The 114,030-nt window shown below is 71.2% G+C and carries 103 protein-coding genes, 1 pseudogene and 2 riboswitches (1 of these 106 cut by a window edge); of the genes and pseudogenes, 46 read left to right on the top strand and 58 right to left on the bottom strand.

What is annotated here, in order from left to right; translation table 11 throughout:
• From metF to AQJ67_RS13745, 5 genes are all read right to left on the bottom strand, one after another.
• On the bottom strand, positions 1–633 hold the 5' portion of the coding sequence (gene metF / locus AQJ67_RS13765; protein ID WP_062718990.1) for a methylenetetrahydrofolate reductase [NAD(P)H]. 291 nt of this gene lie to the left of the window's left edge; only the first 633 of its 924 coding nucleotides appear in the window; it begins with the start codon at positions 631–633; the stop codon falls past the left edge of the window.
• A gap of 244 nt (positions 634–877) precedes the next feature.
• Entirely contained in the window at positions 878–1,537 is a 660-nt protein-coding gene (thiE, locus tag AQJ67_RS13760; RefSeq protein WP_062718989.1) for a thiamine phosphate synthase, read from the bottom strand.
• A gap of 469 nt (positions 1,538–2,006) precedes the next feature.
• Positions 2,007–2,378, bottom strand: a complete 372-nt coding sequence (locus AQJ67_RS13755) for an Rv2175c family DNA-binding protein (RefSeq protein ID WP_062718988.1) — start codon at positions 2,376–2,378, stop codon at positions 2,007–2,009.
• 68 nt (positions 2,379–2,446) lie between these two features.
• Entirely contained in the window at positions 2,447–3,676 is a 1,230-nt protein-coding gene (locus AQJ67_RS13750) for an NAD(P)/FAD-dependent oxidoreductase (RefSeq protein WP_079055951.1), read from the bottom strand.
• Between the two features lie 32 nt (positions 3,677–3,708).
• Positions 3,709–4,059 carry an avidin-fold protein gene (locus tag AQJ67_RS13745; protein WP_062718986.1) on the bottom strand — a complete coding sequence of 117 codons (351 nt, stop codon included), beginning with the start codon at positions 4,057–4,059 and terminating at the stop codon, positions 3,709–3,711.
• A 52-nt stretch (positions 4,060–4,111) separates the two neighbouring features.
• Positions 4,112–4,223, top strand: a riboswitch (TPP riboswitch).
• Between AQJ67_RS13745 and thiO the strand changes: the two genes are divergently transcribed.
• The 6 genes from thiO (at position 4,221) to AQJ67_RS13715 (ending at position 10,004) form a co-directional block, all read left to right on the top strand.
• On the top strand, positions 4,221–5,387 hold the full coding sequence (gene thiO, locus AQJ67_RS13740; RefSeq protein ID WP_062719347.1) for a glycine oxidase ThiO: 1,167 nt from the start codon (positions 4,221–4,223) through the stop codon (positions 5,385–5,387). Its footprint overlaps the riboswitch before it by 3 nt.
• On the top strand, positions 5,384–5,650 hold the full coding sequence (gene thiS / locus AQJ67_RS13735) for a sulfur carrier protein ThiS (RefSeq protein ID WP_244190452.1): 267 nt from the start codon (positions 5,384–5,386) through the stop codon (positions 5,648–5,650). The genes thiO and thiS overlap by 4 nt, the downstream gene beginning before the upstream one ends.
• A gap of 3 nt (positions 5,651–5,653) precedes the next feature.
• Positions 5,654–6,448: a thiazole synthase gene (locus AQJ67_RS13730; protein ID WP_062718985.1), complete on the top strand. Its 795-nt coding sequence runs from the start codon at positions 5,654–5,656 to the stop codon at positions 6,446–6,448.
• A 119-nt stretch (positions 6,449–6,567) separates the two neighbouring features.
• Positions 6,568–8,505, top strand: coding sequence for a Stk1 family PASTA domain-containing Ser/Thr kinase (pknB, locus tag AQJ67_RS13725; RefSeq protein ID WP_062719345.1), 1,938 nt, complete (start codon positions 6,568–6,570; stop codon positions 8,503–8,505).
• Positions 8,506–8,539: 34 nt separating this feature from the next.
• Entirely contained in the window at positions 8,540–9,439 is a 900-nt protein-coding gene (locus AQJ67_RS13720) for a deoxyribonuclease IV (RefSeq protein ID WP_062718984.1), read from the top strand.
• Between the two features lie 76 nt (positions 9,440–9,515).
• Positions 9,516–10,004 (top strand): DUF4396 domain-containing protein, encoded by a 489-nt coding sequence (locus tag AQJ67_RS13715; protein ID WP_062718983.1) that lies wholly within the window; start codon positions 9,516–9,518, stop codon positions 10,002–10,004.
• Positions 10,005–10,017: 13 nt separating this feature from the next.
• On the opposite strand, the gene AQJ67_RS13710 is transcribed toward AQJ67_RS13715, so the two are convergent.
• The gene (locus tag AQJ67_RS13710) at positions 10,018–10,650 is read right to left on the bottom strand and encodes a sulfite oxidase-like oxidoreductase (protein WP_062718982.1); all 633 of its coding nucleotides are present in this window, start codon (positions 10,648–10,650) and stop codon (positions 10,018–10,020) included.
• A 176-nt stretch (positions 10,651–10,826) separates the two neighbouring features.
• Between AQJ67_RS13710 and bfr the strand changes: the two genes are divergently transcribed.
• On the top strand, positions 10,827–11,303 hold the full coding sequence (gene bfr / locus AQJ67_RS13705; protein WP_062702861.1) for a bacterioferritin: 477 nt from the start codon (positions 10,827–10,829) through the stop codon (positions 11,301–11,303).
• A gap of 22 nt (positions 11,304–11,325) precedes the next feature.
• Here the strand turns inward: bfr and AQJ67_RS13700 are convergent, their stop codons facing one another.
• On the bottom strand, positions 11,326–11,586 hold the full coding sequence (locus AQJ67_RS13700; protein ID WP_062718981.1) for a (2Fe-2S)-binding protein: 261 nt from the start codon (positions 11,584–11,586) through the stop codon (positions 11,326–11,328).
• 119 nt (positions 11,587–11,705) lie between these two features.
• Positions 11,706–13,058 carry a class II 3-deoxy-7-phosphoheptulonate synthase gene (locus AQJ67_RS13695; protein WP_062718980.1) on the bottom strand — a complete coding sequence of 451 codons (1,353 nt, stop codon included), beginning with the start codon at positions 13,056–13,058 and terminating at the stop codon, positions 11,706–11,708.
• Positions 13,059–13,170: 112 nt separating this feature from the next.
• Here AQJ67_RS13695 and AQJ67_RS50665 point away from each other — a divergent pair, with 112 nt between their 5' ends.
• On the top strand, positions 13,171–13,227 hold the full coding sequence (locus tag AQJ67_RS50665) for a trp operon leader peptide (protein ID WP_071528813.1): 57 nt from the start codon (positions 13,171–13,173) through the stop codon (positions 13,225–13,227).
• Positions 13,228–13,343: 116 nt separating this feature from the next.
• Complete coding sequence (locus AQJ67_RS13690) at positions 13,344–15,200, top strand: anthranilate synthase family protein (protein WP_062718979.1); 1,857 nt, start codon at positions 13,344–13,346, stop codon at positions 15,198–15,200.
• A 49-nt stretch (positions 15,201–15,249) separates the two neighbouring features.
• Here AQJ67_RS13690 and AQJ67_RS13685 read toward each other — a convergent pair whose 3' ends face one another.
• The 4 genes from AQJ67_RS13685 to AQJ67_RS13670 all read right to left on the bottom strand — a co-directional run bounded on the left by AQJ67_RS13685 (position 15,250) and on the right by AQJ67_RS13670 (position 19,159).
• Positions 15,250–16,278, bottom strand: a complete 1,029-nt coding sequence (locus AQJ67_RS13685) for a 6-phosphofructokinase (RefSeq protein ID WP_062718978.1) — start codon at positions 16,276–16,278, stop codon at positions 15,250–15,252.
• A gap of 151 nt (positions 16,279–16,429) precedes the next feature.
• A complete protein-coding gene (locus tag AQJ67_RS13680; protein WP_062718977.1) occupies positions 16,430–17,131 on the bottom strand; it encodes a response regulator in 702 nt (233 codons plus the stop codon).
• Positions 17,128–18,357, bottom strand: coding sequence for a MacS family sensor histidine kinase (macS, locus tag AQJ67_RS13675; RefSeq protein ID WP_062718976.1), 1,230 nt, complete (start codon positions 18,355–18,357; stop codon positions 17,128–17,130). Before macS ends, AQJ67_RS13680 begins: the two co-directional genes overlap by 4 nt.
• A gap of 67 nt (positions 18,358–18,424) precedes the next feature.
• Positions 18,425–19,159 (bottom strand): lysophospholipid acyltransferase family protein, encoded by a 735-nt coding sequence (locus AQJ67_RS13670; protein ID WP_079055974.1) that lies wholly within the window; start codon positions 19,157–19,159, stop codon positions 18,425–18,427.
• Between the two features lie 177 nt (positions 19,160–19,336).
• On the opposite strand from AQJ67_RS13670, the gene AQJ67_RS13665 reads away from it, so the two are divergent.
• Together AQJ67_RS13665 and AQJ67_RS13660 are read left to right on the top strand one after the other, a co-directional pair.
• A complete protein-coding gene (locus AQJ67_RS13665) occupies positions 19,337–20,116 on the top strand; it encodes an alpha/beta hydrolase (RefSeq protein ID WP_062718974.1) in 780 nt (259 codons plus the stop codon).
• Positions 20,109–20,810 carry a hypothetical protein gene (locus tag AQJ67_RS13660; protein WP_062718973.1) on the top strand — a complete coding sequence of 234 codons (702 nt, stop codon included), beginning with the start codon at positions 20,109–20,111 and terminating at the stop codon, positions 20,808–20,810. Before AQJ67_RS13665 ends, AQJ67_RS13660 begins: the two co-directional genes overlap by 8 nt.
• Positions 20,811–20,826: 16 nt before the next feature.
• Here AQJ67_RS13660 and AQJ67_RS13655 read toward each other — a convergent pair whose 3' ends face one another.
• The 6 genes from AQJ67_RS13655 to AQJ67_RS13630 all read right to left on the bottom strand — a co-directional run bounded on the left by AQJ67_RS13655 (position 20,827) and on the right by AQJ67_RS13630 (position 26,018).
• Complete coding sequence (locus tag AQJ67_RS13655; protein WP_062718972.1) at positions 20,827–21,573, bottom strand: endonuclease/exonuclease/phosphatase family protein; 747 nt, start codon at positions 21,571–21,573, stop codon at positions 20,827–20,829.
• A gap of 112 nt (positions 21,574–21,685) precedes the next feature.
• Positions 21,686–22,639 carry an ROK family glucokinase gene (locus AQJ67_RS13650; RefSeq protein ID WP_062718971.1) on the bottom strand — a complete coding sequence of 318 codons (954 nt, stop codon included), beginning with the start codon at positions 22,637–22,639 and terminating at the stop codon, positions 21,686–21,688.
• A gap of 117 nt (positions 22,640–22,756) precedes the next feature.
• The gene (locus tag AQJ67_RS13645; protein ID WP_062718970.1) at positions 22,757–23,260 is read right to left on the bottom strand and encodes a DUF5304 domain-containing protein; all 504 of its coding nucleotides are present in this window, start codon (positions 23,258–23,260) and stop codon (positions 22,757–22,759) included.
• A 57-nt stretch (positions 23,261–23,317) separates the two neighbouring features.
• Positions 23,318–24,496 carry an ArsA family ATPase gene (locus AQJ67_RS13640; protein WP_062718969.1) on the bottom strand — a complete coding sequence of 393 codons (1,179 nt, stop codon included), beginning with the start codon at positions 24,494–24,496 and terminating at the stop codon, positions 23,318–23,320.
• Between the two features lie 182 nt (positions 24,497–24,678).
• Positions 24,679–25,119, bottom strand: a complete 441-nt coding sequence (locus tag AQJ67_RS13635) for an SRPBCC family protein (protein ID WP_030047664.1) — start codon at positions 25,117–25,119, stop codon at positions 24,679–24,681.
• Between the two features lie 101 nt (positions 25,120–25,220).
• Entirely contained in the window at positions 25,221–26,018 is a 798-nt protein-coding gene (locus tag AQJ67_RS13630; RefSeq protein WP_079055947.1) for a metallophosphoesterase family protein, read from the bottom strand.
• 296 nt (positions 26,019–26,314) lie between these two features.
• On the opposite strand from AQJ67_RS13630, the gene AQJ67_RS13625 reads away from it, so the two are divergent.
• On the top strand, positions 26,315–28,150 hold the full coding sequence (locus tag AQJ67_RS13625; RefSeq protein ID WP_062718967.1) for an AMP-dependent synthetase/ligase: 1,836 nt from the start codon (positions 26,315–26,317) through the stop codon (positions 28,148–28,150).
• Between the two features lie 40 nt (positions 28,151–28,190).
• Here the strand turns inward: AQJ67_RS13625 and AQJ67_RS13620 are convergent, their stop codons facing one another.
• Together AQJ67_RS13620 and AQJ67_RS13615 are read right to left on the bottom strand one after the other, a co-directional pair.
• Complete coding sequence (locus AQJ67_RS13620) at positions 28,191–29,813, bottom strand: GMC family oxidoreductase (protein ID WP_079055946.1); 1,623 nt, start codon at positions 29,811–29,813, stop codon at positions 28,191–28,193.
• A 141-nt stretch (positions 29,814–29,954) separates the two neighbouring features.
• Complete coding sequence (locus tag AQJ67_RS13615) at positions 29,955–31,097, bottom strand: glycosyltransferase family 4 protein (RefSeq protein ID WP_062718965.1); 1,143 nt, start codon at positions 31,095–31,097, stop codon at positions 29,955–29,957.
• Between the two features lie 120 nt (positions 31,098–31,217).
• On the opposite strand from AQJ67_RS13615, the gene AQJ67_RS13610 reads away from it, so the two are divergent.
• Positions 31,218–32,453 carry a glycosyltransferase family 87 protein gene (locus AQJ67_RS13610; RefSeq protein WP_062718964.1) on the top strand — a complete coding sequence of 412 codons (1,236 nt, stop codon included), beginning with the start codon at positions 31,218–31,220 and terminating at the stop codon, positions 32,451–32,453.
• A 243-nt stretch (positions 32,454–32,696) separates the two neighbouring features.
• On the opposite strand, the gene AQJ67_RS13605 is transcribed toward AQJ67_RS13610, so the two are convergent.
• The 5 genes from AQJ67_RS13605 to AQJ67_RS13585 form a co-directional block, all read right to left on the bottom strand.
• A complete protein-coding gene (locus AQJ67_RS13605) occupies positions 32,697–33,890 on the bottom strand; it encodes a hypothetical protein (RefSeq protein WP_062718963.1) in 1,194 nt (397 codons plus the stop codon).
• A gap of 54 nt (positions 33,891–33,944) precedes the next feature.
• Complete coding sequence (locus AQJ67_RS13600) at positions 33,945–34,958, bottom strand: C40 family peptidase (RefSeq protein WP_062718962.1); 1,014 nt, start codon at positions 34,956–34,958, stop codon at positions 33,945–33,947.
• A 227-nt stretch (positions 34,959–35,185) separates the two neighbouring features.
• Complete coding sequence (locus tag AQJ67_RS13595) at positions 35,186–36,217, bottom strand: C40 family peptidase (RefSeq protein WP_062719344.1); 1,032 nt, start codon at positions 36,215–36,217, stop codon at positions 35,186–35,188.
• A 211-nt stretch (positions 36,218–36,428) separates the two neighbouring features.
• The gene (locus AQJ67_RS13590; protein ID WP_062718961.1) at positions 36,429–37,772 is read right to left on the bottom strand and encodes an NYN domain-containing protein; all 1,344 of its coding nucleotides are present in this window, start codon (positions 37,770–37,772) and stop codon (positions 36,429–36,431) included.
• 36 nt (positions 37,773–37,808) lie between these two features.
• The gene (locus AQJ67_RS13585) at positions 37,809–38,048 is read right to left on the bottom strand and encodes a hypothetical protein (protein ID WP_062718960.1); all 240 of its coding nucleotides are present in this window, start codon (positions 38,046–38,048) and stop codon (positions 37,809–37,811) included.
• 175 nt (positions 38,049–38,223) lie between these two features.
• On the opposite strand from AQJ67_RS13585, the pseudogene AQJ67_RS13580 reads away from it, so the two are divergent.
• From AQJ67_RS13580 to AQJ67_RS13550, 7 genes and pseudogenes are all read left to right on the top strand, one after another.
• A pseudogene (locus AQJ67_RS13580) lies at positions 38,224–39,025 on the top strand (rhomboid family intramembrane serine protease).
• Positions 39,022–39,303 carry an Lrp/AsnC family transcriptional regulator gene (locus AQJ67_RS13575; protein ID WP_062718959.1) on the top strand — a complete coding sequence of 94 codons (282 nt, stop codon included), beginning with the start codon at positions 39,022–39,024 and terminating at the stop codon, positions 39,301–39,303. Before AQJ67_RS13580 ends, AQJ67_RS13575 begins: the two are co-directional and overlap by 4 nt.
• A 77-nt stretch (positions 39,304–39,380) precedes the next feature.
• Positions 39,381–39,677, top strand: a complete 297-nt coding sequence (locus tag AQJ67_RS13570; protein ID WP_062718958.1) for a hypothetical protein — start codon at positions 39,381–39,383, stop codon at positions 39,675–39,677.
• A 113-nt stretch (positions 39,678–39,790) separates the two neighbouring features.
• Positions 39,791–41,155: a sensor histidine kinase gene (locus AQJ67_RS13565; protein WP_062719343.1), complete on the top strand. Its 1,365-nt coding sequence runs from the start codon at positions 39,791–39,793 to the stop codon at positions 41,153–41,155.
• A complete protein-coding gene (locus tag AQJ67_RS13560) occupies positions 41,152–41,814 on the top strand; it encodes a response regulator transcription factor (RefSeq protein WP_062718957.1) in 663 nt (220 codons plus the stop codon). Before AQJ67_RS13565 ends, AQJ67_RS13560 begins: the two co-directional genes overlap by 4 nt.
• Positions 41,815–41,889: 75 nt before the next feature.
• Complete coding sequence (locus tag AQJ67_RS13555) at positions 41,890–43,305, top strand: SLC13 family permease (RefSeq protein ID WP_062718956.1); 1,416 nt, start codon at positions 41,890–41,892, stop codon at positions 43,303–43,305.
• A 143-nt stretch (positions 43,306–43,448) separates the two neighbouring features.
• Entirely contained in the window at positions 43,449–44,636 is a 1,188-nt protein-coding gene (locus tag AQJ67_RS13550; RefSeq protein WP_062718955.1) for a glycerate kinase, read from the top strand.
• Here the strand turns inward: AQJ67_RS13550 and AQJ67_RS13545 are convergent.
• The 6 genes from AQJ67_RS13545 to ctaE all read right to left on the bottom strand — a co-directional run bounded on the left by AQJ67_RS13545 (position 44,591) and on the right by ctaE (position 51,805).
• Complete coding sequence (locus AQJ67_RS13545; protein WP_062718954.1) at positions 44,591–45,958, bottom strand: aminotransferase class V-fold PLP-dependent enzyme; 1,368 nt, start codon at positions 45,956–45,958, stop codon at positions 44,591–44,593. The genes AQJ67_RS13550 and AQJ67_RS13545 overlap by 46 nt on opposite strands.
• A 145-nt stretch (positions 45,959–46,103) precedes the next feature.
• Positions 46,104–46,220, bottom strand: a riboswitch (SAM riboswitch).
• 72 nt (positions 46,221–46,292) lie between these two features.
• Positions 46,293–47,357, bottom strand: a complete 1,065-nt coding sequence (gene trpD, locus AQJ67_RS13540) for an anthranilate phosphoribosyltransferase (RefSeq protein ID WP_062718953.1) — start codon at positions 47,355–47,357, stop codon at positions 46,293–46,295.
• Positions 47,358–47,611: 254 nt separating this feature from the next.
• Positions 47,612–49,249: a cytochrome bc1 complex cytochrome b subunit gene (gene qcrB / locus AQJ67_RS13535; protein ID WP_062718952.1), complete on the bottom strand. Its 1,638-nt coding sequence runs from the start codon at positions 49,247–49,249 to the stop codon at positions 47,612–47,614.
• Positions 49,246–50,295 (bottom strand): cytochrome bc1 complex Rieske iron-sulfur subunit, encoded by a 1,050-nt coding sequence (gene qcrA / locus AQJ67_RS13530; RefSeq protein ID WP_062718951.1) that lies wholly within the window; start codon positions 50,293–50,295, stop codon positions 49,246–49,248. Before qcrA ends, qcrB begins: the two co-directional genes overlap by 4 nt.
• The gene (gene qcrC, locus AQJ67_RS13525) at positions 50,292–51,104 is read right to left on the bottom strand and encodes a cytochrome bc1 complex diheme cytochrome c subunit (RefSeq protein WP_062718949.1); all 813 of its coding nucleotides are present in this window, start codon (positions 51,102–51,104) and stop codon (positions 50,292–50,294) included. Before qcrC ends, qcrA begins: the two co-directional genes overlap by 4 nt.
• Positions 51,105–51,184: 80 nt before the next feature.
• Entirely contained in the window at positions 51,185–51,805 is a 621-nt protein-coding gene (ctaE, locus tag AQJ67_RS13520; RefSeq protein ID WP_062718947.1) for an aa3-type cytochrome oxidase subunit III, read from the bottom strand.
• 145 nt (positions 51,806–51,950) lie between these two features.
• On the opposite strand from ctaE, the gene AQJ67_RS13515 reads away from it, so the two are divergent.
• Positions 51,951–52,352 (top strand): response regulator, encoded by a 402-nt coding sequence (locus AQJ67_RS13515; protein ID WP_062718945.1) that lies wholly within the window; start codon positions 51,951–51,953, stop codon positions 52,350–52,352.
• A gap of 98 nt (positions 52,353–52,450) precedes the next feature.
• On the opposite strand, the gene AQJ67_RS13510 is transcribed toward AQJ67_RS13515, so the two are convergent.
• The 4 genes from AQJ67_RS13510 to ctaC all read right to left on the bottom strand — a co-directional run bounded on the left by AQJ67_RS13510 (position 52,451) and on the right by ctaC (position 56,937).
• Positions 52,451–53,713 carry a L,D-transpeptidase gene (locus AQJ67_RS13510; RefSeq protein ID WP_062718943.1) on the bottom strand — a complete coding sequence of 421 codons (1,263 nt, stop codon included), beginning with the start codon at positions 53,711–53,713 and terminating at the stop codon, positions 52,451–52,453.
• A 130-nt stretch (positions 53,714–53,843) separates the two neighbouring features.
• Positions 53,844–54,242, bottom strand: a complete 399-nt coding sequence (locus tag AQJ67_RS13505) for a cytochrome c oxidase subunit 4 (protein WP_062718941.1) — start codon at positions 54,240–54,242, stop codon at positions 53,844–53,846.
• The gene (gene ctaD, locus AQJ67_RS13500) at positions 54,239–55,975 is read right to left on the bottom strand and encodes an aa3-type cytochrome oxidase subunit I (protein WP_062718939.1); all 1,737 of its coding nucleotides are present in this window, start codon (positions 55,973–55,975) and stop codon (positions 54,239–54,241) included. Before ctaD ends, AQJ67_RS13505 begins: the two co-directional genes overlap by 4 nt.
• Positions 55,972–56,937: an aa3-type cytochrome oxidase subunit II gene (gene ctaC, locus AQJ67_RS13495; protein ID WP_062718937.1), complete on the bottom strand. Its 966-nt coding sequence runs from the start codon at positions 56,935–56,937 to the stop codon at positions 55,972–55,974. The genes ctaD and ctaC overlap by 4 nt, the downstream gene beginning before the upstream one ends.
• 265 nt (positions 56,938–57,202) lie before the next feature.
• Here ctaC and AQJ67_RS13490 point away from each other — a divergent pair, with 265 nt between their 5' ends.
• On the top strand, positions 57,203–58,579 hold the full coding sequence (locus AQJ67_RS13490) for a cysteine desulfurase/sulfurtransferase TusA family protein (RefSeq protein WP_079055943.1): 1,377 nt from the start codon (positions 57,203–57,205) through the stop codon (positions 58,577–58,579).
• 132 nt (positions 58,580–58,711) lie between these two features.
• Here the strand turns inward: AQJ67_RS13490 and AQJ67_RS13485 are convergent, their stop codons facing one another.
• Positions 58,712–59,686: a carbohydrate kinase family protein gene (locus tag AQJ67_RS13485; protein ID WP_062718933.1), complete on the bottom strand. Its 975-nt coding sequence runs from the start codon at positions 59,684–59,686 to the stop codon at positions 58,712–58,714.
• 131 nt (positions 59,687–59,817) lie between these two features.
• Between AQJ67_RS13485 and AQJ67_RS13480 the strand changes: the two genes are divergently transcribed.
• Together AQJ67_RS13480 and AQJ67_RS13475 are read left to right on the top strand one after the other, a co-directional pair.
• A complete protein-coding gene (locus AQJ67_RS13480) occupies positions 59,818–60,027 on the top strand; it encodes a hypothetical protein (RefSeq protein WP_062718930.1) in 210 nt (69 codons plus the stop codon).
• Positions 60,028–60,181: 154 nt separating this feature from the next.
• The gene (locus tag AQJ67_RS13475; protein ID WP_062718928.1) at positions 60,182–61,984 is read left to right on the top strand and encodes a hypothetical protein; all 1,803 of its coding nucleotides are present in this window, start codon (positions 60,182–60,184) and stop codon (positions 61,982–61,984) included.
• Positions 61,985–62,078: 94 nt separating this feature from the next.
• Here the strand turns inward: AQJ67_RS13475 and AQJ67_RS13470 are convergent, their stop codons facing one another.
• Entirely contained in the window at positions 62,079–62,435 is a 357-nt protein-coding gene (locus AQJ67_RS13470; protein WP_010357248.1) for an iron-sulfur cluster assembly accessory protein, read from the bottom strand.
• 329 nt (positions 62,436–62,764) lie between these two features.
• Between AQJ67_RS13470 and nadA the strand changes: the two genes are divergently transcribed.
• Positions 62,765–63,949 (top strand): quinolinate synthase NadA, encoded by a 1,185-nt coding sequence (gene nadA, locus AQJ67_RS13465; RefSeq protein WP_062719342.1) that lies wholly within the window; start codon positions 62,765–62,767, stop codon positions 63,947–63,949.
• A 103-nt stretch (positions 63,950–64,052) separates the two neighbouring features.
• On the opposite strand, the gene AQJ67_RS13460 is transcribed toward nadA, so the two are convergent.
• The gene (locus AQJ67_RS13460; RefSeq protein ID WP_062718927.1) at positions 64,053–64,793 is read right to left on the bottom strand and encodes a class I SAM-dependent methyltransferase; all 741 of its coding nucleotides are present in this window, start codon (positions 64,791–64,793) and stop codon (positions 64,053–64,055) included.
• A 279-nt stretch (positions 64,794–65,072) separates the two neighbouring features.
• Between AQJ67_RS13460 and AQJ67_RS13455 the strand changes: the two genes are divergently transcribed.
• Together AQJ67_RS13455 and AQJ67_RS13450 are read left to right on the top strand one after the other, a co-directional pair.
• Positions 65,073–65,495, top strand: a complete 423-nt coding sequence (locus tag AQJ67_RS13455) for a YciI family protein (RefSeq protein ID WP_062718925.1) — start codon at positions 65,073–65,075, stop codon at positions 65,493–65,495.
• A complete protein-coding gene (locus tag AQJ67_RS13450) occupies positions 65,488–66,639 on the top strand; it encodes an RNA polymerase sigma factor (protein WP_062718923.1) in 1,152 nt (383 codons plus the stop codon). Before AQJ67_RS13455 ends, AQJ67_RS13450 begins: the two co-directional genes overlap by 8 nt.
• Before the next feature lie 544 nt (positions 66,640–67,183).
• On the opposite strand, the gene AQJ67_RS13445 is transcribed toward AQJ67_RS13450, so the two are convergent.
• The 5 genes from AQJ67_RS13445 to AQJ67_RS13425 all read right to left on the bottom strand — a co-directional run bounded on the left by AQJ67_RS13445 (position 67,184) and on the right by AQJ67_RS13425 (position 73,878).
• The gene (locus AQJ67_RS13445) at positions 67,184–70,366 is read right to left on the bottom strand and encodes an efflux RND transporter permease subunit (protein ID WP_062718921.1); all 3,183 of its coding nucleotides are present in this window, start codon (positions 70,364–70,366) and stop codon (positions 67,184–67,186) included.
• A gap of 167 nt (positions 70,367–70,533) precedes the next feature.
• Positions 70,534–71,211, bottom strand: a complete 678-nt coding sequence (locus AQJ67_RS13440; RefSeq protein WP_062718919.1) for a response regulator — start codon at positions 71,209–71,211, stop codon at positions 70,534–70,536.
• An 86-nt stretch (positions 71,212–71,297) separates the two neighbouring features.
• Positions 71,298–72,530 (bottom strand): sensor histidine kinase, encoded by a 1,233-nt coding sequence (locus tag AQJ67_RS13435; RefSeq protein ID WP_425264149.1) that lies wholly within the window; start codon positions 72,528–72,530, stop codon positions 71,298–71,300.
• 233 nt (positions 72,531–72,763) lie between these two features.
• On the bottom strand, positions 72,764–73,042 hold the full coding sequence (gene pspAA, locus AQJ67_RS13430; protein ID WP_062719341.1) for a PspA-associated protein PspAA: 279 nt from the start codon (positions 73,040–73,042) through the stop codon (positions 72,764–72,766).
• Between the two features lie 41 nt (positions 73,043–73,083).
• Positions 73,084–73,878, bottom strand: coding sequence for a PspA/IM30 family protein (locus AQJ67_RS13425; protein WP_079055941.1), 795 nt, complete (start codon positions 73,876–73,878; stop codon positions 73,084–73,086).
• A 260-nt stretch (positions 73,879–74,138) separates the two neighbouring features.
• On the opposite strand from AQJ67_RS13425, the gene AQJ67_RS13420 reads away from it, so the two are divergent.
• The 3 genes from AQJ67_RS13420 (at position 74,139) to AQJ67_RS13410 (ending at position 76,727) form a co-directional block, all read left to right on the top strand.
• Entirely contained in the window at positions 74,139–74,777 is a 639-nt protein-coding gene (locus AQJ67_RS13420; protein ID WP_079055940.1) for a DUF3043 domain-containing protein, read from the top strand.
• Positions 74,778–74,860: 83 nt separating this feature from the next.
• Complete coding sequence (locus AQJ67_RS13415; RefSeq protein ID WP_062718911.1) at positions 74,861–75,562, top strand: class I SAM-dependent methyltransferase; 702 nt, start codon at positions 74,861–74,863, stop codon at positions 75,560–75,562.
• Between the two features lie 85 nt (positions 75,563–75,647).
• Entirely contained in the window at positions 75,648–76,727 is a 1,080-nt protein-coding gene (locus tag AQJ67_RS13410; RefSeq protein ID WP_062718902.1) for a S1C family serine protease, read from the top strand.
• A 37-nt stretch (positions 76,728–76,764) separates the two neighbouring features.
• Here the strand turns inward: AQJ67_RS13410 and AQJ67_RS13405 are convergent, their stop codons facing one another.
• Positions 76,765–76,974, bottom strand: a complete 210-nt coding sequence (locus AQJ67_RS13405) for a hypothetical protein (protein WP_062718900.1) — start codon at positions 76,972–76,974, stop codon at positions 76,765–76,767.
• Between the two features lie 112 nt (positions 76,975–77,086).
• Here AQJ67_RS13405 and AQJ67_RS13400 point away from each other — a divergent pair, with 112 nt between their 5' ends.
• Positions 77,087–78,289: a bifunctional adenosylcobinamide kinase/adenosylcobinamide-phosphate guanylyltransferase gene (locus AQJ67_RS13400; protein WP_062718898.1), complete on the top strand. Its 1,203-nt coding sequence runs from the start codon at positions 77,087–77,089 to the stop codon at positions 78,287–78,289.
• Between the two features lie 119 nt (positions 78,290–78,408).
• Here the strand turns inward: AQJ67_RS13400 and AQJ67_RS13395 are convergent, their stop codons facing one another.
• Complete coding sequence (locus AQJ67_RS13395; protein ID WP_062718896.1) at positions 78,409–79,230, bottom strand: class I SAM-dependent methyltransferase; 822 nt, start codon at positions 79,228–79,230, stop codon at positions 78,409–78,411.
• 227 nt (positions 79,231–79,457) lie between these two features.
• On the opposite strand from AQJ67_RS13395, the gene cobT reads away from it, so the two are divergent.
• Together cobT and AQJ67_RS48575 are read left to right on the top strand one after the other, a co-directional pair.
• Positions 79,458–80,600, top strand: a complete 1,143-nt coding sequence (gene cobT, locus AQJ67_RS13390) for a nicotinate-nucleotide--dimethylbenzimidazole phosphoribosyltransferase (protein ID WP_062718894.1) — start codon at positions 79,458–79,460, stop codon at positions 80,598–80,600.
• 23 nt (positions 80,601–80,623) lie between these two features.
• On the top strand, positions 80,624–81,331 hold the full coding sequence (locus AQJ67_RS48575; protein WP_062718892.1) for a hypothetical protein: 708 nt from the start codon (positions 80,624–80,626) through the stop codon (positions 81,329–81,331).
• Here AQJ67_RS48575 and AQJ67_RS13380 read toward each other — a convergent pair.
• Positions 81,271–82,035 (bottom strand): hypothetical protein, encoded by a 765-nt coding sequence (locus AQJ67_RS13380; protein WP_062718890.1) that lies wholly within the window; start codon positions 82,033–82,035, stop codon positions 81,271–81,273. The genes AQJ67_RS48575 and AQJ67_RS13380 overlap by 61 nt on opposite strands.
• Positions 82,036–82,108: 73 nt before the next feature.
• On the opposite strand from AQJ67_RS13380, the gene AQJ67_RS13375 reads away from it, so the two are divergent.
• Positions 82,109–82,888: an adenosylcobinamide-GDP ribazoletransferase gene (locus tag AQJ67_RS13375; RefSeq protein ID WP_062718888.1), complete on the top strand. Its 780-nt coding sequence runs from the start codon at positions 82,109–82,111 to the stop codon at positions 82,886–82,888.
• Positions 82,889–82,907: 19 nt separating this feature from the next.
• On the opposite strand, the gene AQJ67_RS13370 is transcribed toward AQJ67_RS13375, so the two are convergent.
• The 5 genes from AQJ67_RS13370 to AQJ67_RS13350 all read right to left on the bottom strand — a co-directional run bounded on the left by AQJ67_RS13370 (position 82,908) and on the right by AQJ67_RS13350 (position 89,488).
• On the bottom strand, positions 82,908–83,693 hold the full coding sequence (locus AQJ67_RS13370) for an endo alpha-1,4 polygalactosaminidase (protein WP_062718886.1): 786 nt from the start codon (positions 83,691–83,693) through the stop codon (positions 82,908–82,910).
• Complete coding sequence (locus tag AQJ67_RS13365; RefSeq protein ID WP_062718884.1) at positions 83,690–84,340, bottom strand: spherulation-specific family 4 protein; 651 nt, start codon at positions 84,338–84,340, stop codon at positions 83,690–83,692. Before AQJ67_RS13365 ends, AQJ67_RS13370 begins: the two co-directional genes overlap by 4 nt.
• Complete coding sequence (locus AQJ67_RS13360; protein WP_062718882.1) at positions 84,337–85,791, bottom strand: hypothetical protein; 1,455 nt, start codon at positions 85,789–85,791, stop codon at positions 84,337–84,339. Before AQJ67_RS13360 ends, AQJ67_RS13365 begins: the two co-directional genes overlap by 4 nt.
• Positions 85,788–87,308, bottom strand: a complete 1,521-nt coding sequence (gene pelF, locus AQJ67_RS13355) for a GT4 family glycosyltransferase PelF (protein WP_062718880.1) — start codon at positions 87,306–87,308, stop codon at positions 85,788–85,790. Before pelF ends, AQJ67_RS13360 begins: the two co-directional genes overlap by 4 nt.
• Before the next feature lie 146 nt (positions 87,309–87,454).
• Positions 87,455–89,488 (bottom strand): hypothetical protein, encoded by a 2,034-nt coding sequence (locus AQJ67_RS13350; RefSeq protein ID WP_062718878.1) that lies wholly within the window; start codon positions 89,486–89,488, stop codon positions 87,455–87,457.
• Positions 89,489–89,858: 370 nt separating this feature from the next.
• On the opposite strand from AQJ67_RS13350, the gene AQJ67_RS13345 reads away from it, so the two are divergent.
• The 5 genes from AQJ67_RS13345 to aceE all read left to right on the top strand — a co-directional run bounded on the left by AQJ67_RS13345 (position 89,859) and on the right by aceE (position 98,905).
• Positions 89,859–91,400 carry a leucyl aminopeptidase gene (locus AQJ67_RS13345; protein ID WP_062718876.1) on the top strand — a complete coding sequence of 514 codons (1,542 nt, stop codon included), beginning with the start codon at positions 89,859–89,861 and terminating at the stop codon, positions 91,398–91,400.
• Between the two features lie 334 nt (positions 91,401–91,734).
• Positions 91,735–93,123, top strand: coding sequence for a dihydrolipoyl dehydrogenase (gene lpdA / locus AQJ67_RS13340; protein ID WP_062718874.1), 1,389 nt, complete (start codon positions 91,735–91,737; stop codon positions 93,121–93,123).
• 61 nt (positions 93,124–93,184) lie between these two features.
• On the top strand, positions 93,185–94,909 hold the full coding sequence (gene sucB / locus AQJ67_RS13335) for a 2-oxoglutarate dehydrogenase, E2 component, dihydrolipoamide succinyltransferase (protein ID WP_062718873.1): 1,725 nt from the start codon (positions 93,185–93,187) through the stop codon (positions 94,907–94,909).
• A gap of 369 nt (positions 94,910–95,278) precedes the next feature.
• Positions 95,279–95,902 (top strand): GntR family transcriptional regulator, encoded by a 624-nt coding sequence (locus tag AQJ67_RS13330; protein WP_062718871.1) that lies wholly within the window; start codon positions 95,279–95,281, stop codon positions 95,900–95,902.
• A 300-nt stretch (positions 95,903–96,202) separates the two neighbouring features.
• The gene (gene aceE / locus AQJ67_RS13325; RefSeq protein ID WP_062718869.1) at positions 96,203–98,905 is read left to right on the top strand and encodes a pyruvate dehydrogenase (acetyl-transferring), homodimeric type; all 2,703 of its coding nucleotides are present in this window, start codon (positions 96,203–96,205) and stop codon (positions 98,903–98,905) included.
• A 56-nt stretch (positions 98,906–98,961) separates the two neighbouring features.
• Here aceE and AQJ67_RS13320 read toward each other — a convergent pair whose 3' ends face one another.
• The 3 genes from AQJ67_RS13320 to AQJ67_RS13310 form a co-directional block, all read right to left on the bottom strand.
• Positions 98,962–99,336: a hypothetical protein gene (locus AQJ67_RS13320; RefSeq protein WP_062718867.1), complete on the bottom strand. Its 375-nt coding sequence runs from the start codon at positions 99,334–99,336 to the stop codon at positions 98,962–98,964.
• 92 nt (positions 99,337–99,428) lie between these two features.
• A complete protein-coding gene (locus AQJ67_RS13315) occupies positions 99,429–100,076 on the bottom strand; it encodes a response regulator (protein ID WP_062718865.1) in 648 nt (215 codons plus the stop codon).
• A 10-nt stretch (positions 100,077–100,086) separates the two neighbouring features.
• Complete coding sequence (locus AQJ67_RS13310; protein WP_159058764.1) at positions 100,087–102,183, bottom strand: sensor histidine kinase; 2,097 nt, start codon at positions 102,181–102,183, stop codon at positions 100,087–100,089.
• Positions 102,184–102,348: 165 nt separating this feature from the next.
• Between AQJ67_RS13310 and AQJ67_RS13305 the strand changes: the two genes are divergently transcribed.
• Together AQJ67_RS13305 and AQJ67_RS13300 are read left to right on the top strand one after the other, a co-directional pair.
• Positions 102,349–103,341 carry a helix-turn-helix transcriptional regulator gene (locus AQJ67_RS13305; protein ID WP_062719340.1) on the top strand — a complete coding sequence of 331 codons (993 nt, stop codon included), beginning with the start codon at positions 102,349–102,351 and terminating at the stop codon, positions 103,339–103,341.
• Between the two features lie 71 nt (positions 103,342–103,412).
• Positions 103,413–103,931 carry a DUF4240 domain-containing protein gene (locus AQJ67_RS13300; protein WP_048587211.1) on the top strand — a complete coding sequence of 173 codons (519 nt, stop codon included), beginning with the start codon at positions 103,413–103,415 and terminating at the stop codon, positions 103,929–103,931.
• 16 nt (positions 103,932–103,947) lie between these two features.
• Here the strand turns inward: AQJ67_RS13300 and AQJ67_RS13295 are convergent, their stop codons facing one another.
• Complete coding sequence (locus tag AQJ67_RS13295) at positions 103,948–104,154, bottom strand: hypothetical protein (protein ID WP_062718861.1); 207 nt, start codon at positions 104,152–104,154, stop codon at positions 103,948–103,950.
• 224 nt (positions 104,155–104,378) lie between these two features.
• Between AQJ67_RS13295 and AQJ67_RS13290 the strand changes: the two genes are divergently transcribed.
• The gene (locus AQJ67_RS13290) at positions 104,379–105,506 is read left to right on the top strand and encodes a lipid II:glycine glycyltransferase FemX (protein WP_062718859.1); all 1,128 of its coding nucleotides are present in this window, start codon (positions 104,379–104,381) and stop codon (positions 105,504–105,506) included.
• Between the two features lie 133 nt (positions 105,507–105,639).
• Here AQJ67_RS13290 and AQJ67_RS13285 read toward each other — a convergent pair whose 3' ends face one another.
• Positions 105,640–106,383 (bottom strand): peptidoglycan recognition protein family protein, encoded by a 744-nt coding sequence (locus tag AQJ67_RS13285; RefSeq protein WP_062719339.1) that lies wholly within the window; start codon positions 106,381–106,383, stop codon positions 105,640–105,642.
• A gap of 712 nt (positions 106,384–107,095) precedes the next feature.
• On the opposite strand from AQJ67_RS13285, the gene AQJ67_RS13280 reads away from it, so the two are divergent.
• The gene (locus AQJ67_RS13280) at positions 107,096–108,280 is read left to right on the top strand and encodes a MarP family serine protease (protein WP_062718856.1); all 1,185 of its coding nucleotides are present in this window, start codon (positions 107,096–107,098) and stop codon (positions 108,278–108,280) included.
• Positions 108,281–108,324: 44 nt separating this feature from the next.
• Here the strand turns inward: AQJ67_RS13280 and AQJ67_RS13275 are convergent, their stop codons facing one another.
• Positions 108,325–108,822, bottom strand: a complete 498-nt coding sequence (locus AQJ67_RS13275; RefSeq protein ID WP_062718854.1) for a GNAT family N-acetyltransferase — start codon at positions 108,820–108,822, stop codon at positions 108,325–108,327.
• 70 nt (positions 108,823–108,892) lie between these two features.
• Between AQJ67_RS13275 and AQJ67_RS13270 the strand changes: the two genes are divergently transcribed.
• Entirely contained in the window at positions 108,893–109,822 is a 930-nt protein-coding gene (locus AQJ67_RS13270; RefSeq protein WP_079055938.1) for a TIGR01777 family oxidoreductase, read from the top strand.
• Between the two features lie 170 nt (positions 109,823–109,992).
• Positions 109,993–111,375, top strand: coding sequence for an NAD(P)/FAD-dependent oxidoreductase (locus tag AQJ67_RS13265; RefSeq protein ID WP_062718850.1), 1,383 nt, complete (start codon positions 109,993–109,995; stop codon positions 111,373–111,375).
• Positions 111,376–111,495: 120 nt separating this feature from the next.
• Here the strand turns inward: AQJ67_RS13265 and AQJ67_RS13260 are convergent, their stop codons facing one another.
• A complete protein-coding gene (locus tag AQJ67_RS13260; RefSeq protein ID WP_062718848.1) occupies positions 111,496–112,935 on the bottom strand; it encodes an NsdA family TPR-like regulatory protein in 1,440 nt (479 codons plus the stop codon).
• Positions 112,936–113,215: 280 nt separating this feature from the next.
• Between AQJ67_RS13260 and lipB the strand changes: the two genes are divergently transcribed.
• Positions 113,216–114,016 (top strand): lipoyl(octanoyl) transferase LipB, encoded by an 801-nt coding sequence (lipB, locus tag AQJ67_RS13255; RefSeq protein ID WP_062718846.1) that lies wholly within the window; start codon positions 113,216–113,218, stop codon positions 114,014–114,016.
• Positions 114,017–114,030 lie beyond the last annotated feature (14 nt).

Here is a 114,030-nt window from a genome sequence, read left to right as displayed (position 1 = left end):
CCCGGCGGCCGAGACACGGTCGCGCAACCGCAGGTAGTCCTCGGGTTCGAAGAACATTTGCGTGATCGCGTAGTCCGCGCCGGCGCGGCACTTGTCGACGAAGTGACCGACGTCCGTCTCCCAGTCGGCGGAGCGCGGGTGCATCGCCGGGAAGGCCGCGACGCCGACGCAGAAATCTCCGGACGCCTTGATCAGTTCGACGAGCTCGGCGGCGTAGGTCAGCCCCTGCGGGTGCCGCACCCAGTCGCCGAGCGGGTCGCCGGGCGGGTCGCCGCGCAGGGCCAGCATGTTGCGGATCCCGGCGTCGGCGTACTGCCCGATGATGTTGCGCAGGTCGGCCACGGAGTGGTCGACGGCGGTGAGGTGGGCGATCGGGGTGAGCGTGGTGTCCGAGGCGATGGCCTCGGTCGCCTTGACCGTGCCCGCACGGGTGGAGCCGCCCGCGCCGTATGTCACGGAGACGAAGTCGGGTCCGACCGCCTCTACCCGGCGCAGCGCGTTCCACAGGTTCCGCTCGCCCTTCGGGGTCTTGGGGGCGTAGAACTCGAAGGAATACGTCGTCTTGCCGGTCGCGAGCATCTCGCGCACGGTACGAGCGTGGTCCGACCTGATGGATGCGGTGCCGAGGGCCATACTCGCAGGTTAGCCAGGGGTCCCCGGTCCCCCAACCGGGCGCCGGACATTTGCCGGAATTGTCGGGTTGTTGTCCACGCCTTGGACAGCAAGAGGTCACAGAGCAACATCACCGGGGCCGGACGGGGCCCCGGGGACCGCGAATCCCGCGAATCCCTCGTGTGCTGACCACTGGCTGAGACGGTCCAGGGCAAGAGTGAGACGCGGCTCAGTGAGACGCGGCTCCTCGATGAAGCCGCCGCGGCTACGCCTGCCGCAGCCGCTTCGCGAACTCCGCCGCCGCCTCCGCCGGGTCGGCCGCCTCGGTGATCGCCCGTACGACCACGACACGGCGGGCACCCGCGTCCAGCACCTCGTCGAGGTTGGCCAGGTCGATGCCGCCGATGGCGAACCAGGGGCGGTCCGTGCCGAGCGCGGCGGTGTGCCGGACCAGGTCGAGGCCGGGGGCGTGGCGGCCGGGCTTGGTGGGGGTCGGCCAGCAGGGGCCGGTGCAGAAGTAGTCCACGCCGTCCTGGACCGCGGCCGCGGAGGCCTCGGACTCGGCGTGCGTCGAGCGGCCGACGAGCACGTCGTCGCCGAGGATCGCGCGGGCGGCGGGTACCGGGAGGTCGCCCTGGCCGAGGTGCAGTACATCGGCACCCGCGGCGTGGGCCACGTCGGCACGGTCGTTGACCGCGAGCAGCTTGCCGTGCCGGGCGCAGGCGTCGGCGAAGACCTTCAGATGCTCCAGCTCCTCGGCCGCCTCCATGCCCTTGTCCCGCAACTGCACGATGTCGACACCGCCGGCCAGCACGGCGTCGAGGAACTCCGCGAGATCGCCCTGCCGCTTACGGGCGTCGGTGCAGAGGTAGAGCCGGGCATCGGCGAGCTGAGCGCGGGCGGTGCCTGCGGCGGTGTCGGACATACGGGAGCCCCCTGTGATCGGGTTGCCGGGCGGGTGACGTCGGGCTGGTGCCGGACGGTGGCACGGTATCCGGAGCGGCACGGTACCTGGGGGACGGCGCGGGGGGCCGTGGGCGGGCTTGCCGGCTGGCGAGCAGGGGCTGGCCTGCGGCTGGCGGCGAGGGCTGCCCTGCGTCTGGCGAGCAGGGGCTGGCCTGCGGCTGCGGCTGCGGCTGCGGCTGCGGCTGCGGCTGCGGCTGCGGCTGCGGCTGCGGCTGCGGCTGCGGCTGCGGCTGCGGCTGCGGCTGCGGCTGCGGCTGCGGCTGCGGCTGCGAGAAGCCTGCCTCGGGGCAAAGCAGCTAACCGACGCACGGGCCGGGCCGGAAGGCGCTCTGCCGCACGCGCCTCGCAGGCGCGCCCAAGCGACACCGCGCCCCCGCGGCCGCGGCCCGGCCCGTACGCCGGACGGTGTTCGGATCAGTTGGCCGGGGTCAGACGGCGAGCGCCTGGGCGCGGCGCTTCACCTCCGTGCCGCGATTCTCGCTGAGGGCCTGCGCGGGGGTGCCGGGCAGGCTCTCGTCGGGGGTGAAGAGCCACTCCAGCATCTCTTCGTCGGTGAAGCCGTCGTCCCGCAGGAGCGTCAGGGTCCCGGACAGGCCCTTGACGACCTTCTGCTCTTCCCCGTCGATGAAGGCGGCGGGGACGTGCAGTGCGCGGTTCTCACCACGGCGTACGGCGATGAGCTGGCCGTCCTTGACCAGCTGCCGCACACGCGTCACCTCGACATCGAGCATCTCTGCGATGTCGGGCAGGGTGAGCCAGGCGGGGACGAGAGCATCGATCTTTGCGTCAATCTCGGTCACGGGACAAGCCTGCCATCTGCCACTGACAGTCGGAAGCCAGGCCGGTCCACCCGGGCAGGGCCGGCGCGCTACGCCGTCGCCGCCTTCATCGGCCTGGCCGGGTCCACCAGCAGCTCCGCGTTCATCGGTGTGCCCGCCTCGATCAGCCGCCGCCCCTGCGCCAGATCCCTCGGCCGGCCCACCGCCAGCAGGGCGACGAGACGGTCGTCCCTCAGCCAGCAGACCGTCCAGGCGGGCCCCGAGGGGTCGCCGCGCCACAGCAGCGTGTCGGCGGCGCCGTGATGGCCGGCGTACTGGACGAAACGGCCGAACTGCTCGGACCAGAAGTACGGCACGGGGTCGTAGACGGCGGAGGTCTCGCCGAGGATGTTCGCGGCGACCGTACGAGGGCCCTGGAGGGCGTTGTCCCAGTGGTGGACCAGCAGGCGCTCGCCATACCTTCCCGAAGGGAAGGAGGCGCAGTCGCCCACCGCGTAGACGTCCGGCACGGAGCTGCGCAGCCGGTCGTCGGCCACGACGTCGCCGTGCGCTCCGAGCTCGATGCCGGAGCCGGCCAGCCAGGCCGTGGCGGGCCGGGCCCCGATGCCGACCACGACGGCGCCCGCGGGCAGCCGCGAGCCGTCGTCGAGGATCACCGACCCGGGTTCGACGCGCTCCACGCGCGCGTGCGTGCGCAGCACCGCCCCGCTGTCCTCGTACCAGGCGGTCATCGGCGCGGCCACCTCCGCGGGCAGCGCCCCCGCGAGCGGCCGGTCGGCGGCCTCCACGACGGTCACCGCGCAGCCCGCCTCGCGCGCGGCCGTCGCGAACTCCGCGCCGATCCAGCCCGCGCCGACGACCACGATGTCGTGCTGCCGCGCGAGCACCGGCCGCAGCCGCTCGGCGTCGTCCAGGGTGCGCAGCAGATGCACACCGGGCACGCCCTCCGCGCCCGGCAGCCGGATCGGTTCGGCCCCGGTGGCGAGGACGAGGACGTTGTACGGGACGGGCCCGGCCTCGGTGTCCAGTTCATGGTCGGCGGGGCGCACGCCCAGCACCTCGTGCCCGAGCCGCAGTTCGATGCCGAGCGTCTCGAAGTCCACGTCGAAGGCGGAGCCCTCGGCCTTGCCGAGCAGCACGGCCTTGGACAGGGGTGGCCGGTCGTACGGCTGGTGGGGCTCGGCGCCGATCAGGGTGACGGTCCCGGTGAAGCCCTGCTCCCGCAGGGCGACCGCTGTCTGCACCCCGGCCATGCCCGCGCCGGCGATGACCACGCGGGGCGTCGCTGTCGTACCCCGTTGCTGCGTCTGCTCGCTCACCTGATCACCATAGACAAGTGACTGTCCGTCAGTCAGGGGGCGTGCTCGGTGAGCTGCTCCACAACGCTGGTGCCCGACCCGTCCTGCGACTCCCACTCCCAGGTCTCGTCCAGTCGCACCCGCCCGTCGGGCAGCTCGACCACCGTCGACACACAGTGCCCCGAGGACGTCGTCCCGTCCGGCTTCAGCTGCACGTACCGGAAGTCCAGCCGGTCGCCGTCCCTGGTGCCCACCAGGTGCCCGCGCACGACGTCTCCGCCGGCGTACTCGGCCCAGATCTCGCCGTCCTTCTCGTGGTACGTGAACCGGGTGCGGGTACCCACCTGACCTGGGGCTTGGTCGGCCACGGGGGCGAGGACGAGACCGTCGAGCGAGCGGGGCACGGGCTGAGGCTCCCTTACTGAGACTTACGGCGGCGGGCTAGGGTGGCCAACGTAGAGCACTCGCGGGAGCCCGGACGCACCGGGCTGAGAGGGAGGCTGGCGGCCTCCGACCGTACGAACCTGATCCGGGTCATGCCGGCGAAGGGAGGGGCTGGACGCCCATGTCGCGTACGCGAACGTCAGACGTCCTCGTCATCGGGGGCGGAATCATCGGCCTGGTCACGGCGTGGCGGGCCGCGCAGCGCGGGTTCACGACGGCCGTCGTGGACCCCGAGCCGGGCGGCGGGGCCGCCCAGGTGGCCGCGGGAATGCTGGCCGCCGTCACGGAACTGCACTACGGCGAGCAGACCCTGCTCGGCCTGAACCTCGCCTCGGCCCGCCGCTACCCGGACTTCGCGGCCGAGCTCACCGACGCCACCGGCCACGACCTCGGCTACCGCCGGTGCGGCACGCTCGCCGTAGCCCTGGACGCCGACGACCGGACCCACCTGCGCGAACTGCACACCCTGCAACGCCGGTCGGGGCTGGACTCCGAGTGGCTGTCGGGGCGTGAGTGCCGGCGTCTGGAGCCGATGCTCGCGCCGGGCGTGCGCGGCGGGCTGCGGGTGGACGGCGACCACCAGATCGACCCGCGGCGGGTGGCCGGTGCGCTGGTGGCCGCGTGTGAGCGGGCGGGGGTGGTCTTCCACCGCACCTGGGCCGAGCGCCTCGACGTCGTGCGGGACCGGGCGGCCGGAGTCACCACGACGGGCGGTACCGAGCTCGGCGCCGGCCAGGTGGTCCTCGCGGCCGGCAGTCTCAGCGGACGCCTCGCCGGCGTCCCGGACGACGTGCTGCCGCCGGTGCGTCCCGTGAAGGGCCAGGTACTGCGGCTGACCGTGCCGAAGCGGTACGCGCCGTTCCTGAGCCGGACCGTGCGCGCCGTGGTGCGGGGCAGCCAGGTGTATCTGGTGCCGCGCGAGAGCGGGGAGCTGGTCGTGGGGGCGACGAGCGAGGAGCTGGGCTGGGACACGACGGTGACCGCGGGCGGGGTCTACGAACTGCTGCGCGACGCCCACGAGCTGGTGCCCGGCATCACGGAACTGCCGCTCACCGAGACCCGCGCGGGTCTGCGCCCCGGCTCCCCCGACAACGCGCCGCTGCTCGGCCCGACCGAGCTGGCCGGGCTCTCGCTGGCCACCGGGCACTACCGCAACGGCGTGCTGCTCACGCCGGTCACCGGCGACGCCATGGCCCATGTCCTGACCACCGGTGAACTCCCGGACGAGGCCCGTCCGTTCACGCCCCGGCGCTTCGGCGCCGCCGCCCTCACGGAGCAGCCTGCATGAACATCCCGGTCAGCCCGGTCCCCCCGGTCACCCCGGTCACCCCGGTCACCCCGGTCACCCCGGTCACCATCTCGGTCAACGGCGAGCGTCGGCAGATCGAGCCCGGCACGGCTCTCGACACGCTCGTCAAGTCCCTCACCGCGGCGCCCTCCGGAGTGGCGGCCGCCCTCAACGAAACCGTCGTCCCGCGCGCGCAGTGGCCGTCGACGTCCCTCTCCGAGGGGGACCGCGTCGAGGTTCTCACCGCTGTCCAAGGAGGCTGAACCATGGCCGACGATCCCTTCGTCATCGGCGACACGTCCTTCACGTCCCGGCTGATCATGGGCACGGGCGGGGCGCCCAGCCTGGAGGTCCTGGAGCGGGCGCTGGTGGCGTCCGGCACGGAGCTCACCACGGTCGCGATGCGGCGGGTGGACCCTTCGGTGCACGGCTCCGTGCTGTCGGTCCTGGAGAAGCTCGGGATCCGGGTGCTGCCGAACACGGCGGGGTGCTTCACGGCCGGAGAGGCCGTGCTGACGGCCCGCCTCGCGCGCGAGGCGCTCGGTACGGATCTGGTCAAGCTGGAGGTCATCGCCGACGAGCGGACGCTGCTGCCGGACCCGATCGAGTTGCTGGACGCCGCGGAGACGCTGGTGGACGACGGGTTCAGGGTGCTGCCGTACACGAACGACGACCCGGTGCTGGCGCGGAAGCTGGAGGACGTCGGCTGTGCGGCGATCATGCCGCTCGGCTCCCCGATCGGGTCGGGGCTCGGCATCCGCAATCCGCACAACTTCCAGTTGATCATGGAGCACGCACGCGTGCCGGTGATTCTGGACGCGGGCGCCGGCACGGCGTCGGACGCGGCGCTCGCGATGGAGCTGGGGTGCGCGGGCGTGATGCTCGCCTCGGCGGTGACGCGGGCGCAGGAGCCGGTGCTGATGGCCGACGCGATGCGGCACGCGGTGGAGGCGGGGCGTCTGGCGTACCGGGCGGGGCGGATTCCGAAGCGGCACTTCGCGCAGGCGTCGTCTCCCGCGGAGGGCATCGCACGGCTGGATCCGGAACGCCCCGCATTCTGAACGCGCGTTCGATAGAAAGTCTTCGGCCAATGAGGCGTCCGTCACAGGTCGGCTTCAGTACCAGCCCGATCCCGGCCGAACCCGTCGGCGTGTCAGTGTCGGCTCGTACACTCACCTGCGTGGATACGACCCTTCAGGACCCTCTGGTCGGGCAGGTGCTCGACGGCCGGTATCGCGTGGACGCGCGGATCGCCGTCGGCGGGATGGCCACGGTCTACCGGGCCGTGGACACCCGCCTGGACCGCGTGCTCGCGCTCAAGGTGATGCATCCGGCGCTGGCGGTGGACGGGGTCTTCGTCGAGCGGTTCATCCGGGAGGCGAAGTCCGTCGCCCGGCTGGCGCACCCCAATGTGGTGCAGGTCTTCGACCAGGGCACCGACGGGTCGTACGTCTATCTCGCCATGGAGTACGTCGCGGGCTGCACCCTGCGTGACGTCCTGCGCGAGCGCGGGGCGCTGCAGCCCCGGGCCGCCCTGGACATCCTGGAGCCGGTGCTCGCCGCGCTCGGTGCCGCGCACCGGGCCGGTTTCGTGCACCGGGACATGAAGCCGGAGAACGTGCTGATAGGGGACGACGGCCGGGTCAAGGTCGCCGACTTCGGGCTCGTCCGCTCCGTGGACACCGTGACCAGCACCACCGGTGCCGTGCTCGGCACCGTCTCCTATCTCGCGCCCGAGCAGATCGAGCAGCCCGGCGCCGCCGACGCCCGCGTCGACGTGTACGCGTGCGGGGTCGTGCTCTACGAGATGCTCACCGGCGACAAGCCGCACGACGGGGACTCCCCCGCCGTGGTGCTCTACAAGCACCTGCACGAAGACGTCCCGCCGCCCTCGGCCATCGCGCCGGGACTGGCGTACGAGCTCGACGAGCTGGTCGCCTCGGCCACCGCGCGCACCCCGGATCTGCGCCCGTACGACGCCGTGGCACTGCTCGCGCAGGCCCGGGAGACGCGGGCCGCGCTCAGCGAGGACCAGCTGGACGCGATGCCGCCGCAGGCCCTCACGACGGAGCACGGCAACGCCGACGACCGTACGAGCGTGATCCCGCGCGCGCTGACGATCCAGCGGCCGCTGCCCGTGAACGAGGACGAGCCCGAGGCCGTCTTCAACCGGACCAGCCGACTGGAGACGCCCCCGCCCCCGCCGCCCCGGCGAGGGCGCACCACGCGTGCTCCGCGCGGACCGCTGCTCGTCGTCGCCGCCGTCCTGCTGGCCCTCGGCCTCGGCGTCGGCATCTGGTACATCAACTCCGGCCAGTTCACCGAGGTCCCCCCGCTGCTCTCCAAGACCGAGGCACAGGCCAAGGACCGGCTGGAGGACGCCGGGCTGGAGGTCGGCAAGGTCGAGCGCGCGTACAGCGACACCTTCGACCGCGGCACCGTGATCAGCTCGAACCCGAAGTCGGGCGCCCGTATCCGACAGAACGACTCCGTCAGTCTGGTCCTCTCGCTGGGGCCGAAGACCGTGAAGGTGCCCGATCTCCAGGGCTACCCTCTGGACAAGGTGAAGAGCGAGCTGAAGGAGCTCGGCCTGGAGCCGGGCGTCGTGAACCGGGAGTTCAACGACGACGTCACCAGGGGCTCCGTGATCTCCTCGGTCCCCGGGACCGGCACCAAGGTCCGCTCCGGCTCCGCGATCGAGCTCACCGTCAGCAAGGGCAGCCCGGTGGACGTCCCGGACGTCACCGGCGAGAGCCCGGCCGACGCCCGGGCCGAGCTGGAGGAGGCCGGCCTGAAGGTGAAGATCGCCCCCGCACGGGTCAACTCCGAGTTCGACGCGGGCCAGGTCGCCCAGCAGACGCCGGCGTCGGGCGGCAAGCCGGCCGCCGAGGGCGACACCGTCACCCTGACGCTGTCCAAGGGCCCCGAGATGATCGAGGTCCCGGACGTGGTCGGTGACAGCGTCGACGACGCCACGGCGGAGCTGAAGGCCGCCGGCTTCGAGGTCGACGAGGACCGTGGCCTGCTCGGCCTGTTCGGCGACACGGTCAAGAAGCAGTCCGTGAAGGGCGGGAAGACCGCGCCCAAGGGGTCGACGATCACGATCACCATCCGATGACCGGGGCCGGTGGCGGCCATGACACCCTGAGCAGGTGAAGAGTCAGCAGTCCGCCACCCCGGGAACCCCTCCCGGCCCCTCCCGCAATCCCGTCGGCGGCCACGTCCCCGTGGCCGGCGGCCTCAGCTCCGTCGGGCTCACCTACGCCCACGACCTCAAGGCCGAGACCGTCCAGGTCTTCGTCGCCAACCCGCGCGGCTGGGCGACGCCGGCTGGTAACCCGCGGCAGGACGAGGAGTTCCGCGCGATCTGCGCGGCCGAGTCGATCCCGGCGTATGTGCACGCGCCGTACCTGATCAACTTCGGCTCGCACACCGAGGCGACGGTGGAGAAGTCGGTGGAGTCGCTACGGCACTCGCTGCGTCGCGGCCGGGAGATCGGCGCGCTGGGCGTGGTCGTGCACACGGGCAGCGCGACCGGTGGCCGGGAGCGGTCGGTGGCCCTGAAGCAGGTACGGGAGCACCTGCTGCCACTGCTCGACGAGCTGACCCACGACGACGACCCGTTTCTGCTGCTGGAGTCCACCGCCGGCCAAGGCGCCTCGCTCTGTTCCCGCACCTGGGACTTCGGGCCGTACTTCGAGGCGCTGGACGCCCACCCGAAGCTCGGCGTGTGCCTGGACACCTGCCACATCTTCGCCGCCGGCCATGACCTGACCGGCCCGTCCGGCATGCACCAGACGCTCGACCTGCTGGTGGACACCGTCGGCGAGGGGCGGCTGAAGCTGATCCACGCCAATGACTCCAAGGACGTCGTGGGCGCGCACAAGGACCGGCACGAGAACATCGGCGCGGGTCATATCGGCGAGGACCCGTTCCGGGCGCTGATGACGCACCCGGCCACCAAGGGCGTACCGCTGATCATCGAGACGCCCGGCGGAAGGGAAGGGCACGCGGCGGACGTGGAGCGGCTGAAGAAACTCCGGGACGTGTAAGCCGTTACGGAATACCCCAGGGGGGTATACGGTTCTTGCTCGATGCAGGAACCGTGACCTGACATTGGGGGCCGTCATGCAGCACGAAGCACACGCGTCACACGCTCACCACCACGAGACGGCGGCGACCAGCAGCTGGGCGATGGCCGTCCGGGCCACCCTGCACTGCCTCACCGGCTGCGCCATCGGCGAGGTACTGGGCATGGTGATCGGCACCGCCCTCGGCTGGGGCACGGTGTCGACACTGATCCTGGCGATCGTCCTGGCCTTCTTCTTCGGCTACGCGCTGACGCTGCGCGGCGTACTGAAGGCGGGCGTCGGCCTGCGCGCCGCGCTGAAGGTGGCGCTGGCCGCGGACACCCTCTCGATCGCCGTGATGGAACTGGTCGACAACGGCGTGATCGTGCTGTGGCCGGGCGCCATGGACGCCGAGCTCACCGACCCGCTGTTCTGGTGGGTCCTGGCCATCGCGCTGGCCGTCGCCTTCGTCCTGACGACACCGGTCAACAAGTGGATGATCGGGCGCGGCAAGGGCCACGCGGTGGTGCACCGGCACCACGGCTGACCGGCGCCGGGAGTCAGAGCTCGGGCCCGTCCCCGGGCTCCTCCTGGTACGAGTACCGCTGTTCCTTCCAGGGGTCGCCGATGTTGTGGTAGCCGCGCTCCTCCCAGAAGCCGCGGCGATCGGCGGTCATGTACTCGACGCCCCGGACCCACTTGGGCCCCTTCCAGGCGTACAGATGGGGGACGACCAGGCGGAGCGGGAAACCGTGCTCCGCCGTGAGCAGTTCGCCGTCCTTGTGGGTGGCGAAGATCGCGCGCTCGGAGGCGAAGTCGGCGAGGCGCAGGTTGGAGCTGAAGCCGTACTCGGCCCACACCATCACATGGGTGACGGCCGGCGCGGGCGGGGCGATCTCCAGGATCGTCCGGGCCGGAATGCCGCCCCACTCCGCACCGAGCATGCTGAACTTGGTGACGCAGTGCAGATCGGCGAGGACGGTCTTGTACGGCAGGGCCGTGAACTCCTCGTGGGTCCAGCAGTGCTTCTCACCGTCGGCGGTCGCCCCGAACACCCTGAACTCCCAGCGTTCGGGCCGGAACTTGGGGACCGGCCCGTAGTGGGTGACGGGCCAGCCGCGCTGCACCCGCTGTCCCGGCGGGAGCTCGGAGTGTGCTGCTGCTCCACCTTCGCGCTCCACCGGCTGACCCATGACTCCATCCTGACAGACCTGGGGCAGTGCACCTGACCACACCCCTCCCCAATTCACCTCATAACGGACTAAGCATGCCCTAACTTACTAAGTGAAGACTTACTGGACGATCTTCGCTGCCGGTGCAATCATGCGGCGCAACCTCCCAGTTCCCCCGCGTGGAAGGAGCCTCTGCGATGCAGGGCGACCCCGAGGTCCTCGAATTCCTGAACGAGCAGCTGACCGGCGAGCTGACGGCGATCAACCAGTACTGGCTGCACTACCGGATCCAGGACAACAAAGGCTGGACGAAGCTCGCCAAGTACACGCGTGAAGAGTCCATCGATGAGATGAAGCACGCGGACAAGATCACCGAGCGCATCCTCATGCTGGACGGCCTGCCCAACTACCAGCGCCTGTTCCATGTGCGGGTCGGTCAGACGGTCACCGAGATGTTCCAGGCCGACCGGCAGGTCGAGGTCGAGGCGATCGACCGCCTCAAGCGGGGTATCGAGGTGATGCGCACCAAGGGCGACATCACGTCCGCGAATCTCTTCGAGTCGATCCTCGAGGACGAGGAGCATCACATCGACTACCTGGACACCCAGCTGGAGCTCATCGACAAGCTGGGTGAGGCGCTGTACATCGCGCAGCAGATCGAGCAGCCGAGCTAGGGAGCCGACGAGCCGAGCGGAACTACGCCGCGTCCGCCAGGTCGGTGAGCACCGGCTTGCCCTGATCGGCCAGGTCACGGCGGGGGCACGCGCCCCGGCCCAGGATCGCCTGGATCCGGCGTACGCACGATCCGCAGTCGGTGCCGGCCTTGCAGGCGGACGCTATCTGGCGGGGCGTACAGGCGCCGTCCTCCGCGTGCTTCTTGACCTGCTGCTCGGTGACACCGAAGCAACTGCAGACGTACACGCGGATCACCTCCCGCCGGGATCGAAGTCGTGCCATCCCCTTGATCGGTGAGGCTAACCTAACCTTACCCGGCTCACAGGAACGGTAAAAGTGCTGTGGGGCGCGGATCGAATGTGATCCGCGCCCCACTCACGTCCCTGTGACAGGCGATCCCGTCACTGGTCCCGGTACATCTCCGCGACGAGGAAGGCCAGGTCCAGCGACTGGCTGCGGTTGAGCCGCGGGTCGCAGGCCGTCTCGTAACGCTGGTGCAGGTCGTCGACGAAGATCTCGTCGCCGCCGCCCACGCACTCGGTGACGTCGTCGCCCGTGAGCTCCACGTGGATGCCGCCCGGGTGGGTGCCGAGGGCCTTGTGGACCTCGAAGAAGCCCTTGACCTCGTCGAGCACGTCGTCGAAGCGGCGGGTCTTGTGACCGGAGGCCGCCTCGAAGGTGTTGCCGTGCATCGGGTCGGTCACCCAGGCCACCGTCGCACCGGACGCGGTGACCTTCTCGACCAGCTCGGGGAGCTTGTCGCGGACCTTGTCGGCGCCCATGCGGACGATGAAGGTCAGCCGCCCCGGCTCACGGTCGGGGTCCAGGCGCTCGATGTACTGCAGCGCCTCCTCGGCCGTCGTCGTCGGGCCGAGCTTGATGCCGATCGGGTTGCGGATCTTCGAGGCGAACTCGATGTGCGCGTGGTCCAGCTGCCGGGTGCGCTCGCCGATCCACACCATGTGCGCCGAGACGTCGTACAGCTGCCCGGTGCGGGAGTCGACCCTGGTCAGGGCGGACTCGTAGTCGAGCAGCAGCGCCTCGTGCGAGGAGTAGAACTCGACGGTCTTGAACTCCTCCGGGTCGGCCCCGCAGGCGTGCATGAAGTTCAGCGCCTGGTCGATCTCGCGCGCCAGCTGCTCGTAGCGCTGGCCCGACGGGGACGACTTCACGAAGTCCTGGTTCCAGGCGTGCACCTGCCGCAGGTCGGCGTAGCCGCCGGTGGTGAAGGCGCGCACCAGGTTGAGCGTGGAGGCGGACGCGTTGTACATCCGCTTCAGGCGCTCGGGGTCCGGGATCCGGGCGGCCTCGTTGAAGTCGAAGCCGTTGACCGAGTCGCCGCGGTACGTCGGCAGCGTCACGCCGTCGCGGGTCTCGGTGCCCTTGGAGCGCGGCTTGGAGTACTGGCCGGCGATACGGCCGACCTTCACGACCGGCACCGAGGCGGCGTACGTCAGCACGGCGCCCATCTGGAGCAGGGTCTTGAGCTTGTTGCGGATGTGGTCGGCGGACACCGCGTCGAAGGCCTCGGCGCAGTCGCCGCCCTGGAGGAGGAACGCCTCTCCCTTGGCGACGGCCGCCATCCGGGCGCGCAGCTGATCGCACTCGCCCGCGAAGACGAGCGGCGGATACGACTCCAGCTCCGCAACGACTGCGCGCAGAGCCTCGGTGTCGGGGTACTCGGGCTGCTGCGCCGCGGGCAGGTCTCGCCAGGTGTTGCCAGCACTCGCGCTGGTCTTAGCGTTCACGGTCACGCACTCAACATTACGGGGTCGTGTCGGGCGTCCTGCCCCATGCCCAGCAATTGAGACACGGGGTACACGACCTGGACATGGCGTGACCCGGCCATGGGGTAGGGTGCCTGGCATGTTCGCGCACTCGACCCAGAACTGGTGGTGGACCGCTCATCCGGCGGCCCACTGATCGCGCGTACGACAGACTTCGCGAAGGCCGCCCGAGGGGCGGCCTTCGGCGTTTCCCGGGGTCCGTTCCTCTCCGACTGAGCACCACCGAGTCTCACTGAGAAGGAGCACGGACCCATGAACCTGCTCGGCTTGCCGGACGATCCCCGTCCGTTCGCCCTGCTGCGCCGCCGCACCCCGGGCCAGGACCACGATACGGTCGAGGTCCTCATCGGCCCGGTCACCACGTACGACCGCCTGGCCGACCTCCCCGACGAGGGCCTGGCCCTCGTCCCCTTCCGGCAGATCCGCGAGCGCGGCTTCGACGTCCGCGACGACGGCACCCCGCTGACGGTGCTGACCCCCGAAGAGACCTACGCCGTCCCGCTCGCCGACGCCCTGGAGCAGCTCCCGGCCCACGCCGTGCGGGTCGAGGACGGTGGCTTCGACGTCGCCGACGAGGAGTACCGCGAGATCGTCGGGCGTGTGCTGCGGGACGAGATCGGACGCGGCGAGGGCGCGAACTTCGTGATCCGGCGGACGTACGAGGGGCAGATCCCGGGGTTCGGACGGGCCGACGCGCTGGCGCTGTTCCGGCGGCTGCTGGAGGGCGAGCGGGGCGCGTACTGGACGTTCGTCGTGCACACCGGGGAGCGCACGCTGGTCGGGGCGAGCCCCGAGGTGCACGTCCGCATGTCCGGCGGAACCGTCGTGATGAACCCGATCAGCGGGACGTACCGCTATCCCGCCGACGGCCCCACCCCCGACCGCCTGCTCGACTTCCTCGCCGACGGCAAGGAGATCGAGGAGCTGTCGATGGTCGTCGACGAGGAGCTCAAGATGATGTGCACCGTCGGTGACATGGGCGGGGTCGTGGTCGGGCCCCGGCTGAAGGAGATGGCGCACCTCGCGCACACCGAGTACGAGCTGCGCGGGAAGTCCTCGCTGGATGTGCGGGAGGTCCTGAAGGAGACCATGTTCGCGGCGACGGTCACCGGCTCGCCCGTGCAGAACGCCTGCCGGGTGATCGAGCGGCACGAGGTCGGCGGGCGCGGCTACTACGCCGGGGCGCTGGCCATGATCGGCCGCGACTCCGGCGGCGCGCAGACCCTGGACTCCCCCATCCTCATCCGCACCGCCGACATCGACGCCGGCGGCGGGCTGCGGGTGCCGGTCGGCGCGACGCTGGTGCGCGGCTCGGACCCGGCGAGCGAGGTCGCGGAGACCCACGCGAAGGCGGCGGGGGTCCTGGCGGCTCTCGGCGTACGACCGTCCCGGCCCCGTGCGGAGCACGCGCGCGTGCGTCTCGCCGACGACCCACGCGTGCGTGCCGCCCTCGACGGGCGCCGGGCCTCGCTGGCCCCGTTCTGGCTGCGGATGCAGGAGCCCTCCGAGGAGCTGACCGGACACGCCCTGGTCGTCGACGGCGAGGACACCTTCACAGCGATGCTCGCGCATGTGCTGCGGTCGAGCGGGCTGGAGGTGAACGTCCGGCGCTACGACGAGGACGGGCTGCGGGAGGCGGTCCTCGCGCACGAGGGACCGGTCGTGCTGGGCCCCGGCCCCGGTGATCCCTCCGACCTCACCGACCCCAAGATGCGCTTCCTGCGCGACCTCACCGCCCAGGTCATCCGCGGCCACCGGCACGGCGTGCTCGGCGTCTGCCTCGGGCACGAGCTGATCGCGGCCGAGCTGGGGCTGGAGATCGTACGGAAGGAAGTGCCGTACCAGGGGGCGCAGACGACGATCGACCTGTTCGGGCGGCCGGAGACCGTCGGCTTCTACAACAGCTTCGTGGCGCGCTGCGACGACGAGGTGGCCGAGGAGCTGGGCGCGCACGGCATCGAGATCAGCAGGGCCGGCAACGGGGAGGTGCATGCCGTACGGGGGTCCGGGTTCGCCGGGGTGCAGTTCCACCCGGAGTCCGTCCTGACGCTGAACGGGACAGCCGTCGTACGGGAGTTGGTCGGTCAGCTGCGGAACACGACCGTCTAGTCGTCGGGTCGGTCGTCCGGGCCCCCCGGACGACCGACCCGGCGTGCCGTCAGCCGAAGAACACCCCGACCTCGTCGTACAGCTTCGGATCCACCGTCTTCAGCTTGGCCGTCGCCTCCCCGATCGGGACGCGGACGATGTCGGTGCCGCGCAGGGCGACCATCTTGCCGAAGTCGCGGTCGCGTACGGCCTCGATGGCGTGCAGCCCGAAGCGGGTGGCGAGCCAGCGGTCGAAGGCGCTCGGGGTGCCGCCGCGCTGGATGTGGCCGAGGACCGTCGTACGGGCTTCCTTGCCGGTGCGCTTCTCGATCTCCTTGGCCAGCCATTCGCCGACGCCGGAGAGCCGGACGTGTCCGAAGGAGTCCAGCGACTCGTCCTTGAGGACCATGTCGCCGTCCTTGGGCATGGCGCCCTCGGCGACGACCACGATGGGGGCGTACGACGCCTTGAAGCGGGAGGTGATCCAGGCGCAGACCTTGTCGACGTCGAAGCGCTGCTCGGGGATGAGGATGACGTTGGCGCCGCCGGCCAGCCCGGAGTGGATGGCGATCCAGCCGGCGTGACGGCCCATCACCTCGCAGACCAGGACGCGCATATGGGACTCGGCGGTGGTGTGCAGGCGGTCGATCGCCTCGGTCGCGATGCCGACGGCGGTGTCGAAGCCGAAGGTGTAGTCGGTCGCGGACAGGTCGTTGTCGATCGTCTTGGGTACGCCGACGCAGGGCACACCGTACTCGTCGGACAGCCGGGCGGCGACGCCGAGGGTGTCCTCGCCGCCGATCGCGATGAGCGCCTCGACCTCCTGTTTGGCGAGGTTCTCCTTGATGCGCCGGATGCCGTCCTCCTGCTTGAGGGGGTTGGTGCGCGAGGAGCCGAGGATGGTGCCGCCGCGGGGCAGGATGCCGCGCACGGCGGGGATGTCGAGACGGATGGTGTCGTTCTCGAGCGGACCTCGCCAGCCGTCCCGGAAGCCGACGAAGTCGTAGCCGTACTCCTGCACGCCCTTGCGGACGACGGCCCGGATGACGGCGTTGAGACCGGGGCAGTCGCCGCCTCCGGTCAGTACTCCGACCCGCATGGAAATGTCCCTTCGCCACGGTTGCCTGGTGAGGCCACGCTAATGGTGAGCCAGGTCACAACGGGATGGGTCGGAACGGCAATTCCGGTGAACCGCCGGGTGTTCGGTTTACGCGCCGCCCATACATGACGAACATCGGACGGCCGATGGATCACTCGTCGTCGAGGCCGCGCTCTATCGCGTACCGCACCAGCTCCACCCGGTTGTGCAGCTGGAGTTTGCCGAGGGTGTTCTGGACGTGGTTCTGGACCGTGCGGTGGGAGATGACCAGGCGTTCGGCGATCTGCTTGTAGCTCAGGCCCTTGGCGACGAGCCGCAGCACCTCGGTCTCGCGCTCGGTGAGCTGCGGGGCCTTCGGCTGGTCGGCGTCGGGGGCGGCGGGCCCCGGGTCGGAGGCGAGGCGGCGGTACTCGCCGAGGACCAGACCGGCCAGGCCCGGCGTGAACACCGGGTCGCCGACGGCCGTACGGCGCACCGCGTCGAGGAGTTCCTCCGTCGAGGCCGACTTCAGCAGATAGCCGGTTGCGCCCGACTTCACGGCTTCCAGGACGTCGGCGTGCTCGCCGCTCGCGGACAGCACCAGGACGCGCAGGGCGGGGTTGTGGGCGACCAGTTCCTTGCAGACCTGGACGCCGGGCTTGGCGGGCAGGTTGAGGTCCAGCACGAGGACGTCGGGGGCGGCGGCCTTGGCGCGGCGGACGGCCTGGTCGCCGTCGCCCGCCGTGGCGACCACGTCGAGGCCGGACTCGGCCAGGTCGCGGGCGACCGCGTCGCGCCACATGGGGTGGTCGTCGACCACCATGACCTTGATGGGGCCCTGCTGTGCGTCCTGCCCGTTCGCGGTGTCCGTCATCGCTGTCCCGCCTTCCCCCGTGAAGCGCTGTCGGCCTTCGGTACTTTCAGTTCCACTTCGGTGCCCTGACCCGGCACCGAGATCAGCTCGGCGCTGCCGCCGAGGTCCCGCAGCCGCCCCCGGATCGACAGGGCGACACCGAGGCGGCCCTCGCCCTCGGCCTGGGCGAGCCGACCTTCGGGGATGCCGGGTCCGTCGTCCCGGACGGTGACGATCACCTCGTCGGGCTCGTCCTCGACGAGGATCCACGCACGCGCGTGCTCCCCCGCGTGTCTGCGGACGTTGTCCAGGGCCGCCCCCACGGCCGCGGCCAGCTCCCGCGCGGCGGCCGGGGCCAGCGTCACGGGCGCGCCGGGCTCGGCGAGGCTGACCTTGGCGCCGGCGTACGGGGCGAGCAGCGCGCGCAGATCGACGGGACCGGTGGAGTCGTCCGGCTCCTCCACGGCGACCACGACGGCCCCCTCGGCGGCGTCGTCCGACACCCGCGACACCGGCACCAGGCCGCCCGAGACCAGCGTGCGCAGCGCGACCTCCTGCTCGCCGGCCATCCGGCCCAGCTCGGCCGCCTCGCCGCCGATCACGGCGCCGCGCCGCTGCACCATCGCCAGCACCTGGAGCACGCTGTCGTGGATGTCCCGCGCGAGCCGCTCCCGCTCCCGGGTCGCCGCCTCGATCTCCAGCGCGCGGGCCAGGGTGCGCTCGGAGGCGCGGGCGACCTCGACGACGTAGCCGATGGCGATGGAGGCGATCCAGACGAGCAGCACCATGTGGACGGTGTCGCGGGTCGGTACGCCGGAGCGGTGGACCAGGTTGGCGGCGGCGACCAGCGTGGAGGCGAAGGCCGCCCAGCGCCAGCCGCCCTTGATGGCGAACGCGAGCACGGCGCCCGCGGTCCATATCGACGGCAGGGTCGGGGCCCCGGCCTCGATCCGCGCGGGCGTCTCGGCGAGCCGGGTGAGCAGGATGCCGGCCAGGGCGATGGTGAGGTCGACGGCGAGGAAGCGCTTGGTGCAGCTCGCGGCGTTCGCCACCCGGGGCAGGGTGGCCAGGGTCCACACGGCCAGTACGGCGTAATAGGCGATGGCCACCCAGGGGCGGGCGATCTCGTCGTAGGCGCTGATGAAGAGCCCGATCGCGTACACCATGGTCAGCACCCGGTAGCCGGCAAGCGCACGCCACAGCGGCTGCTCGACCGACATCCTCATGACCAGCTCGCGCTTGGCCATTCCCCCACCCCCGTTTTCGAGTCGCCCGCCCGGACTGCCTGCCGGGCCCCCGAGCGCTCTCGTCCGCCTACTTCGGCTTCTTCGCCTGTTCCTTCTTCGACTGTTCCTTCTCGGCCTTCGCGGCATCCGCGATCTGCCGCTTGGCGGCCGTCGCGTACATGTCGACGTACTCCTGGCCGGAGAGCTTCATGATCTCGTACATGACCTCGTCGGTCAGCGCGCGGAGCACGAAGCGGTCGTGCTCCATGCCCTGGTACCGGCTGAAGTCCAGGGGCTTGCCGATCCGGATGCCCGGTCGCATGAGCTTGGGCATGACCTGGCCGGGCGGCTGGATCTTCTCCGTGTCGATCATGGCGACCGGGATGACCGGCGCCCCGGTGGCGAGTGCCACGCGCGCGAGGCCGCCGGGCTTGCCCCGGTAGAGCCGCCCGTCGGGCGAGCGCGTGCCCTCCGGGTAGATGCCGAACAGCTCACCGCGCTCCAGCACCTCTATGCCGCTCTTGATCGCCGCCTCGCCCGCCCCGCGCGCCCCGGAGCGGTCCACGGGCAGCTGGCCGACGCCCTTGAAGAACGCGGCCGTCATCCGGCCTTTGACGCCGGGCGTCGTGAAGTACTCGGCCTTCGCGATGAAGGTCACCTTGCGGTCGAGGACCGCGGGCAGGAAGAACGAGTCGGAGAAGGAGAGGTGATTGCTCGCCAGGATCGCGGGCCCGTCTTCCGGAATGTTCTCCAGGCCCTCCACCCAGGGCCGGAAGGCGACCTTCAACGGTCCCCCGATGGCCACCTTCATCGCGCCGTACAACAACCGAGTGCCTCCTGTGTCTGTCGATCAGACCTTAACCCGGGGCACTGTCAATGAGTCCGACGGCCCTGGTCGGTGTCAGTGCGGTCGCGTACGGTGAACCACACCTGGCAGTACCGATGTGCGGGCTGTGCCGCGCGTCCTTGTCCGTCCTTCTCACGAACAGGAGACCGTAAGGTGCCGGTCCTTCCTGGAGCCGAGCCGTACCGCCGCGAGGGCGGGGAGACCGGGGTCCTCCTCTGCCACGGCTTCACCGGTTCCCCCCAGTCGCTGCGACCCTGGGCGGCGTATCTCGCCGAGCGCGGGCACACCGTCTCGCTGCCGCTGCTGCCCGGCCACGGCACGCGCTGGGAGGACATGCGGCTCACAGGCTGGCAGGACTGGTACGCCGAGGTGGACCGCGAGCTGCGCAGTCTGCGCGACCGCTGCGCCCGGGTCTTCGTGGCCGGCCTCTCCATGGGCGGCACCCTGGCCCTGCGGCTGGCTGCCAAGCACGGGGAGGGCGTCGCGGGCGTGCTCGTCGTCAACCCGGCGAACAAGGTGCACGGACTGTCCGCGTACACCCTGCCGGTGTCCCGCCACTTCGTCCGTACGGCACCGGGGATCGTGAGCGACATCGCCAAGGAGGGCGGCGTGGAGATCGGGTACGACCGGGTGCCGCTGCACGCGGCCCACTCGCTGCGGAACTTCTTCCGGCTGGTCGACGGCGAGTTGCCGCAGGTCACGCAGCCGCTGCTGCTTCTGCGCAGCGCCCAGGACCATACGGTGCCGGCGGCGGACTCGGCCCGGATCCTGAGCCGGGTGTCGTCCACGGACGTAACGGAGATCGTGCTGGAACAGAGCTATCACGTGGCGACGTTGGACCATGACGCGGACCGGATCTTCGAGCAGAGCATCGGCTTCATCGACCGGCTCGCTACCGGCGTCGGCAGAGAAGGGACGACTGCACGTGGCTGAGCACGACTCCGACCGCGAGAAGCGTGAGGACAGCGACGATCGCGAGCCGGAAGAGCAGCACGTCCCGTTCGACGAGGACGCTGCCTGGGCCGCGATCGTCGCCGGGTACGGCGAGGAGCCGCCGGACCCGCCGGGCTCGAAGCCGTTCAAGTCGGTGGAGAACCTGGCGCTGCTGGAGTCCGACACCAACGACGGGCCGAACGGCGCGACGAGCGACGGGACGGACGGGGACCGTAAGCCCGAAAAGGGCGAAAAGGGCGAAAAGGGCGAGAAGGGCGAGAAGAGCGAGAACGGCGCGAAGGCCCAGCAGGTCGAGGAGCCCACGGGCGACCGGGACGACAAGCCGGTCAAGCCGCTGGGCAGCTCCGTCTCCTTCGCCCCCGGCGTCGGCCCGCGTGACTACAGCGTGCCCGAGCCGTCCGAGGAGGACTTCGACGCGGACGACGAGGGCCACTTCGTCCCGCCGGAGCCGCCGCCGCTGCCCGCCGCCGACGCGACCGCGAAGTTCGCCTGGCTCGGCGTGATCGGCGGACCGATCCTGCTGCTGCTCGCCGTCCTGCTCGGCTGGGACATGACGTGGTGGCTGGCGACGCTGGGCATCGGCGGCTTCCTGGGCGGGTTCGGCACGCTGGTGATGCGGATGAAGACGGACGACGAGGACGACGACGACCCGGGGCGGGGCGCGGTCGTCTAGAACGCTCCGGGACGCGCTAGGACGCCGGAACCCTGAGGGCGGCCAGGACCGGCAGGTGGTCCGTGGCCGCCCTCAGGTCTGTCTCCGTCACATCGGGGTGGCCCACGGGCACCCCGCAGCCCAGCACCTCGATGCCCTTGGTGGCGAAGATCGCATCGATGCGCTGGTGCGGGTCGGCCGGGGTCGAGGTGTACTCGGCGCCCCAGGGGGCGGTGGCCCAGCAGTCCTGGAGGTCGTCGGCCATGCGGCGGAAGGTGCGGCCGGCGGGGCGTTCGTTCAGGTCGCCGCCCGCGACAGCGTGCTCCACACCCATGCCGGCGAGCCGGTCGAGCAGCATGCCGCCCTGCTCCTGACGCTCGTCCTTCTGCAGGGAGAGGTGGCAGCTGAGGACGCCCAGGCGGGCGGCGCCGAACCGGACCACCGCTGTGGCGAAGCCGCGCCGGTGGAGGCCGGGGGTGAGAGGGAGGAGTACGTCTTCCGTGCGTTCGACCGTGGCCCGCAGGTTGCACAGGACGGCTGGGCCTGCTGCCGTGGCGCCACCGGTGAGGATCACGAGGTTCGCCGCGCGGGCCAGACGGGAGAGTTTCTTGCGCCAGCGGAAGAAGCGGGGGGCTTCCTGGATGAGGACCAGGTCGGGGGCGCAGGCGGTGATGACGCGGGCGAGGGCGTCGGTGTCGTCGCGCATGGAGCGGATGTTGTAGCTCAGTACGCGGATGAGGGCTGAACCGTCGGGGTCTGTGCGGGACTCAGGGAGCAGCGCCATGTGGATCAATGTACGCCCAAGGGGGCGGGGCGCGAGGATCGTTGGCGACAGCCGGGACGTCGTGGCTGGTCGCGCAGTTCCCCGCGCCCCTGGGGGTTCGCCCCAGCGTCCCTTACATGATCGGGTCGGGCTCCCTGGCCAGGTCCGCCGCGCCCACCAGCCCCGCCTTGTTGCCCAGCTGGGCGGCGATGACGTCGGCGACCGGGCGCCAGTTGCCGCCTACGAGCCAGCGCTTGTAGGACTTGCGGATGGGGTCGAGGACCAGTTCGCCCTCGTCCGAGAGGCCGCCGCCGACGATGAAGGCGGACGGGTCGAAGAGGGAGGCCAGGTCGGCGAGGCCGGCGCCGGCCCAGCGGGCGAGTTCGCGGTAGGAGTCGACGGCGACCGGGTCGCCCTGGCGGGCGGCCATGGAGATGTGCTTGCCCTCGATGCCGTCGGGGCTGCCGTCGCCGAGGCCGAGCAGGATCTCGGCGTGCTCCGGGGTGGCGTTGGCGCGCTGCTTGGCGTATCTGACCAGGGCGCGGCCGGAGGCGTACTGCTCCCAGCAGCCCTGCGAGCCGCAGCCGCACAGCAGGCCGTCCGGCACCATGCGGATGTGGCCGAACTCGGCGGCCACGCCGTAGTGCCCGCGGCGCAGCTTGTTGCCGATGATGATGCCGCCGCCGAGGCCGGTGCCCAGGGTGATGCAGATGACGTTGCGGTGGCCCTTGCCGGCGCCGAACTTGTACTCGCCCCACGCGGCGGCGTTGGCGTCGTTCTCCACGACGACCGGGAGGCCGACGCGGGCCTCGACCTTCTCCTTCAGCGGCTCGTTGCGCCAGTCGATGTTCGGGGCGAAGTACACCTCCGAGCGCTGGCGGTTGACGTATCCGGCCGCACCGATACCCACGCCGACGATCTCGTGCCCGGCGCGCGCGCCCTCCACCGCGGAGGCGATGGCGTCCACGATGCCCTCGGGCGTGCCCGGGGTCGGCACCTTGTGGGTCGAGAGGATGTTGCCTTCCTCGTCGACCACGCCGGCCGCGATCTTCGTGCCGCCGATGTCGACGCCGATGGTGAGTCCCATGAATCCCTCAGTTTCGGTCGAGCCCCGCTACGGCCAACCGTACCCGAGGCCCTGCCGTCGGGGCCCCGTCGTCCGCCCGGCGGACGGGGTCGGCCGACGGTTCCGGATCCGGGGGAATCAGTCCAGGTCGATGCGTTCTCCGGGACCGGCGTCGTCGCCCCGGTCGGGGCGGTCCGGGCGCTCGTCCAGGTCGTGCCCGCCGGTCTCCCGGGTGGTCCAGCGTCGTTCCTGGGCCTGGACCGCGGAGCGGTAGGCGGCGAGGAGTTCGCCGCCGGCCGCGGCGAGGTGGTCGAAGACGTCCGGGTTGCGCTCTATGACGGGCTCGACGGCCGCCTTGGCCTGCTCCACGACCTGCTTGACCACCTGCTGGGCGGCGGGTCCGGCGACCGCGCCGAGCAGCGGGGACTGGAGGGTGGACAGCTCGTCCGCGACGGCGTCGACGAGCTTGCGCAGTTCCTCGGCGGCGGCGCCCGGCTGCGGACCGTGCTGGGCGCGGCGGCGCGCCTTCTCCTCCGCGAGGTCCTCGGCGCACGCCGTCGCCCAGGCGTCGGCGTCGGTCGCCCGTGCCTCGTCGATCGCCTCGTGCTCTCCGGCGTCGGACGGGGGGAGCTCTTCGCTCATGACGGACTCCTGACTACGGTTCGTCTCTACGACGTTACCCGAACGGGCGTACCTGCTTCACCGTGCGCCCGGCCAGAGATCCGGGTCCGGCGCGAACCGGATCCGCAGCTCGCCGTCGCGCAGTGCGGCCCCGTCCACCCGGCACCGGCGCAGCGCGGACGGCAGCGGCACGATACGCCGGAACTGCCCCGCCGTGAGGACGAGTTCGTCGCCGCGCCGGATGAGGTCGAGCTCGTCGCGTACCGCGCCGGGCAGCGGGATGTGCCAGACGAGGACGCCGTCCTCGGCGAGCCGGTCGGTGACGGGCCACTCGACCGTGGACGACGTGTCGTTGACGGCCGGCACGGCGAGATCGGCGAGGTCATGGGCGCCGCGCGGGTCCCGCCCGAGGTGGGCGACGGCGTGGATGTCGTGGCCGTCCTCCCGCCACTCCTCCAGGGTCTTGCGCTGCTGGGCGACGGGCCCGTCGAGCCAGCTGCCCGGTACCGCCTCCGCCTCCGGCAGGACCCGGTTGGCGACCAGCAGGTCGGGGCGCAGGCCCCGCAGGGCGAGGGCGAGGCGGGCGGCCCGTACGGCGTCGGCGCCGCCCGGACCGGGCTCGGCGACCAGCCGTACGACGGTGTCCCGGTCGGCGACGACGGCCTCGACGGCGGCGAGGTCGACGTCCCAGCGGGCCGCGGTCTCGTACAGCCACTCCGCGGGCATCGGAACGCCGGCCAGCCGCCCCAGCACGGGCCGCAGCGCGCGGGCCGCCTGCCGCTCGGGCGGGAGCAGCCGGCGCAGATAGCGGCGCAGTTCCTCGGGGAGGGAGAGCAGGGCGAGGGCGTGCGGGGTGGCCGGCAGGTCGACGACGAGGAGGTCGTGGGCCTCGGCCAGCGCGGCGTCCCGCAGCGCCCGCAGCAGTGCGAGTTCCTCGGCGCCGGGCAGCGGAGTGACCTCTTCCGGGTCGAGCCGGGAGGCGCCGAGCAGGTCGAGCGCGGAGGAGGCACGCTCCTGGAAGGCGGCGAGGTCGTCCCGGAACCCGGTGGCCGCGTCGGGCCGCCACGCGGTGAGGTTCGCCGCGACCCGGCTCGGGGCCGGCCCCGTACTCGCGCCGAGTGCCGCGCCCAGGGTGTCGGTGCGGTCGGCACTCAGGACGAGGGTCCGGGTGCCCGCGCGGGCGGCGGCGAGCGCGGTGGCGGCCGCGACGGTGGTACGGCCGCTGCCGCCGGGGCCGGTGATCAGGATGGTGCGCATGGGGCTGAACCGTAACGGACGTCGGGGTTCAGCCCGGTTGGCAGGCACCCCCCAGCCCGTCCGGCGTTTGAGGACGAGGCCGTTCAGGCCGATGGGGGTCCAGGGGGCGCAGCCCCCTGGCGGGGTCGAAGGGGCGGAGCCCCTTCAAGGATGGGACGGGTAGGGGCGGCGGGGGCGAACCCCTACTTGCCCGACTCCACCCGCTTCTTCAGCCCCGCCAGCGCCCGGTCGATGATGACCTTCTCGGCCTTGCGCTTGATCATCCCCAGCATCGGGATCTTGACGTCCACCGTCAGCAGGTAGGTGACCTCGGTCGCCCCCGCCCCGGCCGGCTTCAGAATGTACGAGCCGTCGAGAGACCGCAGCATCTGGGACTTCACGAGCGTCCAGGAGACCTCGTTCTCGCCGGTCCAGGTGTATCCCAGGACCTGGTCGTCCTTGATCGCACCCGCGTCCATGACGAGCCGGACCTGCTCGGCACGGCCCTGGCCGTCGGTCTTGAGGACCTCCGCCTCCTTCACCTCACCGGTCCAGTCGGGGTAGCGCGCGAAGTCGGCGATCACCCCCATGACATCGGCCGGTGCCGCCTCGATCGTGATGCTCGAGCTGGTGTGTTCCGCCATCGCCGTGGCTCCTCCAGAAGCGGTCCGGTAAGAAGTCGTGGTGCGCACGCGTGCGCAGCGTGAAGGCTACCGCGCCCCCGACCAGCCGCCTTCACCCCACCTCACCACTCCAGCGCCCACGGCTTCCCCGATGCGGCGAAGTGCCCCACGTTCACACACTCCGTCGCCCCGATCCGCATCCGCCGGACGAGCGGCTGATGGACGTGCCCGAACAGGGAGTAGCGGGGTCGGGTCCGGCGAATCGCCTCCAGCAGCGCCTTGCTGCCCCGCTCGAAACGCCGCGCCACCGTGTCGTACACCAACTCGGGCACCTCCGGCGGAATGTGCGTGCAGAGCACGTCCACCTCCCCCAGGGCCTCGATCTTCGCGGCGTACTCCTCGTCGCTGATCTCGTAGGGCGTCCGCATCGGCGTGCGCAGGCCGCCGCCGACGAAGCCGAAGACCCAACCGCCGATCTCGACCCGCTCCCCGTCCAGCACGGTCGTGCCGGGTCCGGCGTACTCCGGCCACAGGGGCGGCATGTCGACATTGCCGTAGGTGGCGTACGTCGGTGTCGGGAACGCCGCGAACAGCTCGGCGTACTGCTTGCGCACCGCCTTCTCGATCACCGCACGCCGGTCCGAGCCGACTCCGGCCCACAGCCGCGCCCCGAGCTCGCGCGCCTCCTCGAAGCGCCGGGCGGTGCGCAGCTCCACGATGCGGTCGGCGTTCTCCACGCCGAACAGGTCGGGGAAGATGCCGCGCGAGTGGTCGGCGTAGTCCAGGAACAACACCAGGTCGCCCAGGCATATCAAGGCGTCCGCGCCTTCGCCGGCCCTGGCCAGGTCGCGGGCGTTGCCGTGTACGTCGCTGACCACGTGGACGCGGGTCCTGCGGTTTCCCGTCGGTGTCGGTGCCATGGCGATCAAGGGTAAGCGTGTGCGGCAAACGTGAACAGTGGCGGCCGAACCGATGGTTACTGGCCAGTCGTCAGATGGCTCGACTACTGTGCGCGCAGAGGTACCAATCCGTGTGACGCAGCGAACATCTCGTCGGATCCCCCTGTCGAAGAAGCCATACCGGCGGGTAACGTCCGGTCGGTCCAGTCGTCCTCTGAGTTTCAACATGTGAATCCCAGAGCACTTGCCCGAGCCATGGACCGCACCGTCGCATCGCACAACGTCGTGGCGCCGGCGCCCTATGAGGAGCAGCAGTCTTGCGCGAGTTCAGCCTTCCGGCTTTGTACGAGGTCCCTGCGGACGGGAATCTGACCGACATCGTCCGCAGAAACGCCGCGCAGCACCCGGACGTCGCCGTCATCGCCCGCAAGGTGAGCGAAGCGAAATGGGGGTCCCCCCGGACGCAGTCTGGGGGAGGTACCTGGCAGGACGTCTCGGCCACCACCTTCCTCGCCGAGGTGCACGCGGCCGCGAAGGGGCTCATCGCCGCCGGGGTCGGGCCGGGCGACCGGGTCGGCCTGATGTCGCGTACGCGCTACGAGTGGACCCTGCTGGACTTCGCGATCTGGTCGGCGGGCGCGGTCACCGTGCCGGTGTACGAGACCAGCTCGCCGGAGCAGGTGCAGTGGATCCTCGGTGACTCGGGCGCGACCGCCATGATCACGGAGCTGGACGGCCACACCGCCGCCGTCGAGTCGGTGCGCGACGCGCTGCCCGCGCTCAAGCACGTCTGGCAGATCGAGGCCGGCGGCGTCGAGGAGCTGGGCCGGCTCGGCCAGGACATCAGCGACGCGGCGGTCGAGGAGCGCAGCTCGCTGGCGAAGGCCGACGACCCGGCGACGATCGTGTACACCTCCGGAACGACCGGCCGCCCCAAGGGCTGTGTGCTGACCCACCGCAGCTTCTTCGCCGAGTGCGGCAACATCGTCGAGCGTCTGCGTCCGCTGTTCCGCACCGGCGAGTGCAGTGTCCTGCTCTTCCTCCCTCTCGCCCACGTCTTCGGCCGCCTCGTGCAGGTCGCGCCGATGATGGCGCCGATCAAGCTGGGCACGGTCCCGGACATCAAGAACCTCACGGACGAACTGGCCGCGTTCCGCCCGACGCTGATCCTGGGCGTGCCGCGTGTCTTCGAGAAGGTCTACAACTCGGCGCGTGCCAAGGCCCAGGCCGACGGCAAGGGCAAGATCTTCGACAAGGCGGCGGACACGGCCATCGCCTACAGCAAGGCGCTGGACACCCCGTCCGGCCCGCCGGTCGGCCTGAAGATCAAACACAAGGTCTTCGACAAACTCGTCTACAGCAAGCTGCGCGCGGTGCTCGGCGGCAAGGGCGAGTACGCCATCTCCGGCGGCGCCCCGCTGGGCGAGCGGCTCGGGCACTTCTTCCGCGGCATCGGCTTCACGGTCCTGGAGGGCTACGGCCTGACCGAGTCCTGCGCCGCGACCGCGTTCAACCCCTGGGACCGTCAGAAGATCGGCACGGTCGGCCAGCCCCTGCCGGGCTCGGTGGTCCGTATCGCCGACGACGGTGAGGTGCTGCTGCACGGCGAGCACCTGTTCAAGGAGTACTGGAACAACCCGGGCGCGACCGAGGAGGCGCTGGCCGACGGCTGGTTCCACACCGGTGACATCGGCACCCTGGACGAGGACGGCTACCTCCGGATCACCGGCCGCAAGAAGGAGATCATCGTCACCGCGGGCGGCAAGAACGTCGCCCCGGCCGTGATCGAGGACCGCATCCGGGCGCACGCGCTGGTCGCGGAGTGCATGGTGGTGGGCGACGGGCGGCCGTTCGTGGGCGCGCTGGTCACGGTCGACGAGGAGTTCCTGGGCCGCTGGTGCTCGGACCACGGCAAACCGGCGGGCTCCACCACGGCGTCGCTGCTGGAGGACCCCGACCTGCTGGCCGCGATCCAGTCGGCGGTCGACGACGGCAACGCCGCGGTGTCGAAGGCGGAATCGGTGCGGAAGTTCCGCATTCTCCCCTCCCAGTTCACGGAGGACTCGGGCCATCTGACGCCGTCGCTGAAGCTCAAGCGCAACGTCGTAGCGAAGGACTTCGCGGACGAGATCGAGGCGATCTACCAGAAGTAGCGCACTCCGCAGAAGTAGCGCACGCCGTTCGTACGACGGCTCATGGCGCGGTGTCCTCCACGAGGACCCGCGCCATCGTGCGCTCGGCGAGCGCGGTGATCGTCACGAACGGGTTCACCCCGATCGACCCGGGCACGAGCGAGCCGTCGGTGACGTAGAGCCGCGAGTACCCCTTCACCCGGCCGTAGTCGTCGGTCGCCTTCCCCAGCACGCAGCCGCCCAGCGGGTGGTACGTGAAGTCGTCGGCGAAGACCTTGTTGCCGGAGCCGAACAGGTCGTACCGGTACATCGTGGTGTTCGCCCGGTTGATCCGGTCGAACAGCTTCTTCGCCATCCCCACGGACACGGCGCTCTGCGCGGCACTCCAGCCCAGCTTCACGGCTCCCGTGGCGCTGTCGTACGAGAACGACGCGCGCTCCGGGTTCTTGGTGATCGCCAGATAGAGGCTGACCCAGTGCTCAAGGCCCATCGGCAAGGGGGCGATCTCGGCGAAGACGGGGTTGGCGGCGTTGGCCCAGTCGTCGATGCCCATGACCGGCATGGTCGACTGGTTCGCCCCGACGGTGTCCCACAGGTGGTTGGCCCGCCCGAGCATGACGTTGCCGTTGGTCCCCCACCCGGTGCCGACGCCGGCGTCCAGGGCGGGCAGGGTGCCCGACTCCCGTGCGCGGACGAGGAGTTCGGTGGTGCCGACGCTGCCGCCGCCGAGGAAGAGGTACGTACAGCCGTACTCCTTGGTCTCCACGACGGTCCCGGTGTCGTCGATCCGGTCGACGGCCAGGACGTACGTCCCGTCGGCTGCCCTGCTGATCGACTTCACCCGCTCCAGGGTGTGGATGGTGACGTTCCCGGTGCCGAGCGCGGAGGCGAGATACGTCTGGTCGAGGCTGCGCTTGCCGTGGTTGTTGCCGTAGATGACCTCGCCGGCAAGTGCCGACCTGGTCGCCGTGCCGGCCGCCTCGCGCTGCATGTACCCGAAGTCGTAGACGTTGGGCACGAAGGTGGTCTTCAGACCGGCGTTGCTCGCGTGCTTGCGGGAGATCCGGGTGAAGCGGTACCACTCCGTGGACTCGAACCACGCCGGGTCGACGGTGTTGACGCCGAGCATGGAGCGGGCGCGCGGGAAGTACGTGCGGTACATCTCCGCGGTGTCCACGGTCGGGAACTGCTCCGCGAAGTAGGACTGGAGCGGGGTGACGGCCATGCCGCCGTTGACCAGGGAGCCGCCGCCGACGCCCCGGCCGACGTACACGGACATGTGGTCGTAGTGCACGCGGTCCAGGACTCCCGGGTACGGGCTGATGTCCTTGTTGACCACGTCCAGCCACAGGAAGGTGGCGAGCGGGGCCTCGGTGCGGGTGCGGAACCACATGGAGCGGCGGTCGGGGGTGGCGGTGGAGCAGAAGACCTTGCCGTCGGGACCGCTCGTGTTCCAGAGGCGGCCCATCTCCAGGACGAGGGTGCGGATGCCGGCCTCTCCGAGGCGGAGGGCGGCGACTGCCCCACCGTAGCCGGAGCCGATGACTATGGCCGGGGTGAACTCGACTGCGTCGGGCTCGGCTTCCTGGGCCGCCGCGAGGGAGACGCGGGTGAAGCCGAGGGTGGCTGCGGTCTGGAGGGCGGCCATGCCCAGGATTTGACGTCTTGTCAGCTGACGCTGCATCAGGTTTGATGTCATGTTTGGCAGCATCGGCGGATTTTGGGGTTCCGCCTAGTGGGGTGCCAAGTATTCATTGTTGGCGGCTGCGGGTTGTTTTGTGGCTGGTCGCGCAGTTCCCCGCGCCCCTAAAAGCTGGGCGTTGCCCTACAGCAGTGTTTGCAGGCCCTCCGCCAATAGGTCCCAGCGCCACTTCTCCTCGACCCACTCCCTGCCTCGCTCGCCCATCCGGACACGCAGTTCGGCGTCCCTCAAGAGAGTGACGATGCGGTCGGCCGCCTCCTCCGGGGAGCCGCCCCTCACCACCCAGCCGGTCTCGCCGTCGAGTACCGCGTCCGGCGCGCCGCCCGAGTCCCCGGCCACCACCGGCAGTCCCGTCGCCGACGCCTCCAGGTAGACGATGCCGAGGCCCTCCACGTCCAGCCCCCGCCGCCTCGTCCGGCAGGGCATCGCGAAGACGTCGCCGGCGCCGTAGTGGGCGGGCAGCTCGGACCAGGGGACCGGGCCGGTGAAGTGGACGGACGCGGCGACGCCCGTGTCGCGGGCGAGCTTGCGCAGGTCGTTCTCGTAGGGCCCGCCCCCGACGATCAGCAGTACGGTCTCCGGCTCGGCGGCCAGGATGCGGGGCATGGCCTGGATCAGGGTGTCCTGGCCCTTGCGCCGGACCAGGCGGGAGACACAGACGACGACCGGGCGGTCCGTGAGGCCCAGCCGGGCGCGGACCTCGTCGCCGCCCGACCCGGGATGGAAGGTCTTCTCGTCGACGCCGGGCGGCAACTGCACCATCCGTGCGGCCGCGGCCGGCGTCAGGGCGGTGGCGATCCGCGAGCGCGTGTACTCGCCCAGGTACGTGATGGTGTCCGTCGACTCCCCGATCCGCCCCAGCAGCTGCCGGGCCGCGGGCAGCTGGGCCCACCCCGCCTCGTGACCGTGGGTGGTGGCCACCAGCCGCTCGGCGCCCGCCTTGCGCAGGGCCGGGGCCATCAGGCCGAGCGGGGCCGCCGCCCCGAACCACACCGACGTACAGCCGTGCTCACGCAGCAGTCCGACCGCGCGCCGGGTCGCGCCGGGTGTCGGCAGCAGCATCGTCGTACGGTCCCGTACGACCGTGAAGGGCTGCTCGGCGTCGAAGGCGGCGGTGGCCTCGACGCCCTCCCGGCCGCGCTTCCAGGTGGAGGCGTAGACGACCAGCCGCTCGGGGTCGAGGCGGAGCGCCATGTTGTGCAGGAACGCCTGGATGCCGCCGGGGCGGGGCGGGAAGTCGTTGGTCACGATCAGCGTCTTGTGCATCGCCGCCGACCCTATCGAAGCCGCCGTTCACAGGTGGGGCTCGGCCACGTGTGTGGCCCGCACACAGCTGGACACGACATCATGTTGCACTGAGACGGGCAGCGAACGGCAGGGGTTCTGGTGGAGACGACAGGCACGCGGCGATCCCTGGCGTGGCTTGTGGGCATCTGGGCGCTGACCAGGGTGGTTCTGCTGCTCTTCGTGTTCAAGGTGTACGCCTTCCCCGGCCCGGACGTCACCAGCGACGTGTCGGTGATCTACCAGGGCTGGTACGAGGTGCTGCGCACCGGCACGTTCCCGCTGGACGACGTGACCTGGCAGTACCCGCCCGCCGCGGCGCTGGCGATCCTGTCCCCCGCGCTGGTGTTCTGGCTGGACTATACGTCGGCGTTCTTCGTCCTGTGCTTCGCCGCGGACCTGGTCGTGCTGCTGCTCCTGCTGTACGCCGGTCTGCGGTCGGGGCGGACGTCGCGCGGGGCCTGGGTGTGGGTGGTGGGGGTGCCGCTGCTCGGGCCGACGGTGTACGCCCGCTACGACGTGATGGTGACCGGGGTCGCCGTGGCCGCGCTGCTCGCGGGCGCGCGGTATCCCAGGGTGATGGGGGCGCTGACGGCGTTCGGGGCGATGCTGAAGGTGTGGCCGGTGTTGCTGCTGGTGGCGGCCCGTAGGCGCGGCTCCTGGGTCTGGGCCGCGCTGACCGCCGGGGTGCTGGCGGCGCTGTTCGCCCTCGCCATGCCGGGTGCCTTCGCGTTCCTGACCTTCCAGCGTGACCGGGGCACTGAGGTGGAGTCGCTCGGGGCGCTGGTCTTCCATGTGGCCCGGCAGTACGGCTGGGACGGGCAGGTGCTGCTGAACTACGGGTCGGTGGAGTTCCTCGGTCCGTATGTCGACGTCGTGAGTACGGCGGCGCTCGTGCTGAGCGGGCTGGCGTTCGGCTGGCTGTTGGTGTGGCGGTTGCGGGCGCGGAGCTTTCATGTCCACACGCTCGCGGACGGGGCCTTCGTGGCGGTGCTGATGTTCGTGACGACGAGTCGGGTGATCAGTCCGCAGTACATGGTGTGGCTGGTGGGGCTCGCGGCCGTGTGCCTCTGCTTCCGGGAGAGCCGGATGGGGGTTCCCGTGGGGCTGGTGCTCGTGGCGTCGTTCGTCACGGTGCTGGAGTTCCCGGTGTGGTTCTCCCACGTCGTCGCCAGCGACGGTCTCGGGGTCACGCTGCTGTTCCTGCGCAACGGCCTGCTGATCCTCGCCGCGCTCCTCGCCGCCCGCGAACTCTGGCGCTCCACGGTCCCCCTCCCGACCCCGCCCCCCGTCCCCACGGAGTCCCCGCGCCTCAGGGAAACGTCCCTGCCGTCCTGACCCCGACTTCTTCCCTCGCCCCCGCCAGGGGCTCCGCCCATTCGACCCCGGGGTCGTTCCTCGAGTACGGGCCGGTGGGAGCTGGTCGCGCAGTTCCCCGCGCCCCTCCTGGGGCTTCGCCCCAGGCATTTTCAGCCCGTCCGGCGTTTGAGGACGAGGCCCGAAGGGCCGACAGCGGGGGTCTGGGGGCGGAGCCCCCAGGGATGGGACGGGTAGGGGCGGCGGGGGCGAGGGAGCGGAGGGTCAGCTCAGTTGGGCCCGTAGATAGTCCCGCCACTGCGCCCTGAAGTCCTCCAGCGACGTCCCGAGGACATCCTTCAGCGCCCCCTCCACCGCCCCCGCCCGCCCCTCATGCGCCCCCACGGCCCGATAGAACTCCGCGAGCCGGACCTCCCCCCACCGATCCGCGATCATCCGGCAGGCCATCCACCCGCTTTCGTAGGCCCGCGCCAGCCTCCCCCCATCCCCGCTGAAACCGAAGTCCGCATCGGCCGGCAACTCCTCCGGCACCCGCCCCTCGGCCACCGCGCGATACAGCTCGGGCGCGGCCTGCGACGGGGAGCGGCCGCTGCCGAGGTAGCCGATCCAGTCGGCGTAGCCCTCGGAGAGCCACAGCGGGGTGGCGGCCGTGGTGTGGGCCCGGGTGGCGACATGAGTGGTCTCGTGGGTGAGGACGACCTGCCGGCCGGTACCGCCGAGCACGCCGTACGCGTCGGGATTGACAATGATCCGGTCCGCGGGCGCGCTCGCCGGCGCACCGGTCTCCCCGGTGGTGACCGCGGCGATCCCCCGGTAGGAGGAGGCGGGCGCGCCCAGCAGCCCGGCCATCCCGTCCAGCGACCTGGGCACGAGGACGACGACCCGCCGGGGCCACCGCGTGCCCCACGCCTGGGACACGGCCGGCACGGCCCGGTCCGCCAGCTCGGCGTACGAACGCAGCGCCGCACCGGACTGCCCGACGCCGAGAACGAGGCTGTCGCCACCCCGTACGACGCTCACCTCACCCTGGTCCCACAGCTGCGCGGCGGAGCCCTTCGCGGGCCGCTCGGCATCGACGTACCACCGGCCCTCCACGTCCAGGCTGAGACTCAGGGTGCGGCCGACCCTGACGGGCGCCCGGTCGTAGCCCTGGACGCGGTAGCGGAGCTCGGCCTCGGCGAGGGCGGTGTCACCGGTGCGCCGCAGACCGGTCAGGCGGTAGGACCAGGCGGCGAAGGGCACGGCACGCAGGTTGCCGTACCGGTCCCGGGCGCCCGTGCGCAGATACGCCGTCTCGTCGTGGTCGAGGATCGCGGCGGCCCGGCGGTCGAGAAGGCCCTGCACCTCGGCCTTGGCGCTGTCGGTGGCGGGCCGCCCGCCGCAGCCGACCAGGGAGACGAGCAGCAGACAGAGCGCGATGACGACTCGCGTTCCCGACGCCCGCCTTCGACCAGCCATTTCCCGATCGTACGGCGGGGACGGCGCGGAGGTCAGACCCGCGTCCGACCCGGCTCAGACCCGCGTGACCGTGGCGCCCGGCATCATGCCCACCGGGTCGTAGCGCACCGGGGCGCCCGGGTAGGGAGCGTGGATCACCTGGCCGTTGCCGGCGTACATCCCGACATGGCTGGCGTCGGAGCGGTAGGTGACGACGTCGCCGGGCTGGGCCTCGGAGAGCGGGACCTGCCGGCCGGCGTACCGCTGGCCCTGTGAGGTGCGCGGCAGAGCGACGCCGGCCTGGGCGTACGACCACTGGATCAGGCCCGAACAGTCGAACCCGGAGGGGCCGTTGGCCCCCCACACGTACGGCTTGCCGAGCGCGGAGTGGGCGGCGGCGATGGCGGCGGCCGCGCGGCCCGAGGGCGCGGCGAGGCTGCCGAAGTCGGGCATGACGTCACGGCCGGAGCGGGAGGCACGGTCGTAGGCGGCGCGGTCGGTCGCCGTGAGGGAGTTGAGGAGCCGGCGGGCCTGGGCGAGTTTGCGCTCGACGGTCCGCTTGTGGGCGGCGACGGTCTTGCGGCTCTTCTCCAGTTCGACGAGTTTCCCGGCCGCCTCGGCCCGCTCCTGGGCGATCTCGCGCATGGCGTCCTGGAGGTCCTTGAGCTCGCCTGCCTGGTGGGCGCTGAGCCGGGCGATCCGGGCTGCCCGGTCGAGGTAGTCCTCCGGGTCGTCGGAGAGCAGCAGGGCGAGGGAGGGGTCGAGGCCGCCGGAGCGGTACTGGGCGCCGGCCAGTGAACCGAGGGCGTCCCGCATGGAGTTGATGTCCTCCTGCTGCCGGGCGATCCGGTCCTGCGCGTCGTTCACCTGCTTCCGCAGCTTGTCGGCGCGCTCGTCGGCCTTGTTGTAGGCCTCGGTGGCCTTCTCGGCCTCCTCGTAGAGGCGGTCCACCTTGGCCCGGGTGTCGTCGTGCGGCGCGGCCGTGGCCGGTACGACCCCGATGGCCGCGGCGGCGGCCGACATGACGCACAGGGCTGCGTTGGCGCCCCGGTCGAACCCGGGCGATACAAGGCGGCGATGGGACCCCACGGGAAGCCGCTCTCCTTCCGCTGACGACAAGGACCTTCCCCGGCGAGGGGGAAACGCGGCAGACAGTAGCTCCGTGCCGGGGTGCCGACCAACGACCGCGCCGGGCACACAAAGTGACGCCCCGCCTCTGACGCAGGTCATGGGCGGGGCGTGGGGTCAGCGAAAGTTGTCGTGATTCGCCCGTTCGGGCGGCACGTGGTGTTGATCTTGCGGGGGTTCGGCCGGGATCAGATCCGGACGCCGAACTGGAACGGCATGTTGTTGATCGACTCATAGCGGACGGTCGTGCCGCTGCGCGGGGCGTGCAGCACCTGGCCGTTGCCCGCGTAGAGACCGACGTGGTGCAGGTCGCCGTAGAAGATGACGAGGTCGCCGACCTTGAGTTCGCTCATCGACAGGCGCGTGCCGGCGTTGGCCTGCTCCTGGGAGGTGCGCGGAATGTAGACGCCGGCCTGGTTGTAGGCCCAGGAGGTCAGGCCCGAGCAGTCGTAGGAGGCGGTGCCGGTGGCGCCGTAGACGTACGGCTTGCCGATCTGGCTCTGGGCGGCCTGGAAGGCGGCCATGGCCCGGCCGGAGGCGGAGCCGACGTTGCCGAGGTCCACGCGGTCGGCGGCGGAGCGGCTGGCGCGCTGCTCCTCGGCGGCGAGCGCGGCCTTCTCGGCGGCCGTCAGGGTGTTGAGGAGCTTCTGCGCCTCGGCGAGCTTGGCCTGGACCTGCTTCTTCTTCTTGCCCAGCTCGGTGCGGGTGGAGGCCAGGTCCTTGAGCTTGTCGGAGGCCTCGGCGCGCTGCTGGGAGAGCTGGCGCTGCTTGGCCTGGATCTCCTTGAGCGAGTCGACCTGCTGGGCGCTCAGCTGGTCCATGGTGGACGCCTTGTCCAGGTAGTCGTCCGGGTCGGACGACAGGAACAGCTGCACGGAGGAGTCGATGCTGCCCGTGCGGTACTGGGCGGCGGCCGCGAGGCCCATCGTGTCGCGCAGCTCGTTGAGCTCTTCCTGGCCGCGGGCGACGTTGTCCTGGATGGTGGAGATCTCCTTCTGGAGCTTCTCCTGCTTCTCCTTGGCCCCGTTGTACTTCTCGGTGGCCTGCTCGGCCTCCTCGTAGAGCTTGTCGACCTTGGCCTTGACCTCGTCCTTGCTCGGCTTCTCGCTGGGGGCGGCGTTGGCCGCCTGAGAAGAGATGGCCACGGCAGCAGCGGCGGCGGTGGTCAGCACGGTCACGCGTGCTCGGCTCGGCTGCTTCGGTCGACGGTGGGACGCCACGGAGGTGAAACCCTTCTTGTGAGTGATCACCCGCTCGGAGGTTCGACGCCAGACCCTAGTGACCTACTTGTGATCAGATCAAATCCTCACACGAAAATTCTCGTCACACCTGTCATTCTTTACACACAACTCACAGCGTGTGCAGGGCCGGTTGACGCTACGTCGTCCGAGATTGACGCCAATTCGGGTATTACGCCTGTACGTTGGCGTTTCAGGACAGCCGCTTGAGAAGCACCGCAGAAGCCACCGGCCGCGCTCCGGCCCGGGCGACGCCGTCGGCGACCTCGCGGTCGGTCGAGGCGACGATGACCGGCCGGCCCGGCGGCTCGGCGCGCACCAGCTGGCGGATCAGTTCGTCGGCGGTCACGCCCGGCTTGGAGAACAGCACCCGCACCCCGCGCGGCGGCGCGAGCAGCACCGGCGCGGCCAGCTCGGCCCCGTCGAAGACACAGGTCACCTCGGCGCCGGTCTGCGCGGCGAGCTGCGAGAGCTGGCCGAGCAGCCTGAGGCGCTGCTTCTCCAGCGGCATCTGGGGATAGCCGGTCTTGGTGACGTTGTAGCCGTCGACCACCAGATGCGCCTGGGGCAGCGCGAGGAGCTGGTCGAGGATCGCGGGGTCGTTCTCGGACAGCGCCCGGGCGGCGATGTCCTTCGGGGTCATCCGGCCCGGTTCGACCGCGTCGACGGTCTCGGCGGGCCGTACGGACACCGGTGGCAACGCCAGTTCCCGGCGCAGCCCTTGGGCGGAGTCCAGCAGGGTGTCCAGGAGCAGGCGGACGCGCATGTCCTCGACGCTGCGCCCCTCGCGCGCGGCCTTGCGGGTGGCCTCCAGGGCCGCCTCGGCCTCGCCGAGCCGCGCCCTGAGCCGCCGGGACTCGCTCTCGGCGGCGGAGACATGGGCGTGGCCCTCGGCGCGTACGGTCTCGATCTCGCCCCGGACCTTGCGCAGGGCGGCCTCGCCGCGCTTGACGTCGCTGAGCGCGGAGCGCAGCTTCCGGTGCAGCGATTCGGCTTCCTTCTTCGCCGTGTCCAGCTCGGTGCGCAGCCGCTCGGTCTCGTGCCGGGTGTGCTCACGGGCGTGGGCGAGCTCCTCGCGCAGCCGCTCCAGCTCGGCGCGGGTCTCGTCGTCGGCGCGCTCGGCGTCGGCCCGCTGGGCCTCCTCGCCGGCCGCGGTGACCAGCTTGACCCAGCCGGTGGGCCGCAGAACATAGGCCGCGGCCGCCACGTCGAGCGGGTCCGCGGCCGCGGGCACCGAACCGGAGTCGAGGGCGCCGGCGAGTTCCGGCTGGACCTCTCTGAACTTCTCACCGATGCGCTGACGGAACAGCGGATCGGTCTCCAGCGCCGCCGCCATCGCGTTGCCGGCGAACTTCGTCCGGCGGTTCGGGGCGAACCGGGCGTACTGCCTGAGCTGCGCGGGCAGTTCGCCGACCGTCAGTCCGCCGAACCCGTCGGACACGATCTGCACGACTCTGCGCCGTACGCCGTCGGGCAGCGGACGGTCGAGCACCTCGGCGGCGCCGTCGCCCGGCCCCCCGCCTTGTGTCTCCACCATCCGTCACACCCCAATGCTGTGCGGGGCCCGCTCCCCTCAGGAGCCGGCGCCCGGCCTGTCCACGAGTTCCACCTTGTCCACGGCGTTGCACCAGCGGCAGCGCACCGACTCGATGGTCTCACTGAGCACCTCGCGCTCCTCGACCTTGGGCTCGCCGGCCAGATCGAGGTGCATGTACTCCACGACCCTGGACGAGCGCGTCACGTCGAAACGCGTGAGGTTGCCGCAGAGGGTGCAGCGCCACCGCGTGGTGTCGGTCGGCAGGGGAACCGTCATCGTGACCGTGCTCTTTCCTCTAGGTCTCTATTGTCAGCGACGCGCCGGGCTCCCCGGTGCGTGTGGCTCGTTACCCTACGGCCTGGCGGGTACTCGTCGCCCGTTCGTCCCCAGGACCTCCCCGGCGGCGAGGCGGTCTGTGCACGTGCGTCCCGTTACGTCATGCTCTGTATTCATGATCGGCAACTGGCGCACGGTGCGCTTCCCGGCCCGTTTCGGCAACGTGGTCCGGGTGCCGTCGGCGCCGGTGACCCACGCCCTGATCGCCGGGTGCTGCCTGGTCTTCCTGATCGGCCCGGCGGCCGGGCTCGGTCCGGCGTACGGCACCGGTGACGAGCTGCTCGCCACGCAGCGGGCCTACTTCCACCGCTGGGGCGTCGTGCCCGCGGAACTGTTCGAGGGCTCGCCCCGGGCCGCCCTGACCCCCGCCACGGCCCTGTTCGTGCACGGCAGCTGGGTGCACCTGCTCGGCAACATGCTCTTCCTCTACGTCTTCGGCGTGATGACCGAGGAACGGATGGGCCGCGTCCAGTTCACGCTCTTCTACCTGGGCTGCGGCTACCTGGCCCTGCTGGGCTACGCGGCCGCCAACGACGACTCCACCCAGTCCCTGGTCGGCGCGTCCGGGGCGATCTCGGCGGTTCTGGGCGCCTTCCTGTTCCTCTTCCCCGGGGCGCGCGTGACAAGCCTGCTGCCGTTTCTGCTCTTCCTGCCGCTGCGGTTCCCGGCGTGGGTCGTGCTGCCCTTCTGGGCGGCCCTGCAGTGGGTGGCGGCGGGGCGGGCCGACCAGGGGCCCGGGGTGGCCTATCTGGCGCACCTGGTGGGCTTCGGACTGGGCTTCGGCTACGCGTGGGCCCGCTTCAGGGAGAAAGGAGGGCGCGTAGCGCGGCCTTGGAAGGGCGGTGGTGGGAGACGGGTGGGCGACTAGAGTGAAGGCCGCCCCAGCTTCGGCCTCCGAGGGAGAGAACCAGCCGTGATCACCGCGATCGTCCTGATCAAGACCAGCGTGGACCGGATCCCCGAGATCGCGGAGCGGATCGCTTCGCTGGAGAGCGTCACCGAGGTCTTCTCGGTCACCGGTACGTACGACCTGATCGCCATGGTGCGGGTGAAGCGGCACGAGGATCTCGCCGAGGTCATCCCGGGCCGGATCAGCAAGATCCCCGGGGTGGAGGCGACGGACACGCACGTGGCGTTCCGTACGTACTCGCAGCACGACATCGAGGCCGCGTTCGCCATCGGGCTGGACAGCTGACACGGGCGGCCCAAGATGAAGAGTTCTTCATCCTGGGCTCATCCTGACCGCCGGGTGGCAGGGGCAGGCTCGACCGCATGGTCTTCTCGCACCGGATCGCGGCGCTGGCCGCCGTAGTGGCGATTCCGCTCGGCATCGCCGCGACCAGCTTCGCCCTCACCGACAACCCGGAGTCCCCCAAGGTCCCGGCCAAGGTGGAGCTGGACAGCGGCTCCCCCACGCCGACACCGCCCCGGCCCACGCCGACGCCGAGCGACGAGGTCGTCTCCCGGCCCCCGGTGACCGACAGCCCCACGAGCGACGACGACGCCGACGACGGCCCCGGCCGGGAGACGGGTGACGACGACCGCGGCGAGCCCGGGGACGACGGCTGAGCGCTCTGTGCGACGTACGGCCCTGAGGAATGTGTCTGATGCCGACACCCGCCAGCCCGGTGCGCCGCCGGATCTCCGCCCGGGTTCGCATCCTGCTCTGGCTGCTGTTCGTCATGGCCGTGGGGCTCGTGTCCGTGGCGACGACCACACGGTCGATCCTGTTGCGGGACGTCGACCATCGGGTGAACGGGCTGCTGGCGCAGGAGGCCGGGGAGTTCGCCAACTTCGAGGAGCGGGGCGTCGACCCGGAGACCGGCCGTCCGTTCACCGACCCGTCCCGGCTGCTGGTGGAGTTCCTGGTACGGCAGTACGCCGACCCGGACGAGGAGCTGATCGGCCTGGTGGACCGCCCGGGCGCTGCCCCGGCACAGTTCCGCCAGCCGCGTGACATCCCCGTCGCCGTGCCGCTGCACAAGGACGCCGACGCCCGCCGCCGCATCTTCGACTCGCCCGACGCGACGGGCACGCTGCACCGGGCCTCGGGCGAGATCCGCTGGGCCAAGGTCGCGGTCGCCCGGGCCGGCGGCGAGGCCGAGGCGGCGTTCGTCGTCGCCTTCCACCCCGGGCGCGAACAGGCCGCGGTGAACGAGGAGTTCCGTATCCTGCTGGCCATCTCCGGGGTCGCCCTGCTGATGACGACCGGCATCGGCTGGGCGGTGGCGGGCCGCATCCTCAAGCCGGTGCGGCTGGTGCGCACCGCGGCGGCACAGCTCACCGAGCAGGACCTCACCCGTCGTATCCCGGTGCACGGGCGGGACGACATCGCCGCGCTCGCCGAGACCTTCAACGACATGCTCGACCGGCTGGAGCGCGCCTTCGCCGCCCAGCGCGAGTTCGTCGACGACGCGGGCCACGAGCTGCGCACCCCGATCACCATCGTGCGCGGCCATCTGGAGCTGATGGGCGACGACCCGGCCGAGCGCGAGGAGACCATAAGGCTGGTTACCGACGAGCTCGACCGGATGAGCCGGATCGTCGAGGACCTGCTGCTGCTCGCCAAGGCCGAGCGCCCCGACTTCGTCACCCCGGAGCCGGTCCAGCTCGCCGAACTCACCGCCGACGTCTACGTCAAGGCCCGCACTCTCGGCGAACGGGACTGGCAGCTCGCCGAGGTCGCCGACGTCGAGGCCGCGCTGGACCCGCAGCGCATCACCCAGGCCATGGTCCAGCTCGCCCAGAACGCCGTGCAGCACACCGCGCCCGGCCAGACCGTCCGGATCGGCTCGCGCGCCGACGGGCCGGGCATCGAGCTGTACGTCGCCGACTCCGGCTGCGGGGTCCAGCCACAGGACGGCGAGGTGATCTTCGAACGGTTCCGGCGCGGTACGTCCCGGCGCGGCGCCCGGGGCTCCGGTGCCGGGCTCGGCCTGTCGATCGTCCGGGCCATCGCGGAGGCCCACGGCGGCCGGGTACGGCTGCGCGACACCGAAGGCGGCGGCGCCACCTTCGTCCTGCTCCTGGGAGAGGCACACACGTGAACCGCATTCTCATCGTCGAGGACGAGGACAGGATCGCCTCCTTCGTCGAGAAGGGCCTGCGCTCCAACGGCTTCACCACGACCGTCGTCGGCGACGGCGACGCCGCGTACGAGTACGCGCTGACCGGCGGCTTCGACCTGGTCGTCCTGGACATCGGCCTGCCCGGCCGCGACGGCTTCACGGTGCTGCGGGAGCTGCGCGAGGCCCGGGTGACGGTCCCGGTGATCGTGCTGACCGCGCGGGACTCCGTACGGGACACGGTGGCCGGTCTGGAGGGCGGCGCCGACGACTGGATGACCAAGCCGTTCCGCTTCGAGGAACTGCTCGCCCGGGTGCGGCTGCGACTGCGTACGGCGGCCAGGGCGCCGGAGGTGACGGTGCTGCGGTCCGGCTCGCTGACACTGGACCTGCGCACCCGGCGGGCGCGGGCCGACGAGCGGACCGTGGACCTGACGGCCCGTGAGTTCGTGCTGCTGGAGCTGTTCCTGAGGCATCCGGGGCAGGTACTGTCCCGCGAGCAGATCCTGTCGCACGTGTGGGGCTACGACTTCGACCCGGGTTCGAACATCGTGGACGTGTACGTACGGGCGCTGCGCAAGAAGCTCGGCGCCCAACGGGTCGAGACGGTGCGCGGCGTCGGGTACCGCCTGTCCGCCTGAGGTCCCCGGTCCGCGTGAAGTCTCCTTCATCTACGGCTCATCAAGGGCTCACGGCGGAGGTGAACCCTCGATGACGTGACCCTGAACCTCCGGCTGGGCGCGGCCCTGTGCGTGGCGCTCTCCCTGTGCGCACTGCTCGCGGTGCCCGGCAACTTCCCGGGACTCGGCGCCGACGCCCGTCTCACCCTCGCCGTGTTCGCGCTGGCGACCTGCGCCTGGATCGGCACGCCGGTCGACGACACGTACATCGCGCTCGGCGCCGGGCTCGCGCTCACGGTGACCGGGGTGATCAGCAGCGACACCCTGTTCGGCACCCTCGGCGACTCCACGGTGTGGCTGCTGATCTGCTCCTTCGTGCTGGCGGCGGCGGTGACCCGGACCGGGCTCGCGGGGCGGGCGGCGGCGTTTCTGGTGGGCGGGGCGCGCACCGTACGGCAGCTCGTGCACCTGACCACTGCCGCCCTGGTCGTCACGGCGTTCGCGGTGCCGGCCACCTCCGGGCGGGCCGCGCTCGCGCTGCCGGTGTTCCTCGCGCTCGCCAAGGTGCTGGCCGGCCGGAAACGACTGGTCGTGATGCTGGCGCTGCTGTTCCCGACCGTGATCCTGCTGTCGGCGGTGGCGACCCTGATCGGGGCGGGCGCGCATCTGATCACCGTGTCGGTGCTGTGGCAGGCGACGGGTGACCGGATCGGCTTCACGGAGTGGCTGCTGCTGGGCCTGCCCCTCGCCGTGGCCTCGTCCCATCTGGCCGCCGAGGCCGTACTCCTGACGACCACGCGACGCGCCGACCGCAAGGGCGCCGTGCACATCACGCCCGAGCAGATCCAGGAGCACAGTGACGCCCCGGTCACCGGGCCCTGGTCGCAGGCCGAGAAGCGGTGCGCGCTGCTGCTCGGCACGGTCGTCGTGCTGTGGTGCAGCGAGCCGCTGCACCGCGTGCCGCCCGCCGTCGTGGCGCTGATCGGCGCGGTCGTGGCGGCCTCGCCGGCGCTCGGCACCGTGCATCTGAAGGACGCGCTGAAGACGGTGCCGTGGTCGCTGCTGCTGTTCATGGCGGCGACGATGGCGATGGGCGTGGCGCTCGCCGACTCCGGGGCGGCGAAGTGGCTGGTGGAGGGACTTCCGACGGGCGTGAGCCCGATGTGGTTCCTGGCTGTGGTGATCCTGGTCAGTACGGCGGCCCATCTGGTCCTGCAGTCCCGGTCGGCCCGGTCGTCGGTGCTGGTGCCGCTGGTGGTCGCGGCGGCGGTGGGGGCCGGGGTGAATCCGGTCGCGGCGGCGCTCGCGTCCACTGCGGCGGCCGGGTTCTGCCACACGCTGCCGGCTTCCGCGAAGCCGGTGACGCTCTTCTCCGACCTGCCCGGGACGCCGACGTATGCGCCGCGCGACCTTTTGCGGCTGTCCGCGGTGTTGGCTCCGCTGACTGCCGGGCTTGTGTTGCTGTTCGCCGTTGTGGTGTGGCCGGTGCTTGGTGTGCCGGTGACGAGATGAGAGTGCCGCGATGGGTTGTCGGCTGTGTGCGGCGCCGTCGTGGCTGGTCGCGCCCACGCGGCGGAGCCGCATATGTCACAGCCCCGCGCCCCTGAAAGCAGGGCGTTGTCCCTTCCGTATCCGATCTGCTCAGGAGGCCTCTGATGCTGACCCGCGTCGTCGTCGCCCCCAGTGGCTTCAAGGAGTCGCTGTCCGCCCAAGCCGCCGCCGATGCCATCGCCGACGGCGTTCGCCGGGTTCTGCCGGACGCCGAACTGGACCTGATCCCGCTGGTGGACGGGGGTGAGGGCACTGCCGCCTCGTTGGCGGCCGCGACCGGTGGGCGGCTTGTCGCGCTGCCCGCGACCGGTCCCGTCGGCGAGACCGTCGGCACGCACTTCGCGTTGCTCGGCTCCCGGGACACGGCGGTCGTGGAGATGGCCGCCGTGGCCGGGCTGTCCCTGGTGCCCCGCGCCCTGCGCGATCCGGGGGCCACGACGACGTACGGCGTCGGCGAGCTGATCCGGGCCGCGCTCGACACGGGCGTACGGCGGATCCTGGTCGGCTGCGGCGACTCGGGTACGTCGGACGGGGGTGCGGGAGCCCTCCAGGCGCTCGGCGCCCGGCTGCTGGACGCCGTCGGCTTCGAACTCCCTCGCGGCGGGCGCGAGTTGACGCGGCTCGCCCGGCTCGACCCGGCCGGCCTGGACCCGCGGCTGCGGGACGTGGAGCTGCTGGTCGCCTGCAACCCGTACAACGTGCTGTGCGGCGAGCGCGGTGTGGCCCGTGTCTTCGGTCCGCAGAAGGGGGCGACGCCCGCGCAGGTGGAGGAGCTGTCGGCGGGGCTGGAGAACTGGGCGGACGTCCTCACCCGCGATCTGGGAGGCACCGATCTGCGCCAGGGCCCCGGCACCGGGGCGTCGGGAGGCCTGGGCGCGGGCCTCGCGGCGCTGGGCGGCCGCCTCCTCCCCCGCTTCGACGTACTGCTTGACCACCTCGACCTGGACGCCCGCCTCGCCCGCGCCGACCTGGTCGTCACCGCCGAGGGCGCCCTGGACCACCAGACACCCAAGGGCAAGGTCCCGGCCGAGGTGGCCCGCCGGGCCAAGCTGTACGGCCGTCCGGTGCTCGTGCTGGCGGGCACCCTCGGCGAGGGCGCCCACGACGTGCCGGGCGTGGACGCGTTCAGCGGGATCCTGCCGGCGCCGATGGCTCTGGCGGAGGCCCTGGTGCGGGCCTCCGAACTCCTCACGGACGCCACCGAACGCGCCCTGCGGATGATCCTGCTGGGCGCCCGGCTACCGGCTCACGCGGAGGTGTCCGGCACGCAACGCCCGTCCTCGGTCCGGTAGTTCCACTTCGCGCCGTCCGTCACGAGCTCCTTCACGGCGTTCACGAACCGCTCGACGTGCTCGTCCGGCGTACCGGCCCCGAAGCTCACCCGGATCGCGTTGAGCGACTTCTCGCCGGGAGCCGCCTCCGGGGCGCCGCACTCGCCCTGGGTCTGCGGGTCGCTGCCCATCAGCGTGCGGACCAGCGGGTGGGCGCAGAACAGGCCGTCGCGCACCCCGATGCCGTACTCCGCGGAGAGGGCGGCGGCGAAGTGGGAACTGTTCCAGCCGTCGACGACGAAGGAGATCACACCGACGCGCGGGGCGTCGTCGCCGAAGAGGGAGAGGATCCGGACCTCGGGGACCTCGGCGAGACCGGCCCGCACCTTCTCGATCAGGTACTGCTCGCGCGCGACCAGCGTGTCGAAGCCCGCCTCCGTCAGCGCCTTGCAGGCGGAGGCGATGGAGTAGGCGCCGATGACGTTCGGGGAGCCGGCCTCGTGGCGGGCGGCGCTCTCGTGCCACTCGACGTCCACTCCCCCGTCCTCGCGCCGCGTGACCTTGCGGCTGGCGCCGCCGCCCGCGAGGTACGGCTCGGCCTCCCGCAGCCAGTCGGCGCGGCCGGCGAGGACGCCGGAGCCGAACGGGGCGTACAGCTTGTGGCCGGAGAAGGCGACCCAGTCGACGTCGAGGTCCTGGACGCTCACCGGGTGGTGCGGAGCGAGCTGGGCCGCGTCGAGCACGATCCGGGCGCCGTGGGCATGGGCGGCGGCCGCGAGTTCCCGTACGGGCCACAGCTCACCGGTGACGTTCGAGGCGCCGGTGACACAGACCAGGGCCGGGCCGTAGGGGTCTCGGCCGGCCAGGGCGCGCTCCAGGGTCTCGACGGCCTGGCGCGGGGTGCGGGGCGCGTTGAGGTAGGTGACCTGCGCGTTCGTCCACGGCAGCAGGGAGGCGTGGTGCTCGGTCTCGAAGACGAAGACCTGGCAGTCGGCCGGGAGGGCGGCGGCGAGGAGGTTCAGGGAGTCGGTGGTGGACCGGGTGAACACCACCTGGTCGCCGTCCCGGCAGTCGAGGAACTCGGCGACCGTCCTGCGGGCGTTCTCGAACAGGTCGGTGGAGAGCTGGGAGAGGTAGCCGGCCCCGCGGTGGACGCTGCCGTAGTACGGCGCGTAGGCGGCGACGTCGTCCCAGACGCGCTGGAGGGCCGGGGCGCTGGCGGCGTAGTCGAGCGCCGCGTAGGTGACCTCGCCGCCGGTGACGAGCGGGACGGTGACATCACGGCCCAGAACGGGCAGGGGGGTGCAAATGGCCTGGTCGAGGGCAGCGGTGGAGACAGACATGGGGAACTCCCGTGAGAGGCATGCGAGTTGAGGGCATGCGGAAAAAGAGAAAAGGGGTGCGCGGAGGCGGGGCTCGGCAGCCCTATCGCATTCGCTTGCTCACGGAAGACTCCCTCGAACGACCAGGACCCCTGGTTTCGAGAGGGGCCCGCGCTTGCCGTAGACCTCGCTGCCTACGGCCTGGTCTTCACCCGGGGCACCCCGCCACGGACGGAGGGTTGCCGGACAGTCGGCCGGGGCCTCATGACTGTCACTCATGACCTGTCGAGAACGTACGCGAAATGATCGTGGTCCCGCAACTCATGTCCGAATCGCGGGACCACATGCGTATCGACTACGCGTTGCTGGCAGCCACCCAGCGGTCCAGCGTCCGCTTCGCCGTCCCCGAGTCGATCGACTCCGCCGCCCGCGCCATCCCGGCGCGGAGCTGCTCGGTGAGCGGGGCGTCCGTCGGGTTCAGCGCCACCAGTGCGGCGGCCGAATTGAGCAGTACGGCGTCCCGTACGGGCCCTGTCTCCCCGTTCAGCAGGCGCAGCGCCACGTCGGCGTTGTAGGAGGCGTCGGCGCCGCGCAGCGCCTCCACCGGCACCAGCTCGATGCCCACGTCGCGCGGGTCGAAGGCCTCCTCGGTCACCTTGCCGTCGCGGACCACCCACACCTTCGACGTGGCCGTCGTCGTCAGCTCGTCGAGGCCGTCGTCGCCGCGGAACACCAGCGCGGAGGAGCCGCGCTCGGCCAGTACGCCGGCGATGAGCCCCGCCATCCGGGTGTCGAAGCAGCCGACGGCGGAGGCGGTGACGCGGGCCGGGTTGGTCAGCGGGCCGAGGAGGTTGAACGAGGTCGGGATGCCCAGGTCCCGCCGTACGCCACCGACGAAGCGCATCGAGGGGTGGAACTTGGCGGCGAAGCAGAAGGTGATGCCGGCCTCGTCCACCACCCGTGCCACGCCCTGCGGCGACAGGTCCAGGTTGATGCCGAGCTTCTCCAGCACGTCGGACGAGCCGCTCGCGGAGGACGACGCGCGGTTGCCGTGCTTGACGACCTTCGCGCCGGCGCCCGCGATCACGATGGCGGACATGGTGGAGATGTTGACCGTCTTGGCCCGGTCGCCGCCCGTGCCGACGATGTCGACGGCCGGCCCGGGGATGTCCAGCGGCTGCGCGTGGGCGTACATCGCCTCCACGAGACCGTTGATCTCCTCGACGGTCTCGCCCTTGGCCCGCAGCGCCACCATGAAGCCGGCGATCTGCGCGTCCGAGGCCTCGCCGCTCATGAAGCGGTCCATCGCCCAGGCCGTGTCTCCGGCGCTCAGGTCCTCTCCGGCGAGCAGGGCACTCAGCACCTCGGGCCAGGAACGGCCCGCCGCGGTGTCGCCTCCAGCGGGGGTCACAGCGCTCATAAGCCGCTCCTGGGTCAGTTGTGGCGTCCCGCACTACGGGACACGAGTCTCAACGGGGTCCACCCTATCCAGCCGCGGGGCACGGCGAAGGGCCCCGTCCGAACAACGGACGGGGCCCTTCAACCGTGGCGTAGCTAGCGGTACTGGCAAGATCGCGGTCCGCCGCGCCCCTTCAGGGGCGCGGGGAACTGCGCGACCAGCCACGACGGAGCCGCGGACGACAACGCACCCAACGCGGCGCCATCAGCGGAGCGTCAGTGGTGGCCGTGGCCGCTCGTGATCTCCTTGTACTCCTCGACGGACGGCTTGGGGATCTGGCCGTCCTCACCGAAGTAGGACTTGCTGAGCTTGGCGCGCAGCTTCTCGGAGCCCTTCACCTTGCGCTCGACGCCGTTCTCGTCGACCGTCGGGCCGATCTCGAGCGGCTTGTACTGCTCGTGCGCGGTGAGGGTGTGCAGCGCGTCCTGGCTGAGCGGCTCGTGCACCTCGATGAACTCACCGTGCGGCAGGCGCTTGATGATGCCCGACTCGCGGCCGTGCAGCACCTTGTCCTTGTCCCGGCGCTGGAGGCCGAGGCAGATCCGCTTGGTGATGATGAACGCGAGGACCGGTCCGACGAAGAAGCCGATCCGGACGAACCAGGTGACCGCGTTGATCGACAGGTGGAAGTGGGTGGCCCACAGGTCGTTGCCACCGCCGACCAGACCGATCATGTACACCGTGACCCAGGCGACGCCGAACGCGGTACGCGTCGGGGCGTTGCGCGGGCGGTCCAGGATGTGGTGCTCGCGCTTGTCGCCGGTGACCCAGGACTCGATGAACGGGTAGACCGCGATGGCCCCCAGGACCAGACCGAAGAGGACCAGCGGGATGAACACGCCCAGGACGAGCGTGTGGCCCCAGAAGTTGACCTCCCAGCCCGGCATGTACCGGACCAGACCCTCGGCGAAGCCCATGTACCAGTCGGGCTGGGCGCCCGTGGACACCTGGTCCGGCCGGTAGGGGCCCATGGCCCAGATCGGGTTGATCTGCGCGACGGCCGCGATGACCGCGATGACACCGAAGACCAGGAAGAAGAAGCCTCCGGCCTTGGCCATGTAGACCGGCAGCAGCGGCATGCCGACGACGTTCTTGTTGTTCTTTCCGGGGCCCGCGAACTGCGTGTGCTTGTGGTAGAAGACCAGGATCAGGTGGCCGACCACCAGACCGAGCATGATGCCCGGCAGCAGCAGGATGTGGATCGAGTAGAAGCGGGCCACGAAGTCGACGCCCGGGAACTCGCCGCCGAAGAGGAAGAACGAGATGTACGTGCCGACGATCGGCATGGACAGGATCGCGCCCTCGGTGAAGCGCACACCCGTGCCGGAGAGCAGGTCGTCCGGGAGCGAGTAGCCGGTGAAACCGGTGAACATGCCCAGGACGAACAGCAGGAAGCCGAACAGCCAGTTGATCTCACGCGGCTTGCGGAACGCGCCCGTGAAGAACACGCGCATCATGTGCACGAACATGCCCGCGAGGAAGATCAGCGCCGCCCAGTGGTGGATCTGCCGGATCAGCAGACCGCCGCGGACGTCGAAGGAGATGTGCAGCGTGGAGCTGAACGCCTCCGACATGAGCTGTCCCTGGAGCGGGACGTAACTGCCGTGGTACTCCACCTCGTTCATCGACGGGTGGAAGAACAGCGTCAGGTACACACCCGTGAGGATGATGATGATGAAGCTGTAGAGGCAGACCTCACCCAACATGAACGACCAGTGGTCGGGGAAGATCTTGCGCATGTTGGCCTTGGCCAGGGAGTAGATCCCCAGCCGGCCGTCGGCCCAGTCGGCTACCCGCTCGCCGGCCGGTGCCTTCCCGCGAGAGCGGGACTCGGTGGTCTCTGTAGTGCTCATCCGCGCTCCCAGAATGCAGGACCGACGGGCTCTTCGAAGTCGCCGAGCGCCTCGAGGTAGCCCTCGTCGTTCACGCCGATGCGCAGCTGCGGCAGGGCGTGGCCGGCGGGGCCGAAGATCACTCGGGCACCGTCGGAGAGGTCGAAGGTGGACTGGTGACAGGGGCAGAGCACGTGGTGCGTCTGCTGCTCGTACAGGGAGATCGGGCAACCGACGTGGGTGCAGATCTTCGAGTACGCGACGATGCCCTCGTGCGACCACTCGAGCTCGCGCTTGTCCTTGATGTCGTCGGGCTGGAGCCGGACGATCATCAGGGCGGCCTTGGCGATCTCGTTCTGGAAGTCGTGGTCGTGCTCCTCCAGGCCCTCCGGCTTGGCGAAGGTGAGGGAGCCGACCGCGACGTCCGAGGGACGCAGCGGCTCGTCGGTGTTCATGTTGACGAGCAGCTTGCCCTTGGACCACAGGGTGTGGCGCAGCTTGGTCCCGGGCAGCGGGCCGAGGTCACGCAGGAGGACGACGCCGGAGAGCGGGAACAGGGCCAGCGCACCGAACATCGTGTTGCGGATCAGCTTGCGGCGACCCAGCGCGGACTCCTTGGCGCCCTGCTTGAAGTCGGCCATGACCTTGGCCTTGACCTCGGGCTCCGCCGCGATCGGGTGCCGCTCGTCGGCGACCTCCACGTCGGACATCAGGGTGCGGGCCCAGTGGACCGCGCCCGCGCCGATGCAGAACAGCGCCGTACCGAGGGTCAGACCCAGCGCGAAGTTCAGCGCGTTGAGGTGACCGATCGGGAAGACGAAGACCGACTTGTCGTGCGGGATCGCCACGTACGAGGCGATGAAGCCGACGGTGGCCAGCATCGACACCGTGAACAGCAGGGCGACCGTGCGCTCGGACCGCCTGGCGGCCCGCTCGTCGATGTCCTGGATCCGGTGCTCGTGGGGCGGCAGACCGGGGTCGGCGAAGGGGTTCTTCTCGTCCGCTACCGCGACGTGGGCGTCCTGCTCAGCGGGCAGGTTCTCTTCTGGAATGTCTTGGCTACTCATGACTTCTTGGCCTTTGCGGTCCGAGCGGCGACCCAGACGGCGACCGCGATCAGTGCACCGAGCCCGAAGATCCAGGCGAAGAGGCCCTCACTGACCGGCCCGAGGCCGCCCAGCTCCAGACCACCCGGGTTGACCGTCTCGTCGCTGTTGACCGCGTGCAGGTACGCGATGATGTCCTTCTTGTTCTGCTCCGACAGCGTGGTGTCGGGGAACGACGGCATGTTCTGCGGGCCGGTCTGCATGGCCTCGTAGATGTGCTTGGGGTCGACGTTCTCAAGGCTCGGGGCGTACTTGCCCTTCGTCAGCGCGCCGCCCTTGCCGGTGAAGTTGTGGCACTGGGCGCAGTTGTTGCGGAAGAGCTCGCCGCCCTTGGCGATGTCCGCGCCCTCGGGGCCGTACTGCTCCTCGGTCGGGACGGACGGACCGGCACCCAGCGAGGCGATGAACGCCGCGAGCTGGTCGATCTCGGCCTGCGAGTAGATGTTCTTCTTGGCCGGAACCTGGGCGCCCTGGGAGGTGGCGGCCGGCATACGGCCCGTCGAGACCTGGAAGTCGACGGCTGCGGCGCCGACACCCACCAGGCTCGGACCGTCAGAGGTTCCCTGACCATCGGTTCCGTGGCAGCTGGCGCAGCCGACGGTGTAGAGCTTCTTGCCCTCCTCGATGGTGAGGGACTGGGCGGTTTCCTCGGCCTGCGCCTTGTCCGCGGGAGCGAACACGGCGTACAGCCCCCCCGTGCACGCCAGCGCGAGGAGTAGGACGACGACCGCCGCCAGCGGATGGCGTCGTCGTGCGGAGAGCTTTTTCACGGATTACCCCGGTGTCAGGATCTTCTGCGTCGATGCTTGCGGTGTGTGCGTTTGTGGAACGCGCGCGGGATCGGGCCCGGCTACTTGATCATGTAGATCGTGGCGAAGAGGCCGATCCAGACGACATCGACGAAGTGCCAGTAGTAGGACACGACGATCGCGGCGGTCGCCTGCTCGTGCGTGAACCTCTTCGCCGCGTAGGTGCGACCGAGGACCAGCAGGAAGGCGATGAGTCCGCCCGTCACGTGCAGGCCGTGGAAGCCGGTGGTCAGGTAGAAGACCGAGCCGTACGGGTCGGACGAGAGCGAGAGGCCCTCGTGCTTGACCAGCTCGGTGTACTCGTACACCTGACCGCCGATGAAGATCGCACCCATGACGAAGGTGACGATGAACCAGCCCCGGAGCTTCTTCACGTCACCGCGCTCGGCGGCGAACACGCCGAGCTGGCAGGTGAGGGAGGAGAGCACCAGGATGGTGGTGTTCGTCGCCGAGAACGGGAAGTTCAGGGCCTCGGCCTTCTCGTGCCAGAAATCGGGACCCGTCACCGATCGCAGGGTGAAGTACATCGCGAAGAGGGCCGCGAAGAACATCAGCTCGGAACTCAACCAGATGATGGTTCCGACGCTGGTGAGGTTCGGTCGGTTGACCGACGGGTGCGCGTGACCCTTGTCTACTGTCGTTGCTGTCGCCACGACCGACATTATGTCGGTCGCTTATCCCGCCCTCACTCCGGGGGGTGCCGTTCGGAGTGTCTTCCCCGTTCATACCGGTGTTGACGTGGTGTTCAAGGGAGTAGCATCCGGCCCAACGGGCCTGTCCTTACGACGCTGACGTCACGGAGGAACAATGCAGCCGACCGCCACGGTGCTGGTCTACAGCGACGACTCCAACACCCGCGAGCAGGTGAGGTTGGCCACCGGGCGCCGGCCCGCTCCGGACGTGCCTGTGGTGCGGTTCGTGGAGTGTGCGACGCCGGCCGCCGTCCTCAAGGAGCTGGACAAGGGGGGCATCGACGTCTGTGTGCTGGACGGTGAGGCCGTGCCCATGGGGGGCATGGGGGTCTGCCGGCAGATCAAGGACGAGGTGTTCAACTGCCCGCCGGTGCTGCTGCTGATCGGGCGGCCGCAGGATGCGTGGCTGGCGACGTGGAGTCGGGCCGAGGCGGCGGTCACCTTGCCGGTGGAGCCGGTGGAGTTCGCGGGGGCGTTGGCTTCTCTGCTGCGGACGAAGAAGCTTCAGAGTGCCTAGGAGCTCGGCGGCTTGAGGTTCGTGGGCGACTGCGGGAGCCGCTGTGGCTGGTCGCGCAGTTCCCCGCGCCCCTTGAGGTCGGCCGTCGCCCAGTCCGTCTAAACGCTCTGTGGCCTCAGTCTTGCCCGGTCCGACGGGCTCGGGCCCTCTGGGGTGCCGCCCAGCAGGGCGCTGCCGTTGCGCCAGTTCTTCCATTCGACGTTCCAGTCGCCGAAGCCGTTGCCGAACGGTTCCATCGTGTTGCCGTACGAGTTGATGACCTTGACGATGTCGCCCTCGCGGATGTTCTCGAAGAACCAGGCGGCGTTGGCGGTGCTCATGCCGGTGCAGCCGTGGCTGACGTTGGCGTAGCCCTGGGAGCCGACCGACCAGGGGGCGGCGTGGACGTATTCGCCGCTCCAGGTCACGCGGGTGGCGTAGTAGACGGGTAGGTCGTACGAGTCCGCGGAGCCCTCGGCTATGCCGATGCTCGTGCCGCGCATGCGTACGAAGTACTCCTTGCCCAGTACGACCTTGACGCCGTTGCGGGTCTCGAAGCCGGGCTTGCCGGTCGTGACGGGGATCGAGCGGACCTCCTCGCCGTTGCGGTAGAGCGTCAGCTGGTGGGTCGCGGCGTCGGTGACGGCGATGACCTGGTCGCCGATGGTGATGCGCAGGGGCTTGACCTTGCCGCCCCAGAGGCGGTCGCTGATCTTGATGCCGTCGAGGTTGCTGCGGGCCTGGATGACGGCGCCGGCGGGCCAGTACTCCTGGGGGCGGTAGTGGAGTTCCTTGTCGCTCACCCAGTGCCAGGTGCCCTCGACGGAGGGGGTGGACTCGACCTTGAGGGCCCGCTCGACCGTCGCGCGCTGGTTCTTGTCCTTGACGGGCTGGCTCAGTTCGGCCGTGACGGGCTGGCCCACGCCGTAGGTGCCCGCCTTCGGGCCGAAGGTCACCGTCAGGTGCTTCTTGCTGGTCGGCTTGCTGGTGTCGAAGGTGAGGACCTTGCGGCCGGGGGCGCCGTCCTCGTCCTCGGTGCTCACGCGGACCGTGTAGCGGGCGTTGGCGGCGAGCGGAGAGGTGCTGTGCCAGCGGGTGCCGTCGGCGGAGAGTTCGCCCGCGACATAGCGTCCTGCGGCGTCCCTGGCGGTGACGTCCGTGATACGGCCGTCGGAGTCCTCCGCGGTGATCTCCAGGGGCTTGTCGGGATCGGCCTTCCTGCCGTCGCCCGTGGGGCCGTTGAAGGCGATCTGGTCGGCCGCGTCGTAGGGCTCGGCGGACAGCGGGTTGCCGTCGCTGCTGCATCCGGCTGCGCCGGCGCCTATGGCTATCAGCAGCAGCGAGCAGCCTATGACGGTGCTCTTGCGCGGTGTTTGGCTCATGGCCTCACGCTAGGAAGCCACGTCACCCACGGCGCGCCGGATAGGGCGTACGGGTGACAGTCGTTGCTCCAAAAGCGGGAGCCCGGACACTCCTGGCGGAGTGTCCGGGCTCCTGTGAGCTCAGCTCGTGTTACTGGGTGCGGTTCTCACCGCGGTAGTACTCGAAGACCCAGCCCCACAGGCCGATCAGCAGCAGCGGGAACGAGAAGTACAGCAGCCACCAGCCGACCGCGATGGCCAGGAAGGCGAGTGCGCCACCGATCGCGAGGGAGAGCGGCTGCCAGCTGTGCGGGCTGAAGAACCCGACCTCGCCGGCGTCGTCCGCGACGTCCGCTTCCTTGTTGTCCTGGGCGCCCGTGTCGACCCGCCGGGCGGTGAAGCCCAGGTAGAAGCCGATCATGATGGACAGCCCGAAGGACAGGAAGAGCGCCGTCGTGCCGGCCGGCTCCTTCGACCACACGCCATAGACGATCGCCATGGCGAGGATGAAGACGGCCAGCCAGATGAACATCTTGCCCTGGATCTTCACTTGCCGGCCTCCTTGCCACCAGCGAGGGCCTTCTCACCGTGAGGGGCGTTCTCGAGCTGGTCGAGGGCGGCGATCTCAGGGTGGTGCAGGTCGAACGCCGGGGATTCGGAACGGATCCGCGGCAGGGTGAGGAAGTTGTGCCGCGGCGGCGGGCAGGACGTGGCCCACTCGAGCGAGCGGCCGTAGCCCCACGGGTCGTCGACCTCGACCTTCTTGCCGTACTTGGCGGTCTTCCACACGTTGTAGAAGAACGGCAGGATCGAGGCGCCGAGCACGAACGAGCTGATCGTCGAGATCGTGTTCAGAGCGGTGAAGCCGTCGGCCGCGAGGTAGTCCGCGTAACGACGCGGCATGCCCTCGGCGCCCAGCCAGTGCTGGACCAGGAAGGTGCCGTGGAAGCCGATGAACAGCGTCCAGAACGTGATCTTGCCGAGGCGCTCGTCGAGCATCTTGCCGGTCATCTTCGGCCACCAGAAGTGGAAGCCGGAGAACATCGCGAAGACGACGGTGCCGAAGACGACGTAGTGGAAGTGCGCCACCACGAAGTACGAGTCGGAGACGTGGAAGTCCATCGGCGGCGAGGCCAGGATGACACCGGTCAGACCACCGAAGGTGAAGGTGATCAGGAAGCCGGTCGCCCAGAGCATCGGTGTCTCGAAGGACAACGAGCCCTTCCACATCGTTCCGATCCAGTTGAAGAACTTCACGCCGGTCGGTACGGCGATGAGGAACGTCATGAAGGAGAAGAACGGCAGGAGGACGCCGCCGGTGACGTACATGTGGTGCGCCCACACCGTCACGGACAGACCCGCGATGGCGATGGTCGCCGCGATCAGACCCATGTAGCCGAACATCGGCTTGCGGGAGAAGACCGGGATCACTTCGGAAATGATTCCGAAGAACGGCAGGGCGATGATGTACACCTCTGGATGGCCGAAGAACCAGAAGAGGTGTTGCCACAGCAACGCTCCGCCGTTCGACGCATCGAAGACATGGGCGCCGAACTTGCGGTCCGCCTCCAGCGCGAAGAGCGCCGCCGCGAGGACGGGGAAGGCCAGCAGGACCAGGACCGCGGTCAGCAGCACGTTCCACACGAAGATCGGCATGCGGAACATCGTCATGCCGGGGGCGCGCATGCAGATGATGGTGGTGATGAAGTTGACCGCACCGAGGATCGTGCCGAAGCCGGAGAAGGCCAGACCCATGATCCACAGGTCGGCGCCGATGCCCGGCGAGCGGACCGCGTCCGACAGCGGGGAGTAGGCGAACCAGCCGAAGTCGGCCGCGCCGTTCGGGGTGAGGAAGCCGCCCACCGCGATCGTCGAGCCGAAGAGGTAGAGCCAGTAGGCGAACATGTTCAGCCGCGGGAACGCCACGTCCGGCGCGCCGATCTGAAGCGGCATGATCCAGTTCGTGAAACCGGCGAACAGCGGCGTCGCGAACATCAGCAGCATGATCGTGCCGTGCATCGTGAACGCCTGGTTGAACTGCTCGTTCGTCATGATCTGCAGACCCGGACGGGCCAGCTCGGCGCGCATGAGCAGCGCCATCACGCCGCCGATCACGAAGAACGCGAACGACGTGACGAGGTACAGCGTTCCGATCGTCTTGTGGTCGGTGGTGGTGAGCCACTTGACCACGACGTTGCCGGGTTGCCGACGCCGGACCGGCAGCTCGTTCTCGTACGAGTCCTCAGCTGCGGCGGCACCCTGGGGTTCGTTGAGGATGCTCACAGGTTTGTCGTCTCCCGGTTCTTCTCGTGGCCCGTCTGCGCGATGCCGGCGGGAACGTAACCGGTCTGCCCCTTCTTGGCCAGGTCCTTGAGGTGCTGCTCGTAGCGCTCGGGGGAGACGACCTTCACGTTGAACAGCATCCGGGAGTGGTCGACGCCGCACAGCTCGGCGCACTTGCCCAGGAAGGTGCCCTCACGGTTGGGGGTCACCTCGAAGGCGTTGGTGTGGCCCGGGATGACGTCCTGCTTCATCAGGAACGGCACCACCCAGAAGGAGTGGATGACGTCACGCGAGGTGAGGACGAAGCGGACCGTCTTGCCCTTGGGCAGCCACAGGGTGGGGCCCGGGTTGCCCGTCTGCGGGTTCCGCGTGCCCGGGGTGCCCGCGTCGTAGACGCCGCCGGCGTTCGCCGGGAAGTCTTCCTTGAAGCGGTCCGGGATCGCGGCCAGTTCCTTGGCCGTCTTCGCGTCGCCGCTGGAACCGTCGACGGGCTCGACGTAGTTGAAGGCCCAGCTCCACTGGAAGCCGACGACGTTGATCGTGACGTCGGGCTTGTCCTTGAGGCTGAGGAGCTTCGACTCGTCGCGGGCCGTGAAGTAGAAGAGGACCGAGACGATGATGAGCGGGACCACCGTGTACAGCGCCTCGATGGGCATGTTGTACCGGGTCTGCGGGGGAACCTCGACCTTGGTGCGGCTGCGCCGGTGGAACATGGCGCTCCACAGGATCAGACCCCACACGAGCACGCCGACGGCGAGCGCAGCCGCCCAGGACCCCTGCCACAGGGAGAGGATCCGCGGAGCCTCTTCCGTGGTCGGGGTGGGCATACCAAGGCGGGGGAAGTCTTCCCAGTTGTACGAGCAACCGGTGGCTGTCGCCAGGACCAGGCCCGCGGTCATTGCCTGCAGCAGCTTCCGCCGCATCGGGCGCCGCGGCGAGCGGTCGGAGCCGTTGGGACTCACGTAGCGCCTTCCCGAGAGTCTCGCCCGCGCGGTATGGCTGCGGCCTGGCCTTCTCGCGGGTCGGTCGCCGCCCTGCGACGGGCAGGGGTTTGGATGTTTATGCGGACCAAACCCTAGCCGACGCCCTCCGGGGGTTCGCGGGGAGGGGGGCCTAGTGGGGTGGGGGGTTCGCTGGATTGGCGGCTGCGGGTCTGTTGTGGTTGCTCGCGCAGTTCCCCGCGCCCCTTCAGGGACGTTGCAGCGACCGGCGGTTTAGCGTTGCCGTGTGGCCTACTTCGACGCTGCTTCAAGCGCTCCTCTTCATCCTGTCGCCCGGCAGGCGCTCCATGCCTCGCTCGACGACGGGTGGGCTGATCCTGCACGTCTGTACCGGGAGGGCCGCAAAGCCCGGATGCTGCTGGACGCAGCTCGGGAGGCCGCCGCCGAGGCCGTGGGGTGCCGGGCCGACGAGTTGGTGTTCACCTCGTCGGGGACGAAGGCCGTCCACTCGGGTGTCGCCGGGGTGTTGGCCGGGCGGCGGCGGGTCGGGCGTCACCTGATGGTGTCTGCCGTCGAACACTCCTCTGTGCTCCATGCGGCTGATGTGCACGAGGCCGGGGGCGGGGCGGTCACGCAGGTACCGGTGGACCGTGCGGGGGCCGTGAGCGTGCAGGGGTTCGCGGATGCCCTTCGGGCGGACACCGCGCTCGCCTGTCTGCAGTCGGCCAACCATGAGGTGGGGACCGAGCAGCCGGTGGCGGAGGTGGCCGGTGTGTGCCGGGAGGCCGGGGTGCCGTTGCTGGTGGACGCGGCGCAGTCGCTGGGGTGGGGGCCCGTCGAGGGTGACTGGTCGGTGCTGACCGGGAGTGCGCACAAATGGGGTGGGCCGTCGGGGGTCGGCCTGCTGGTCGTACGCAAGGGCGTGCGGTTCGCCGCGCAAGGGCCCGCGGACGAGCGGGAGTCGGGGCGGGCGGCCGGGTTCGAGAACATCCCGGCGATCGTCGCCGCGGCGGCCTCGCTGCGGGCCGTGCGGGCGGAGGCTGCCCAAGAGGCGGTACGGCTGCGGGAGCTGACGGAGCGGATCCGGGCCCAGGTGCCGGGGCTGGTGCCGGACGTGGAGGTGGTCGGCGATCCGGTGCGCCGGCTCCCTGGCATCGTCACCTTCTCCTGTCTCTATGTCGACGGGGAGACGTTGCTGCACGAGCTGGACCGCGCCGGGTTCTCGGTGTCCTCCGGTTCGTCCTGTACGAGCAGCACGCTGACGCCCAGCCATGTGCTGAGGGCGATGGGGGTGCTGAGTGAGGGGAATGTGCGGGTGTCGCTGCCGTTCGGCACCGCGGCGGAGGACGTCGAGCGGTTCCTGGAGGTGCTGCCGGGGGCGGTGGCCGGGGTCCGGGAGAAGCTGGGCGCGCCGACCACCGAGACGGTCGTACGCGACGACGTCCTGGTCGTGGACTCCCTCGGCAAGCTGTGCCCGATCCCGGTCATCGAGCTCGCCAAGGTCATCGGGGACGTGCCGGTGGGCGGCCTGGTCCGCGTCATCGCCGACGACGAGGCCGCCCGCCTGGACATCCCGGCGTGGTGCGAGATGCGGGGGCAGGAGTACGTAGGGGAGGAACCGGCGACAGAAGGGACGGCTTATCTCGTGCGCCGGGTGAGCTGAACGCCCGTTTTTTAGGGGCGCGGGGCTGTGTCGATATGCGGCTACCGCCGCGTGTGCGCGACCAGCCCTCACGCACCGGCACCCGACAACGCACCCTCCGAGGCAGCCGCGTAGTCGCACCCGCACCCGGCCTCAGCCGAGGTGCTCACGGACCTCCTCAGCGGCAGCGTCCCCGTACGCCTTCGAGAACCGCTCCATGAAGTGCCCCCGCCGCAGCTGGTACTCCTGCGTCCCCACCGTCTCGATGACGAGCGTCGCGAGCATGCACCCGACCTGCGCGGCCCGCTCCAGCGAGACGCCCCAGGCCAGTCCCGACAGGAACCCCGCGCGGAAGGCGTCGCCGACACCCGTGGGGTCGGCCTTGCGCTCCTCCTCCGCGCAGCCGACCTCGATCGGGTCGTGGCCGGCCCGCTCGATGCGGACGCCGCGCGAGCCGAGGGTCGTGACGCGGTGGCCGACCCTGGAGAGGATCTCCGCGTCCGTCCAGCCGGTCTTGGACTCGATGAGGCCCTTCTCGTACTCGTTGGAGAACAGGTACGTCGCGCCGTCCAGCAGTATCCGGATCTCGTCGCCGTCCATGCGGGCGATCTGCTGGGAGAAGTCGGCGGCGAAGGGGATCTGGCGGGCGCGGCACTCCTCGGTGTGGCGGAGCATGCCCTCGGGGTCGTCGGCGCCGATCAGGACCAGGTCGAGGCCTCCGACCCGGTCCGCGACGGTCTTCAGCTCGATCAGGCGGGCCTCGCTCATCGCACCGGTGTAGAAGGAGCCGATCTGGTTGTGGTCGGCGTCGGTGGTGCAGACGAACCGGGCGGTGTGCAGGGTCTCGGAGATACGGACCGAGCCGGTGTCGACGCCGTGCCGGTCCAGCCAGGCCCGGTACTCGTCGAAGTCGGAGCCCGCGGCGCCGACCAGGATCGGCTTCGTGCCCAGCTGGCCCATGCCGAAGGCGATGTTCGCGCCGACGCCGCCCCGGCGGACGTCCAGGTTGTCGACCAGGAAGGAGAGCGAGACCGTGTGCAGCTGGTCCGCGACGAGCTGGTCGGCGAAGCGGCCGGGGAAGGTCATGAGGTGGTCGGTGGCGATGGAGCCGGTGACTGCGATGCGCACGGCGGGAGGTCTCCTGCGGGGAGGCGGAATTGACAGTCCACGCTACCGTTCGTGACCGGCACTCTGAAGTGGCCGAAACTACCCGATAGTAGATCTTTCTTCACGGGGCCCGGCGTGTCTACGGTGCGGCTATGACGAAATTCGAGGTCCGCGCCCCCGCTCCGGCCGACCCGGAGGTCGACCTGGCGTCACTGCTGGGCGACTGCGCGCGGATGGCTCCGCACTGGGCCGCTCCCGATCGTGTCCTTTCCCGTCCCGTCTCCCCCTCACGCATCCACGGGGTGACCGTCCCGCCGAGGTCCGCGCGGCTGCTGGACGCGATGTCGGACTACGGCGACTGAGCCGACCGCGCCGTTCGGGGAACCGCGCGCTCCCCCGCTGCGTCCCATCGGCGTCCCCCGTAAAGGGGATGCGGGATACGACCCGACGGACCGACTCTTTTGACAGGGTCGGGTCAGGGTCATGGGACATGTGCGCAGCCGAAGGAGCGATGCGGTGAACACCGAGCGACCCGAGAACGACGACACGGGCGCCGACGGCTCCGCCGAGGAGCAGGTCGCCGGGCAGGACAAGGGCGCGGCCGCCGCGGACGCCGCCGGTACCGAGGCTTCGGGCGGCGGTGCGGAGGACGTCACGTCCGTTTCCGGCGCCGAGGACGAGGACCGGACCGGAGGCGACGTCGAGGTCGGGGCCGAGGTCGAGGCAGAGGGCGGCGCCGAGGTCGAGCCTGTCGCCGAGGCCGGTGGTGCCGAGGGGGCGGATCCGGCCGGTGTTCCCGATGTCGGCGCCGCCGACGACGCCGACGACGCCGATGGCTCCGATGCGCCCCGGCGCCGTTCCCCCGCGATCATCGCGTCCGTCGCCGCCGCCGTACTGCTCGTCGGGGGCGGTGGGGCCTATCTCGCCGCGAGCACGTCCGGTGGGTCGGGCGGCGGTACGGCGTCCGGGGCGGCCGACGGCGGTTCTCCGCCGCCGCTGCGTCTCGACGGCTACAGCGAGCCCGGTACGGGCGGTACGGGCGGTATCGCGCCCGGGGAGCCCAACCCGTACGGCGTCACCTACAAGGTCGACGGGGAGCTGCCGGACGGGCCCGGGTCGGCGCCCGTGTACCGGGCGGGCGGTGAGGTCGGCGCGGCCGAGGTGGCGCGGCTGGCCGAGGCGCTCGGGGTGGACGGGAAGCCGCTCGCGCAGGGGGAGACCTGGCGGGTCGGGGCCACGGACGGGGCGGGGCCCAGCCTTCAGGTGAACAGGCAGGCGCCGGGGACCTGGACGTTCTCCCGGTACTCCCCCGGCACCGACAACTGCGAGAGCACCACCGTCTGCCGGCAGGACCCGGCCGGGCCGGCCGACGACCCGGTGAGCGAGGCCGCCGCCAAGAAGGCCGCCGCGCCGGTGCTCAAGGCGGTGGGCCAGGACGACGCCAAGCTCGACGCGAGCCAGCTCATGGGCGCCCAGCGGGTGGTGAACGCGAACCCCGTGGTGGGCGGGCTGCCCACGTACGGCTGGACGACCGGGGTGACCGTGAGCGCCCAGGGCGAGGTGGTCGGCGGCAGCGGCCAGTTGAAGGCGCCGGTGAAGGGGGACACGTACCCCGTGCTGGACGCCGAGAAGACGCTCGGGCTGATGAACGCGGCGCCGGGGACCGGCCACCGCATGGGCACCGGCGGCTGTGCCAGCCCCGTACCGCTGAAGGACCGTCTTGAGGCGCCCTGTGGTGCTCAGTCGTCGACGGGTGCGCCGGCCGAGGACACCATCACCGTCGAGAAGGCGGTGTTCGGGCTGGCCGCGCACCAGGTGGAGGCCCGGCAGGCGCTGGTGCCGTCGTGGCTGTTCGAGGTGCGGTCGCCGGGCGCTCAGGACAGCTTCACGGTGACGTATCCGGCGATCGACCCGAAGTACCTGGCCTCGTCGGCGCCGTCCGAGGAGCCGTCCGGACCGGCCTCACCGCGGCCGAGCGGGCCGAAGGACGAGCCGAGTTCGTCGCCGATCGTCCGGAACGTGGCGGCGGACGGCTACACGGCCGACGGCACGGAGCTGACCGTGGCGTTCACGGGCGGGGTGTGCGCCGACTACAAGGTGACGGCGAGCGAGAGCGGCGACGAGGTGACGGTCCGGGTGACCGAGACGTCGCAGTCGGGCGAGGTGTGCATCCAGATCGCCAAGCTGTTCCACAAGACCGTGCGACTGGACGAGCCGCTCGGGGACCGGAAGGTCGTGGGCACGGACGGCCAGGCGGTCCCGCTGGAGAAGCCCGGGGCGCGGCTCCCGGCGACACCGCAGACGTCCGGGGCCCGGTAAGGGTCCGCGGACACAGGAAGGCGGCGGCCCCGTCGGAGGGGGTCGCCGCCTTTCCGCGTGTCAGCGGGCCCTTACCGGGCTCGGCCGGGCTGCCTCAGTTGAAGGAGTCGCCGCAGGCGCAGGAGCCCGTCGCGTTCGGGTTGTCGATCGTGAAGCCCTGCTTCTCGATCGTGTCCACGAAGTCGATGGACGCGCCGCCCAGGTAGGGGGCGCTCATGCGGTCGGTGACGACCTTGACCCCGCCGAAGTCCTTGACGACGTCGCCGTCGAGCGAGCGCTCGTCGAAGAAGAGCTGGTAGCGCAGGCCGGAGCAGCCACCGGGCTGAACGGCGACACGCAGCGCGAGGTCTTCGCGGCCTTCCTGGTCGAGCAGGGCCTTGACCTTGGCCGCGGCGGCGTCACTCAGGATGATGCCGTCGGTGGCGGTGCTGGTCTCGTCCGATACGGACATCTACATCTCTCCCGGGTTGTACGGAGACTGCTTGCCGACGTGTGCAACCGGCGGGGCCGCGGATTCATTCCAGGGCCGGGCGCTTGTCTTTCCGTCTTTCTTCATGCTCGCACACGGCGTGCGAAGCGGAAAACGCCTCTTTGGGGAATACGCGGACCCGTCACCGGGATTCACGTCACATCGACATGATGGCCATCGTCAAACTGACGTGAACCAGTTATGATAGATAGCGTCAAATCGACGAGAAGGTCGATGAAGGTGTCCCGCTTGACCCGCCGGATCCGGATTCTCCGGTGCCGGCGAGCCGCAGAACAGAAAGGGTGCGTGTCGTGACCACCGCCCAGACCCAGGAGCTCGACGTACAGCCGACGCCCCTCGCCCTGCTGCTCCTCGGCCGTGAGGCCGACCCGAGGAGCGAGCGCGGCGTCGAGTGTCCCGGCGACCTTCCCTCGCCGTCCGACCCGGACCTGGTCGAGCGCGCCCGCGCGGCCAAGGAGAAGCTCGGGAACAAGGTCTTCGTGCTCGGCCACCACTACCAGCGCGACGAGGTCATCCAGTTCGCGGATGTGACCGGTGACTCGTTCAAGCTGGCCCGCGACGCGGCCGCCCGCCCGGAGGCCGAGTACATCGTGTTCTGCGGCGTGCACTTCATGGCCGAGTCGGCGGACATCCTGACGTCCGACGACCAGAAGGTCGTCCTGCCCGACCTCGCCGCCGGCTGCTCGATGGCCGACATGGCGACGGCCGAGCAGGTCGCCGAGTGCTGGGACGTGCTGACCGAGGCCGGCATAGCCGAGCAGGTCGTGCCGGTGTCGTACATGAACTCGTCCGCGGACATCAAGGCGTTCACGGGCAAGCACGGCGGCACGATCTGCACCTCGTCCAACGCGAAACGGGCGCTGGACTGGGCGTTCGAGCAGGGCGAGAAGGTGCTCTTCCTGCCCGACCAGCACCTCGGGCGCAACACCGCCGTCCGGGACATGGGCATGTCCCTGGAGGACTGCGTCGTCTACAACCCGCACAAGCCGAACGGCGGGCTGACCGCCGACCAGCTGCGCGCCGCGAAGATGATCCTGTGGCGCGGGCACTGCTCGGTGCACGGCCGCTTCAGCCTGGACTCGGTGAACGACGTCCGCGAGCGGATCCCGGGCGTGAACGTCCTGGTGCACCCCGAGTGCAAGCACGAGGTCGTGGCGGCGGCGGACTACGTCGGTTCGACCGAGTACATCATCAAGGCCCTGGAGGCCGCCCCGGCCGGCTCCAAGTGGGCCATCGGGACCGAGCTGAACCTCGTACGGCGCCTGGCGAACCGTTTCGCGCCCGAGGGCAAGGAGATCGTCTTCCTCGACAAGACGGTCTGCTTCTGCTCGACCATGAACCGCATCGACCTCCCTCACCTGGTCTGGACCCTGGAGTCGCTGGCCGAGGGCAACCTGGTCAACCGGATCGAGGTCGACAAGGAGACGGAGGCGTTCGCGAAGCTGGCGCTGGAGCGGATGCTGGCGCTGCCGTAGCCAGGCCGGGCCGGGCCGGGCCGGAAGCGGACGACCGAGCGCCGTAGGCATGAGGGCGGGGCCCGACCGGGATGGTCGGTCCCCGCCCTTGTCCGTTTCCCCCTCAGGCGCGGCAGCGCAGCATCTCCAGCGGCGGCTCGGCGAGGAAGTCGGCCCAGAAGTCCGCGCCGAACTCGCGCAGGCCGGCCTCGGAGACCTCCAGAGGCACCCAGGTCAGGTCGCTGAATCCGGCCGCCCGCAGAGACGCTTCGTAGAGCTCGCGGCTCGGCACGGCGCCGATGATCGAGATCGGCGGGTCGAGCAGCGCTGTGACCCGGAAGCGCGGGCCGGTCTCGATCTTCTCGCCGGTCGGCTCGCAGAGAAAGCCGTACTTGGCCAGGGCCTGCTCGCCACCGGGGTAGTCGGGCGACTGGGCGAGTACGAAGAACTCGCCGCCGGGCACCAGGCCGCGGTGCACGTGGCGGCACATCGACTCCAACTCGGCAATGGTCTGCGCGTAGTTGAGCAGCTGGACCCCGAGGGCGATGTCGAAGCGCCGTTCAAGGGGCCGCAGTTCGGCCACGTCGCCCACCTCGTAGCGCACGCCCAGCGGGTCGCCCTCCTCCAACCGCTGCGCGGCGGCGACCATTTCGCCGGAGATGTCGACTCCGAGCACGTCCGTGGCGCCGCGCCGCTTGAACTCCCTGCTGTAGAACCCGGTGCCGCAGGCCAGGTCGAGAACCGACTTGCCGCGCACGTCCCCGACCAGGCCCAGAAAGCTGGGCACCTCTCCGTACCGCGTCAACGGCAGGGACTTGAAGCCCTCGAACGCCTCACCGATCTCGTCGTACTGCTGCACGCTCATCGTGGTGTCCTCCCCTGTGCTTCGTCGTCACGTCATGGGCCGCGACCGTCCCGTCCCGGGACACGCCGCGGCCTGTGACGGGAAGTCTTCCGGCGGGCCGGGGCAGGGCCGTACTGGCAGAAGACACAAAGATCCGGAGGCCGGTCCGTCGGACCGTTCGCCGGGCTCGATGTGCGGTGGGCCAAAAAACTTCCGGCGCGATGTCGAGAACCCGGTATCGGCTCCGTCCCCGTAGTGAACGCGACCAGAATGGGTCGCACAGCATCGAGGAGAGACACCATGGCCAAGTACCTGCTTCTCAAGCACTACCGTGGCGCCCCGGCTGCCGTGAACGACGTGCCGATGGACCAGTGGACGCCGGAGGAGATCTCGGCGCACGTGCAGTACATGAACGACTTCGCGGCCCGGCTCGAGAAGAGCGGTGAGTTCGTCGACGGTCAGGCGCTGGCGCCCGAGGGGGCGTGGGTCCGGTACGACGGTGAGGGGCGGCCGCCGGTCACCGACGGGCCGTTCGCCGAGACCAAGGACCTCATCGCCGGCTGGATGGTGATCGACGTCGACAGCTACGAGCGGGCCGTCGAGCTCGCCGGGGAGCTGTCGGCGGCGCCGGGCGCGGGCGGGAAGCCGATCCACGAGTGGCTGGAGGTGCGGCCGTTCCTGGGCGCGGCGCCCAGGGACGCGGAGTGCCTCTTCCATGGATGAGGCACTGCTGCGCAGCCTCACCCCGAGCGTCCTCACGATCCTCGTCCGCCGCGGAGCCGACTTCGCGGCGGCCGAGGACGCCGTGCAGGACGCGCTGGTCGAGGCGGTGCGGGTGTGGCCGACCGATCCGCCGCGGGACGCCAAGGGCTGGCTGGTCACCGTGGCCTGGCGCAAGTTCCTCGACCAGGTCCGGGCGGACAGCGCCCGCCGCCGGCGCGAGGACCTGGTCGACGAGGAGCCGGCGCCCGGGTCGGCGCCCGACGTGGACGACACGCTCCAGCTGTACTTCCTGTGCGCCCACCCGTCGCTGACCCCGTCGTCCGCGGTCGCGCTCACACTGCGTGCCGTCGGCGGGCTCACCACCCGGCAGATCGCCCAGGCCTACCTGGTGCCCGAGGCGACCATGGCGCAGCGCATCAGCCGGGCCAAGCGCACCGTCTCCGGCATACGGTTCGACCAGCCCGGCGATGTCGCCACCGTGCTGCGCGTGCTCTACCTGGTCTTCAACGAGGGTTACTCCGGCGACGTCGACCTCGCCGCCGAGGCCATCCGGCTCACCCGGCAGCTCGCGGCCACGATCGACCACCCGGAGGTGGCGGGGCTGCTCGCCCTCATGCTGCTGCACCACGCCCGGCGCGCCTCCCGGACCGCGCCCGACGGGAGCCTGGTGCCGCTCGCCGAGCAGGACCGCGGCCGGTGGGACACCGCGTCGATCGCCGAGGGGGTGCGGATCCTCCAGGCGGCCCTCGCCCGGGACCGGCTGGGCGAGTTCCAGGCCCAGGCCGCCGTCGCGGCCCTCCACGCCGACGCGCTCAGCGCCGAGGAGACCGACTGGGTGCAGATCGTCGAGTGGTACGACGAGCTCGCGCGCCTCACCGACAGCCCAATCGTCCGGCTCAACCGGGCGGTGGCCGTGGGCGAGGCCGACGGACCGCGCGCCGGGCTGGCCGCGCTCGCGGCGCTGGACGACTCGCTGCCCCGGTACACCGCGGCGGCGGCCTACCTCCACGAACGCGCCGGCGACCTGCCGACGGCGGCACGGCTGTACGCCGAGGCGGCCCAGAAGGCGCCCGACCTCGCCGAACGCGACTACCTGACACGTCAGGCCGCCCGCCTCAACACCCGCCACCGCCACCGCCACTGACGACCGACGCGCACCCCTTCGGCATCGCCCCGGGGCGGCCCGCCACCGGGCACTCAACCGGCCAGACCCGGTCCGGACACCGCACGGTGACCGTCGGCCCGGAGGAGCCAGCCGACGCAGCTCCTGCCTACGCGCCCCTTCGGCAACACGCCGGGACCAGACCGCCGCCCGCCGCCCAGACGCTCAACCAGCCAGACCCGGCCGGACACCGCACGGTGACCGCCAGCCCGGACGAGCCAGCCAGCGCAGCTCCCCACCTGCGCACACCCCTTCGGCACCACCCCGGGACCAGACCGCCGCCCGCCGCCCAGACGCTCAACCAGCCAGACCCGGCCGGACACCGCACGGTGACCGTCGGCCCGGACGAGCCAGCCAGCGCAGCTCCCCACCTGCACTCCCTGGCCTGCCGGCCAGGCGCGGCCGAGACGATGTCAGGCGGATTGCCCGGCCTGCACCGCTCCGAAGAAACGGCTCGGCCCGTCCCAGGGTTCCTGGGACGGGCCGGCCGGTTTCGCTCAGGTCGGGCGATTCGTCAGGCCGGAGGTCAGACGCCGGCCGGTTCCGGCTCGTCCGAGGCCGAGCCGGGACCCGAACCCGGCCCGGAGGCCGAACCCGACGTCGGCTCGTCGGGGACGCCCGCCTTCTTCGCCCTCTTCGCCGCCCGCTTCTTCGCCCGGCGCTCCTTGCGGAGCTCCACCATCGCGTACAGCGTGGGGACGAGGAGCAGGGTCAGCAGGGTCGAGGTGATCAGGCCGCCGATGACGACCACGGCCAGCGGCTGGGCGATGAAACCGCCCTCGCCGGTGACGCCCAGGGCCATGGGCAGCAGCGCGAAGATCGTCGCCAGCGCGGTCATCAGGATGGGCCGCAGACGGTGCCGGCCCCCCTCGATCACCGCCTCCACGACGCCGTAGCCCTGCCGCCTGTACTGGTTGATCAGGTCGATCAACACGATCGCGTTGGTCACCACGATGCCGATCAGCATCAGCATGCCGATCATCGCGGGGACGCCCATCGGGGTGCCGGTCGCCACCAGGAGGCCGATCGCGCCGGTCGCCGCGAACGGGATCGACACGAGCAGGATCAGCGGCTGGACCAGCGAGCGGAAGGTCGCCACCAGCAGCATGAACACGATCGCGATGGCCGCCAGCATCGCCAGGCCCAGGTTGGCGAACGCCTCGTCCTGGTCCTCGGAGACACCGCCGATCGAGGCCGTCGCGCCCGCCGGGAGCGTCAGCTCGTTGATCTTGGCCTGGAGGTCCGTGCTGACCGCGCCGGTGTTGTCACCGGTCGGCTTCGCCGTGATCGTGGCGGCACGCTGGCCGTCGATGCGGGTCATCGAGACCGGCCCGTCCACCAGCTTCACGTCGGCGATGTCGCCCAGCTTCACCGGGCCCAGGGGCAGGTCCCGAAGCTGCTTCAGCGTCTTCGCCGGCTTGGCCGACCTGATGACGACGTCCCGCTCGGTGTCGTCGAGGGTCGCCTGGGCGGCCGTGTTGCCGCGGACCGCCTGGGCGACGGCCATCCCGAGGGTCTGGTCGTTGAAGCCGGCCGCGGCCGCCTTGTCGTTGGCCTTCACCGAGATGCGCGGCACGCTCTGCGCCAGGTCGCTGGTCACGTCCGTGACGTCGTCCAGGCCGGCCACCGCCTCGCGGACCTGCTCGGCCGCCTTGCGCAGCACGTCCCCGTCGGCCGCCTTGACGACGACGCTCAGGTCCTGGGCGCCGAAGCCGTCACCGGCCGCGATGGTGGTCGTACCGACGCCGTCGAGCTTGGCCAGACCCGCCTCGATACGGTCCTGCACGTCCTCGTACGACGCCGAGTCCTCCAGCATCACCTGGTACGACGCCTGGTTGGTGTCCGTGCCGCCGCCGAAGGCCGCCATGAAGCCGGACGAGCCGATCGTGACCTGGTAGTCCTTCACGCCCTTGATGCCGGAGAGCAGCTTCTCGACCTTCGTCGCCTGCTCGTCGGTCGCCGCCAGGCTGGTGCCCGGCTTCAACTCCTGCTTGACGGTGAGGACTTCCTGCTCGCCCTGGTCGAAGAAGTTCGTCTTCAGCAGCGGCGCCATGCCGAACGTGCCGATGAGGACGACGATCGCGAGCAGCACGCTGGTGAGACGGCGCCGGGTCGCGAACCGCAGGACGGGGACGTAGAAGCGCTGGAGCCTGCTCCTCGCCTCCTTCTCCTCGGCCTTGCGGCGTGCCTCGTCGGCGTCCGCCGGGGTGCCCTTCGGGGCGCGCAGGAACCAGTACGACAGCACCGGGACGACCGTCAGCGACACCAGCAGCGACGCCAGCAGGGCCGCCGTCACCGTCAGGCTGAACGAGCCGAACAGCTCGCCCACCATGCCGCCGACCAGGCCGATCGGCAGGAAGACGGCGACCGTGGTGAGGGTGGAGGAGGTGACCGCCCCGGCGACCTCGCGGACCGCCTTGAGGATGGCCTCCTCGCGCTCCTCGCCGTAACCGAGGTGGCGCTTGATGTTCTCCAGGACCACGATCGAGTCGTCGACGACACGGCCGATGGCGATGGTCAGCGCGCCGAGGGTCAGCATGTTCAGGGAGAGGTCCCTGGTCCACAGCACGATCAGGGCCAGGACCACCGACAGCGGGATGGAGACCGCGGTCACCAGCGTCGAGCGGATCGACGCCAGGAAGACCAGGATGATGAGGACCGCGAAGAGCAGACCGAGGGCGCCCTCCGTGGTCAGTCCGTCGATGGACTTCTTGACCGCCGGGCCCTGGTCGCTGACGACCGTGACCGTGGCGCCCGTACCGAGGTCCCCCCGCATCTCCGGCAGCTTGTCCCGCACCGCGTCGGAGATCGCGACCGCGCTGCCGTCGCGGTCCATGGTGACGGCGATGGCGAGGGACGGCTTGCCGTTCGTGCGCGTGATGGAGTCGGCCGGGGCCTGCTCCTGCTCGACGGCGGCGACGTCACCGAGGCGGACCGGCTTCTTCGTGTCGGCGGAGGCGGACGTGCCCTGGCCGGTGACCATGAGGTCCTCGATCTGCTCGATCGAGGTGAAGCCGCCGCCGACCTGGACGGTGCGGTTGTCGCCGCCCTCGTCGAAGGAGCCGGCCGGGACGGTGGCGCCGCCGGCCTGGAGGGCCTGGGACAGGTCCGCCGAGGTCAGGCCGGCCTTCGCCAGCTTCGCGTCGTTCGGGGTCACGGTGACCTGGAGGTCGCGTACGCCGTCGACGGTGACCTGGCCGACGCCGTCGATGTCCTTCAGGTCCGGCACCAGCGTCCGGTCGAGCTGGTCGGCGAGGGCCTGCTGGTCCTGGTCGGAGGTGACGGAGAGGACGACGGTCGGGATGTCGTCCGTGGAACCGGCGATGACCTGCGGGTCGACGTCGTCCGGGAGCTGCACCCGGGCCCGGTTGACGGCCTGCTGGACGTCGGCGACCAGCTGCTGGGTGTCGGGGCCGTAGTCGAAGGACGCCATGATCACGGCGTTGCCCTCGCTCGCCGTGGAGGTGACGCCGGTGATGCCGTCGACGGCTTCGAGGCTGTCCTCGATCGGCTCGACGACCTGCTTCTCGACCACGTCCGGCGCGGCGCCCTGGTACGGCGCGAGCACGGACACCATGGGCAGTTCGATGGAGGGCAGCAGCTGCTGCTTGAGCTGAGGTATCGCAATCGCACCGAAGGCGATGGCGATGATCGACATCAGGCCTATCAGGGCACGTTGGGCGAGGCTGAATCTCGACAGCCAGGACATGGGTCAGGGTCTCTCTTCTGTGAGCGGCAGAAGTGGGCAGGTACGTCTGCGGCGCACAAGTGAGCGCCCGCCCTTACACCCTGAGCCATCGGGGAGCCCGGTTTCGTAGGCCCCAGGTCCATTTCCTTATACGGCGCCTACTCCCGGCGCAGTACGCCGCTTCGAGGTCACTCCACCCTTGGACGTACCAGCCCGGACTCGTACGCGATCACCACGAGCTGGGCCCGGTCGCGGGCGCCCAGCTTGGACATGGCCCGGTTGACGTGCGTCTTCACGGTCAGCGGGCTGACCTCCAGGCGCTCGGCGATCTCGTCGTTGGAGTGCCCGCCGGCGACCAGGACGAGGACCTCGCGCTCCCGGCCGGTGAGGGCGTCGAGCCGTTCGGCGCGGGCCGGGTCGCGGTCGTCGTCGGCGCCCTGGGCGAGGAAACGGGCGATCAGGCCCTTGGTGGCGGCCGGGGAGAGCAGGGCCTCGCCGCCGGCCGCGACGCGGATGGCGCTGAGCAGCTCGTCGGGTTCGGAGCCCTTGCCGAGGAACCCGGAGGCTCCGGCGCGCAACGACTGCACGACGTAGTCGTCGACCTCGAAGGTGGTCAGGATGACGACGCGGACCTGGGCGAGGGCCGGGTCGGCGCTGATCATGCGGGTGGCGGCGAGGCCGTCGGTGCCGGGCATCCGGATGTCCATCAGGACGACGTCCGCCTGCTTCTCCTTGGCCAGCCGCACCGCCTGCGCGCCGTCGGAGGCCTCGGCGACGACCTCCATGTCGGGCTCGGAGTCGACCAGCACCCGGAACGCGCTGCGCAGCAGGGCCTGGTCGTCGGCGAGCAGGACGCGGATGGTCATGCGGGGTCCTCGTCTGTCGGGGGATGTCAGGGGTGTCCCACGTCTTCGGTTGTCATACGTCTTCGGTTGTCATACGTCTTCGGTTGTCATACGGCGTCTTCCGCGGCGCGGGTGCGGCTCTTGACCGGCAGGATCGCATGGACGCGGAAGCCGCCTCCGTAGCGGGGGCCAGTGGTGAGGGTGCCGCGCAGGGCGGTGACGCGCTCGCGCATGCCGAGGAGTCCGTGGCCGCCGCCCTCGACGCTCTCGTCGTCGCCGGCTCCGTCGTCGAGGACGGTGATCTCGACGTTCGGGCCGACCCGGACGACGCTGACCTCGGCCTTCGCCTCCGGGCCCGCGTGCTTCCGCACGTTGGTGAGGGCCTCCTGGATGACCCGGTAGGCGGCCAGGTCGACGGCGGCGGGGAGCGTGGTGCCCTGGTCGGCGCGGGCGATCTCCACCTGGAGGCCCGCACTGCGGAAGGTGCCGGCGAGTTCGTCGAGTCGGTCCAGGCCCGGGGCGGGTTCGGTGGGGGCCTCGGGGTCGCCGGACTGCCGGAGCAGGCCGACGGTCGCGCGGAGTTCGTTGAGCGCCGAGCGGCTGGCCTCGCGTACGTGGGCCAGGGCCTCCTTGGCCTGGTCGGGCCGCTTGTCCATGACGTGGGAGGCGACACCGGCCTGGACGTTGACGAGGGCGATGTGGTGGGCGACGACGTCGTGCAGGTCCCGGGCGATCCGCAGGCGCTCCTCGGCGACGCGGCGGCGGGCCTCCTCCTCACGGGTGCGCTCGGCGCGTTCGGCGCGCTCACGGATGGCGGCGACGAAGGCGCGGCGGCTGCGGACCGCGTCGCCCGCGGTGGCGCCGATGCCGGTCCAGGCGAAGATGGCGAGGTTCTCCTGGGCGTACCAGGGCAGGGGGCCGGCGAGCATCGCGGAGCCGGTCAGGACGGTCATGGTGAGCAGGCCGACGCGCCAGGTGGTGGGGCGGTCGGTGGTCGAGGCGACGGTGTAGAGGGCGATGACCGCGGACATGGCGACGGGGGCGCGGGGGTCGCCGGTGACGGACTCGACGACGGAGGCGGTGCCGGTGAGGGCGAGGACCGTCATGGGGGCACGGCGGCGGAAGACGAGGGCCGCGGCGCCGAGGGTGATGAGCAGGAGGCTGAGCGCGTCAGGGGTGCGCAGGGCCCAGGTGACTTCGTTCTTCCCGTGCGGGTCCACGAAGGAGCCGGCGACCATGCAGGCCAGCACGGCGACCGCGAGCGCGGCGTCCAGTGCCATGGGGTGCGCCTTGAGGTGACGCCGGAGGCGGGTCCCTGCGGGGCTTGGAACGGGGGCCAACTGGAGGTTCCTTGTGGTGTGTGCCCGGCGTTGGGGTGCGCGTCGGCTGGGGGCTGCCGCCCCCAGACCCCCGGTGGTCGTTGTGCGGCTGGCTGCCGGTGGGGGCTTGTCGCGCAGTTCCCCGCGCCCCTTTGGGGGCTGCCGCCCCCAGACCCCCGCTTCGGCCCTGGACGGGCCTCGTCCTCAAACGCCGGACGGGCTGAAAGATTCGGGCCGGCGCCGACAGGTGACGCTCACCCCGGGATCAGGCCGTCGTCGCTCAGCAGCTCCCGGACCTCCTCCAGCGTCGCGTCCGGCGACGGCAGGATCAGTTCCGAGGGTTCCAGGGAGTCGTCGGGCAGGGGGTCGCCCAGTTCCCGGACCTTGGAGAGGAGGGCGGTGAGGGTGCGGCGGAAGCCGGGCCCGTCGCCGTTCTCCATCTCCGTCAGGAGCTCGTCGTCGAGCTTGTTCAGCTCGGGCAGGTGACTGTCGGACAGCTTCACCTGCCCCTCGCCCATGATCCGGACGATCATGTCGCCCATCTCGCCTCCTCGGCGTGGGCCCCGGCCGTCGGCTACTGCTTGTCGAAGCGCGGGGTGTCCTGCGGCTGCTGCTGGGACTGCGACTGGCCGTTGCCGCCCTCGATCGCCTGCTGCGAGGACGTGCCGCCCGCCAGCTCGGCCTTCATGCGCTGCAGTTCCAGCTCTACATCCGTACCACCGGAGAGCCGGTCCAGCTCGGCCTGGATGTCGTCCTTGTGCATGCCGGACTGGTCGTCGAGGGCGCCCGAGGCGAGGAGTTCGTCGATGGCGCCGGCCCGGGCCTGGAGCTGGGCCGTCTTGTCCTCGGCGCGCTGGATCGCCAGGCCGACGTCGCCCATCTCCTCCGAGATGCCGGAGAAGGCCTCGCCGATGCGGGTCTGGGCCTGGGCCGCGGTGTACGTGGCCTTGATCGTCTCCTTCTTGGTGCGGAAGGCGTCGACCTTGGCCTGGAGGCGCTGGGCCGCCAGGGTGAGCTTCTCCTCCTCGCCCTGGAGGGTCGCGTGCTGGGTCTCCAGGTCCGTCACCTGCTGCTGGAGGGCGGCGCGGCGCGAGAGCGCCTCGCGGGCCAGGTCCTCACGGCCCAGCGCGAGCGCCTTGCGGCCCTGGTCCTCCAGCTTGGACGACTGCTGCTGGAGTTGGTTGAGCTGGAGTTCCAGGCGCTTGCGCGAGGTGGCCACGTCGGCGACGCCGCGGCGGACCTTCTGGAGCAGCTCCAGCTGCTTCTGGTACGAGTAATCGAGGGTCTCGCGCGGGTCCTCGGCCCGGTCAAGGGCCTTGTTCGCCTTCGCGCGGAAGATCATCCCCATACGCTTCATGACACCGCTCATGGGCTTCGCGCGCCCCCTTCTGACGTCCAGCTCCAGCTCTGCGACAGAACCCACAGTACGGGCCCTGCATCCATTGACGCACTGTTCGGGGACGGATGCGCTCATCCCCAAGGACGACTGCTGACGCTCCCGCTCCGGCGTAAGGAGTAGGTGACTCCCGGGTGGCTGCCGGGTGACTCCGCGGCCGGAGGAGGAACCGTCTGCAACGTCCCCTCTGTCCCCCTACGACGACTGGTGTTGCCGGATCGTTCCCCACGGGGCTGGGGTCCAACCCCTGCCACCCCGTACCCTTGGGTTTTGTGTTCCGTAGCCGTGCCAAGGAAGAGAAGGCCCAGGACGCCGACAAGGCGCTGGTGACCGACTCCACTCAGACCCGCCACCCCGAGGCCCCCAAGGGCCGCCCCACGCCCAAGCGCAGTGAGGCCCAGACCCAGCGCCGCAGCGTCGCCAACACGCCGACGTCGCGCAAGGAGGCCGCCAAGCGGCAGCGCGACGAGCGCCGGGCCGCGCTGGAGAAGCAGCGCCAGGCGCTGGCCGGGGGCGACGAGCGGTATCTGCCGGCCCGTGACAAGGGCCCGGTCCGCAAGTTCGCGCGTGACTTCATCGACTCGCGCTTCAACATCGCGGAGTTCTTCCTCCCGATGGCCGTGGTCATCCTCGTGCTGAGCATGGTGCAGGTGGCCGCGCTGCAGAACGTCGCGCTGCTGCTGTGGCTGGTCGTGATCGTGCTGATCGTGCTCGACTCGGTGGTCACCGGCTTCCGGCTGAAGAAGCGGCTCGCCGAGCGCTTCCCGGACACCAACCGGCGCGGCGCTGTCGCCTACGCGCTGATGCGCTCCCTGCAGATGCGCCGGCTCAGGCTGCCGAAGCCTCAGGTCAAGCGCGGAGAGCGGCCCTGAGCGCTACTGCTTTTTCCGGGGGTGCGGCCGACGCGTGGCTCAGCAGACTGGGCGGGCTGCGTGATGTCGTACGGCAGGAGCTGGTGGGCCGGCAGCTCGACGAGCAGATAGCCGGGCGGTTCCCGGTCGGGCAGCGGCTGCGGGTGCTCGACGTGGGGATGGGCCAGGGCACGCAGGCGCTGCGGCTGGCCCGGGCCGGGCACCAGGTGACCGGCGTCGAGCAGGACCCGAGGATGATCGCGACGGCCCGTGAGGAGCTCGCCGGTGAGCCGGAGGGCATCCGGGAGCGGGTGCGCATCGTCCAGGGCGACGGGCGCGACACCGGCGTCCACTTCCTGCCGGGCAGCTTCGACGTCGTGCTGTGCCACGGCGTGCTGATGTACATCGAGGAGCCCGACCCGCTGCTCGCCGGGCTGGCCCGGATGCTCGCGCCGGGCGGGCTGCTGTCGCTGCTGGTGCGCAACGGCGACGCGCTGGCCATGCGGCCGGGACTGTCCGGGGACTGGGCGGGGACGCTGGCCGCCTTCGACACGACCGCGTACCGCAACCGGCTGGGCCTCGACGTCCGGGCCGACCGGCTGGCGGACCTGACGGCGACGCTCGCGGGGATCGCGGCGCCGCTGCACGCCTGGTACGGGGTGCGGGTGTTCACCGACACCGCCGCCGACGGGACGGGGATCCCGGCGGACGTGGAGGCGTTGCTGGCGGTCGAGGAGCGGGCCGGGAAGACGGACCCCTATCGCGGTGTCGCGGCCCTGCTGCATCTGTGCGGGGTGCGCGGCTGATCCCGTCCGCTCCCGTTCTCTCCGTTCGATCCCGTTCGGGTGAGCAGGACGCGCCTCGTCCCGGCCCCGCGGTGAGACTCGGGGCATGGATGCTCGCCGTTTCCGTGCCCGGCGCCCGGCCGTCGCGGCCGCCGTCCTCGTCTGCTGTCTCGGCGTGCTCGCCGCGTGTTCCGGTTCCTCGGCGACCCGCGAGAACGAGGACGCGACGCGGCAGGCGGCCGTACCGAAGGCGGTCGGCGCCGTCGACGACCTCCAGGACGGCTATCTGCAGGTGATCGAGGACGTCCTGCCGTCGGTCGTGCAGATCCAGGCCAGGAACGATTTGGGGTCGGGCGTGGTCTACGACGGCCAGGGACACATCGTCACCAACGCGCACGTCGTCGGGGACGAGCGGACGTTCCGGGTGACGACCGCCAACAGCGAGGACGAGCTCACCGCGCGGCTGGTCTCCTCGTACCCGGAGCAGGACCTCGCCGTGATCAAGCTGGACAAGCCGCCGGGCGGGCTGAAGGCGGCGGAGTTCGGGGACTCGTCGAAGGTGGCGGTCGGGCAGATCGTGCTGGCCATGGGCTCGCCGCTCGGGCTGGCTTCCAGCGTGACGCAGGGCATCGTCTCGGCGACCGGACGGACCGTCACCGAGGGCAGCGGCAACGGGGGTACGGGCGCGACCATCGCCAACATGGTGCAGACGTCGGCCGCCATCAACCCCGGCAACAGCGGTGGCGCCCTGGTGAACCTCGACAGCCGGGTCATCGGCATCCCGACCCTGGCCGCCGTCGACCCCGGTCTCGGGGAGGGTGCGGCACCCGGCATCGGGTTCGCGATCCCGGCGTCGACGGTGAAGTCGATCGCCGACCAGATCATCAAGGACGGCCGGGTCACCGACTCGGGCCGGGCGGCGCTCGGCATCACCGGCCGTACGGTCGTGAACGACGACTACCAGGCGGCGGGCGTGGCCGTCGTCGAGGTACTGGCGGGCGGGGCGGCCGACCAGGCCGGTCTGGAGCGCGGGGACATCATCACCCGGCTGGGTGACGAGGACATCACCACCATCACGTCCCTGGCCGAGGCGCTGGCCGCCGACAAGCCGGGTGAGCGGACGACGGTGACGTTCACCCGCAACGGCAGCAAGAAGACAGCGGATGTGACGCTGGGTGAGCAGTGACGGGGCGAGGGCGTACGGCCGCCCTCGCCCCGTCGGCTCATGCCTCGGCGTTCAGGCTCATCGGGCCGTAGATCTCGCTGGCGTCCTCGAACAGCCGCACCTGGTCCGCGCCGCCCTCCTGAAGCGCCTTCCAGTGCTCCCCGATCCATGACTCGGCGTCCCCCTGGGTGGTGAACTCCTCGGGCTGCACCGCGGGCTGGACCTCCGCCCCGTCGGCCTTCTCGAACCGCCACGTCCATGCCGCCATGTACGCCTCCAAGGTGTCAGCACGTGCAGAGCAAGGGCCGGATCAAGGTCCGGCTTCTGCCCAGAGCCTAGTCGGATGCGCGAGACCTGCGCGGACACGCGAAAATCAGTCTGTGGAACTGACTCTCCTCGGCACCGGTGCCCCCGCGGGACTCCCCCGCCCCGACTGTCCGTGCGCGGCGTGCGCGAGCGCGCTCGGCGGTGATGCGCGGGCGGCGACCGCGTTGCTCGTGGACGGGGCGCTGTTGCTGGATCTGACGCCCGGTGCGGCGTTCGCGGCGGCTCGGGCCGGGCGTTCGCTGGGGAACGTACGGCAGGTGCTGCTGTCGCATCCGCATGACGGGCCCGCCGTCGAGGTGCCGGCCGGGGTGCCGCAGCCCGGGCGGGTTCCGGACGGGCGGGAGTTGGCGCTGCTGACGGGGCATCGGGTGCGGGCGGTGGCGATGGACTCGCCGGGCACGGGGTACGCGGTGACCGGGCCGGACGGGCAGCGGCTGCTGTACCTGCCGCCGGGGGGTGCGCCGGCCGGGCTGGAGAACGGAGCCGTCGGGATGTACGACATGGTGGTCGCCGATGTCGTGGGGCGGCCGGACGCGCTGGCCAAACTGCGGGCGGTGGGGGCGCTCGGGCCGACCACGGACGTCGTCGCCGTACACCTGGACCACGACGCTCCGCCGGGTGCCGAGCTGCGGCGGCGGCTGGCGGCGGCGGGGGCGCGGGCGGTGCCGGACGGGACGACGCTGGTGGTGGGGGCGTACGAGGACGTGCCGGACGTGCCGCGCCGGACCCTGGTGCTGGGCGGCGCCCGGTCGGGGAAGTCGGTCGAGGCGGAGCGGCGGCTGGAGGCGTTCCCGGATGTGCTGTACGTGGCGACCGGGGGCACGCGGGGCGGGGACACCGAGTGGGCGGCGCGGGTCGCGGTGCATCGGGAGCGGCGGCCGGGGTCGTGGCGTACGGCTGAGACGTGCGATCTGCTGCCGCTTCTCTCCGAGGGTGGGGCGCCGTTGTTGATCGACTGTCTGTCGTTGTGGCTGACGGATGCGATGGACTCCGTCGGGGCGTGGGATGACGCGGTGTGGGGTGAGGGTGGGGAGAAGGCGCTTCGGGAGCGGGTGCGGGAGCTTACGGAGGCGGTGCGGGCTACTCGGCGGACCGTTGTCGCCGTGTCCAATGAGGTGGGGTCGGGGATTGTGCCTGCTACGGCTTCCGGGCGGCGGTATCGGGATGAGTTGGGGCGGTTGAATGCCGCGTTCGCCTCGGAGTGTGAGCAGGTGGTGTTGGTGGTGGCGGGGCAGGCTGTGGTGCTTCGGGGGTGAGTTCGCCTACCGGGGTGCCGCTAGTTGTCTGTGGGCGGGTGCGGGTTCGTTGTGGCTGGTCGCGCCCACGCGGCGGAGCCGCATATCGATACAGCCCCGCGCCCCTGGCCGCGCTGCAGTCACGGCGTATCAAGGCTCAACTGTTCCTTACGGGCGATGACCCGGTACGCGTTCGAGTAACGGGTGCGGCGCAGCAAGGGGGCCAAGACGTGGTCCAAGGCCCAGGCCACGGCTACCAGGGGGGCGCACGCTCGGGACACGAGTGAGGGCAGTAGGCGCGTCAGGGTCAGGGACGTCGTGGCGGCGATGTCGTAGGGGATGTGGGCGGCTCGGTGGTCCGTGGAGATGATCGTGCAGCCCTGGAGTTCGAGTTCCTCGCAGAGGGTGGTGAGGGGCATCAGGTGGAGGTGGCCCGGGCGGCTGTGCGGGATCCAGAGGGGGCCGAGGAGGAGGGCGAACAGGCCGCGGGGGTTGGGGAGTTCGAGGAGGAGGTGGCCGCCGGGGCGGAGGACCGTGAGGGCGGCGCGGAGTTCGGCGCGGGGGTCGGGGGCGTGTTCCAGGTGGCGGAACATGCTGACGACGTCGTAGCGGGCGCGCAGGCGGGCCGTGATGCGGGGGTCGGTGAGGTGGCCGACGTGGGCTTCCTCGACCCGTTCGGCGACGCGGGCGTCCAGGACGCGGTGGGTGAGGTCCAGGCCGTCGAACGCCGTGTACGGGAAGAGTTCCTTGGCCGCTTCCGGGAAGCGGGCGAAGCCCGTGCCGACGTCGAGCCAGCTCTCCGGCTCGGGGAAGGGGAGTGCGGCGCGGGCGGCGGCTCTCAGGCGGCGGTAGGGCAGCCGGGTGAGGCGTAGGTGCCGGGGGACGAAGCGCTGGTCCCGGCAGGCGGCGAGGGTGAACGCGCAGTCGGCGCGGTGTCGTTCGGAGGGTGCGGTCGCGGTCATGAGCGGCTCCCGGGCGCGAGGGCGTACGGCGGGGGCGTACGCCCGGGGGGTACGGCGGGCGGTGCGAGCATGCCCGGACCATGCCCCGACAATCCACGGCAAAACGGAACGTATGGGATGCCGATTCGGGGTGCAACGACGTCACACGGATGCGGTGGTGACGTGGCGGGCCCCGTGGGGGCCATGTGGCGCCGTTCTGTTCGACCGGTGCCGGTACTGTTCGGCGAATGAGCTCGCTTAATCTCGACGACTTCACTGATCTGATCGAGCGCCCCGACGGAGGGGTACGCCGTGACGCAGAGGCGCGCCGTGAGCGTCAGATCGTGCCGCCGGGGGCGCTGGGGCGCCTCGACGACCTGGGTGAGTGGCTGGCCGCCGCACAGTCCGCCGTTCCGGTGCGGCCGATCGAACAGCCGCGGGTCGTCCTGTTCGCCGGTGACCACGGGGTCGCCGAGCTGGGCGTGTCGGCGCGCGAGGCGGGCAGCGCCGGGGAGTTGGTGCGGGAGATCCTCGACGGCGGCCGGCCCGTGTCGGTGCTCGCGCGGCGGCTCGGGGTTTCGGTGCGGGTCGTGGACATGGCGCTGGACTGCGACCCGGAGTCGCTGCCGGAGGCGGTCGTACGGCATCGGGTGCGGCGCGGCAGCGGTCGTATCGATGTCGAGGACGCGTTGTCCCTGGAGGAGGCGGAGGCCGCCTTCCGGGCCGGTGTCGCGGTGGCCGACGAAGAGGCCGACTCCGGTACGGATCTGGTGGTGCTCGGGGATGCGAGCGTCGGAGGCACCACGGCGGCCGGGGTGCTGGTCGCCGCGCTGTGCGGGACCGACGCGTCGGTGGTGACCGGGCGGGGTGGGCTGGCCATCGACGACCTGGCGTGGATGCGCAAGTGCGCGGCGATCCGGGACGCGTTGCGCCGGGCGCGGCCCGTACTCGGGGATCAGCTCCAGCTGCTCGCGACGGTGGGCGGCGCGGACCTCGCCGCGATCACCGGCTTCCTGCTGCAGAGCGCGGTGCGGAAGGTGCCGGTCGTGCTGGACGGGGTCGTGGTCGCAGCGTGTGCGCTGGTGGGGCAGCGGATCGCCTTCCGGGCGCCGGACTGGTGGCTGGCCGCGCACAACAGCGGGGAGCCTGGCCAGGCGAAGGCCCTGGACCGCATGGCCCTGGAGCCGCTGCTCGACCCGGGCGTGAAGGTCGGCGAGGGCGCCGGGGGCCTGCTGGCCCTGCCGATGGTCCAGGCCGCGGCGGCACTGGCCGCGGAGCTGCCGGAGAAGCCGGAGCCCTCGGAGAAGCCGGACGACGCGGAGACGTCGGTGGGCTCGGAGACGCCGGCGGACGAGAAGCCCACGTCCGAGCCGGAGGGCGATTCGTCCTGATTGTCGGCATATGATCCCCACTCGTGAGAGCTGACACCCTCAGCCGTTGGATCCGTGCCGAGTGGGGGGCGCTGTACCTCGCCGTTCGGAGGGTGTCGGCCGGGCGGCGATGGTGGGCGGCCCTGCCGATGACGCTGGGGGCCGTCTGTCTGACGGGGCTCGTGCAGGTCGTGCAGAACCAGCCCTGGGGGTACCAGGCCGTTCAGGACCTCGGGGCCGTCCGCGCCGAGGACCCGCTGGGGCCGGCGCTCGCGCGGACGCCGTTGTCCCTGTTCGTGCCCGCCCTCGACCTGCCGGTGTGGGGCGCGCTCGCGCAGATCCTGGTGGTGTTCGGGATCGCGGAGCTCTGTCTGGGCCGATGGCGCACGCTCGTCGTCGCCTACGTCGCGACCCTCGCCGGCACGCTGTACGCGCGCGTGGGCATCGCGCTCGGTCCGGACCACCCGATCGGGCTGCCCGCCTCGGACGCGCGGGTCGTGGACACGGGGCCGTCGGCGGCCGTGGTGGGGCTGGCGGTCTTCCTCGGGTGGCGCTACGGCGCGTATGTCACCGCAGCCGTGGTGATCGTGGCGATAGTGGTCGAGGTCGTGCTGAAGGACAACCTCGCCGGGAAGGAGCACCTGGCGGCCATCGCGGCGGTGCTGGTGCTGTGCGCGGTGTCGGCGGTGCGTCAGCGGCGTTCCAGGGCCCGGGGCGGCTCCACGTCGGGGGCACCGCCGATCCAGTCCTGAAGTTTGCGGCTGGGTCCGCTCCAGCGTCTGTCGTGGTGGTAGGCGCGCAGCCAGGACTTGGCGCGGGCGCGCGGACGGCGCCGGTAGAAGCGTTTCGCCCACGGGGAGACCGGACGGGCCAGGCGGACGGCGCCGAACAGGGCGACGAAGGGGATGACCACCCCGAAGATCGCCATCCGGGCCTTGCCCTTGAACAGGGCGATCAGGGCGACGAAGAAGTTCCCGGCGATCGTGCTGAGCACCGTCCCACGGTTCTGGAGCTCGTCGTCACTGAGGTCGTTGACCCCGAAGGGCGCGTAGCCGAGGAGGAACAGGCCGGCCAGGGCGGCGGTGAGCACGACGACCTCGACGCTCTTGCGGCCCGCCTCGGTCCAGTACACGTCGTCCAGATGCAGGATCAACGCGAACTCGTCCAGGACGAGCCCCGCGCCGATCCCGAAGACCACCGCGGCCGCGGCCGCGCCGAAGCCCCGTTGACCACTGGCCACCGCGCAGAAGCCGCCGATGACCGTGAGGAGGATCCCGGGGACGACGTGGTGGATGTGGACGCTGCCGGTCTCGATGTTGCGGAACGGTCCTTTGCCCGCGCGGATCATGCGGGTGATGACGCGGGTGACGAGGAAGGTGACCACGAAGGCGGTCAGGGCCAGGAGCAGCGGAAGCTTCCCCGGTTCGACGATGTTGCGCTGCCACCAGTCACCCATGGTCTCAGTGTGTCCGGGTCGGGGGCGGGCCGCCTGGCGGGGCGGACGTCCGGGCTACCCTGCCGACGTGTCCATGACCCCGCCGCCCCTGCACGGTCTCCGTTTCGCCTTCGGCACCCTGAGCGTCCTCCCCGTGCAGGTGAGCCGCTGGGACCGGGAGGCGGCGCGCGGCGGAATGCTGTGCGCCCCGCTGGTGGGGGTCGTCCTCGGCTGCGGTGCCGCCCTCGCCGCACTCGCGCTGCTGTTCCTCGGTGCGGGTCCCCTCCTCGCCGCCGTCGCCGGCGCCGCCGTCCCCGCCGTACTCACCCGAGGGCTGCATCTCGACGGCCTCGCCGACACCGCCGACGGGCTCGGCAGCGGCAAGCCCGCCGAGGACGCGCTGCGGATCATGAAGCAGTCGGACATCGGCCCCTTCGGGGTCATCACGCTCGTGTTCGTGCTGCTCGCGCAGGTGGCCGCGCTCGCCCAGCTGTACGACGACTCCTGGGCCCGGGGCGCCCTCGCCACCGTCGTCCCGGCCGTCGCCGCCCGCCTCGCGCTCACCCTCGCCGCCCGCACCGGCGTGCCCGCCGCCCGGCCGGAGGGGCTGGGGGCCGCGGTCGCCGGCGTCGTTCCGGTACGGGCCGCGGTGGCCGTCGCCCTGGCGGTGACCGGGGTCGCCGCGGCGGCGGGCGCGCTCTTGGGGACGTACGACATCGTCCGCACCGCCCTGGCGGTCGTCGCCGCGCTCGCCGTCGCCGAGCTGCTGCTCCGGCACTGCACGCGCCGCTTCGGGGGCGTCACCGGCGATGTCTTCGGCGGCCTCGCGGAGACGGCGGCGACCACCGCGCTCGTGGTGCTGACCCTGGGCTGACCCCCCGTCCGCCCGGTTCTCAGCACGCCCGGCGCCACACCCCCAAGTCGTACTTCTTCAGCATCGAACTCAGTTTCAGACGACGGGACTGACCGCAGAAGCTGCGCGTCGGGACCTCGTACTCGACGTGGAAGACCGCCTTGCCCGCCTCCACGAAGGGGCTGAGGGCCGTGCACTCCTCGTACTGGGCGCACTGCTCGTTGACCGCGAAGTCGAAGTCGTCGACCAGCTCGGGAATCTGGTCCAGGTCGTTCTTCAGGCCGACCGCCAGGCCTCGCTCGTGGGCCAGCCTCGCGACGAGCCGGTTGTAGCGGAGCTGGTCGGCGGCCTTCAGCGGGAAGCCGGTGCTGTTGCGGTAGCCGTCCATGTTGTCCGGCTCGACCGCGTCGAAGCCCTTGTCGCGGCACATGTCGATCCGGGCCGCCAGCAACGGCTCCAGGACGTCCGTGCGCCGGATGTCGAGCCAGCGCTCGCCCTCCCAGCCGTTGCCCTTGCCGAGCACCGCCCTGGGGAACTTCCCGGCGTCGGGCCGCCAGTCCTCCCAGGCACCGGTGGAGAGATAGCAGATGACCTTGCGGTCCTGGCCGTGCAGCCCGGCGACCGTGGCCTTCGAGTGGTCGAAGCCGTCGATGTCGTACACCGGCACGTCGACGGAGGTGTCGAGGCGCCCGCTGAGCTGCCACTGCCAGGCCGTACCGGGGCGCGGCTGCCAGCGGTGCCCGCTCGGCTCCTCGTCCTCGGCGGGCCCCGCGGTGCAGCCCGCGAGCAGCGACAACAGGGCGACCAGCGACAGAACGCGTCTCACAGGGTGGGCTCCAGAGCGTGCGGCAACGTACCCCAAGGATGATCCCCCGTCCCGGGCACCCCGCAGTACACGCGGGCCCCGCGCTCCCGGGCCGTTCCGGCCAGGTCGACGCCGGCCGGGACGCCGTGGACCAGATGACACAGCCGTACGCCCGTGCCGCCCCGCCACTCCTGCGGCCGCGCGGCCGTGTACGACTCCCAGGTGCCCTCGAAGGTGACCAGGACGTCGGCGATCCTGGCGTACGAGGGGTCCGGCGGGGTGCCGTGGTTCAGGACGACCGTTCCGTGACCGGCGCCCCGGGCGGCCGCAGCGAGGCGCCGGTAGTACGGGAACTCCGCACGGCCGGAGGCGACCTGGTCGAGGAAGACGCCGTCGGCGTCGTACCAGTCCCGGTGCCGTACGAGGTCCTGTACGACGTCGGCCTGGGGTCTGCGGCCGTAGTCGGTGTCGACGTAGCCGAGCACCCGGACGTCCGCACGCCGCAGTCTGTCGGCGACCTCGGCGAACGCCGCGTCGGGTGTCTCGCCGGGGCCGCTGGCCGGGTTCAGGACGACCCCGTGGACGCGGGGCGCGGCCTCGATAATCGCGTCCCATTCGGCGGGGCGGGCGGACGGGTGCTCGTAGTAGGGGATCAGCAGGTCGTTCATCGGTGGGCGGTCACTCTCCCCAACAGGGCGCAGACGAGGGCGGTCTGCGCCACCGCGGCCGTCGCGTGGACGATCAGGCCGGTCCAGTGCGGGCCGCCTGTGTGCGTCACCAGGGCGACCGTCTGGGCGAGAGCGGCCACGCAGCAGATCGTCGTCGTGCCGAGTACCGCGCCGAAGGACTGGAGCAGCAGGCCCGTCCACAGGACGACGCCGAGGAGGAGCAGACCGGCCAGGTGCACGCCGGTGATGCCGGTGGTGAGGGTGAGGGCCAGGAGGGCGGCCAGGTAGACCGCTAGGCATTCGGCGACCGTTCGTGCCGTCGTGCGCCGGAACGCCCTGGGGGTGCCGCTGGATCGCAGGCCCGCGAGGGTCGCGCTGCGGAAGCGGTACAGGAGCCATTCGGCGGGGCCCATGCTGAGGGTGAGGGCTACGGCGGCTGGGGCGGCGCCCAGGGCCGTATGAAGGACCAGGGTGCCTGTGGCCAGGCCGAAGACGGCATAGGGGAGGGAGCCCAAGGGGTGGGGGCCCATTGTCGTTTGGCGGCTGCTGGTGCCTTGTGGCTTGTCGCGCCCACGCGGCGGTAGCCGCAAATCGAATACAGCCCCGCGCCCCTTGGGGGGTGCCACTTCGCGTAGGCCCAGAAGTACTACCACCGCGAGCGAACCCAAGAGAAGGACGAGTCGGGCGGCGTCCGGCAGCGGATGGACCAGCGTCAGTACCGCTCCCGCCGTCATCGGCGACAACGCGGCCAGCAAGGACCGTTCGCGGCCCAGCACCAGTAGTACCGTCGCCGCGGCCAGGTAGATCGACTGGCCGGCCGTGAAAGCCAGGGCGGAGGGGTGGGTGGTGCCCGCCACGGCCAGGGACAGCAGGGTGCCGAGCAGGGCGCCCGCTGGAGCGCCCAGCAGCAACGAGCGGCGGGCAGCCCCTCGGTCGCCCGACCCCAGCCAGGAGTACGCCCGATGTGCGAGCCCCTGGTTCCAGGTCCAGCCGACCAGGGCTCCGGCCAGCAGCGGGACCGTGCCGGCGGGGAGGTCGAAGTCGTCGCGTGGGCCGGTGAGGAAGGGGGCGCCGAGGACGTAGCCGAGGCCGGGGAGGGCGAAGACCACGCCGCGCAGGAGGCAGCCGAGCAGGCCGGTCCGCCAGGGGTCGTGGGTGGGGCCGTCCGGCTCCGGGTGGCGGCGTTCGACGCGTTCGTACAGCTCCTCCGCCAGGGCGAACGAGTCCTTCACGCCGTAGCGCTCGCGTATCTGGTCGTCGGACAGGCCGTCGGACTCCAGCAGCGCGGCGATCTCGTCCGGGTGGACGGCGGCGGCTATGAAGTCGGAGAGACGTTCGGCGAGTTCGTCGAGGGGGTCGGGCCGCGCCCAGCTGGGGGCGGTGCGCTGGCGCGGTACGGCGGGCAGGGTGTCGGGGTGGGCGCCGGGCGGCATCCAGAGGCTGCCGCTCACCAGCCGGTTCCGTCCGTCGCGACCTTCTCGTACCAGGGGTCGCGCAGTTCGAGGGTCCAGTCGGCGACCGTCTCCAGCGTGGGCTCGTAGACCTCGGCGCCGCCCGCGAGCTCCTGGTAGATCGTCCGGAAGTTGTCCACGGAGCGGCGCAGCGTGAAGCGGTCGATGACGCGCTGTCGGGCCGACTCGCCCAGTTCCAGGCGTCGTTCGTCGTCGCGGAGCAGGGTCAGCGCGGCGGCGGCCATCTTCTCCGGTTCGCGCGGCGGGACGACCAGGCCGGTGTCGCCGACGGCCTCGCGCACTCCCCCGACGTCCGTCGAGACGGTCGTACGGCCGCAGGACATGGCCTCGATGATGGAGAACGGGAAGCCCTCGGAGATGGACGACAGCATGACGACGTGACCGGCGGCGTAGGCGCGCCAGACCTCGCTGATGCGGCCCTCGAAGGTCAGGCCGTCCGTCACGCCGAGTTCGGCGGCGAGCTTCTCCAGTTCGGTGCGGTAGGCCTCGCCGCCGGGCGGGACCGGGCCGAACAGGCGCAGCCGGGTCTCCGGGAGTTCGGCGCGGACCATGGCGTAGGCCCGCAGGAGGGTCTTCAGGTCCTTGATGGGGTCGACGCGGCCGCACCAGGTGAGGGTCGGGACCTCGGGCTCGGGGCCGGCGTGCGGGAAGGCGTGCGGGTCGACGCCGTTGTACACGGTGCGGATCTTGTCGGCGTCGGCGCCGCCGCGCTCCTCCCAGCGGCGGTTGTACTGGTTGCACGGTGTGATCAGGTCGGCCGTGCGGTAACCGTGTGAATTCAGTTCACGGTAGAAGCCGAGCATGAACGCCTTCACCGGCCAGCGCTGGGCGTCGCTGCGGTAACCGAGGTAGCGCTCGCGCAGATAGATGCCGTGCTCGGTCAGGAGGAACGGCACGCCGTCCAGTCTGCGGGCGGCGAGGGCGGGGAGCGTGGCGAGGCCGCTGCTCACCGCGTGGGCGACCGAGTCCTCGGGGATCCGGATCCCGAGCGGGCGCAGGGCGTGTTCCAGCAGGTCGGTCGCGGTCAGTGCGTCGTGGACGGTCGGGTCGGCGGCCGCGGTCGGCAGATGCGGCATCGTCCATATCCACATCAGCGACCGCAGCGCCGACTCGGTGCGCAGGGCCGCCGACAGCCGTCCGTCGCGGGCGAGTTCGGCCAGCTCGTCCAGGGCCTCACCGAAGTCGCAGTGCGCGTCGGGGTCCAGGAAGGAGAGCAGGAAACGCTCGTAGGCGTCGAGGAAACGGCGCCGGGACCTGCCGTACGGAGGCCGTTTGTGCCCTGGACGCGGGCCCCAGGTCGGTACGGAGGTGTGCCGGTGGACGTTGGGCGGCAGCTCCCAGGTGACCGGTTCGCGGCCGGTTCCGGTGAGCGAGACGATGTGGAAGTCGACCTCGGGCATGCCCTTGACGAGCTGGTCGCACCAGGTGCTGACTCCGCCGTGGACGTGTGGGTAGGTGCCTTCGGTGAGCATGGTGACGTGGCGGCCTGTAGGCATGGCTGGGCTTCCCCCTGTTGTGCTGATGATGTGCGGGGAACTGCTGCCCGGACCCCGGCCACCGCCGCGTCGTGGCTGGTCGCGCCCACGCGGCGGTAGCCGCAAGTCCAAAACAGCCCCGCGCCCCCAAAGAAGGGGGCGATGCCCTACGGCAACTTCAAGGTGATGGCGCTTTGCAGAAGCTCCGGCTTGGTCCAGGCCGAGCGGCTGCCCGCGTACGGCGTCCCGAACGCGGAGGTTCCGAGCAGGAGTTGCTTGGTCGTGCCCTCCGGCGCGGTCACGGGGATCAATGTCCCGTTGGGCGCTTTGACGGTGACCGTCTTGCCGATGCGGTACGCCGTGACGGAGCCGTTGGCCACGGCGGTCTGCCAGGTGGCGCGGCGTTGGAGTTCGGTGCCGATGGCGCTCTGGGCGAGGTTCTCGACGGGGGTGTTGTCGGCGAAGAGCGACTGGTAGTCGGTGAGGACCTTGTCCAGGACCGGGTAGAGCGTCCGGTCCTCGGCGAGGTTGGACTGGTGGGCGTAGTGCGGGCGCGGGTCGTTGCTGATCGCATGCCCGAGGGCGGTACGGGCCTCCAGCGGGACGATGTACTCGCCGTACCCGGTGGTCAGGTCCAGGGGCGCGTCCAGGCAGGTGGAGGCGGGGTTGGTCGCGCAGATGCCGCTGCCGCCGTCGGCCGTGGAGGTGTAGATCCAGTTGTACTCGTCGACCATCTCCTCCTCGGTGCCCACGTTGTAGTAGACGTTCATCGGGTACCGGGGCACGGTCCGGGCGGCGCCCACCGAACGCTGGGCGGGGTCGCGGGAGTTGTCGGAGGCGATCCACGTGACGCCGTTGTCGGCGAGGGCGCCGGCCAGGTTGGGGTTGTCGGCGGGCTGCTGCGGGAGGGTCTTCAGGCCGGAGTGCTCGCCGGTCACGAGTTCCGTGCGGTCGAGCGGGAGGCCCTTGGCGACGCCCCAGTTGTGGTTGTCGCGGATCTGCGCGGAGATGTCCGCGCGGCTCATGTACCTCGTCGAGCCGTCGGCGTTCCTGGCGCAGCTCCACGGGACGGTCGAGGTGTCCTGGACGCAGCCGAGGAAGGGGTGCGTGTAGGTGTGGTTGATCCAGCGGTACTGCGCCTTGTCGGCGAGCAGCCGGTCGGTGAGCGGGTCGGTGCCGCCGTTCTCGCTCTTCCACTCCTCGCCGGAGCCGGCGTTGTAGACCATGTCCAGCTTGAAGCCGCGCTGCCGCTGCCACTGCGCGGCGTGCACGGCGTCCTCGGCGGTCATCCGGATCGGCGGGACCTCCTCGCCGGGGCCGCCCACGCAGTCGATGTCGCCCGGCGTGCAGTTGCGTGCGGTGTCCCAGCGGGCGTCGGGCGCGAAGACGTCGTCGACGTGCACCGCGAAGTAGTTGCGCGCCTGCCCCAGGTGCACGCCCTGCGTCAGCCATTCGACGATGCCGCGGGCGAGGACCCGGAACTGCTGCTGGTACTCGTTGTAGGCGAAGGTCACCACCAGCTCGCGGCGGCCGTCGTGGCTGTACTCGCCGATCAGGCTGCCGCGCCCGGAGCCGGCGGGCACGGGGGCGTCGACATAGCTGGTGAAGCCGGCCCGGGGCCGGGCGACGAAGCCGTAACTCTCCAGTACGGCCGGGTCGTTGTCCTCGAACCGGAAGGCGCCGTCGAGGTAGCCGAAGTACCCCGCCTTGCCCGCGGTCGTGACGGCTGCCTCCTGCCCGTCGAGTGACCCGGTCCAGCCGCCCTCGCTGGTGTAGTCGAGGCCGACGCCCGGGTGGGCCCAGGTGTAGGCGTCGACCTGCGGGATGCCGTAGGTCCGCTCGTAGCTCTCCAGCGCGGTCTGCTCGGCGGACCCCTCCCCGAAGGGCGCCTCGTTGGGCAGGACGACGCCCTGGTACTTGGCGCGGGGCGTGCCGTTCACCGTGTCGCTGAGGAACGTGGCCGTGATGGCCGGGCGGTTCGCGTCGTTCAGGTCGACGGTGGTGTACGGGATGCCGGTGCTCTTCAGCTGGGCGGTGATCGCCCGGACGGGGCTGTCGCCGTTGTCCACGACCAGCACCCTGAGATCGATCCGCGGCTGTGCGGCGGCCGCGGCGCCGGGCACTCCCAGACCCAGCGCCAGCAGACCGGTGGCCGCCACGACAGCGGCCGAGTTTCTCCATCTGTGCGCACTCTGCGCCATTGGTCGCCCCTTCCCCCCAGAAGATCCCCTTGTGGCCGCTTGCGGTGAATCGGCGGAGGATCCGTGGAAATCATGCAAACCGGCAAGCTGACCGCTCACCGGAACCAGACGAGTGTGACTCAGCTCACCAAGGCGGAGGATCAAGAAATGACCGTGACGCCACCGACGGGTGAACGCCCGTAGGAATGAGCGAACGCTCACACGAGCGTAGGCTCGTCCCGAGTGTTCGCCGTGCCGGGGAAGGCCCCGCTGATACCGCACCCGTTGAGACCGCGTCAGTGGGTCGGAAATAGGGTCGGCCGTCGGGCCCGGTCGACCCACACGTTTTCGGCCATCGCAAACTTCACATCGGAAGCGAGATTTCACCACCGTGACTGCTCTCACTCTCAGCACCGCCGCGGCGCCCGGCCTGCGCGCCGACGCGATCGTGATCGGTGTCGCCAAGGGCGCCGGCTCCAAGGCGGCGGGCCCGGTCGTCGCACCGGGCGCCGAGGCCGTGGACAAGGCGTACGACGGCAGGCTCGCCGGCGTCCTGGAGACCCTCGGCGCCTCGGGTGCCGAGGGCGAGGTGACGAAGCTCCCCGCGCCCGCCGGGTTCAAGGCCCCGCTCGTGGTGGCGGTCGGCCTGGGTGCCGCGCCGGAGAAGGACGGCGAGTACGACGGCGAGGCGCTGCGCAAGGCCGCCGGTGTCGCCGCCCGCGCCCTCGCCGGTTCGAAGAAGGCCGCGTTCGCGCTGCCGCTGGGCGACGCCGGTGACATCGGTGCCGTCGCCGAGGGCGTGCTGCTCGGGGCGTACTCCTTCGACGCCTACAAGGACAACGGCAAGAACGTATCGGCGAAGAAGAACGGCAAGGCCCCTCTCGCCGAGGCCGCGCTGCTCGGCGGCAAGCCCCGCGACAAGGAGCACAAGGCCGCGCTGGAGCGTGCCACCGCCGTCGTCGAGGAGCTGAACCGCGCCCGCGACCTGATCAACACCCCGCCCAACGACCTCACCCCCGAGTCCTTCGCCGCCATCGCCACGGCGGCCGGCAAGGAACACGGCATCAAGGTGCAGGTGCTCGACGAGAAGGCGCTGACCAACGGCGGCTACGGCGGCATCCTCGGCGTCGGCTCCGGCTCGGCGGCCGCTCCGCGGCTGGTGAAGCTGTCGTACACGCACTCCAAGGCGGACAAGCACCTCGCCCTGGTCGGCAAGGGCATCACCTACGACTCGGGCGGCATCTCGCTGAAGCCGGCCGGGCACAACGAGACGATGAAGTGCGACATGAGCGGCGCGGCCGCCGTGTTCGCCGCCGTCGTGGCCGCCGCGCGCCTCGGCCTCCAGGTGAACATCACCGGCTGGCTGGCGCTGGCCGAGAACATGCCCTCGGGTTCCGCCGTGCGCCCCGGTGACGTGCTGCGCATGTACAGCGGCAAGACCGTCGAGGTCCTCAACACGGACGCGGAGGGCCGGCTGGTGCTGGCGGACGCGCTGTGGGCGGCGTCGCAGGAGAAGCCGGACGCGATCGTGGACGTGGCGACGCTGACCGGTGCGATGGTGCTGGCGCTGGGGAACCGGACGTTCGGTGTCATGGCCAACGACGACGCGTTCCGCTCCGCGATCGTGGAGGCGGCCGAGGAGGTCGGGGAGGCGTCGTGGCCGATGCCGCTGCCGGAGCACCTGCGCAAGGGGATGGACTCGCCCACCGCCGACATCGCCAACATGGGTGAGCGGATGGGTGGCGGGCTGGTCGCCGGGCTCTTCCTGCGGGAGTTCGTGGGCGAGGGGATCACGTGGGCGCACCTGGACATCGCGGGGCCTGCGTTCAACGAGGGCGGGGCCTTCGGGTACACCCCCAAGGGGGGTACGGGGTCTGCGGTGCGGACGCTGGTGCGGCTTGCCGAGCTCACGGCTGCCGGTGACCTGGGCTGACGTCGGTTCTTGTTGACGGGGCCTCGCGCGCGGGTAGGGCGAGGCCCCGTCGCCACCCAGCTCGGTCCAGTCCGTCTTGTGGCGGCTGCGGGCCGCATGTGGCTTGTCGCGCAGTTCCCCGCGCCCCTTACCGGCATGACCGCGCCCCGTGCCTGGAAGCCGAAGGTGGGACGTCTCACACACCGGCCCGGCGTCTCGTTCGGTGTGGACAAGTGCGAAGATGGGGCTCGGCAGGACAGGGCCCCACCACAGGGCCGAAGAAAGAGCGGCCGGACACCAGCCGCCGACCGGTCACCGCTGACCGGCGTAGGCGCACATGCATGGAGGACGTGACGTGGCGAACGACGCCAGCACCGTTTTCGACCTAGTGATCCTCGGCGGTGGTAGTGGCGGTTACGCCGCGGCCCTGCGCGGGGCGCAGCTGGGCCTGGACGTCGCCCTGATCGAGAAGGACAAGGTCGGCGGCACCTGCCTGCACCGGGGTTGCATCCCCACCAAGGCCCTGCTGCACGCGGGCGAGATCGCCGACCAGGCCCGCGAGAGCGAGCAGTTCGGCGTCAAGGCCACCTTCGAGGGCATCGACATCGCCGGGGTCCACAAGTACAAGGACGGCGTGATCGCCGGCCTGTACAAGGGTCTCCAGGGACTTGTCGCCTCCCGCAAGGTGACGTACATCGAGGGTGAGGGGCGTCTCTCCTCCCCGACCTCCGTCGACGTGAACGGCCAGCGTGTCCAGGGCCGCCACGTCCTGCTGGCGACCGGCTCCGTGCCGAAGTCGCTGCCGGGCCTGGAGATCGACGGCAACCGGATCATCTCCTCGGACCACGCCCTCGTCCTGGACCGCGTGCCGAAGTCCGCGATCATCCTGGGCGGCGGCGTCATCGGCGTCGAGTTCGCCTCCGCCTGGAAGTCCTTCGGTGCGGACGTCACCGTCATCGAGGGCCTGAAGCACCTCGTCCCGGTCGAGGACGAGAACTCCTCGAAGCTTCTTGAGCGCGCGTTCCGCAAGCGCGGCATCAAGTTCAACCTGGGCACCTTCTTCTCGAAGGCCGAGTACACCGCCGACGGCGTCAAGGTCACCCTGGCCGACGGCAAGGAGTTCGAGGCCGAGGTCCTGCTCGTCGCCGTCGGCCGCGGCCCGGTCTCCGCCGGTCTCGGCTACGAGGAGCAGGGCGTCGCCATGGACCGCGGCTACGTCCTCGTCGACGAGTACATGCGGACGAACGTCCCGACCATCTCCGCCGTCGGCGACCTGGTCCCGACCCTCCAGCTCGCGCACGTCGGCTTCGCCGAGGGCATCCTGGTGGCGGAGCGTCTGGCCGGTCTGAAGACCGTCCCGATCGACTACGACGGTGTCCCGCGGGTGACGTACTGCCACCCGGAGGTCGCCTCCGTCGGTATCACCGAGGCCAAGGCCAAGGAGATCTACGGCGCGGACAAGGTCGTCGCTCTGAAGTACAACCTGGCGGGCAACGGCAAGAGCAAGATCCTGAACACCGCGGGCGAGATCAAGCTCGTCCAGGTCAAGGACGGTGCCGTCGTCGGCGTCCACATGGTCGGCGACCGCATGGGCGAGCAGGTCGGCGAAGCCCAGCTGATCTACAACTGGGAGGCGCTGCCGGCCGAGGTCGCCCAGCTCATCCACGCCCACCCGACGCAGAACGAGGCGCTCGGCGAGGCCCACCTGGCCCTGGCCGGCAAGCCGCTGCACGCGCACGACTGATCCCTCGGTCGACGAAGCGACGACTCAGACTTCCGCAATTTCGTAAGGAGCAACCGAAACCATGGCGGTTTCCGTAACCCTTCCGGCGCTCGGCGAGAGCGTCACCGAGGGCACTGTCACCCGCTGGCTGAAGGCCGAGGGTGAGCGCGTAGAGGCCGACGAGCCCCTGCTCGAAGTGTCGACCGACAAGGTCGACACCGAGATCCCCTCCCCCGCCGCCGGCGTCCTGGCCTCCATCAAGGTCGCCGAGGACGAGACGGTCGAGGTCGGCGCCGAGCTGGCCGTGATCGACGACGGCACGGGCGCCCCCGCGGCCGCCCCCGCCCCGGCCGCCGAGCCCGAGCCCGCCGCGGCTCCGGAGCCGGCCGCTGCCGCCCCCTCCACCGAGCAGGCGGCCCCGGCCCCCGCTCCCACCGCCGAGGCCGCCGCCGGCGCCGGCTCCGCCGAGGGCACGGACGTCGTCCTGCCCGCGCTCGGCGAGTCCGTCACCGAGGGCACCGTCACCCGCTGGCTGAAGTCGGTCGGTGACAGCGTCGAGGCCGACGAGCCGCTGCTGGAGGTGTCGACGGACAAGGTCGACACCGAGATCCCCGCGCCCACCTCCGGCACGCTGCTGGAGATCGTGGTCGGCGAGGACGAGACGGCCGAGGTCGGCGCCAAGCTGGCCGTCATCGGCGTCGCGGGTGCCGCTCCGGCTCCGGCCCCCGCCGCTCCGGCCGCGCCCGCCGCTGCCGCCCCGGCTCCGGCCCAGCCCGCGGCTCCGGCTCCCGCGCCGGCCGCCCCGGCCCCGGTCACCCCGGCTCCGGCCGCTCCGGCCGCCGCCAAGGCGACCGACGAGGGTGCCTACGTCACCCCGCTGGTGCGCAAGCTCGCCGCCGAGAACGGCGTCGACCTGGGCGCCGTCAAGGGCACCGGCGTCGGCGGCCGTATCCGCAAGCAGGACGTCATCGCCGCCGCCGAGGCCGCGAAGGCCGCCGCCGCTGCTCCGGCTCCGGCCGCTGCTGTGACTGCCGGAGGCCATGCCGCCCCCGCCGCCAAGAAGGCGCCGTCCCTGGAGGCCTCCCCCCTCCGTGGCCAGACCGTCAAGATGCCGCGCATCCGCAAGGTCATCGGCGACAACATGGTCAAGGCGCTGCACGAGCAGGCGCAGCTGTCCTCGGTCGTCGAGGTCGACGTCACGCGTCTGATGAAGCTGCGGGCCCGGGCCAAGGACTCCTTCGCCGCCCGTGAGGGCGTCAAGCTGTCCCCGATGCCGTTCTTCGTCAAGGCCGCGGCCCAGGCGCTGAAGGCGCACGCGCCGATCAACGCCAAGATCAACGAGGCCGAGGGCACGATCACCTACTTCGACACCGAGAACATCGGTATCGCGGTGGACTCCGAGAAGGGCCTGATGACCCCGGTCATCAAGCACGCCGGCGACCTCAACATCGCGGGCATCGCCAAGGCCACGGCCGACCTGGCGGGCAAGGTCCGCGCCAACAAGATCACGCCCGACGAGCTGTCCGGCGCGACCTTCACCATCTCCAACACCGGTTCGCGCGGTGCGCTCTTCGACACGATCATCGTGCCGCCGGGCCAGGTCGCGATCCTCGGCATCGGTGCCACGGTCAAGCGCCCGGCGGTCATCGAGACCGAGGAGGGCACGGTCATCGGCGTCCGCGACATGACGTACCTGACCCTGTCCTACGACCACCGCCTGGTCGACGGCGCCGACGCGGCCCGTTACCTGACGGCGGTCAAGGCGATCCTGGAAGCGGGCGAGTTCGAGGTCGAGCTCGGCCTGTAATCGCCGACGAAGCAGTACGGCGCCCCGTCCGGGACTTCTCCGGGCGGGGCGCCGCTTTTGTTGGGGCGCCTGAGAGCTCGGTGCGGTGCGTCGGTGGGCGGGTGCGGGTGGTTCGTGGTTGCTCGCGCAGTTCCCCGCGCCCCTTGGGGCAGGTGCAGCGGACCCACCTCCAGGGGCGCGGGGAACTGCGCGACCAGCCAACGACTACCCGCACCCGCCCACCGACAGATCACCCTCCCCCTTAGGCGCCCGGCCCACCCGAACCCCATGTAAGTCTCGTCTCACCTGCACCAAAGCACCCCCGTCGACCCACCCAGCGGAGCGCTACCGCCGTATTGTCTAAACGTCAACGCGCCCTAAGGAGCCCTCATGACCGCCCCCGTCATCCACTCGCTGCGCGAACAGATCCGCGAGCACATCCTGGAGGGGATCATCAGCGGGCGCTGGCAGCCGGGCGAGCGAATCGTGGAGCGGCGGATCGCCACCGAGCTGGAGGTCAGCCAGACGCCCGTACGGGAAGCGCTGCGCGAGCTGGAGTCCCTGCGCCTGATCGAGTCCGCGCCGAACAAGGGCGTACGCGTCCGCAGCCTGACGGCCGCCGACCTGGAGGAGAGCTACCCGGTCCGGGCCGGTCTGGAGGCCATCGCCGCCGAGCTCGCGGCCGACCGCCTCGCCGAGGACTGCTCCGCTCTGGACCCGCATGTCACGGCGCTGTACGACGCCGACCGCGACTCCGACGGCACGGCCCAGGTCCGGCACACCGTCGCCTTCCACCGCGAGATGGTCCGCGCCGCGGGCAACTCCGTGCTGCTGCACACCTGGGAGGGCCTCGGCATCGAGGTGTTCACGGCGCTGTCCATCCGGTGGCTGGGGACCGTGCAGCAGTCGTACGCCGAGGAGCACGCGGAGCTGGTGGCCGCGTTCAAGCGCCGCGACCCCCGCATCGCCGACCTGGTCAAGAGTCACGTCCTCGGCTGCGCACCCCGGGCCTGACAAGCGCCCTGAAGTCCCTGAAGGGGCGCCGCGCCCAGCCCGAGCTCATCCGCGCTCCCCCCTCCTCACCTGCGCAAATCGCCGACGAAACGGTCACCCCGTGCCACTGCCGGAGGCACCCCGTGCCGACTTTCTCGTGATCAAGAGGTTTTCGCCCTCAACCCTTTGATCGATCATCGATCAGAGGGTTATTGTCGCCGTGACCTTCACCGAGGTCTTCGCCCTGTCCTGCCAAAGACAAAGGGCACCCCCGAACCCTTACCGATGAGGGAACCCCCTTCGACTGAGGAAGGCGGCGACATGACCGACCCCAACGCCATCCAGCCGAGCGCGCTCGACCAGCTCCCCGACCGCGACCCGGAGGAGACGGCCGAATGGCAGGCCTCCCTGGACGCGGTCGCCAAGGCAGCCGGCCCGCACCGCGCCGCATACCTGATGCGCCGCACGCTGGAGAGGGCCGAGGGCACCGGCATCGCGCTGCCCAAGCTCCTCGAGACCGACTACGTCAACACCATCCCGACCTCCGCCGAGCCGGCCGTGCCCGGTGACGAGGCGATGGAGTCCCGTATCACCGCGTGGAACCGCTGGAACGCGGCCGCCATGGTGACCCGGGGCAGCAAACACGGCGTCGGCGGCCACATCGCCACCTTCGCCTCCGCGGCCTGGCTCTACGAGACCGGCTTCAACCACTTCTTCAAGGGCAAGGAGGGGGACGGCTCCGGCGACCAGCTGTACATCCAGGGCCACGCCTCCCCCGGCATCTACGCCCGCGCCTTCCTGGACGGCCGGCTGAACGAGGGCCACCTCGACAACTTCCGCCGCGAGTCCGGCGGCGACGGCCTCCCGTCGTACCCGCACCCCCGCCGCCTGCCCTGGCTGTGGGAGTTCCCGACGGTGAGCATGGGCCTCGGCCCGCTCTCCGCCATCTACCAGGCGCGCTTCAACCGCTATCTGACGGCCCGCGGCATCAAGGACGTCTCGAACTCGCACGTCTGGGCGTTCCTCGGCGACGGCGAGATGGACGAGCCGGAGTCCACGGCGGCACTCGCTCTGGCCTCCCGCGAGGGCCTGGACAACCTGACCTTCGTCATCAACTGCAACCTGCAGCGCCTCGACGGCCCGGTCCGCGCCAACTTCAAGATCGTGCAGGAGCTGGAGGCCCAGTTCCGCGGCGCCGGCTGGAACGTCGTGAAGTCGCTGTGGGGCACGGCCTGGGACGAGCTGTTCCAGCTCGACACCACCGGCGCGCTGGTACGCCGGCTGCGCGAGGTACCCGACGCGCAGGTGCAGACGTACCAGACCCGCGACGCCGCCTACATCCGCCAGGACTTCTTCGGCAAGGACCCGGCGCTCGTCGAGCTGGCGAAGCTGCTCAGCGACGACAAGATCCTGGAGTGCTTCCACCTCTCCCGCGGTGGCCACGAGGCCCGCAAGGTCTTCGCCGCGTACAAGGCCGCGCTTGAGTTCAAGGGCGCGCCGACCGTGATCCTGGCCCAGACGGTCAAGGGCTTCACCCTCGGCGAGGGCTTCGCGTCGAAGAACGCCAACCACCAGATGAAGAAGCTGACGGTGGACGAGTTCAAGGCGATGCGTGACCTGCTGGAGCTGCCTATCTCGGACAGCCAGTTCGTCGACGGGGTCGTCCCCTACGGCCACCCCGGCGCCGACTCCCCCGAGGTCCGCTACCTCCAGGAGCGCCGCGCGGCCCTCGGCGGCCCGGCCCCGGCCCGCCGCGTGCACCCGGTGGCCCCGCTGCCGGCCCCCGCCGAGAAGGCGTTCGCGTCCTTCGACAAGGGCTCCGGCTCCCAGAACGTGGCCACCACCATGGCCTTCGTCCGCCTGATCAAGGACCTGGTCCGCGACAAGGAGACGGGCAAGCGCTGGGTGCCGATCGTCCCCGACGAGGCGCGCACCTTCGGTATGGAGTCGCTGTTCCCGTCCCTCGGGATCTACTCCCCCAAGGGCCAGACGTACGAGCCGGTCGACCGCGACCAGCTGATGTACTACAAGGAGGCCAAGAACGGCCAGATCCTCAACGAGGGGATCACCGAGGCCGGTTCGATGGCCGACTTCATCGCCGCGTCCACCGCGTACTCCACGCACGGTGAGGCGATGATCCCGTTCTACATCTTCTACTCGATGTTCGGCTGGCAGCGCACCGCCGACCAGATGTGGCAGCTCGGCGACCAGCTGGGCCGCGGCTTCCTGGTGGGCGCGACGGCGGGCCGTACGACGCTGACGGGCGAGGGCCTGCAGCACGCCGACGGTCACTCGCCGGTGATCGCGGCGACGAACCCTGCCGCGCTGACGTACGACCCGGCCTTCGCCTACGAGGTCGCGGCGATCGTCAAGGACGGTCTGCGCCGGATGTACGGCGAGGCGGCGCCGGGTGAGGACCCGAACGTCTTCTACTACCTCACCGTCTACAACGAGCCGATGCCGCAGCCCGCGAAGCCGGCGGCGGACGGGGTCGACGAGGGCATCGTCAAGGGCCTGTACCGCTTCAACACGGCGGAGTCGGCGGGTCTGTCCCCCGTCGCGAACGCCCCGCGCATCCAGCTGCTGAGCTCCGGCACGGCGATCCACTGGGCGCTGCAGGCGCAGAAGCTGCTCGCGGAGGAGTGGGGTGTGGCGGCCGACGTCTGGTCGGCCACGTCCTGGACGGAGCTGCGCCGGGACGCCCTGGAGGCGGACGCGGCCCTGCTCCGCGGCGAGGAGCGCGTGCCGTACGTCCGTCAGGCGCTGCACGGCGCCGAGGGCCCGGTGCTGGCGGTCTCCGACTACATGCGCCAGGTTCCCGACCAGATCGCGCAGTGGGTCGAGCAGGACTACTCCTCGCTGGGTGCGGACGGCTTCGGCCTCTCCGACACCCGGGAGGCGGCCCGCCGGCACTTCGGCGTCGACGCCGAGTCGATCGTCGTCGCGGCCCTGGCCCAGCTCGCGAAGCGGGGCGAGGTCAAGGCGACCGCGGTGAAGGAAGCGCGCGAGAAGTACGGCCTGTAAGGGACAGAGTGTGGCCCTGACCGGAGTCCGGTCAGGGCCACACCCGTGCCACCGGGTCAGACGGTGCGGGCCGTGCCCTCTGCGCGGAAGGTGTTCGTGCTCCACGAGCTGGCGCCGACCGCGACGACGACGGGCTCACTCGTGGTGTTCCGCCACAGGTCACAGGGCTCCCGCAGGGACAGCGAGCACTCCTCTCCCTTGGCCTTGAAGATGACCGTCTCGTTCTGTGCCGTCCGCAGTTCGACCCTCAGGGTCTTGTGCGCGGGCACCGTGATGGTGAAGCAGTTGTTGTTCCAACCGAACTTCGGCACCACGCAGTTGAAGTTCTGGCTCACCGCGGCGACGGGCGCCGCAGCCTCGGCGGCGCCGAGGGATCCCACCGCGGCGAGGGTCAGGGCGAGCGGGGCGAGGAGGGACGGGACGGCACGCATGGCCATCCTCCTTTCGGGGGTGTCCGCACCCCCTTGGTGCGGACACCATCACCTTCGTCCGCCCGCTGTCCCGGGCGCCTGAGGCCGGTGTCTCATCCCTGTCCCAGGCCCGCGTCCCGGGCCCTGGCCACGGCGGCGGCCCGGTCCCGGACCCGCAGCTTGGCGAAGACGTGCGAGAGGTGGTTGCGGACCGTCTTCTCCGAGAGGAACAGCTCCCGGGAGATCCTGCGGTTGTCGTGTCCCCGGGCCACCAGGTCGAGCACCTCACGTTCACGGTCCGTCAGCTCCGGCAGAGCCGCCGGCGTTCCGCCGCCGACGGGAGCGGTGAGACAGGCCGTCAGATGAGCGGCGACGACGCCGCTGAACACGGCCCCGCCGTCGGCGACCGTGCGGACCGCGCGCAGGATCTCAGCCCGACGCGCCCCCTTGACCAGGTAGCCCTGTGCCCCGGCGCGCAGCGCCGCGAGGACGGAGCTGTCCTCCTCGGACATCGACAGCACCAGGATGGCCACACCGGAGAGTTCACGGATCGCGTCGATGCCGCTCATGTCGGGCAGGTTGAGGTCCATGACGACGAGGTCCGGGCGCAGCTCCGCGGCCAGCGTCAGCGCCTCCGCGCCGGTGGTGGCCCGGCCCACGACCTCGATGTCCGGGACACAGGACAGGGCGGCCTCCATCCCGTCCAGGTAGAGCGGATGGTCGTCGCAGAGCAGGACCCGCACGGCGTTCTCGGTGGTCATACGTCTCTCCTCACATCAGCTGCGTCGGCAGCAGGGCCAGCACCCGGGTGCCGGGGACCCCGTCCGGACGCGGGCCGATCCGCAGGTTCCCGCCGGTCTCCTCCGCGCGTTCGGTCATCGAGCCGAGGCCGACCCCTCCCGGCCGCTCGACGGGGCCCGGCCCCGTGCCGTTGTCGGTGATCTCCAGCACGAGCGACTCGTCGTCGACGCGCAGCGAGAGCACGACGGCGCTCGCCCCGGCGTGCTTGGCGACATTGATGAGCGCCTCCGCGGCGATGCGGTACGCGGCGACCTCGCAGGCCGCCGCGAGTTCCGGCAGCTCGCCCGGGTCCGGGAGCCGGGTCTCGACGCGTACGGAGTCCGGCATGCGCAGGGCCAGCCGGCGCAGCGCCTCGGGCAGTCCGCGCTCGTCGAGGTCCGGCGGGCGCAGCCCGTCCACCAGGCGCCGTACCTCCGTGATGCTGTGCGCGGTGTCCTCCTCCGCGGCGTCGATCAGCCGTCCGACCTGCTCCCGCGGGCCGTCGGCCAGAAAGACGTCGGCGGCGGTCTCCAGGCGCAGCCGGATGCCGGCGAGCGCGGGTCCGAGTCCGTCGTGCAGATCGCGGCGGAGCCTGCGGCGCTCCTCTTCCCGGGCGGCGACGATCCGTTCCCGGCCCGCCCTGAGTTCCTCGCGCAGACCGATGGCCTGCACCAGGGGGCCGAGATGGTCGCCGAGCACGTCGAGCACGGCGCGGTCGTTGGCGTCGAGGCTGCGTTGCCCGGGTCGCAGCCGGACGGTCAGACGGCCCACGTCCTCGCCGCGGTGCCGCAGTTCCACGAGGTGCCAAGGCCCTTCGTCGACACCCGTGCCGCCCGCGCGGGCGAGTTCCCGTGCGCCGTGCCGGGTGTGGGCCTCAAGCACGGCGGCGGGCATGCACAGCCGCTCGACGACGGTGTCCACGACCGAGCGGGCCACGTCGTCGGCCGGGACCCGGTGGGACAGCTCGTCCGAGAGGGCCCGCAGCATTTCGTACGGTTTGGCGCGGCGGCCGTACAACAGCAGGTCGACGACGCGCAGCAGCATCCCGGCGGCGGGCCGCAGGGCCAGCACCGCGACGCCGGAGGCGAAGGCGGCGTTGACCTCCTCGGACCGGCCGGGGAGGGTGTTCAGGATCGCGTACAGGCCCCGGTAGCAGTAGAAGAGGCCGAGGGTGAGACCGACGGTGACGAGCAGGGGGCGCAGCACGCGGTCGAGTCCGGTGAGGTCGTCGGCGAGGACGGTGGTGAGGGTGGCGAACGCCAGGGCGCCGGACGCGGGGCCGAGCATCAGCAGGTAGACCCAGTACGCCGGATCGCCGTCCTCGCCGATGTCCTGGACCTTGTCGCCGATCTGGATGGCCCAGTAGACGCCGTAGCAGACCAGCATGACGGTGAGCCGGCGGCGGGTGAGCCCGGTGGCACGGTAGGTGCGCAGCACGAGCCAGACGAGGACGGCGACGGCGAAGAGCCGTGGCATCCACACCACCGGCTCCGTCATCAGCCGCCACCAGTCATGGCGTTCCGCCACGTCCCAGGTGCTCCACTTGGGATTGGCGGAGCGTGGCCCGTACCAGGCGATGGGGGCGAGATAGACGACGTAGACCCCGGCCATCGCGAGCACCGCGAGCCGCCAGGCGCGGCCGGGGGACGTCCCGTCCGGGAACCACAGGGGCAGTACGGCCTGCGTCCCGTGCATGCCGAGTACGGACACGCCCATGATCAGCCGGAACCATCCGATGTGGACGTGCTCGCCCATCCCCTCGATGCCGCCGAGCGCGGAGGTGGTCCGTTCCAGCATGACCGAGACGGCGAACAGCCCCATGGTCGCGGAGACGGCGAAGAGACAGCGGGCGAGGGGAGCCAGCCGGCGGGAGCGCCCGCGTACCACGATGCCGGCGGCGAGATAGCAGCCGGCCAGTGCGAGATTGCGGCCGACCCGCCATTCCGCGTGACTGAACTGTCCGAGGTCCCCGGTCGAGGCGATCAAGGCGAGGCACAGGAGGACGAGCGCCGCGCAGAGCAGCGCGGCACCGACGTCGACGACGGCGGCGGCGCGGGTACGAGGTACGGCCTGCTCGATCGGCGTCACACCCACACCCCGGCTCGGTCGGCGACGAAACACCCGCACCAACGACATGCGGGCGGGCCGGGTGACGGCGGCGCTCGCGGCATCCGGCGGCGCACGGTGGCCCGGCGAGGGCGGGGACGTCCGCCGCCGACCGCCGTGAGCGGCGCGCACGGCATCATGGGGAGCATGCGCGCCGCCCGCCTGATCAAGATGGTGCTGTTGCTCCAGTCCCGGCCCTCCATGACGGCCGCCGAACTCGCGCGCGAGCTGGAGGTGTCCGAGCGGACGGTCACCCGGGACGCGCAGGCGCTGTCCGAGGCCGGGGTGCCCGTGTACGCGGATCGGGGGCGGGCCGGAGGGTACCGGCTCATCGGGGGTTACCGGACCCGGCTGACGGGCCTCGGCCGCAGCGAGGCCGAGGCCCTGTTCCTCAGCGGCGTCCCGGGCGCGCTGCGTGAGATGGGCCTGGAGGACGCCGCCTCCGCCGCCCGTCTGAAGGTGTCCGCCGCGCTCATGCCCTCCCTGCGCGACGCCTCCCGGTCCGCCGCCCAGCGGTTCCATCTCGACGCCCCGAGCTGGTTCAAGGAACCGAAGACCCCCGCCCTGCTCCCGGCCGTCGCGGACGCGGTGTGGGACGACCGGCGCGTCGTGGCCCGTTACCGGCGCGGAGAGGGCGAGGTCGAGCGGGAACTGGAGCCGTACGGGCTCGTGCTGAAGGCAGGGGTCTGGTATCTGTGCGCCCGGGTCGCGGGCGACGGCGGAGACGGCTCGTACCGGGTGTACCGCATCGACCGCTTCACGGCAGTGGACCCCGGTGACGAGCGGTCCGCGCGGTTCGAACGGGACGAGGAGTTCGATCTGCCGGGTTTCTGGGACGAGCGGGCCGAGCAGTTCGCGCGTTCCCTGCTGCGGGCCGAGGTCGTGGTGCGGGTGTCGCCGGACGGAGTGCGCCGGCTGCCGTACGCCGTCGACCCGCACTCCGCGCGGGAGGCGCTCCGGGCAGCGGGCGCCCCGGACGGGGACGGCTGGGTGACACTGACGCTTCCGGTGGAGTCCGAGGAGGTCGCCCACACCCAGCTCTCGGGGCTCGGCCCGGAGGTCGAGGTGCTGGCGCCGGAGGACCTGCGGGAGCGTTTCGCGAGGGACGCGATACGGCTGGCCGCGCTGTACGCGCCGTGAACGACGCGCGGATAACAATCCGTACCACTCCACGTGCGTCCCACCCCCACAGGGCCGATGCTTGACCCGTGATGGACGAGACGGAGTTCTGGGAGCTGGTGGACGGCGCCCGTGAGGCGGCCGAGGGCGACCCCGAGGAGCAGGCCGACCTGCTCGTGGACCGGCTGCTCCAGCAGGACCCCGACGCGGTGCTCGACTTCGCCCGTCACTTCGAGGCCCGCTACAACCGCGCGTACACCTGGGACCTGTGGGGCGCCGCCTGGGTTCTGCTGGACGGGGCCAGCGACGACGCGTTCGACTTCTTCCGGTGCTGGCTGATCGGCCAGGGCCGCGAGGTGTACGAGGGCGGTGTGCACGACCCCGACTCGCTGGCCGACCTGCTGGACGACTTCGACGAGGAGTTCGACGGCGACGCGGAGGAGCTCGGCTACGCCGCGGACGAGGCCTATGAACAGCTCACCGGCACCGTCGCCCCCGACCTCGGCATCCCACCCGCCCCCGCGGAACCGGAGGGCACGCCGGTCGACTTCGAGAACGAACGGGCGCTGGCCGAGCGGTATCCCAAGCTGTGGGAACGGTTCAAGGACTGAGCCGAGCCGTCGCCGCTCAGGCCGCGGCGCGTCTGCGGTTCAGGTCGGTCGGGATGTAGGCCTGCGTCTGCTCGGCCTTGACGGCGTGGTGCATCGGCGCCTTGTTGGCCTGGTCGAGCGCGGACGCCGTGACGGCGGCCGGCCCCAGGACGACGGACGCGACCGCGCAGACGACGGTCCAGACACGCGTGCCGCTCCTGCTGTTGCCGTACCTGTTGTTCATGGTCCCCGCCTCCGGTCAGTGCGTGTGCATGACGACAGGAAGGACGATAGGGAGGCTGTCTCGGGGAGATCCCTGAGCCGGCTGGGAGAAACCTGTGAGGCCGGCGCTCTTCGGCCCGGTGACCGACGTCACCGGGCGGGCCGGGAACGTTCACACCCCGTCTCTTGACCCGTTCCGTGAGCTCCGGCTTAGGGTGGCCGCCCCCGACCAGGAGCACCCTGCCCATGACCAGCCTGTTCGTGCGGGAGATACCGCGCGCGGAGCACCTCGCCCGGCTGCGGCGGTATCCCGACGCGAGCCATCTCCAGATCCCCGAGTGGGGCGATGTGAAGCCCGACTGGCTGCCGGAGAGCGTCGGCTGGTTCGAGGACGGCGAACTGGTCGCCACGGCGCTCGTCCTGTACCGGCAACTGCCCGGGACCAGACGCTTCCTGGCCTACCTGCCCGACGGCCCCGCGATCGACTGGCGTACGCCGCGTCTGGAGCGCTGGCTGGACCCGCTGGTCGCCCATCTGAAGAAGATCGGGGCGTTCTCGGTCCGGATCGGCCCGCCCCTCGTCGTACGTCACTGGGACGCGGCGACCGTGGCGGAGGGCATCGCCGACCCCGACGTACGTCATCTGCGCGAGCTGCCGCCGGACGGCATCGACGGCTACGCGCTCGACGTCGCGGAGCGGCTGGGGCGGCTCGGGTGGCGGCGGTGCGAGGAGGACGACGGGAGCGGCTTCGGCGTCGGTCAGCCGCGCTACGGCTGTGAGATCCCGTTGGCGGGGCGCTCGGTGGACGAGTTGCGCGGGGCCCTCGCGCCGCACTGGGAGCAGTCCCTGCGTACGGCCGAGGCGGCGGGCGTCCGTGTCTCCTGGGGCTCGGCCGCCGACCTGCCCGAGTTCCACCGCCTCTACACCGCGACCGCCGCCCGCGACGGTTTCAAGGCCCGCCCACTGGACTACTTCCGCCGCATGTGGGCGGCCCTGAACGCCGAGGACGACGACCGGCTGCGGCTCTACGTCGCCGAGTACGACGGCGAGGTGCTCTCCGCGGCCCTCATGATCGGCGTCGGCTCCCGCGTCTGGCACTCGTACGCCGCGTCCGGCCGCCGGGGCCGCGAACTCCGCCCCAGCAGCGCCCTGCTGTGGCGCATGCTGGGCGACGCGCGAGCCGCGGGCGCGAAGACGTACGACCTCCGGTCCATCACCCCGGCCCTCACCGAGGACCGCTTGCGCGGCCGGCTCCTGTTCAAGACGGGGGCCGGCGGCCGGGCGGTGGAGCACCTCGGGGAGTGGGAGCTGCCGGTGGGGAGCCAAGGGAGGGTGCTTCAGCGGGCGTTGGGGGTTTATCTGGGGCGGCGGTGAGGGGCCGGGGCGGCCGCCCGTCATGCGCCCCCGTCGCGCGACTGCCTGGATACCGGGCACACCGGCCTCCGCGGCGACGTCGACGCCCGGCCTGGTCGGCGTGGACGCGGACCGCACGCACGGCCCCGGCACGTCAGCTTCTGCCCTGCAGCCGGGCCGCTGTCTCCCGGATCTCCGGGAGGCGGGCGGTGAGGGCCGCGCCGGGGCAGCTCGTCATGTAGCCCTCGTTGTGACCGGCGACGGCCGGGAGCGCGGCGGTGGCGCCGGAGGCGTAGCGGCTCTGGCTGTTGCTGGAGGTCAGCCGGACCTTCGCGCGCGGGTCCGCGTCGGAGATGCCCAGCTTCCACGCGGCGAGCGCGGCGATCGAGTCGGTCATGGCCTTCGGCACGGGCACCCCGGCCGTGAAGGTGCCGATGGCGGCGATGCCGGTGGTGCGGTGGTTGAAGCCCTGGGTGTGGGCCCCGGTGACCGGGCGGTCGATGCCGCCCGCGCGGCCCTCGTAGATGGTGCCGCAGCGGTCGACGAGGAAGTTGTAGCCGATGTCGTCCCAGTCGCGGGACCCGGTCTGGCCCGCGTACACGTACCGAATGATGCGGGGCACGTCGGCGCAGTCGTAGCCGTTGGGCGAGTCGGTGTGGTGGACGAAGACGGCGACGACCCGGTCGTCGTAGCGCGGTGGCGGCTGGGCACGCCGGGTGTCGTCGTCCAGCCAGGCCGACCTCGGCACGATGGGCGGCCGGGGCGCCTGGTGCGAGGCGGCGGGACGCGCCGCGACCGGCCGTGCGCCCGCCGCGACGACGCGCTCGACCCCGTTCGCGCACAACGCCAGCGCGAGAACGGCGGCGAGTCCGGGCACACAGCCGAGCAGCACGAGCAGAACGGGCGGGACACGCCACTCCCGCTGGGCCGGCGCCCACCTCCGGGCCTGCCACCCGACGCCGGGCCGGAGCCGGCGCCCACTCCGGGTCTGCGCCTGGGCTCGGGAGAGTCGCCGAGCCCGGGCATGCCACCGGGCGCGAGGCCGTTGCCGACGCTGAGGTCTGGGCCGGAAGCCGGGGCGGGGACGGGTACGGGGGCGGGGCCGGGTACGTGACTGCTGCGAAGCACCGGTCGCAGGCCCGACCCACCCCTCCGGCACGCGCGGCACCTCCTGCCCGCCACCCGCACCCGGCCCCCGCGGCACCTCCCGCCCGCGGCCACCCACATCCGGCTCGCGGGAAGCCCCCCGCGTGGACCCCCCGTCCACCCCCCGCCCCGCAGCCTCGTCCCCCGGCCGCGCCTGCCCGCCCCTCCGCACAGCCCACGCCGCCCCCGCGGCCCACGGTATTCGTACGGCACGTGGTCTTCGTCTCCCCCGCGTTCGCCGGAAGACCCTTCGGGTGACCCGTCGGAAGGCACGCATGGTCCTACTGTCCGACGGATCCCGTCCGCCCGCGATGTGTGGTGTGACACGCAGTGGAACCATCGTCCCGGTGCGGGGCGTTTCTCCAGGTGAACGCGGCGTGGCCGGTTCCTGGCGGCATGTGTGCGTGTGCTGATCAACGGGCGCCTTACGCGCGTACTAAGGGGTCCGAGAGAAAGGCGGCTCTGTGGACCTGCTCGACATCCTGCTGTTGCTGGTGATCCTGGCCTACGCGGCGTCCGGCTACCGGCGCGGCCTGGTGGCCGGATGCGTCTCGCTGACCGGTTTCGTCGGCGGCGCGGTGATCGGCGTATGGATCCTGCCGTGGATGATGGACCTGGTCACACCGGGTACGACGCAGGCGACCGTGACCGCGGTGCTCACGGTGCTGGTCCCGGCCGTGGTGGTGCACGAGCTGGCCGGCCGGCTGGCCCTGCGGCTGCGCAGGGAGCTGGACCGGGGACCGCTCAGGGTGGCCGACGGGGTCGGCGGGGCCGTGGCCAACTCGGTGGCCGTGCTGATCGTGGCCTGGGTGGCGGCGAGCGTCCTCGCCGCGTCCTCCTCCCCGCTGCTGACCTCCGCGATCCGGGACTCCCGGCTGCTCGGCACCGTGCAGGACGCCATGCCGGACACGACGCCCGCCTGGTTCTCCCGGGCCACCAGCGCCCTGACCGAGGCGGGCTTCCCGCAGGTCTTCAACCCGTTCGAGAACGAGTCGACCGCCGAGGTCGCCAAGCCCTCCGGCGACAGCGTCACCGCCGCCGCGACGAACGCCGCCAAGCTCAGCACCGTCAAGATCGAGGGCGTCTCGGGCACCCAGGGCCGCGAGGGCAGCGGCTTCGTCTATGCCCCGCGGCACGTGATGACCAACGCCCACGTCGTGGCCGGCATCGACGAACCCGGCGTCCGGGTCGGCGGCGTGGGACGGTCGTACGAGTCACGGGTGGTGCTCTTCGACCCGCAGCGGGACGTGGCCGTGCTCTACGTCCCCGATCTGCGCGCCCCCGTCCTGGGGTTCGACGACGCCGCCACGCGCGGCGACTCGGCGGTCGTGGCGGGCTATCCGGAGGACGGCGATCTCAACCTCCAGGCGGCGACCGTCGCGAACCGGGTGCGGGCGACCGGCCAGAACATCTACAACGACGCGACCGTCACCCGCGAGATCTACTCGATCCGCTCCACCGTCCGTCCCGGCAACTCCGGCGGTCCGCTGCTGACCACCGACGGCAAGGTGTTCGGCGTCGTCTTCGCCCGTTCCACCTCCGACGACGAGACGGGCTACGTCCTGACGGCCGCCGAGGTCGCCTCCGACGCGAAGCGCGCGGCGAACGCGACGGCGCCGGTGGACACGGGCGACCTCGTCACGTCCTGATCCTCCCCCAAGCACCCCCCGGCATCTCCCTCACCTCCCCGCCGTCACAGACCCCGGCCCATGAGCACGTCGTCCACATACGCCCCGCCCAGGAAGAACTCCTCGGGCAGTACCCCCTCCACCACGAACCCCTCGGACTCGTACAGCTTGCGGGCCGGCGCGTTGTGGCCGAGGACGCGCAGGGTGAGCCGGCGAGCGCCCCTGCGGCGGGCCTCCTCGACGGCCGCGCGGATCAGCGCCCGGCCGACGCCACGGCCACGGACCCCGTCGGCGACGGCGAGGCCCTGGATCTGCCGGACGTGCGCGTTGCAGGCGAGCGGAGTGGCTAGGGCGAGCCGCACGTAGCCGACGATGCGCCGGTCGAGTTCCGCGACCAGATGGTCCTGAGGGGCGTGCCGCTCGTCGAAGAAGGGCCGGTACGGCGGCCGTGGCCGGGGCACGACCGCGTGCAGCGGCGACCAGGTGACACGGTCGAGGTGGGCGAGCTCCTCCTCGTCGTCGGGCAGGGCGGCGCGTATACGGGGTACGTACGAATCGGACATGGGCGTCACCCTACGGCCGGGGTCCGGGGAGCCGACCGGGACTTTATGCGGTCAGAGGCAGGATGAGGTTATGGAACTTTCAAGAATCGCGGTGGCCGGCGCCTCCGGGCTGATCGGCGGCGCCCTGGTGCGGTCCCTGGTCGCGGACGGGCACGAGGTGGTACGGCTGGTGCGGCGCGCGCCCCGTTCGGCGGACGAGGTGCGGTGGGACCCCGAGCGCAAGTACGTGGACGTGGCCGGGCTCGCCGGGTGCGACGCCGTGGTCAATCTCGCCGGCGCGAACGTGGGCTCGCGGCGCTGGACGGAGGCGTACAAGGCGCGGCTGCGGAGCGGGCGGGTGCTGGGCACGGCGGCGCTCGCGGAGGCGATGGCCTCGCTGGACAAGCCGCCGCGGGTCTTCGTGAACGGCAGCGCGATCGGCTACTACGGCGAGACCGGCGAGCGGGCCGTCGACGAGAGCGCGCCGCCCGGAGAGGGCTTCCTGCCCTCGCTGGTCGTGGACTGGGAGGGCGCGGCGGCGCCCGCGCGGGAGGCGGGCGTGCGGACCGTGTTCCCGCGCACGGGGCTGGTGGTGGCCCGGCAGGGCGGCGCCTGGGGACGGCTGTTCCCGCTCTTCAAGGCCGGGCTGGGCGGGCACATGGGCGACGGGCGGCAGTACTGGTCGTTCGTCTCACTGCACGACGAGGTGGCCGCGATCCGGCATCTGATCGACACCGACGGCTTGTCGGGCCCCTTCAACGTGACCGCGCCCCAACCGCTGACGAACCGTGAGATCACCGAGGTCATGGGCCGCGTACTGCACCGCCCGACCCTCTTCGCGGTCCCGGCCCCCGTACTGCGCACGGTCCTCGGCGAGATGGCCGGGGACGTGCTGGGCAGCGCACGGGTCCTCCCGAAGCGACTGCTGGAGTCGGGCTTCACCTTCGCGTTCCCGGACATCGAGGGGGCGATCCGGGCGGCCGTCGATAGCGGAGGGGGCGGCCCGGCGGCCGCACGGTGACGCCCGGACAGGAGTGGACGTCCGTATGCGACCGTCGTGCGACCGTGCTCTGTTCATGCGCGACTGTTTCCGACCGATCACGGCCCTAACCTCGATCCGAACTCGGGTATCTCCGACGCCTGTTGGGGGCATGACGTCTCCACCGGCCGCGCAACCTCGAGGAGGGGCACGTGCTTGAGCCCGCGTACCAGGCGGACGTCGTCATCGTGGGAGCCGGGGTCGCCGGACTCTCCGCGGCGCATCGGCTGACCAGCGCAGGAGTGAGGACCGCAGTCCTGGAGGCCGCCCCATATCCGGGCGGCCGCATGTCGACCGAGAAGATCGACGGGTTCCGGCTCGACCGGATCGGACAGCTTCTGTCGACGTCGTATCCGGAACTGCGCCGGACACCCGGCCTCGACGCGCTGGCCCTGCGGCCCTTCGCGCCGGGCGTACTGCTGCACAGCGACGGGCGCCGGCACCGCGCGGGCGCGTTCGCCAAGCCCCGGAGCGCGAGGGGCGCACTCCACGCGGTGCGCGCCCTGGCGAGCGCCCCCAGGGCCCCCAGGACTGCTTCCGTACGCGGCGTCCCCGGCCCGACGGCCCTGCCGAGGGTGCGCGCCGGCGCCCCGCTGGGCACCGCCGTCGACCAGGCCCGACTCGGCGCCGCCCTGGCCCGGCTCGCCACCGCCCCCGTCGAACGCCTGCTGGCCCGCCCCGAGTTGCCGGCCGCACAGGCCCTCGCGGAACGCGGCGTCCCCACCCGCACGATCGACGGCTTCCTGCGCCCGCTGCTCGCCGCGCTGCTGTGCGACCCGGACCTGACGACCTCCAGCCGATGCGCGGATCTGGCGCTGCGCGCCTTCGCAAGCGGACGCCTGTGCGTGCCCGAGGGCGGCGCCGAGGCGCTGCCGGAGCTGCTGGCACAGGCGTTGCCGCCGGGCACGGTGCACACCGGCGTACGCGTCACGTCGATCGCCACGACCTCCGTCACCACCGCCGAACACGGCGAGATACGGTGCCGCGCCGTCCTGCTGGCGACGGACGCCCGGACCGCCGCCGAACTGCTGCCCGGCTTGCGCGTACCCGACTTCCACCCGGTGACCGTCGTCCACCACACGACCGACGAACCGCCCACGACCGGCGCCTCGCTCCTGCTCGACGCCGACCGGGGCGGCCCGGTCGCGCACACGGCGGTGATCAGCCAGGTGGACCCGACCCGCGCTCCGGCCGGCCGGACCCTCGTCTCCTCGACGGTCCTCGGCAGCCCATCGCCCGACATCGACACGGCCGTACGGATGCACCTGTCCCGTCTCTACGGCACCTCCACCGCCCGCTGGGAGACCCTCGCCGTACACCACACCCCCGAGGCCGTCCCCGCGATGCGCCCACCCCACGACCTACGCCGCCCGGTACGCCTCCTGGCCGGCCTGTACGTATGCGGCGACCACCGAGACACCAGCACCATCCAGGGCGCCCTCCACTCGGCCCACCGGGCAACGGCGGCCATCCTGACGGACCTGGGGGCGGCGGGCTCGCTGAACAGGGCGGAGCCGTTGAGGGCAGCGGCATAAGAGGACGGGCCCCGCGCCCCGTCAGGGGCGCCGGGCCCGTCAGGGGCGCGGGGAACTGCGCGACCAGCCACAACGAGAGCCGCACCCGGCAGCAAGCCTTTGAAGCTACGGCGAGACCCCCTACAACAACGCCGCCACCTTGTCCCGATACCCCCGCACCGGCGCCGCATCCCGGTACGGCTCCAACCTCCGCTCGAAGTCCCGGACATACTCAACGGCCCGAACCGACCGCATCTCCGCCGCAGCCCCCGCCGCCTCCGCCCCCAATGAACAAGCCTGGTCAAGCTCACCGAGCCCAAGCCGCGCCGAGGCGAGCACGACCCGACAGAACAGCCGACTGCGGGCATAGGCGGGGGCCCGCAACTGCAGTGAGCGCTCGGCATGCTGCGCCGCCGCCCGGAACTGCTGAAGATCCCGGTGGCAGTGCCCGAACTCGTCGGCGAGCTGCGCCTCGTCGAAGAACCGCGCCCAGTGCGGTACGTCGTCGCCGGGCCGCGCCGCTTCGAGGGCGCGCTCGGCCCGGACCAGGGAGGCCGTACAGGCGCGCACCTCGCCCAGTACGCCGTGCCCGCGCGCCTCGCACGCGTGCAGCAGGGCCTGCACGACCGGAGGCGCGCTGGTGCCCACGCCCTGCTGGGCCACCCGCGCGAGCTGAACGGCCTCGCGGCCGTGGGCGAGGTAGACGGCCTGGCGGCTCATGGTGACCAGGACGTACGAGCCGAACGCCCGGTCCCCGGCCGCCTGCGCGAGGCGCAACGACTGCACGAAGTAGCGCTGGGCGAGCCCGTGCGCCGCGATGTCGAACGACGTCCAGCCCGCGAGCCTCGTGAGGTCGGCGGCGGCCTGGAACAGCCGGCGGCCGGTCTGCTCGCCGTAGGTGCCGCGCAGCATCGGCTCGCACTCGTGCTCCAGATAGCGCACGAGGGCCTGGCGGGCGTGGCCGCCGCCGTACATGTCGTCGAGGGAGCGGAACAGCTCGCCGACCGAGCGCAGCGCGGCGATGTCGCCGCCGGTGACCTTCTGGCCGGGGCCGCGCTCGCCCTGGCTGCGCTGGCGGGGTACGGCGGTGGGGCGGCCCTGGACCGGGATGCGGGCGAGCGGCTCGCCCCGGGCGACCTTCTCGTCGGCGCGGCCGATCAGCCAGTCCCGGCTGGGCACGACGAGTCCGGCCGGGGTGAAGGCGATCTTGCGCAGTTCGGCGTGGCTGCCGGAGTCCTTGCGCCACAGGCCGCTGACGATGTCGACGGCCTCCTCGGGGGTCGCGGCGAACTCCAGCCCGGCGTACACGGGCGCGCAGGCGTCGAGCCCGAGGTCCTGGGCGGAGAGCCGGCGGCCGAGGCGTCGGGTGAAGACCTCGGCGATGAGGGCGGGCGTGGTGCCGCGCGGCTGCTGTCCGCGCAGCCAGCGGGTGACCGATGTCTTGTCGTATCTGAGATCAAGCCCGTGTTCGAGGCCGAGCTGGTCCACCCGGCGGGCGAGACCCGCGTTGGAGAATCCCGCTTCTGCGATGAGCGCGGCGAGCTGGCGGTTGGGAGTGCGCTGCGCGGGTCGTTCCGTCATCTGCGGTGCGGTCTCCTGCCTTTCGGACCTCGCGGACCCCTGTGGCCGCCGAGTGCCCGGATTGCCGGTGAGCTGCCCTTTTGGCCTCTCGAACGGCGCGAATGTAGCGGAGAGTAAGCAGCCGATCGCACATTTCCCCGCCCATTCATCCGATCGTGTGAGGATTGCCCTACCGGGCTGACGCGGACCGTGAGACGTCACCCGAACAAGCCGGTCGTACAGTGGCGTAGGCACGCTTTGTGCCTTACGACTTTCCTGTGCTTCTAGGGAGGCGCTTGCCGTGAGTGAGTTGCGGTTCGTCCGTATGGGGTTCGGCGCGGACGCCGTCGAGTACCAGGAGGCGTGGGACGAGCAGCGCCGGGTGCACGCGGCGCGGTTCGAGGACGAGCTCCCCGACACGGTCCTGCTGCTCGAACACCCTCCGGTGTACACGGCGGGCCGGCGCACGGCGGACAGCGAGCGCCCCCTGGACGGCACGCCGGTCGTCGACGTGGACCGCGGCGGCAAGATCACCTGGCACGGCCCAGGGCAGCTGGTCGGCTACCCGATCCAGAAGCTGCCCCGCCCCGTGGACGTCGTGGCGCACGTACGGCGCCTGGAGGAGGCCCTGATCCGCACCTGCGCGGAGTTCGGCCTGGAGACCAGCCGGGTCGAGGGCCGTAGCGGCGTCTGGGTCCTCGGCGACCCCGTGGAGCAGCGCCCGGCGCTCGGCGGTCTCGCCCTGGACTTCGACCCCCGGCTCACCGACGAGGAGTTCGACCCGCGGCTGAACGGGCCCGAGTACGCGCCCTCCAACGCCGGACAGCGGCGCGAGGACCGCAAGATCGCGGCGATCGGGATCCGGGTGGCGAAGGGCGTCACGATGCACGGCTTCGCACTGAACGTGAACCCCGACAACAAGTGGTTCGACCGGATCATCCCCTGCGGGATCCGGGACGCGGGGGTCGCCTCGCTGGCGGGCGAGATCGGGCGCGACGTGACGATCGACGAGGTGCTGCCCGTCGTGGAGCGACACCTGAAGGCCGTACTGGAGAACGCCGACCTGAGGCCCCGGGAGATCGAGAAGACCCCGGCCGCCTGACCCGCCCCCGGGTT

Source organism: Streptomyces caeruleatus, from assembly GCF_001514235.1.
In the GTDB taxonomy this organism is placed as follows: Bacteria; Actinomycetota; Actinomycetes; order Streptomycetales; family Streptomycetaceae; genus Streptomyces; species Streptomyces caeruleatus.
This window is presented reverse-complemented; position numbering and strand designations above follow the sequence as displayed.

Coding starts and splice junctions, on each gene's coding strand:
- thiE (WP_062718989.1), bottom strand. CDS start 1,537: ATGTCCGACACCGCCGCAGGCACCGCCCGCGCTCAGCTCGCCGATGCC.
- thiO (WP_062719347.1), top strand. CDS start 4,221: ATGTCGCGTACGCGAACGTCAGACGTCCTCGTCATCGGGGGCGGAATC.
- thiS (WP_244190452.1), top strand. CDS start 5,384: ATGAACATCCCGGTCAGCCCGGTCCCCCCGGTCACCCCGGTCACCCCG.
- AQJ67_RS13730 (WP_062718985.1), top strand. CDS start 5,654: ATGGCCGACGATCCCTTCGTCATCGGCGACACGTCCTTCACGTCCCGG.
- AQJ67_RS13715 (WP_062718983.1), top strand. CDS start 9,516: ATGCAGCACGAAGCACACGCGTCACACGCTCACCACCACGAGACGGCG.
- AQJ67_RS13710 (WP_062718982.1), bottom strand. CDS start 10,650: ATGGGTCAGCCGGTGGAGCGCGAAGGTGGAGCAGCAGCACACTCCGAG.
- bfr (WP_062702861.1), top strand. CDS start 10,827: ATGCAGGGCGACCCCGAGGTCCTCGAATTCCTGAACGAGCAGCTGACC.
- AQJ67_RS13700 (WP_062718981.1), bottom strand. CDS start 11,586: ATGGCACGACTTCGATCCCGGCGGGAGGTGATCCGCGTGTACGTCTGC.
- AQJ67_RS13690 (WP_062718979.1), top strand. CDS start 13,344: ATGAACCTGCTCGGCTTGCCGGACGATCCCCGTCCGTTCGCCCTGCTG.
- AQJ67_RS13685 (WP_062718978.1), bottom strand. CDS start 16,278: ATGCGGGTCGGAGTACTGACCGGAGGCGGCGACTGCCCCGGTCTCAAC.
- AQJ67_RS13680 (WP_062718977.1), bottom strand. CDS start 17,131: ATGACGGACACCGCGAACGGGCAGGACGCACAGCAGGGCCCCATCAAG.
- macS (WP_062718976.1), bottom strand. CDS start 18,357: ATGGCCAAGCGCGAGCTGGTCATGAGGATGTCGGTCGAGCAGCCGCTG.
- AQJ67_RS13655 (WP_062718972.1), bottom strand. CDS start 21,573: ATGGCGCTGCTCCCTGAGTCCCGCACAGACCCCGACGGTTCAGCCCTC.
- AQJ67_RS13650 (WP_062718971.1), bottom strand. CDS start 22,639: ATGGGACTCACCATCGGCGTCGACATCGGCGGCACGAAGATCGCGGCC.
- AQJ67_RS13645 (WP_062718970.1), bottom strand. CDS start 23,260: ATGAGCGAAGAGCTCCCCCCGTCCGACGCCGGAGAGCACGAGGCGATC.
- AQJ67_RS13640 (WP_062718969.1), bottom strand. CDS start 24,496: ATGCGCACCATCCTGATCACCGGCCCCGGCGGCAGCGGCCGTACCACC.
- AQJ67_RS13635 (WP_030047664.1), bottom strand. CDS start 25,119: ATGGCGGAACACACCAGCTCGAGCATCACGATCGAGGCGGCACCGGCC.
- AQJ67_RS13630 (WP_079055947.1), bottom strand. CDS start 26,018: ATGGCACCGACACCGACGGGAAACCGCAGGACCCGCGTCCACGTGGTC.
- AQJ67_RS13620 (WP_079055946.1), bottom strand. CDS start 29,813: ATGCAGCGTCAGCTGACAAGACGTCAAATCCTGGGCATGGCCGCCCTC.
- AQJ67_RS13615 (WP_062718965.1), bottom strand. CDS start 31,097: ATGCACAAGACGCTGATCGTGACCAACGACTTCCCGCCCCGCCCCGGC.
- AQJ67_RS13605 (WP_062718963.1), bottom strand. CDS start 33,890: ATGGCTGGTCGAAGGCGGGCGTCGGGAACGCGAGTCGTCATCGCGCTC.
- AQJ67_RS13590 (WP_062718961.1), bottom strand. CDS start 37,772: ATGGTGGAGACACAAGGCGGGGGGCCGGGCGACGGCGCCGCCGAGGTG.
- AQJ67_RS13585 (WP_062718960.1), bottom strand. CDS start 38,048: ATGACGGTTCCCCTGCCGACCGACACCACGCGGTGGCGCTGCACCCTC.
- AQJ67_RS13570 (WP_062718958.1), top strand. CDS start 39,381: ATGGTCTTCTCGCACCGGATCGCGGCGCTGGCCGCCGTAGTGGCGATT.
- AQJ67_RS13565 (WP_062719343.1), top strand. CDS start 39,791: ATGGCCGTGGGGCTCGTGTCCGTGGCGACGACCACACGGTCGATCCTG.
- AQJ67_RS13550 (WP_062718955.1), top strand. CDS start 43,449: ATGCTGACCCGCGTCGTCGTCGCCCCCAGTGGCTTCAAGGAGTCGCTG.
- AQJ67_RS13545 (WP_062718954.1), bottom strand. CDS start 45,958: ATGTCTGTCTCCACCGCTGCCCTCGACCAGGCCATTTGCACCCCCCTG.
- trpD (WP_062718953.1), bottom strand. CDS start 47,357: ATGAGCGCTGTGACCCCCGCTGGAGGCGACACCGCGGCGGGCCGTTCC.
- qcrB (WP_062718952.1), bottom strand. CDS start 49,249: ATGAGCACTACAGAGACCACCGAGTCCCGCTCTCGCGGGAAGGCACCG.
- qcrA (WP_062718951.1), bottom strand. CDS start 50,295: ATGAGTAGCCAAGACATTCCAGAAGAGAACCTGCCCGCTGAGCAGGAC.
- ctaE (WP_062718947.1), bottom strand. CDS start 51,805: ATGTCGGTCGTGGCGACAGCAACGACAGTAGACAAGGGTCACGCGCAC.
- AQJ67_RS13515 (WP_062718945.1), top strand. CDS start 51,951: ATGCAGCCGACCGCCACGGTGCTGGTCTACAGCGACGACTCCAACACC.
- AQJ67_RS13510 (WP_062718943.1), bottom strand. CDS start 53,713: ATGAGCCAAACACCGCGCAAGAGCACCGTCATAGGCTGCTCGCTGCTG.
- AQJ67_RS13480 (WP_062718930.1), top strand. CDS start 59,818: ATGACGAAATTCGAGGTCCGCGCCCCCGCTCCGGCCGACCCGGAGGTC.
- AQJ67_RS13470 (WP_010357248.1), bottom strand. CDS start 62,435: ATGTCCGTATCGGACGAGACCAGCACCGCCACCGACGGCATCATCCTG.
- AQJ67_RS13460 (WP_062718927.1), bottom strand. CDS start 64,793: ATGAGCGTGCAGCAGTACGACGAGATCGGTGAGGCGTTCGAGGGCTTC.
- AQJ67_RS13455 (WP_062718925.1), top strand. CDS start 65,073: ATGGCCAAGTACCTGCTTCTCAAGCACTACCGTGGCGCCCCGGCTGCC.
- AQJ67_RS13450 (WP_062718923.1), top strand. CDS start 65,488: ATGGATGAGGCACTGCTGCGCAGCCTCACCCCGAGCGTCCTCACGATC.
- AQJ67_RS13445 (WP_062718921.1), bottom strand. CDS start 70,366: ATGTCCTGGCTGTCGAGATTCAGCCTCGCCCAACGTGCCCTGATAGGC.
- AQJ67_RS13440 (WP_062718919.1), bottom strand. CDS start 71,211: ATGACCATCCGCGTCCTGCTCGCCGACGACCAGGCCCTGCTGCGCAGC.
- pspAA (WP_062719341.1), bottom strand. CDS start 73,042: ATGATCGTCCGGATCATGGGCGAGGGGCAGGTGAAGCTGTCCGACAGT.
- AQJ67_RS13425 (WP_079055941.1), bottom strand. CDS start 73,878: ATGAGCGGTGTCATGAAGCGTATGGGGATGATCTTCCGCGCGAAGGCG.
- AQJ67_RS13410 (WP_062718902.1), top strand. CDS start 75,648: ATGGATGCTCGCCGTTTCCGTGCCCGGCGCCCGGCCGTCGCGGCCGCC.
- AQJ67_RS13405 (WP_062718900.1), bottom strand. CDS start 76,974: ATGGCGGCATGGACGTGGCGGTTCGAGAAGGCCGACGGGGCGGAGGTC.
- AQJ67_RS13395 (WP_062718896.1), bottom strand. CDS start 79,230: ATGACCGCGACCGCACCCTCCGAACGACACCGCGCCGACTGCGCGTTC.
- cobT (WP_062718894.1), top strand. CDS start 79,458: ATGAGCTCGCTTAATCTCGACGACTTCACTGATCTGATCGAGCGCCCC.
- AQJ67_RS13380 (WP_062718890.1), bottom strand. CDS start 82,035: ATGGGTGACTGGTGGCAGCGCAACATCGTCGAACCGGGGAAGCTTCCG.
- AQJ67_RS13375 (WP_062718888.1), top strand. CDS start 82,109: ATGACCCCGCCGCCCCTGCACGGTCTCCGTTTCGCCTTCGGCACCCTG.
- AQJ67_RS13365 (WP_062718884.1), bottom strand. CDS start 84,340: ATGAACGACCTGCTGATCCCCTACTACGAGCACCCGTCCGCCCGCCCC.
- pelF (WP_062718880.1), bottom strand. CDS start 87,308: ATGCCTACAGGCCGCCACGTCACCATGCTCACCGAAGGCACCTACCCA.
- AQJ67_RS13350 (WP_062718878.1), bottom strand. CDS start 89,488: ATGGCGCAGAGTGCGCACAGATGGAGAAACTCGGCCGCTGTCGTGGCG.
- sucB (WP_062718873.1), top strand. CDS start 93,185: ATGGCGGTTTCCGTAACCCTTCCGGCGCTCGGCGAGAGCGTCACCGAG.
- AQJ67_RS13330 (WP_062718871.1), top strand. CDS start 95,279: ATGACCGCCCCCGTCATCCACTCGCTGCGCGAACAGATCCGCGAGCAC.
- aceE (WP_062718869.1), top strand. CDS start 96,203: ATGACCGACCCCAACGCCATCCAGCCGAGCGCGCTCGACCAGCTCCCC.
- AQJ67_RS13320 (WP_062718867.1), bottom strand. CDS start 99,336: ATGCGTGCCGTCCCGTCCCTCCTCGCCCCGCTCGCCCTGACCCTCGCC.
- AQJ67_RS13315 (WP_062718865.1), bottom strand. CDS start 100,076: ATGACCACCGAGAACGCCGTGCGGGTCCTGCTCTGCGACGACCATCCG.
- AQJ67_RS13305 (WP_062719340.1), top strand. CDS start 102,349: ATGCGCGCCGCCCGCCTGATCAAGATGGTGCTGTTGCTCCAGTCCCGG.
- AQJ67_RS13300 (WP_048587211.1), top strand. CDS start 103,413: ATGGACGAGACGGAGTTCTGGGAGCTGGTGGACGGCGCCCGTGAGGCG.
- AQJ67_RS13295 (WP_062718861.1), bottom strand. CDS start 104,154: ATGAACAACAGGTACGGCAACAGCAGGAGCGGCACGCGTGTCTGGACC.
- AQJ67_RS13290 (WP_062718859.1), top strand. CDS start 104,379: ATGACCAGCCTGTTCGTGCGGGAGATACCGCGCGCGGAGCACCTCGCC.
- AQJ67_RS13275 (WP_062718854.1), bottom strand. CDS start 108,822: ATGTCCGATTCGTACGTACCCCGTATACGCGCCGCCCTGCCCGACGAC.
- AQJ67_RS13270 (WP_079055938.1), top strand. CDS start 108,893: ATGGAACTTTCAAGAATCGCGGTGGCCGGCGCCTCCGGGCTGATCGGC.
- AQJ67_RS13260 (WP_062718848.1), bottom strand. CDS start 112,935: ATGACGGAACGACCCGCGCAGCGCACTCCCAACCGCCAGCTCGCCGCG.